A 115,343-nucleotide genomic window follows, 5' to 3' on the forward strand; every position below is an offset into this window, starting at 1 on the left:
ATTTCATTTATAGGAACGCAATACTATACTGAAGCGGCAAAAATGTTTATAGATTTTTCAGCATGATTTTATAAAGTTTTAAGATTTGTATGGTACATTGCTAGTAGTTTCAGCTTATGGGGGTATGTAGATGTCAATAAAAACAAGGTTTTTGCTATCATATGTGGGTGTCATCATCATTGCCATCACGCTATTATTAGCAGCGGTTTTTCTTTTTTCCTTTGCCATTACAGGCGATGTCAAAGCAATTGAGCATTTTTATAAAAAATCTTACGTCCAAAAGCCTTTGACGACAGTAGAGGAAAATGCGTTTCTAGATTTAAAATTACTAGCTAAAAAAAATCCCCTGCAGCTTTTAGATCTCGAACAGCTTGAACAAATCAATGCGCCTTCGATAGAGATTGTGGTACGAAAAGATCATCAAATTGTTTATTCAACACAGAAAGAGCATAAACAATTATTGCTTCAAAGCTTACCTGGCTTTGAAGCAACCAATATTAATTCTCGTGACACCATCATGATAAATCGAGCCTTTTATACGTATGTCAAATTTGATTTTTATTTTCCAGATCAAACAGAGGGCAGTATTTTCGTATTAAGAGAGGTTAGTTCCCATGCAGAGGTAACGAGGGAATTGTTACCAATTCTTTTGGGTATTTTATTTGTCCTGTTTATGATGATTATTGGCTTTTTAAATTATTTAGTCTCAAGAAGTATTATTAAACCGATTTCGGCATTAAAGGAAGGGGCAGAACGAATTAAATCGGGCGACTTGGATTTTGAGATTGCGACCCACTCAAAGGATGAAATTGGTCAGCTGAATCGGTCATTCGAGGAAATGAGAGTCAAATTAAAAGAATCCATTCAGCTTCAGCTTCAATACGAGGAAAATCGAAAGGAGCTCATCTCCAATATCTCGCATGATTTAAAAACGCCGATGACTTCCATTATCGGCTATGTGGAGGGCATTAAAGATGGTGTGGCAAATACAGAGGAAAAAATGGATAAATATTTAACCACTATCTATACAAAGGCAAAGGATATGGATGTATTAATTGATGAGCTGTTCTTATTTTCTAAATTGGATTTAAAAAAGATTCCCTTCCAATTGGAAAGCATCAATCTCCAGCAATATATGCATGATTATGTAGAGGATACAAGCTTTGATTTTATTGCACGAGACATTCATTTACAATATCTATCAGCAGGCTCGCCGCTTTTGGCGATGGTGGACCGAGATAAATTAAGACGTGTCCTGACGAACCTTTTAAGTAATAGCGAAAAATATATGGATAAGCCGTATAAGCAAATCATTATTTCCTTGCATGAGCGAGCAGAGGATGCGATTATTCAGGTAACAGATAATGGTGCAGGCATTGATCCTGTCGCATTGCCCTATATTTTTGATCGATTTTACCGTGCGGAGCCTTCACGTAATTCGCAAACAGGAGGCAGTGGCTTAGGGTTAGCCATTGCAAAACAAATCGTTGTTGAAATGGGCGGCGATATTTGGGCAAAGAGTGAATTAGCAAAGGGGACGAGCATATTCATTTCATTGAAAAAGGCTGAGGAGAAGGTGAATCATCATGAAAAAAATTCTGTTAATTGAAGACGAAGTGAGCATAGCAGAGCTTCAACGAGATTATTTAGAGATTAATGGCTTTACAGTAGATATCCAACACCATGGAGAGGATGGGCTACAGCAGGCACTTAAAGGTAATTATGATTTAATCATTTTGGATATTATGCTACCAGGGATAAGTGGCTTTGACATTTGTAAACAGATTCGAGCGGTACACAATATGCCCATTTTATTTGTTTCAGCTAAAAAGGAGGATATTGATAAAATTCGTGGTCTTGGACTAGGGGCGGATGATTATATTACAAAACCATTTAGTCCGAGTGAATTAGTGGCAAGGGTCAAGGCCCATTTGTCGAGATATGAGCGTCTGGCGACCCATCAACAAACAAATCATATGATGTCCATTCATGGTATTACAATCGATACTTCGGCTAGAAAGGTGTTTGTTAATGGTGAGGAGATTGCCTTTACAACGAAGGAATTTGATTTACTTGTCTTTTTTGTTAGACACCCCAATCAAGTATTAAGTAAGGAACAGCTATATGAGCGAAACTGGGGCTATGAATCAGCTGCAGACGTTTCGACTGTCACTGTTCATATACGAAAGCTACGTGAAAAAATTGAACGAGAGCCAGCGCATCCCAAGTTTTTGGAAACAGTATGGGGTGCAGGCTATCGCTTCAATGTTTAAGTAAAACTACCTCGTCCTTGTGACGGGGTAGTTTTTTTAGACTTTTTTAAGAATTCGTTAATGGGCAATTTAGCATTACCGCTTACACTGAGGAAGGAAAGGCGGTGTATTAAAATTGAAAAAAAGGCAGGCAGTAATCATTGCATTAACATTTTTACTTCAAGGGTGTGCCTCAATTGATACAGAAACAATACAGCATGATAAAGGTGGGAGTGAAGTGGTGGGAACAGAATGGGCGAGTGAGTTGCTCAATGCAGCTGAAAGGGGAGATATCGATGGGCTTCAACATGCTTTGAAACAAAAAGGGGACATCAATGTACAAGATTCAAATAATCGAACAGCTTTGATGATAGCTACCTATAATCAGGATATAGAGGCAGTTAAATTATTAATAGATGCAGGAGCAGATGTTAATATTCAGGATAATCAGCAAAATACGCCATTTCTCTATGCAGGTGCGGAGGGCTATCTGGCTATTTTAAAGATGACCATTCAAGCTGGTGCTGATCCGACTATTTTAAATCGATATGGGGGAACAGCACTCATACCAGCAGCAGAGCATGGCCATGTGGAGGTCATCGAGGAGCTATTGAGCAATACCGATATTGACGTCAATCATGTGAATCATTTAGGCTGGACAGCCCTGATGGAGGCGATTGTCTTAAATAACGGCAATCCAACACAGCAAACCGTAATACAACGACTAATTGAACATGGTGCTGATGTAAATATTCCCGATCAAAATAACGTGACACCTCTGCAACATGCAAAACAACGAGGCTTTAAAGAGATTGAACAAATTCTACTTGCAGCAGGCGCAAAGTAACCCAAACTGTAGAGACGGCTCTCTACCGTTTTCTTAGTGTTGAAAAACAAAACAGTCAATTGAAAGGTAGAAATGGATTTCCGTTGCAGGCTACTTGCTTTCCTGTGAGCGAGCGCCGAATCACTTCCTCCGCTACCGCTCCATTTAGAGTTTCGCCTGTCTTGCTATCCCACGGGAGTCAAGCAGCCTTCCACTCCAACCCACTAACTTATTAGCAAAGGTTTTCAAATAAAGTGAAGGTGTTCACTACTCTTTATGAAGAGGTGTTGTCATGCATCACTTCTCCACATTGAAAATAAGAACTTATCCCCTCTAAGAATACAGTTAATGGACGATTTGTTACTATAAAAAAGTAAAGACACTTTGCAGAATGGTTGATTGGAGTGGAGCCAGCGTCACTCCTAGGGGATTTAGCGTCACAGAGGAGACCCTGGAGCGAACGTAAGTGAGTGAAGCGGCTCATCGGACGCCCCCTGGAAAGGACGCTGGCGTAACGGAAATCACCCCCTTGACTTGCAAAGTTGCTTTTTATGGCGTTGACATCATCTTTTTTCAACAACTTGCAAACTGTAGAGACGGCTCTCTACAGTTTTTTGTTCTTAAATTATTTTTCCTATTTTTTAATTCTTTTTTAATAGTTTATTTATTAGCAGTTTAGATATGGACTTTATGATAAATTTTGTAAACCAAATTACACCATAAAGGAGAGTTCAACAAATGAAATTAAGAAAACGTATTGTCCCAGCAGCATTGGCTTTATCCGTAGTATCAGCAGGTCTAGTAACCATAGGCGAGCCATTAAATGCAGATGCGACAAGCAATAAAGCAGTAGTAGCGGAAAACGAGCAAGTAGCTAAAATTACAAACATCAAGCCATTAAATACAATGACACTACAAATTACATTTAATCAGCCATTAGCAGCAGCTGATGTAGACCTAAATCATTTAGATGCTATAAAAAAACATTTTACGTTTAATGGAGATTTAGAGATTGTCAATGTGCCACGCTTAATGACAGGCTCTAAGAGTACATATATTGTACCAACAACATTCCAAGAAGATGATTTTATCTATACATTGAGCTATAAAGAGCAACGCAATAAAGTTTTTGAGGGCACAGATGAAAAGGTATATGTACGCAATGTGAAGCAAGTCACAAATGATACATTTACATTGGAATCCTTTCAGGAGGATGGCGTAGTAGATTATGCTAATATTATTGAAGCCTATCGCGCAGGCCGTGGAGATTTAGCATTTAGCTTAGATGGTCATAATCGAGATGCTAGCGGCAAACGCTTTGATGTTATTTCTTCCTTACGTGATCGCTATGTGACGGTGAGAACAAGTGAGGGAGAAGAGTTTGTTGCTAATTATGTACCATTTACACAAGCAGCTGATGGCAGACAGGCTCCTCAATTTAGACTCCCTGCTGGCAAGGTTTTAAAACCAGGTGTGACTTACCGTGTGTACGCTCAATGGGCGGAAATAGATGTAAAGCGCTTTGTGGCGAGCGAAATCGCGCCATTCAGCCTGCAATCAGCGAAAGCCATGGATGAAAAATCTTTTGAATTACAAATAAGAAACGATCCGCAATCTGATTTACTTGCTGGCCGAAGTGTAGGGTTAAAAGGCAGTGATGGGAGTACATTGCAAGCACAATATCGTTATTCATCACGTAAAGGTGCTGTGGGCATTTTGATCTAACGAATGGTGGTACGTTGAAAACAAATGTCAGCTATACCGTAACCCCATTAAACAACTGGGCTACAGCAACAGATTTAGTTCTACAAGGAAAATAAACGTTCTTTTGCTTAATAATGAATCTGTCTTTTGAAACCTAATAAATGGAACGTGTTTTATGCCACCATTGTAAAAATCTCGTCACAGCTGTGGCGAGATTTTTTTTATAGCCAGCCTTTTTCGCCTGCTACCTGAGCGGCTTGCTGTCTAGATTCAACTTGTAGCTTTTGAATAGAGGTGGATAAATAATTGCGAATCGTGCCCTTCGTTAAAAATAATTGCTTACTGATTTCGTTTGTGGTCAAGCCTTTTTTGACTAGCTGTAGCACCGCAATTTCTCTTTCATTTAAAGGGTTTTGCTCCTTCATAAATAAGGAGGCGGCTAAATCCTTGCTGACCACCTTTTCTCCTTGCATGATTTTACGAATAGTAGCAATTAAATAATCAATGGGTTCATCTTTCAATAGATAGCCGTGTACCTCGCAATCCATTGCCTTCTGCAAATAGCCAGGGCGTGCAAAGGTTGTCACAATCATTACCTTGCAAGGGAGGTTGGCCTGTTTAATTTTTTCAGCAAGCTCAAGCCCTGATAGATGGGGCATTTCAATATCGACTAGGCAAATATCTGGTGGCTCCTGCTGGATCAATTCCCATGCTTGTTGTCCATCCGCCACCTCAGCTATGACCTCAATATCAGGCTCAAACGCTAGTAGCGAAGTTAGGGCACCACGTAACATTTGTTGGTCTTCTGCTAGTAATACACGTATCATGTTAGAGGCTCCTTTCCATCTTGAATTGGTAGAGTGAGGGTGACGCTGGTGCCTACTGGTGTGTCACTTTCAATCAGGGCAAAGCCTTGCAGCATATGCATTCTTTCTTTTATGGAGTGGATGCCATTCCCACGTCCTTGCGACTGTAAACCGATGCCATCGTCTTTCATCACAAGTGTATAGTGTCCAGCACAACATTGAATGGTGAAATGACATTTTTTTGCCTGACTATGCTTGAGAATATTCGTAGTCGTCTCTCGTACACATAGAGCAAGCATCGTTTCCTCCACACTAGAAAGTACGATTTGAGGACATTGATTGTCAAGGGTTGTCGTAATATTCGCGCTTTGTAAAAGCTGTTGGCAATGGATAAGCTCCGTTTGCAAAGAAATAAAATTCATATCAGACACAAGCTCACGTACTTGTTTTAAGGCGGTACGGGTAGTGGCTAATATGTCATGTAGCTCAGGCTTCACGCTTGAAGGATCTCGGTCAATCAGTTTGGTCGTTAGTTCGGTTTTTACTTTAATCATTGTGAGCGTATGGCCAATTGTATCATGAAGGTCTCTAGCGATCCGTTGTCGTTCTTCTTGCTGAACAAGCTGTGTATTTACGTCTGCCAGCTCAGCCTGCAGATTTTTGGACTTTTCCACAAAATAAATGAGAATCGGGAGCACTAGTTGAAACATCATAATCGGTACTAGTACCTGTGATTCCTTCGGTAAAAGAGAATCGGTTGTCGTGTACATAACCGTCAAAAACATGACAGCGATGGCTACAATTCCACAGGCAATATACCATTTTGATTTTGCCCGTCCTAGTAAATCGGCAAAGGTAAAGCCAAAAATAAGCATAAAAGGATCGACAATTATGCTAAGTAAGGTGATCAGGACAAAGGCTACTAGAGATGCGGCAAGTAGCCTCCAATCTCGATGCCATAAAGCAATGTAGAAGGCTATTAGGTATAAAAGGAGCACTGTTATTTTCATAGCTAAGGGAAGGGAATGAGACCCTAGTACTAGTGCGAATAGGAAAATGACAGAAGCTGCATCAATGATTAAATAATGCTTAATTTGTTCTCTAGGATATATTTTTATTACTAGCACCATCCTTTGTTGCTGATTACTTGGTCATCGCTTGAAGGGCTTTTTTACGAATCCATTCCATAGGGCCCGTTTGAAATTGCTGTAACCAAGCAAACGCTATAACAAGTTGTAAGATTGATAGAGATAGCCAAATACCAATGACAGTGAAGCTATTGACTTGCCCACCTAAGCCAAGCCCCCAGCCATAAAAAATAATCGACGCAAGCACGTTTTGGAGGACATAGCAGCTTAAAGACATTTTACCGACATGAGCAAAGCGCTGCCAAAGCCAGTCTAGCCTCTTATATTCTACCAGTTTACCTAAAATTCCAATATAGCCAATGGATAGAAGAGGGGCACAAAGATAGCGAACAGGTAAATCAAAAAGCCCCCCAGGAATAAAAATAAGCAGATTGATAGGAAAGCCAATGAATACACCGATTTTAAAGAGCTTTTGTCGAGTTTGACGTCCTTTGTCTGTTGGTGAAAATACCCCATTCCGCATGAACCTCACGCCAAGTAAAAATAAAAAGACATTCATTGGGATAATAAATAAAGCTTCTGAGCGATAAAATAAAAAGTTTGTGAGACGATGCTGCACCTGCGCAAACCATGTACCATGTTCATAGAGCTCAGTAACGGACGCCATGCCATTTAAGGAAACACCCGCTCCTTGTAAGGTACTGATAAAAATAAGCAGAATCAATAGGATGTGAAAGCCACCAAAAAAATAAAAGGCTCCTGTCATGACCTTATCACCCAAACGTACAATAAAAGCGACGATGAATGCTGTAACAGCATAACTCATTAAAATATCATACTCCATCACAAGCGTGTAGTGCAGTAGCCCCTCTAACCCTAAAAAAACGATAGTCCACAGGTATACTCCTGGCCACGCTGTACCTCTACGTAAGGCTTGCTGATATTTTAATTGTAGACCTACACCAAACATTATTGTTAACAATCCAAGCAGCTTGCCATTAACAAAAAATAATACGACCATACGTAAAAAATCATTGAAGGACCACCAACCAGAATAATCACTTGTGGTGATATACGATAAATCACCAAGATAAGCAAATATCCAAATATTTGTACCAAGCGTTCCTAAGACGGCAAAGCCTCTTAACATATCGATAAAGGGAAGTCTTTGTTGTGTTTGCATAAGTTCGATCACTCTTTCTTTGTTTTCTTACATTAAGGATAAGAAAATCTCCAAAAAAAACCTATTCACACCAGTCAAAGAATCTTGATGACAGGTGTCATAAAGTATGCTGTGACAGCACAAAAAAACCAGCAACGCTTTTGCTGCCGGCTCATTATTTTGTACAAGTATAGATGCGATAGTCTAAAATGTCTTCGTATTTTTCATTCATGGCAATATGCTGATCCATGATTTCATAGAATTCGGATTCTAGATCTGTGGAAACTTGAAATTCAGGCTTGGATGAGATGGATTTGTTTTTTTGTATATGGATATCATAAAAGCCAGCGTGTTGCAGTAGTCTTACCCAATCCTTTTTCCTGAGGAGAGACTGAAAGCCATAAAATTGTTGGAGGTCGTCTGCAAGTTCGGTACGAAGTGTTTGAGGAATGGTAAATTCGATAGCAATAAAGCGGCCACCTTTTTTCAATAAACGATAAATTTCCTGCAAAGCCTGCTGCAAATTAACAAAAGCCAGAACCGACTCAGCTAGAATCAAGTCAAATGTCTCGTTCGCTAACGAGGTTTGTTCAATAGAGCCTTGCAGAAGTTTAACAGGTAGACGCGCTTTATGCATACGCTGACGAGCCTTTTCTATCATGATGGGCTGAATATCGAGACCTGTGACCTTTGCTTGATAGGAAGATGCTAAATAAGCAGCCGTTTGCCCTGTACCACATCCCACATCTAAAATATGTGCGTTTTGCTCGATATTCTCTGCTTGCAAGACAGCCTTTGATAGATTAATGCCCCCAGGATGTGCGCCTCCGACCCCAAACTTAGCTAAAAAGGTAAGATAATGAGAGCCTTGAATAGTACCACCTTCTTTTTTCTTATAGTATGACAGAGAAACTAGTATGGTTCCCTTATTATTTTTAACCTCTTCTCCAAAAGTCTAATTCGCTATAAAAATTTTTACATATACTAGTGAGAAGCTTTCAGATAGGGGGTGTATAAATGCCATATTTTCAGCCGAATGCTAGAAGAGGTCCATATCCGCCAAACAATAGGCAATATTTTGGCCCACCTTTTCGAGGTAGGATGGTGCAACCATACTATTCTCCCAATCAGCAACAGCAAGGTCCTAGATTAGGAAATTTACCAGATCATTTAAATACAATTATGGGGCATGCTGGGACGATTACAAATGGAGTAAATATGTTGAGACAGATGGGAGCGTTATTAAGTTTATTTAGATAAAAACTAGAAACCCTCTTAAGATCAGGATCTTAAGAGGGGTATATTTAGGTTTAGTGGGCTGGTGCAAATTGCTTTTCGATAATAGAGCGATTTTTCTCTTTAAATAGCTCATTATGTGAGGACACCATGCCATGACGATAGGCAGTTGGTTCTAAATACGTTTTAATAGAATTGACTGCATTGGCTGCATCTTGGAAAGTGCCAAGTAACAAATTAATTTTTCCATCAAATGATAAAATATCACCTGCTGCAAAAATACCTGGCTGTGCTGTTTCACCTGTTGCTTTTCCTTCAACATAATAATCATCCTTTTTCGGAATGGCAATGGCCTCATCAAATGCAAGAGACGCCTCACGATTATAGCCATGACTGACGATTACCTCATCGATTTGACGCGTATAACTTTGCTTCGTGATCATATTCTCACATGTGACTAATTGAATAGCCGTTTTATCAGTATTTGCGGAAAGCTTTGTAATCGTTGTATTACACTCAATGCGCACACCTGCATCCAGTGCTTCCTGTACAGTGGCTTCGTGAGCTGATAGATTCTCTTTGCGGTAAACAACCGTTACGCTTTTGGCAATCGGACTTAATTCAACAGCCCAATCGATGGCTGCATTACCACCGCCTGAGATCATGATATCCTTATCGACAAAACGTTTATACGATTGCACAGTGTAATGTAGATTGGACATTTCATATTTTTCAGCGCCCTCAAGTGTTAGCTTTTGAGGGCTAATAATGCCGCCACCTACAGCTAACAGCACCGTTTTAGAATAATGCTTTTCACCAGCTGCTGTATGTATTATAAAAATATCATCGTGACGTTCAATTAAATCTACTTTTGTACCTGTCAAAATTGTAGGATCAAATGTTTTGGCTTGCTCGATTAATTGTTTAACAAATTGTTCGCCTAAAACGGGAGGATGACCCCCAATATCCCATATCAGCTTTTCAGGATAAAGTAATACTTTACCGCCAAGCTGTGGTTGACTTTCTAATAATTTTGTTTTTAAACCCCGTAAACCACTATAAAAAGCACTATATAAGCCAGCTGGACCGCCGCCAATAATTGTTACATCATACACATGCTGCATTTTTATTGCCACATCCTTAACAAATAGTAAAAAAGTAATTGACAAAATCTTATCAGATAACTAGACTAATTCTAGTGATAATGATTATCATTTTTAACTTTGAATATCATAGCATGGAAAGAAGTAAAAAGAAAGTGAGGGTCCGATTTGCGTTTAGAAGTTGAATCGATTCGTGTTGGTTATGAGAATAAAACGATTGTGCATGACTTATCGCTGCAAATTCCTGATGGCAAAATCACGACAATCATTGGTTCAAATGGTTGTGGAAAATCAACCTTGTTAAAGGCTATCACACGGATTTTAAAGCATGAGAGTGGACAGGTCATATTAGATGGTCAAAATATCTCCAAGATGAAAACAAAAGAATTAGCAAAAGAGCTGGCAATCTTACCACAGAGTCCAGAAAGTGCACATGGTTTAACAGTGGAAGAGCTTGTATCCTACGGTCGATTTCCTTATCAAAAGGGCTTCGGGAATTTATCACAAAAAGATAAAGATGTTATTGGCTGGGCTTTACAGGTAACCAAAACAGAAGAATTCCGTTTACAATCTGTAGATGCCTTGTCTGGTGGACAACGTCAGCGCGTATGGATTGCGATGGCATTGGCCCAAGAAACCGACATTATCTTTTTAGATGAACCGACAACTTATTTAGATATGGCTCATCAGCTAGAAGTTTTAGAGCTACTTTACAAGCTGAATGAAGAACAGGGGCGCACAATTGTCATGGTCCTCCATGATTTAAATCAAGCGGCACGTTTTTCAGATTATATTGTAGCGCTTTCACAAGGTGAGCTTGTAAAATTCGGAACGGCTGAAGAAGTGATGGTTCCAGAAGTATTGAAAAAAGTATTTAATATAGATGCAGTTATTGGCAAAGATCCACGAACAAACAAACCAATGTGCATTACATATGACTTATTACAAACCATTTAAAAGGAGAATAACAATGAAAAAGTGGCTATTACCAATGTTTATGATGCTTGTACTAGTACTTGCAGCATGTGGCAGTAAGGAAGAAAAAACAGAGAAGGCTGATGAGGGCTCAAAAGAGGAAGCTTCATCAGAAACAATCACATATCAATCAGAGTCAGGTCCTGTAGAAGTACCAGCAAATCCGAAACGTGTTGTTGTACTATCTTCTTTTGTAGGAAGCTTATTACAGCTTGATGTAAATGTTGTTGGTGTGGATGCATGGGCAGCAAAAAATCCCAACTTTGAAGATGCAATTAAAGATGCTGTTGTAGTTGAAAATACAGATATTGAAAAAATTCTTGAGCTAGAACCAGATTTAATTATTGGCTTAAATGGTATTGAAAATGCTGATAAATTAGCAGAAATCGCGCCAACTGTATTATTTACGTATGGTAAAGTAGACTATTTACAGCAGTTCATCGAAATCGGTAAAGTGGTGAATAAAGAAAAAGAAGCAACTGCTTGGGTAGAAGATTTTAAAACACGTGCAGCAGAAGCTGGTAAAAAGATTAAAGAAAAAATCGGTGAAGATGCGACTGTAACAGTAGCAGAGAACTTTAATAAACAGTTCTATATTTATGGCGATAACTGGGGTCGTGGAACAGAGATTTTATATCAAGAAATGGGTTTGAAAATGCCTGAGAAAGTAAAAGAAACAGCGTTAGAGCCTGGCTACTATGCCATTTCTCAAGAAGTTTTAGGGGAATACGCAGGTGACTACGTGATTTTTAGTATGTTCCAAGATCAAGATAATTCCTTTACAGATGCAGCATGGTTTAAAGATTTAGAAGCAGTGAAAAATGGTCATTTATTTGAAGTGAATGCAAATGCCTTTTATTTCAATGACCCTATCACATTAGAACATCAACTGAAGTTCTTTGAAGAGAAATTTTTACAATAATTAGTAGAGAGTAGCGAAGGCGAATGACAAAGTTTCGAAAGCTTCCATTTTGGCTTCAGGTATTGCTTGCATTGTTTGTATTAATTGGTACTGCTAGTATCTCGCTGTGCTTAGGGGCAGCGAATACAAGCATTCAAGATGTCTTTCAAGCAATTGTCGGACAAAGTGGAGGTAAACATTACACGATTTTACGTGAAATTCGATTTCCTCGTATCATTGCAGCTATTTTTGTTGGGAGTGCCCTCGCTGTCGCTGGGGCGATTATGCAAGGGGTTACACGAAATCCATTAGCTGATCCAGGGCTGCTTGGTTTAACGGCAGGGGCAAATGCTGCCCTTGCTTTAACAATGGCATTCATCCCTAAATTCTCGTATTATACGTTAATTTTAGCCTGCTTTGTTGGAGCGGGAATCGGTATGATGTTAGTTTATGGGATTGGTGCCTCTACTAAAAAAGGCTTTTCCCCTTTAAAGCTTGTTTTAGCTGGTGCAGCTGTCACAGCATTATTACAGGCAATCGCTGAAGGGACAGGCATTTTATTTCAAATTTCCAAGGATGTATCCATGTGGACAAGTGGCGGTTTTATTGGCACAACCTGGCAGGCATTATTGATCGTACCCGTTATTATTATTGGCTTACTGCTTTCATTTGCTTTTAGTCGTCAATTAACGATTTTAAGCTTAAATGAGGAAGTAGCAGTGGGTGTCGGACAAAATACTACGCTCGTAAAGGGTGTAATGATGTTCGTTGTGGTTATTCTGGCAGGCTCTGCTGTGGCCCTCGTCGGAAATCTAGCTTTCGTTGGCTTAATGGTACCGCATATTGTCCGCACGTTTGTTGGGACAGACTATCGTTTTGTCTTACCGATGAGCGCCATTGTTGGTGGCTGGTTTATGGTGTTGGCTGATTTTGCAGGGCGCATGATTAACGCACCTTATGAAACGCCAGTTGTCGCTATTATTTCGATTTTAGGTCTTCCATTCTTCCTCCTATTAGTGCGGAAGGGAGGACGTCAATTTGTTTAAAGAAGGTCGCAAAAAACAACGTAAATGGTTACTCATATGGCTTGTGGTAACCGTGCTCATTTTTATTTTAGGGATTTCATTAGGTGCTGCCTCGGTTTCCATTGACCGAATTCTTCCAACCTTACTGGGCGATGGTAGTTTTAAAGAGTCCTTTGTGCTCTTTTCAGTCCGTTTACCTAGAATGTTTGTGCTAGCGGCTGCGGGTATGGCGTTAGCACTGGCAGGGGCCGTATTGCAGGGCGTAACCCGCAATGATTTAGCAGACCCAGGAATTATAGGTATCAGTGCTGGCGCTGGTGTTGGGATAACTGTCTTTTATTTGCTAGTAGATGGCGACCTACCTCACTTTGCCTATATTTTACCGATTGTTGGCTTTTGTAGTGCCTTAGTGACAGCACTGGGTATTTACTTTTTCTCTTATCAACGTAATAAGGGTGTCCATCCTGTGCAGTTCATTTTAGTAGGGGTAGGCGTTGCGTCAGCCTTATCCGGGGTCATGATGGTATTAATCTCCTCTGCTGAACGGAGCGATGTACAATTTATTGCACAATGGCTAGCCGGAAATGTGTGGGGCACAGATTGGCCATTTTTCTGGGCGCTAATGCCGTGGCTTGTACTGGGCATCCCTTACATTTTCTATAAAGCCAATGTGTTAAATGTCTTGGCCATGACGGAACAAACAGCAGTCGGTCTTGGTATGAACATTGGGCGAGAACGTTTCCGATTATTAATTGTTGCGGTTGCATTAGCGGCTGCCGCTGTATCCGTAACAGGGGGCGTAGCCTTTATTGGTTTGATGGCTCCCCATATTGCAAAGCAGCTCGTTGGTCCACGCTACCAATTCTTTTTACCACTGACGCTATTCATTGGCGCAAGCTTGCTAATGCTCGCTGATACCATTGGACGTGTTGCTATTGCAAGTGCAACGGTTCCTGCTGGGATTGTTGTTGCATTTATTGGCGCACCTTATTTTCTGTATTTATTGCGGAAGAGTGTCTAGAAAAGTACCAATCAAAATTGAGTGATGCTCGAAAGAAAAGACTTTTGTTTTAGCGAAAATAGGGGAATTTTTATTTTAGGCATTCTATATGACAAGTTTTTAGGAACCTCATTCATTGAGGTTCTTTTTTTATATAATCATGGATGGAGGCGATAAGATGATTTTATTAGAACGTCAAACATTAGAGACGCAAAAGATGCTAGAGGCACTTGTACAAAGACTTCCTATATCCCATAGTAAATACACATTATCTTGTGAGCATTTAAGGTGCCTACAAGCAGGATGCGCTGGTGAACAGTTCGTTGATGCAAAATGGCTTGAACTTGACTTACCATTCCCCCACTATTTTCTTCATGACTTTCAAACAATGAATGACTTCGGTTCTACCCATCAAATGGACACCATCTTTCTCTGTCCTCACTTTTTACTCATCCTAGAAATCAAAAATATTACAGGCAAACTTTCATACGATGCTTCGTTCGCTCAATTAATACGTACGATCGCAGATGATACGGTCGAAGGCATGACGGATCCATTTCTTCAGCTCAAGCGGTCTGAATTGTAGCTTTTAGTGTTGTAGAGGGAAAGGGCGCTTGAAGTAGTGGATAGTAGTGCTGAAAGTGACGGATAAGATGGAGAAAGTAGCGGATAGGGTGCGAGAAGTGCTGGATCGAACAGAGAAAGTGGAGGATACGCTTCGTGTAGGTGGATAGAATGCGCAAAGTGATGGATTCCACTCTAGCAGCACACCCCCCCAAGAGCGGTGTTTCGCTTATTTCCTACTAGACAAATAGAGTTTTTAGGTATATGGTTAGCTAGGCTAACTAATATAAAAGGAAGTGATAGTGTGACAATTGAACAAGAATTTTTTAATCAGTACCGCTTAATGTATCGGCCGTTTATTAATCAGCTGAATGTGCAGCTTGAACCCTATCAGTTATATAGCTCGCAGTGGGCAGTGCTTCGTTTCTTGAATGATAAGGGTCCACATTCATTTGTAGATATCGCGAATTTCATGTCTATAGAGAAGCCAAGTGTCACGAAGCTTGTACATAAGCTTGTGGAGCTAGGCTATGTGGAAACGATGACGGGCAAGGATAAGCGTGAAAAGCTGGTACACCTATCAAAGCATGGGGAAAAGCTTGTGCTGGAAATAAAGTTGCATCTAAATCCATTTTTTGAGCAGGCTTTGGCAGGCGTGCCAAAGCAGGATATTGACATTGCGACTCAGGTTTTAGCAAGAATTTGTATGAATATCAATCAATAGGAGAGAGTAACGTGGAAGCAACCAGAAAGAAACTATGGACAAAAGATTTTTTAATTGTCTCACTTATTAATTTTACCATTACGTTAATCTTTTATTTATTAATGGTTACGATTGCAGCATATGCGGTGGAGCATTTTAATGCCTCTACAAGTACAGCGGGGCTTGTATCGAGTATTTTTATTATCGGGACACTATTAGGTCGTCTTGGGACAGGGCGTATTATTGGAGACTGGGGTAGCAAAAAAACATTATTTTGTGGACTGTTATTATTTATGTTATCAACAATGTCTTATTTTATAGCAGGCAATTTACCGCTGCTGATGATCAATCGTTTAGTACAGGGGATTGCACTAGGGATTGCCAGTACGGCAACAGGTACCATTATCGCACAAATTTTACCAGCTGAGCGTCGTGGGGAAGGGATTGGTTATTATAGCTTAAGCGCCATTTTAGCCACAGCCATTGGCCCATTTGTTGGCATATTATTAACACAGCTATTTGCAGATTATCGTATGATTTTTGCAGTTGATTCTGTGTTAGCGATTATTTGTTTCTTTATGTATTATATTGTGACCGTGCCAGATGCACCGAAAAAAGCGAAGGATACAGCTGTAAGGGCTGGCTTTAAAGTGACGAACTTTATTGAAATGCGCGCAGTACCGATTGCCTTTGTGGCACTTGTGATTGGCTTTGCTTATTCAGGTGTGATGTCGTTTATGACGTTTTATGCAAAGGAGCTAGATTTAGTATCAGCAGGTAGCTACTTCTTTATTATCTATGCCATTGTCATTTTGGCTACACGTCCATTTACGGGGAAATTGCTTGATACAAGAGGGGCGAATATCATTATCTATCCATGCTTAGTGTTGTTTGCAATAGGTATGTATGCCTTTAGCTCAGCAACCACTACGATTGCCTTTTTAATCGCTGCCGCTTGTATCGGGATTGGCTATGGAAACTTCAACTCGGTGGCACAGGGAATTGCCATCAAAGTAACACCAAATGAGCGTTTAGGCCTTGCGACATCTACGTATTTTATTTTTTATGATTTAGGCTTAGGTGTCGGGCCTTATTTCTTAGGCTTATTTGTACCATCTATGGGCTACAGCTCGATTTTCTTCTCGATGGTCTTTGTTATTTTAGTGTCGATTGTGCTTTATTACCTTTTACATGGAAAATATGAAAATTTGAAACAAGCAAAAATTTTGTAGATTAGAATCATTATATTGTAGAAAAAACGTCTTTTTTCTAGTTGTTCGTAAAGAATAACTGAAAAATGACGTTTTTTTCTATTTACAAAAATAGTTGTTGCAATAGATGATGATAATCATTATCATCACAATATAAAACAAATTCGGAAGTAGGTACGAAGTATGAAAAACAAATCATTTTTGTCGGTATTGGTAGCAGGAGGCATTTTAATGGCTGGCTGTGGCAATACAGAAGAAGTAAAAAAAGAAGATAAGCCAGCAACAGAACAGGCGGAGCAAGCTACAAAAGAGGTGGATTTATCTTCTGAATTATCAGCCTATCAACAATTTGCGTTAGAGCAAATGGATCAATTTTTACTAGACACAGAGAAATTTGTGAACCTATTCAAAGCGGGCGATATTGAAGGAGCAAAGGCAGCGTATGCGCCAGCACGTATGTATTTTGAACGTTCTGAGCCAATTGCGGAAAGCTTCGGTGATCTTGACCCTCGCATCGATGGACGTTTAGCAGATATTCAAGAAGAAGGTAAAGGTGAGGAAGAATGGTCAGGCTACCATAAGCTTGAGCATGCACTTTGGGAAGAAAATACAACAAAAGGTTATGAGGCTGTAGCAGATCAGCTTCTTGCAGATGCGAAGGAATTGCATGCACTTGTGCAAACAGTGGAAGTGACACCTGACTTAATGATTACAGGTGCAGTAGATTTATTAAATGAAGTATCAACATCAAAAATTACAGGTGAGGAAGAAATTTACTCTCATACAGACCTTTATGATTTTAAAGCGAATATTGAAGGCGCAGAAAAAATCTTTGAGATTTTACGCTCAAAATTAGAAGCAAAAGATGCCACATTAGTGGCAACACTTGATGAAAAATTCAAAGCAGTGGACGATTTATTAGCACAGCATGCAACGGCTGATGGTGGCTATATATCTTACGAAGAATTAACAGAGGAAAACACAAAAGCACTTGCAGCAGCGGTGAATCAGCTTGGAGAACCATTAAGTCAAATGGGTATCATTTTGGAGTGAACATAAACAATGACAACGTCAAACGAGGAAAAATTTATAAATAAAAAAATTTCTAGACGTGATATGTTAAAGCTAACAGGTATCGGTGTGGCAGGTGTTGCCATCGGTGCCTCTGGCTTGGGTGGTGTCATGAAAGCAATGGGCTATAATGTCTTTGAGCCAGTAGCAGATAGCACGACGGCTAGCAATAAGGTCAATTTCTATGGCAAGCATCAGTCAGGTATTGTGACACCTGTACAGACGAATATTTATTTTGCTTCTTTAGATGTATTAGTGACATCAAAGAAGGAACTACAAGCGCTGTTCCAGCAATGGACACCCCTTGTTGTGCGTTTAATGAACGGTGAAGTCATGGTCGATGTATCGACAAATACAAGAGTGCCAACTGGCGATACTGGAGAGGCAGAGGGCTTAGATGCATCTAATCTATCCATTACCATTGGTGTCGGGCCTTCATTATTCGATAAACTGGGCATCCAGCATTTAAAACCAGCGGAGCTAAAGGATTTACCACATTTCCCTAAAGATCAGCTACAGAAAGAATACACAGGTGGTGATTTGTGTATTCAGGCTTGTGCAGATGATCCGCAGGTGGCCTTCCATGCTGTTCGTAATTTAGTACGAGCTGCTTCAGGTAAAGTAGAAATAAAATGGTCACAGGCGGGCTTTAACTCGTTTCCAGCTAGTGGAGGGACACCACGAAACCTCTTCGCCTTCAAGGATGGTACGGTAAACCCATCTATTACCGATGAAAAAGACTTAAAGGAGGTCGTGTGGGTGGATAAAGGCTGGCTAAAGGGTGGCTCTTATTTAATTGCGCGTAAGGTTCAAATGCATCTTGAAACGTGGGATCGCACATCATTGAAAGATCAAGAGGCAACATTTGGCCGTTACCGTGACAGTGGGGCACCTTTTGGCAAAACAAAGGAATTCGAGGATTTTGATGTAGAGGCAAAGGATGATAAGGGCAATTATATTATGCCTGATACATCACATGTCCATTTGGCGCGGAAATCAGGTGCGCGTATTTTGCGACGCTCTTATTCCTATGCATCAGGCGTGATGTCTAATACAGGGACACATGATGCAGGGCTAATCTTTATCTCTTTTCAAAAGGACCCAGCCCAATTTACAACCATCCAAAATAGCTTAGGGCGTATGGATAAAATGAATGAGTACATTACCCATCGAGGCAGTGCCGTGTTTGCTTGCTTCCCTGGTGTACAAAAGGGGAGTTATTTAGGTGAAGCACTTTTTAACGCGCTGTAGTATCGTGATTGTCCTTATGCTGACTTTAGCTTTACCTGTGCAAGCTGCGCAATCCTATAGTCATCTCTATATTGCGATTAGTGATGCACTGATGAATACAAAGCAGGATAAAGAGGCGGAGGCCAAGCAGGCACTTGAACAATTTTCTGTTGATTGGGCTAAAGTATCTTCAGAGCAGAAAGAGGCAAAAGCAAAGGTGGATGAAATCCTTGCACAGGCTACTGAGGCAACGTCCAAGAATGAGCGTTTAGAGGCGCTATCAGCACTATCAAATGCATTGCGTGCATTAGAAAAGCTTGAAAATCCAGTGGATGAAGCGGCACAGCGAGCAGAATTTGGGCAAAAATTTAAGCCGATAATGGCAGACTTTGAAAAAGCTTTAGCAAGTGGTGATATTCAGGCCATTGATGAAGCCTACAAAGATTTTAATAGTAAATGGAATAAAAATGAGCGACCTGTGCGTGAACAAAGTATCGCAATGTATGGGCAAATCGAAACACAAATGGCATTTCTTCGTATCTCTATTTCTGCTGAGGAGCCTGATGTAGCGCTTATGCAATCTCAATTTGCTGATTTAAAGCAAACGATTGAGGATTTTGTAGCTGGCAAAGAAACAGCCGACGTGGTAGAGGGAGAGTATTCTTTAGCTACATTAATTGCCTATATAGATGAGGCCAATGATTTTTTGGATGCAGGTGATTACCAGGCAGCTTCAGATAAAATACGTGAGTTTATTACCATTTGGCCAAGTGTAGAAATTGAAATCTCCACGCGTAATGGTAGTCTTTATACGAAAATTGAAAGTGATATGCCGATGATCGCGAGTGATTTATTAAAATCCAACGTCGATCAGCAAGCAATTACCAAACAACTAAATACATTCCGCACTGAGATTGAACTGATTCAAGGGGATTCCGATTACACAATTTGGGACGCTGCGTTAATTTTATTACGCGAAGGGCTAGAGGCATTACTGATTATTTTAGCCTTAGTGTCATTCCTCAATAAGTCAGGGCAGATCAAGATGCGCAAATGGATTTATGTCGGCGCGTTTGTCGGTGTTCTATTGTCTGCTATTGCAGCCATTCTTATGTCGACGATTTTAAATTCGGCAACGATTGATACGAATCGCGAGTTAATGGAAGGGTATGTAGGGCTAGTTGCTGCAGCGATGATGATCGGTGTTGGTATCTGGCTACATAGCAAATCAAGCGTGGTCAGCTGGAATCGCTATATTTCCAAACAAATGGGTAATGCCATTTCGAATGGCTCTATTTTTGCGATGGCTATGATTAGCTTTTTATCGGTCTTCCGTGAAGGTGCAGAAACACTTGTCTTTTATGCAGGGATTGCACCAAAAATGGAAACGTCACAGTTTATTCTTGGGATTGTGGTAGCACTACTCATTCTTGCTGTAGTTGCAGTCGTGTTATTTAAAGCAAGTGGTAAAATTCCAATTCACAAATTTTTTGCAGTAGCAACCATTTTAATTTACGTGCTAGCCTTTAAAATTATTGGGGTCAGTTTGCATACTTTGCAGCTGACAGATAATCTGTCCACAACGATTGTTGATGGCTTACCTGTTATTAGCTTGATTGGCTTCTATCCAACAGTGGAAACAATCATAGGGCAGTCTATTTTACTTGTGTTAGTGGCGGCTACTGTGCTATATAAAAAGAAACAAGCCTAAAGAAAAAGGTAGATGAGCGTAGAACGCCATCTACCTTTTTTATTGCCAATGAGCAGGTCGTTTTATATAAGAAGGTAATTTAGTCGAACGATCTCCTTGTGCGGCATTGATTTGCATTTGGGTTAGAAACAGACTTGTTGAAAGATCAGCACCGCGTAAATTGGCATCTCGCAAATCAGCCCCGATGAAATCTACTCCCTGTAAATTCGCATCTTGAAGATTAGCTGCGATTAAATAACTCCCCCTTAGATCAGTCGCTCGTAAATCCTTGCCTTTTAAATTTTTGCCCATCCAATCAGCCCCACGCTGATTCAAGTTTCTAGAAGCCTTTCCCTTCACACTGTGCTGGCGAATTTGTTCGCTAGTTTGGAGCAATAGGGCATTGATCGGCATACGAATAGCTACCATATCCAAGGCTAATAAGGTATCTGCATCCTGAGCTATGGTCTGCTGTAAGTGTTTCAATTGAGCAAGAAGCTGTTCATAAAGCATATGATCCACCTGATAGGACAAAGCCTCCGCCACATACGCAATCATTTCGTAAAGCTGTTCCATAATGGGAAAAACACGAAACATCTTGTCAGCATGCTCACGAGATTGTCGCCAATCCTGTCCATGAAATGTCACCTGCGAAACTTGTTGACCTGCGCCTAGGCAATCAAAAACGGTACAGCCCTTAAAACCAGTCTCTCGTAGCTGACTATGTATGTGACAGCTATAGTTATCCTGCAAATTAGGACATGGCGTGCCTGCTGGTTTATTGATCGCAAAATCACTAGAAGCCAAAATATTTAAAGCGGTACAGCACAAGCCAAAACAGCTTTGACAATCTGCCTGTAGACTATGTCGGATTTTTGTACCAACGGTTGTCTCTTTTTTTGTCTGATTAGACATCCTCATTTTCCTCTCTCATCTTATCCATTTAATTACTATTTTAACACTAACAAGCTACCAGTTAAAATAGAGAGAAACTGTATTTTGAAAGATAGTAGGGGATATGGTATTCTTCTTCAAAAGAGTTGTAAAGAAAAGTGGTGGTGGAACATGGGGTAACGGTCAATGAATTATTACAATTGCCATCTTTTCGAGGGGCAGAGGTGTTAACAGGGCGAGATAATCTGCATCGTACCGTATCATCTCTATCTGTATTAGAGGTATCGAATGTTGATTTTTATTCGAAAATTATTAACCGTGTACAGGAGGAATGGTATGCAGAGGAGCTTGTCATTAGCTCCTTTTACTCCATTCGAGATAGTGTGGAGCAGCAATGTGAAACGATTCAGCATTTACATGATTTAGGAGAGCTGGGGCTTATTTTATATTATGTCGGCATTGTATTGCCTGATATTCCACAGGAAGTGCTTACGTTAGCGGAGGCACAAGGCTTTATTATCATTTGTATGCCGCGAAATGATTATTCACTGCGCTATAACGAGGTTATTTATGAGGTTATGGAAGCGATTGTTAGTAATCAGGGCGTTAATGATCATTTTGTCAAAGAGACATTAGAAAAGGTATCGTTACTACCTGAGCATTTAAGAAGTGTTGAAATTACACTAAAAATGCTTTCAGATCGTTTGAAGGCGAATATTGTGCTCACCAATAGTCATTTTGAGATTGTGAACCAAGTGATGTGGCCACGAAATTCATCATTAGATGTAGCGAATGTCATTGAACAATGCTCCCGATCCAATTTTCAGAGTGAAGCAGGCAAGCTTGAGCTACTAAGAAGTGATGTCGCCTGTGTCGTAGACTATAAAAGAGTACACCAAAAAAATGGTGAGCCGCTATTTTTATTTCTGATTAAAGAAAATACAAAATTACCTGCTAAGACAATTGAAAAAGTAAGTGAGGTTGTGCAAGTAGCTCTAAATTTATGGGGAGACAAGCATGATGAGGTTAGTGAATATGCCTTAGTTAAAGCTATTATCAATGATGAGGGGGAGAAAATGAGAAGATTAGCCAATCTCCTTCATATTGATGTTTCCGCGATTCAAATGATGTGGCTTGTCTACATCCATGAGTTAGCAGAAGAAAGAAGAATTCGCGATGAATTAGAAGAGCAACTGTCCAAATATTATCAAACAAGAGTCATCCAATGTATTGACCATTGTATGATTGTATTGGTAGGCAATTGCTTTTATAAGCATCATGAGTTTGAAATTGCCATTGAATATAGTGAAACGACTCAGTATGATGCCCAAATCGCAGAAATTGTTTATGCACCTAAAATGAGAAATACAAAGTCTGTTCGTCAAATGTATCAATTGGTCAATCAGGTGGGGGACAAAGCCCATACGATTTATCCGATGCGGAAATTGTTTACTGCAGCGGAAGTGCGCTCCATGAAAAGGGCAATTGATGTCAGTAAGCAGGGAGAAGAAATGATTGAAGAATATTTGTCTGTAATTGAACCCATTTTACGTGACCATGATTCCTTGCAGACATTGATAACCTTTTTATTAGATGCAAATGCTAGTGTGGAGCGCTGTGCAGAGCTCCTCTATATCCATAAAAACACGGTGAAATACCGCATCAAAAAAATTAGTGAGCTGATTGGTACAGATGTTACCGTGTATTCGGAATTTTATGATGCCTATATGGCTTGCATGCTATATCGATTGATTAATGATTAGAATAATCTGAAATTTTGTCATTTTGAACAAAATTTCAGATTATTTTTTTCATTTGCGCAAAAGACTCGACTCTTACCTATCTTCTATAATTAAAAACATTAATCCATCACCAAATAGGGAGGGAGTCACATGCAAAATGAAAATAAAGGTCAATCTTGGTATAGCTTAGGCATTATTTGGGCGGGTGCCATGATTTGTATTCCCAGTTTATTAGTAGGTAACGCACTGATTACCAATATGAGTTTATCAAAGGCACTGGCTGTTGCTTTTGTAGGCTATGCTATTGTCGTGATCATCATGATCTTGCAAGGCATGCAAAGCAGTGATTTAGGAAAGCCCACTGTCCATATAGCAGGACAGGTGTTTGGTAAAAAGGGCTCTCGTACAATATTATCCATTATCTTAGCTATTGCTTGCTTAGGGTGGTTTGGCATTCAGGCCAATGTGTGTGGCGTAGCCTTAGCAAACTTATTAGCAATCTATCATTTGATTATACCCATTCCAGTCGCTTCCTTCATTAGTGGTATGGTCATGGTCGTATCCGCACTTTATGGGATGAAGGTGTTGCGTATTTTAAGCTATATCGCCGTACCATTGCTCGTCATCATTTGCCTGTATGGTTTAGGTCAAATATTAACTGGTGAGCAACTACAGCTTGTTCGGGATTATCAGCCACAGGGCAATATGAGCTTTATGGATGGTTTAGCTGTAACGATTGGGTCCTTTGCATTAGGGGCTGTTATAGCGGGCGATTATTCGCAATTTTCCAAAAAACGTTCAGACGTTTTCAAAGCCGCTACATTAGGGATTATTCCCGCAGGAGTGCTAATGATAGCTGTGGGAGCTGTCTTAACGATTGCCTATCAAACAAGTGATATTACAGCAGTCTTTCTGCATATCGCAACACCCTTTATTGGTGGAGTGGGTCTGATTTTAGCAACATGGAAAACCAACTTGGTCAATGCAATTTCAGGTGGAATTGCCTTAATTAATGTATTTGATGTTGCGAAAAACAAAGAACGATTAGCCATAGGTGTGGCGGGTACAATTGGCACAATCCTAGCCGTTGTAGGGATTTTAAATTATTTTACACCCATCATGTCAATTTTATCGGCGATGATTCCGCCTGTTGCAGGGGTGATGATTGCTTCCTACTGGGTCATTCTTAAAGGCAAAGCAGATAGCTGGCATGAAGTGGAAGGGGTTAATCGATTAGGTGTATTTTCTTGGCTAGTAGGAGCTGTCATTGCCTGTATGCCAGTGGTATTCTCCTTATTCCCTGCATTGCCAGCACTACCAAACCAACCGATGATTGGCATCATTATTTCATTCGTGATTTATTATGTTGGGTATCGTGTATCTGTACGAAAAACGGTCATATTGGAGGAACATAGATGAGATATTTAGATCAAGTAGCTATTGAACATATTGCCATTGGGGCAGCATTTCTAGGAACAGGTGGAGGAGGAGATCCCTATATTGGAAAATTAATGGCGCTTTCTGCCATCGAAAAAAATGGCCCTGTAAAGTTGTATTCAGTGGATGAAATTGCAGATGATGAATTTTTCATTCCAGCCGCAATGATGGGGGCGCCATCGGTTTTAGTAGAAAAATTCCCACGTGGCGATGAGTTTGTTAAGGTTTTCCAAAAGCTCACGCAATATTTGGGTAAAGAAAAAATTGCAGGCACCTATCCAATGGAAGCAGGTGGGGTCAATTCGATGATTCCTATTGTAGTAGCTGCACAGCTTGGCTTACCATTGATTGATTGTGATGGCATGGGGCGTGCATTTCCAGAATTACAAATGGTGACATTCCACTTAGATGGGATTTCAGCAACGCCAATGGCCATCACCGATGAAAAAGGGAATATAGGTATTTTTGAAACGATTGATAATAAATGGACCGAGCGTATTGCCCGAACAGCAACAGTAGAAATGGGCGCTAGTTCATTAGTGAGCCTCTACCCAACAACGGGTGCACAAATTAAACAAAGCGGTGTTCATCATATAGTGACACTTTCTGAAAAAATCGGTGAAATTATTGCCTCGAAAGATCAAGAGGTGAATGATAAGCTACAAAGCCTTTTAAAGCTTGTGGAAGGATATGAGCTTTTCCAAGGAAAAATAGTGGATGTTATTCGTGAAACGAAAGGTGGCTTTAACCTAGGTAAAATGAATCTTGAAGGTATTGAATCTTATAAAAATGATCAAATGAAGGTTCATTTCCAAAATGAAAACTTATTAGCTGAGAAAAACGAGCAAGTTATAGCCATGACACCAGACTTAATTTGTTTAGTAGATTATGAAACCTTATTGCCTGTTACAACAGAGAGCTTAAAATATGGTAAACGTGTGCGTGTGATTGGCTTACCAGCACATGAAAAATGGCGTACAGCAAAGGGTATTGAAACAGCTGGGCCCAAATACTTTGGCTATGAATATGAGTATACGCCAATTGAGGAATTGGTGAAAAAGGAGGTAGCAGAGCATGTATAAAATTGGAATTGATGTAGGTGGAACAAACACAGATGCCATCCTTTTAGACCATAATAGTCAGCTTATTTACAGTGTGAAATCACCAACAAGCTTAGATATTAAAACGGGAATTGAAAAGTCTTTACAACAATTACTAGAGGGTGCAAATATCGATAAAGCAAAAATTACCCATGCGATGTTAGGGACAACACAATGTACCAATGCCATTGTGGAACGTAAAAAGCTTGCAAAGGTGGGCGTCATTCGACTAGGTTATCCAGCGACGGCTTCCGTACTCCCTTATACAGCTTGGCCAGCGGATATGGTTGATGAATTATCTGGTCATTATGCCATTGCCCGTGGTGGTTATGAATATGACGGCCAATTATTAAGTGCGCTCGATCAACAGGAAATTACAAAACTACTAGAGGAATGGCGTGGTCAAGTGGAATCCATTGCAATTGTTGGTGTCTTTTCCTCTATTAAAAATGATCAAGAATTGCAGGTTCGTGAATGGATTCAAGAAGTCTATGGCGAGGAATTCCCAATTTCCTGCTCCTCATTAATAGGTTCCGTCGGGTTAATTGAACGTGAAAATGCTACGATTCTGAATGCTGCATTATGTAAGGTGATTGAGACAACAACACAGGGCTTTATACAGGCGTTACAAGCAGAAGGCATTTTTGATGTAGAGGTTTATCTATGCCAGAATGACGGTACATTAATGTCTATCGATTACGCCAAGCAATTTCCAATTTTAACAATTGCCTGTGGACCAACCAATAGTATCCGTGGAGCATCGTATTTATCCCAAATTCAAAACACAATGGTATTGGATGTTGGGGGTACCACTTCAGATATCGGTGTATTACAGGATGGTTTCCCGCGAGAATCCTCGGTCGCAGTTGAAGTGGGAGACATTCGGACAAACTTTAGGATGCCAGATATTATTTCAGTCGGACTTGGCGGGGGGAGTATTGTTCGAGTGAATGGTGACAAAATTACAGTTGGGCCGGATAGTGTAGGCTATAAAATCAGTGAGGAGGCCCTTGTTTTCGGTGGCTCGACCTTAACGACAACAGATATCGCTGTCCGTTTAGGCTTAGCAGAGGTAGGCGATTGCACGTTAGTTGCACATATTGATGAAGCATTTGCCAAATCTGTTCAAGAAGAAATTTCTTCATTACTGGAGCAGGCGATTGATAAGATGAAAACTTCCACAGAGGATGTGTCACTAGTCTTAGTAGGAGGTGGTGGAATCATTGTGCCAGACAAGATTCGAGGCGTTTCCACAATTGTAAAATCTGAGTACGGTGGTGTAGCGAATGCCATCGGTGCCTCGATTGCACAAATTAGTGGTCAATATGAGCAGATTTATATTTATTCCAAAGAATCGCGTGAGGAATCATTAAAAGATGCACAAAACAAGGCTGTGAAACAAGCCGTATTAGCAGGTGCTCTTGAGGATACGATTGAGCTAGTGGAAGTAGAAGAAACACCTCTCGCTTATCATCCAGAAAATGCAACAAGATTAAAGGTAAAAGTAGTAGGGAAAATGGTGTAACAGTCAAAGGAAGAGTCCTAGTTTAACAGGGCTCTTCCTTTTATTAATTGATCAAATGAATGAATCACGGCATCCGGTGTAATGTCAGTAGGATTCATGAGGCGATGAGGATTGAACCATATGCCTTTCATCCTTGCTTGCTGACAACCAGCGATATCTTTTGCTAAGTCATCCCCAACGAATAAAGCTTCATTTGGCTGAACTTGGAGCTGATGTAGAGCTAATTCAAATATGCGTTTGTCAGGCTTAGTTAATCCTACTTCCTCAGAAATAAGGATAACATCAAAATAGCTAGCTAAACCTGTATGTGTGATTTTAGCCCTTTGTCGCTGTGTAGAGCCGTTTGTGATGATGCCAACTTGTACTTGCTTCTTTATCAATTGGAGAACCTTCAACGTATGTTGATCGATAGAAAAGCAATAAGGAAACTGCTGATCCCAAAATTCTTGCATGTTATGGCGAGGCAATTGAAAGGTTGATGGAAACGCATCAAAAAACGATGATAATACATTGGTTTTATCCGCAAACCCATAGTCTCTTTTATCGTACTCCTTAAATTTTTGCAGCATGTCCATTTTCAGCGTATCCTGAATAGCACCATAGTATTTTTCCAAAATAATATAAAACAGGTTATCGACAGCATGATCTCGATTAAGTAAGGTATCATCTAAATCAAATAGTATCGCTTCCAACGAGCTTCATGTCCTTTCTCCTTCATCAAGAGGATTTCGTTTATGTTTTTCATTCATAATTTTCTTATTTAGGATCGTTACCTTACCAACCATAAGCAACCTCATATCTTCCACAATATACTTAGCTAGCTCTTCGTCCGATATGTCATCTCCATCAATATCAAGGCGAAAATCCTGCCCTTGTATGCCACCACCATTGGTAAATTCAATTTCAAAATCAAAGACAACTCTTTTATCCATTCAAGTACCACCTTACGCTTAGTGTTAACGTGCTATCCATATATTCTGTATTTAATAGGTGAATACCTTCTTTGAGAATAAGCATAATTGTTGAGCAAACTAAATTTCCCTTTTCTTGTATTTGCCACTTGCCAACAAAAAAGTCATAGTGTAATATGTGACTAGTACACTATGACACGAGGTGTTGTGATTGAAAAGCTTTACGGGACTTTTAAAAAAAGAGTGGGTACTTTATCGCTCATGGTTTCTAGTAGGGATATTTATGGGACTTATGCTATCTTGGATCGTTCCCTATGTGTTACATCGGTTTGTTGATCTTTTTGCACAGGAAAATCAGCTAGAGTTTGTATTTACGATGCTCGTCCTTTTTCTAGGCGGATTTTATTCTGTTTTGCAATTTTTGGCATCGATGCGATTGGACATTAAAGCAAAGGAGAGCTGGCTCCATTCAACAAGCTCCATCACAAAGCTTATCGGCGCAAAATTGGTTTGCTCACTAGTAGGTTATGTCCTCTTCACGATCCTTTTTACGAGTATAGCCATTTTCAATATTAAGGATGAGTTGATTGCCAGCGCTGGACAAATTTTATTGGTTTTGGTAATAGTTGTTATTATATTGACAATTTTACAATTAATGCTATTTATCGTTCTTTTATTCTTTTTAGCTTTTTATTTGCAATTAAAGCGCATAATAGGACGTTTTTCGATTGTGCTGACAATGATTGCGTTTTATGTAACCACAGCTAGTTGGGTGCGGGTAACGGAGAGTCAGCTGTATCGAACGATCTTCCTCCATGGAGAGATTTCGCTTCAAAGCATCGAACAATATCTACCAACAGGGAAAGAAATGACGATGGAATGGATGCTTGGCTCGATTTATGTCGTTGAGGAAGTAGCCATTACGTTATTACTACTACTGCTATTTTTAGCAGCATCGAAGTGGCTTGAAAGGGTGGTTTTACGATGACGATGGATTTTTCGCGTGACAAACCCATTTATAGCCAGCTTGTCGATCGAATTTGTGGAGACATTTTGAAGGGGAAGTTGCAGCTAGGTGATCGACTTCCCTCCGTTCGAGAATATGCAGTAGAAACAGGTGTCAATGTCAATACGGTGCAACGTGTATACAAGGAGTTAGAGGCAATGAATATAACGGAAACCAAACGAGGACAGGGTACATTTATTACGAGCAATGAGGAGCGCATTGAGTTATTGCGGGAAGAGATGAAAAATCAGCTGGCTGAAAATTTTTTAACATCAATTGAGGCATTAGGCTTTTCAAAGGAAGAGATGCTGGTGGTTTTGAAAAATAAAGCGTGAGGTGAAGGGATGTTACAGCTATTAAATGTATCTTTTCAATATAAGAAAAAGCCAGTTTTACAGGATCTATCCTTTTCCTTTCCAATTGGACAAATCATTGGACTAGTTGGGGAAAATGGTAGTGGTAAATCTACGCTTATGAAAGTTTTAGCTGGTTTACTGCGACCCACTGCTGGTGAAATCACATTAGAGGGTGAGCCACTCACACGTAGAAGTGCTGACAAAATTGCTTATTTACCAGATACAGATTTATTTTTTGAGTACTACACGGGTGAACAGCTTTTCCAGCATTATGCTTCGCAGTTTGAAGATTTTTCCTATGATAAGGCCTGTATCGTCGCACAATTTTTACAAGTAGATACACGCACAAAGCTACGCCAATTATCAAAGGGGAATCGTGGTCGTATGAAAATGGCTGCAACCCTTGGGCGAGAGGTTCCTTATTATATCATGGATGAACCATTTGCTGGGCTAGACCCTATTGTGAGAGAGCAGCTGATTAAAGGCTTAATTCAATTTACGGACATCGAAAATCAAACGATCTTGCTATCCACACATGAATTATATGAGGTAGAGCCTATTTTAGATCAAATTATTTTATTGCAGGCAGGATCAATCATGGCCTATGAGAACGTGGAAACATTACGCGATGTGGCTAATAAGGATGCAGTTGAGTGGATGAAAGGATTTTATCGGCCTTCAGTAAAAAATATTGACAGCTAAAGGTGAAGAATGAATCGTCAATAAAGCAATGTTGTCGTGCCAGACTGCATAATGCTCAGGCGAAATAGATTAGAAAGGGTGAAAAATATGACAGAACCAATTGTACAATTGCAAAATTTATCGAAAACTATTCGAGGAAAGCAATTAATTCAACAGTTAAACATTGATTTATATCCAGGTCAAATTACAGGGTTTTTAGGACCGAATGGAGCGGGGAAAACGACAACGATCCGAATGATGACAGGGCTTATGCATCCAACAGAGGGCAATGTCATCATCGACGGGCTTTCACTGAAGGAGCATTATGAGGAAGCCATTAGTAAAGTGGGTGTGATTGTTGAAAATCCAGAAATGTATAAATTTATGTCAGGCTATAAAAATTTACTACATTTTGCACGTATGCATAAAAATGTAACGAAGGAACGAATTCAGGAGGTCATTCAACAAGTTGGGCTCGAAAATCGTATACATGAAAAGGTCTCTACGTATTCACTTGGTATGAGACAGCGACTAGGATTAGCCCAGGCGTTATTGCACAGACCGAAATTTTTAATTTTAGATGAGCCGACGAATGGCTTAGACCCTGCTGGTATTCGTGAGTTTCGTATGTACCTGCGTAAGATTGCTTCAGAAGAGGGCGTATCCGTCTTTGTCTCAAGTCACTTACTATCAGAAATTGAATTGATGTGTGATCGAGTGGCCGTAATTCAAAATGGGCAGCTGATTGATCTGCGCGATATTCACAATGAAAGCTCATCGTTTTATTATGTGGAGGCAGAGCCAAAAGAGCAGGTGTCTGCTTATCTGGAACAGCGTAACTTTAACTTTGTAGCAGAGAATCAAGGCTATGTGGTGGAAATGAAGAAAGAGGATGTCCCGGCTATGACTACACAACTAGTCCAAGCAGGTATTCAATTATTTGCCGTACAGCCACATCAAAAAACATTAGAGGATCAATTCTTAGAAATGACTGGAGGCGGACAAATTGCTGAAGCTAATTCAAAATGAGTGGATGAAATTATGGCATAAAAAAGGAACATGGGCAATGGTGGCCATGCTGATTCTTGTCATTCTTGTTCCTGCTGGAATCACCAAATATTATGAAGTAAAATCCCCGACGGAAGGCTCCTGGAAAGACATAGAGCAGGAGGCCATTCAATCCTATAAAGAGACGCTAGCAGGTGAAGATTTAACGGAGGAAGATAAAGCTTACTTTCAAGAGCAGATGGCTATTTCTGAATATCGTTTAGCGAATGATGCACCAAGTCAAAAAGATAGTAGTCTTGCAAGCTTTATGTCCTTTACAAGCGGTATGCTAACGCTTGTCACTTTATTTACAGTCATTACCGCAGCTAGTATTGTATCGAGCGAATTTTCAACAGGGACGATTAAAATGCTGTTAACGCGTCCAATGTCCCGTGCCAAAGTGTTAACGTCTAAATTACTGACAACATTCCTTTTTGGTTTGTTATTGTATGTGGTCAATGTTGTGGTAAGTGCCCTTATCGGCTTAGTCTTGTTCGGCATGGGAACAGGTGTGGAATTAGAAATGGTCAATGGACAGGTCGTTGAAAAGGCTGTATGGAGCGATTTAGCTTATCATTACCTATTATCTGGTGGCGATTTTGTGATGTCTACATTATTTGCCTTTTTGATTGGCTCAGTATTCCGTTCAAGCTCATTAGCAATCGGTTTAACGATGTTCCTTTCTTTTACAGGCGGCATGATAGTTATGTTCTTAAGCCGCTACGACATCGTCAAATATATTTGGCTCACACATTCTGATTTAACACAGTATGAGCATGGTGGTGGCTCCATGATTGCCGATGTGACGTTGCCCTTCTCTTTAACAGTACTTGCTATTTATGCAGTAGTTTTCCTTGTCATTAGTTATTCAACCTTTATGAAACGTGATGTCACGGCATAAGCTAGAGAAGAACTGTGCCCTAATTTCGGATTAGGGTGCGGTTTTTTTGTTTAACATCACGAAATATTAAAAAAGTATTTATTTTTTTTTGAATTGCGCCTATAATAATAGCAACTTAGTGAAAACGCTTTTTTTTTACTAAAGTGGTCTAGACAACTATACCAAAGGGGGATAATGAATGTTTGCTTTCTTACAAAAAATCGGTAAGTCGCTCATGTTTCCAATCGCAACTTTACCAGCAGCAGCATTACTATTGCGTTTAGGTTCAGCGGATATGCTTGGGGCCGTACCGAATGAAGCCATCCAGTACATTGCTAGTATTATGGCCGCTTCTGGTAATGCCATACTAGGGAATTTACCAATTATTTTTGCGATCGGTATTGCGATGGGGTTTGCACATGATAGTAGTGGCGGCGCAGCTCTAGCAGGTGCGATTGCGCATCTTGTGTTAGTCGCCGTTTTAGGGACTGTTAACGAAGAATTAAATATGGGTGTGTTTGGTGGTATTATTGCCGGTATTACGGCAGGCTTATTATATAACAAATATTATAATGTGAAATTTCCAGAATGGTTATCATTCTTCGGTGGACGGCGTTTTGTACCAATTATTACGTCCATTACCATGGCAATTTTAGGTAGTATTTTAGCGATCGTTTGGGGACCAATTCAGGGTGGCATTGATGCTGTCGGCAATTGGATGATTGGTGCAGGATCACTTGGCGTAGGGATGTATGGCTTCTTCAACCGTCTATTAATTCCAGTGGGTCTCCACCATGTAATCAATACAATTATTTGGTTTGATTTCGGTGAATTTACAAATGCAGCAGGCGAAATCGTGAAAGGGGATATCAACCGCTTCCTAGCAGGAGACACATCAGCTGGACATTTCCAAGCTGGTTTCTTCCCAATCATGATGTTTGGCTTACCAGCAGCCTGTCTAGCAATGTATTTTGCAGCGAAAAAGGAAAAGCGTCCAATCGTTGGAGGGATGTTCGTTTCCATCGCTTTAACAGCCTTTTTAACGGGTGTTACAGAGCCTATTGAATTTTCCTTTATGTTCTTATCTCCAGTTCTTTATGGTATCCATGCTGTATTAACAGGTATTTCGTTGGCTGTGGCCTATCTTGTTGGATTCCGTGACGGCTTTGGCTTCTCCGCAGGCTTAATTGACTACTTACTCAACCTTGGTCTGGCAGATAAACCATGGCTCTTATTACCTTTAGGTTTAGGCTTTGGGGCGATTTACTTTGTAGTATTCTATTTCTTAATCAAAAAATTAGACTTAAAAACACCTGGACGTGAAGACGATGAGGATGAGGATGGCGAAGTAAATGCTATTGCTGATGATGTCGATTTACGTGCATATTATACAATTGAAGCATTAGGTGGAAAAGACAATATTAAGCAAGTGGATTATTGTACAACTCGCCTACGATTATTAGTACAGGATTCTGCTAGCGTCGATGAAAAAACATTGAAGCAAACAGGTGCAAGAGGTGTTATGCGTATCAGTAAAACCAATGTCCAAGTAATCATTGGGACATCTGTTGAGTTTTTAGCTGAAGCCATAAAAGAACGTTTGAAAAAAGGCAATCCAGCACCAACCAATGCAGGACTTCCAACAGCACAGCCTGTCCTAGAAGAAACAGTGGAGACAGACACGATGACATTCCATGATTTCGAAATGCCAATGACGGGCGATTTATTACCTTTAACAGAAGTGCCTGATGAGGCATTTTCAGCAGGCTTGATGGGCCCAGGTTTCGGGATTCGGCCAACAGATGGAACAGTCTATGCACCATTCGATGGTCAAGTAGTGATGGTGTTCCCAACAAAGCATGCAATCGGCTTAAAATCTGATACGGGCATTGAAGTATTAATTCATGTTGGCTTAGATACGGTCAAACTAAATGGTGATGGTTTTGATCTGTTCGTTACAGATGGTCAACAAGTTAAGCGTGGGGATGCGTTATTAAAAGCAGACCTTGTACAGATTGAAGGGCAAGTACCTTCTGTCATCACACCAGTTGTCTTCACAAGCTTAATGGGGCAAGCGATTACACTTGAAAAGACTGGCTATCAACGAGCAGGCTCAACGAATATTATTACAATGAAGAAGTAACAACTAATGGGGCTGTTAGCGAAGGTATACAGAGGCAATGAGCTATTGCACATGGATGCCTTTTCGACAGCCCTTGTTCAAGAAGGAGATGTTTTTCTTGAGTTTACTCATTCGAAATATCACAGTAGTGAATGGCAATGGACGAGATGAACAGGTAGATGTATGGATGCAGGATGGTAAAATTGCGCAAATTGCTCCTCAGCTTGATATCCACGATGTCGAACAGCTTGATGGTTCAGGGAAATTTTTATTGCCAGGATTTATTGATATGCACATTCATGGATCCGCTCAAATGGATACGATGGATGCTTCTGATAAAGGGCTTCATATGATGGCTCAATCCCTTTTAAAAGAAGGAACGACAAGCTTTTTAGCTACAACGATGACACAAAGCTATGACAACATTGAACGAGCTATTGAAAATGTGGCACAGTTCCAGCCACAGCCAGATGAAGCAGAGGTACTAGGTATTCATATTGAAGGGCCATTTGTCTCGAAGCAGCGAGCAGGGGCACAGCCTCTTGAATATATTGTTGAGCTAGATTTGGAAATATGGACAAAATGGCAGCAACTAAGTGGCCATAAAATTAAGCAAATTACGCTAGCACCAGAAGAACCGAATGGCATGGCAGCTGTGCAAAGTATTTCTGCTAGCGGTGTCATTGTTTCAATTGGTCACTCGGATGCTACCTTTGAGCAAATGCAACAAGCGGCTCAATTAGGTGCCACACAGGGGACACACTTATACAACCAGATGCGTCCATTCCACCATCGAGATCCAGGTGTAGTTGGCGGTGTCCTGCTGCTAGATGCGATTAAGGCAGAACTGATTGTTGATTTTATCCATATGCATGAAGGCGCGGTGGAAATGGCCTATCGCTTAAAGGGAGCAGACGGGCTTATTTTAATTACAGATGCGATGCGTGCAAAGGGAATGCCCTACGGAGCATATGATTTAGGCGGTCAAACAGTTCATGTGACAGAAGCAGGCGCCCATTTGTCAAATGGATCGTTAGCAGGCAGTATTTTAAAAATGGATCAGGCTGTACGGAATATGCATCACATTACGAATTGTACGCTGGAGGAGCTTGTGAAAATGTCCAGCTTTAATGCTGCCGAGCAATTGAAGCTAGGTAATAAGGGTCAGCTTGTACAAGGCTATGATGCGGACGCGGTGATTTTAGATAACCATTTAAGGCTCCATCAAACGATTAAGGCGGGCAAGGTCTTATATGATGTAAATTCAAGCGGACAATAGTCACTAATATGCAGCAGGTATACAAACATCCGGCATGAAACGAAGGAAATGAAAAGGTGATAGAACATGAATACCTATTTTCAACAAGTAAATCGATATTTAACAAGGATGGCTCAGCAGGAAAGCAATCAGCTTATGCATATTGCCAAGCAAATTGTTAACCGTCTTACAAAGGGGGGCATTATTCAGCTCTTTGGCTCTGGTCATTCCATGCTATTAGCACAGGAATGTTACTACAGAGCAGGTGGCTTAGTGCCTGTCAAACCGATACACATAGAATCGTTAATGCTACATCAGGGTGCACGGCAATCCTCACAAAATGAAAAAAAACAGGCTTTTTTAGTCTCCTATAAGGATCAGCTGCAATTTGATGACCGAGATGTTTGTATCATCATTTCGACCTCTGCCAATAATCCAGCGCCCATTGATATGGCTATCTATGCAAAGGAAGCGGGCGCTTTGACCATTTCACTGCAATCACTGGAATATCAGCACCAGCCATCGCGCCATCCGTCAGGAAAGCGTTTAGAGCAAGTAGTAGATGAAGTATTGAATACGCATGTGCCATTAGGTGATGGTGTGTTAAGCGTTGACCAATTGCAATATGCCCCTGTATCAACGGTGTTAGGTGCGACTTTATTAAATGCTTTATTCGCTCAAATCATTGAGCTTATGCATGCACAGGGCGCTCGTGTACCAGTGTTTGGTAGCAGTAATTTAGGGGAAAATAATAACGAAGCGCTCATTGATCAGTATGGTCAGCGTATTCATTTCTAGGGTACAAAGGAGGATATGTGGTGAAAGTAAAAAGATTTTCCTCAATGGATGATTTATATTCATATGCAGTAGCAACTATTTCGGAAGCCAAAAATAATGGCGCCACAACGTTCGGATTAGCTACTGGTGGAACAATGGAACCGCTATATGCTAAAATTTGTAAAACAGATATTGATTTTTCACAATGTATTAGCTTTAATTTGGATGAGTATGTTGGGCTTGAGGCAACTCATAAGCAAAGCTACGCCTATTATATGAACAAACATTTATTTAATCAAAAACCATTTTTAGCATCGTATTTACCAGATGGATTAGCAGTAGATCCTCTAGTGGAAACAGCTCGCTATGAAGGATTATTGCAACAATATCCCTTAGATTTCCAACTGCTTGGTATCGGTCAAAATGGTCATATCGGCTTCAATGAGCCTGGTACGTCATTTGCTTCTTTAACACATCTTGTAACACTCGAAGAATCTACACGTCAAGCTAATGCGCGTTTCTTTTCAACCATTGATGAAGTGCCAACACAGGCATACACGATGGGTATTCAATCGATTATGCGGGCAAAATGCATTTTGTTACTCGCAGTGGGAGAAGCTAAGCGTGAGGTGTTAGAGCGTTTAGTGGCATCTGATTATACAGAAGACGTACCAGCAACTGCTTTATCGAAACATCCAAATGTAATGGTTTTAACAGACTTACAAGAAGAGGAGAATAAATTATGAAAACACAACAATTTACAGTAGTCGATCCTTTAGGTATTCATGCACGACCAGCGAGCCAGCTTGTGGCAAAAGCAACACCGTTTGCTTCATCTATAGAAATACGTACAGAAGAAAAAGCCGCTAATTTGAAATCAATCTTAGGTGTGATGGGATTAGCCTTAAAGCAAGGTTCACAATTTACACTTGTTGTAGAGGGGGAAGACGAAGAGCAAGCATTAGCAGCACTAACGACACTCATCACGGAAATGGGGCTTGCACAATGACACAACTCACTGGTATTGCCGCTTCAGACGGCATTGCCATTGCAAAAGCATATCGTTTCGTCCAACCAGATTTAACATTCGCTAAAACAACTGTTCATGATATCGAGGCAGAGCAGCAACGTTTAGCAGCTGCTCTTGCCAAAGCAGAACAAGAACTAGTTATTATTCGACAGCAAACATTCGAAAAATTTAGTGCAGAAGAAGCTGCAATTTTTGAGGCACATTTATTAGTGGTTCATGATCCCGAATTAATTGGGCCCATCAATCAAAAAATTGCAGACGAAGCGGTGAATGCGGAGTATGCATTGCATGAAGTATCCTCTATGTTTGTGGCATTATTTGAAGGTATGGATGACGAATACATGAGTGCCCGTGCATCAGATATTAAAGATGTGACAAATCGCATATTAGCACACTTACTCGGTGTACATATTCCAAATCCAAGCAATATGAACGAACAGGTAATTATCGTAGCGAATGATTTGACTCCTTCAGAGACAGCCCAATTAGATCGCAACTTTGTTCTCGGTTTTATTACCGATATTGGAGGGCGAACATCCCATTCGGCCATCATGGCTCGTAGCTTAGAAATCCCAGCAGTCGTAGGAGCAGGGATTGCTACGACAACAATTCAGGATGGCGATTATTTAATTGTTGACGGTTTGACGGGTCAAGTCCTAGTGAATCCAAGTGCCGATGTGATTGCAGACTATCAGGAAAAGGCACAAAATTATCGAGTACAGCAGGCGGAATGGTCTACTTTAGTGAATGAGCAAACCGTATCTAAAGATGGCGTGCAAGTTGAGCTAGCGGCTAATATTGGATCGCCAAGTGATTTGGATGGTGTATTGCGTCATGGAGCAGAGGGAATTGGCTTATATCGAACAGAGTTTTTATATATGGGCCGAGAAAATTTGCCATCTGAGGAAGAACAATTTACAGCGTATAAAACAGTCTTGGAAGGTATGAAGGGCAAGCCAGTTGTTATTCGAACACTGGATATCGGTGGCGACAAGCACCTGCCGTATTTACCTTTGCAAGAAGAAATGAATCCATTCCTTGGTCACCGTGCCATTCGTCTATGTCTTGACCAACAGGAGTTATTCCGCACACAATTGCGTGCACTACTGCGAGCATCTGTCTGCGGAAACTTAAAAATTATGTTTCCCATGATAGCGACCATTCAAGAATTCCGTGCGGCTAAAGCCATTTTGCTTGAGGAAAAGGAAAAGCTGATAGCAGGAGGTATTGCAGTAGGCTCTTCCATAGAGGTCGGGATGATGGTTGAAATTCCTTCGACAGCCGTAATGGCAGATATTTTTGCAAAAGAAGTGGATTTCTTCTCCATCGGCACAAATGATTTAATTCAATATACAATGGCGGCAGATCGGATGAATGAAAAAGTTTCCTATTTATATCAACCCTATAATCCAGCCATTTTACGTTTAATTCAAATGGTCATTAAAGCTGCCCACCAAGAACAGAAATGGGTAGGAATGTGTGGAGAAATGGCTGGCGATGAGCATGCTGTTCCACTCTTGCTAGGCTTAGGCTTAGATGAGTTCTCCATGAGCGCTACGTCTATTCTAAAAACGAGGGCTTTGCTAAAGCAATTATCTGTCCCAGAGATGCAGTCTTTAGCAACAGAGGCATTACAGCTAGCAACAGCTGAAGAAGTGCTGGAAAAAGTAAAGCAAGCTGTGAAATAAACTAGAACAAAAACCCATATACCACTCTGTCATATGAAGTACAAGTAATTGTACATTTTGTCTTATTCAATAGTGTTTCTTTTATAATGTTACACATTAAATGAAAAAGCACATTACTAAATGCAAATTTTAGTGATGTGCTTTTTATTTTGACTATCTTTCTCATCTACATTTGTTAAAAGGTTAAACATTTACAATGACTAATTTAAGGGGGGCTAATCATTAGTCTAATATGTATATAATTTATTAAAAATATTAATCATTTTATACCTGTGTTATTCAACTAAAGCCCCTGTTATTGTAGTATAGGAACAATTAAAAAATGCAGGTTTAAAGCGTCAAATTGACAATATAAAGATACATTTTTATTTACCTAGAATTATATTTTTCTAAACAGACAAACAATAAAATCTTCGAGACCAAATTCATTTTGACTTAAATTATCGTGCTGCATTTCACGTATCTCAATTTCTTGGAAATTTGAAAAAAGTATTTGTAATTTTTCTTTGGAATATCCTATACCACCATGTAAACTTCGATCCATATAATATTGTTTATCGGACAGCGATGATCCGCCGTACTTTCCATTTTCTTTGAAAGCACTGATTGAAAAATAACCATTATTCTTTAAATATTTGTTGATAAATTGAATGTAGGATACTCTTCGATGAGGTGATAAGTGGTGAAAACAACCAGAATCGTATATGTAATCAAACTTTTGTGATTGCAGCTTTAAATTAAAGATATTTTCACGAATTAACTGAATGTTTACATTTTGGACATCAGCTTGCTCCTTTGCCCAATCGATAGCTTGTTGTGATAAATCCACAGCGGTTACATTAAAACCTTTTTGAGCTAGATAAATAGCGTTTCGTCCATTCCCACAGCCAATTTCAAGTACGTTACGAGGCTTTATAGTTTCTTTTTCAATATATTTTACTAAATGTTCATCGGGTTTATCACAAAAAAATGGGACATTTCTTTTTTTATCTTTATAAAATGTATCCCAAAATTCTGTTGGCTCTCTTAACAAAGAATCTAGTAATTCATATAAATCTTCATTATTTTTAACTAACATCTAACACCCTCCTTATGTAATTCAATTGTAATATCAAAGGAGTTTTGTATTGTTACACTATGTTTAAAATAAGATTAAATACCAAATCTTCCGAAGTGGAAAGTGCCTCAATAATGGTATTAAACACGTCTAGAATTCATCCTATCTAAATAAAACGATTAGGAGATAGTAACATATGGTGATAGATAAACATGGCTTATAAATCATTTAAAGAAGAGCTACTTAAGGGTAAAAAGATTATATTATTACATTTATTACAAATATTACGTATGAAGAAGTTTTACAAACCCTGTTTGGTAATCTTTCGGAAAATAATGGTATTCAATATTTAATAGAATATCGTTTCCCACTAGTAGGCTACTAATCCACAAGAAAAACAAAGTGTTCACTTTATAAAGAAAGGAAATTCTGATTCTTCTCTTTTATAATCAGGTCTACTTTATTTCAAATTTATACCTTCGTATTCCATTAATAGGGCTATAGTATAGTCATATCTAATATGTAGAATCCTTTAATTTTTTTATCTTATTTTTATTTAAGTCTTGATAACGAAAAATTGTTTAGTATTACTTCATTCGGTATACATGCCCGTTCTAAAAAAGGTACGACAAATGCTATGTGATTCTATAAACTCATTCTATTAAATAGGGTACGAAAATCATTATGATTTCGTACCCTATTGATGTTGAAATTAAATTTTTATGCTTCAAAAGTGAACGTCTGAAGTTTTAGTCCATTAGGCATGTTTTGAAATGATTTGCTGAAGCTTTGCTTGCAGTGTCGGTAGGTCATGCATCGTAACTGTTGTGCGAACATAGCTTTCATCCATATCTAAGGCTTCAGCAAAAAAGCTACCAATGCCTTTTACTTTGCGATCAATTTGCATGAAAATCTCTGCAGAATGGTTGGATTGAGAAAGGAAAACTAATTCAAGCTCATCTAAATGACTTCTATATTGTCCAGTGGGTACAAATTCAAATTCTTGGACAAATGGATAGTAGCCTCGGAAGCGTGAAGGAGCTTGTTCACATTCAGCTTCACGTAAATGGAAGCCTAATCCACGAATTGCATCTAATATATGACCTGCTAGTGCTGTTGGCTCGACACGAATATAATCCTTATCACTCGGATCGACCGCATTTTTAATATCAAGGCCCGTTTGAATCCATACCTGTGTTTTACCTGCACTAATCGGTGTTTCAAATGGCAATGTTAATGAAATTGGGAAGACTTTTTCCTCGCCTGCGCCCAGTGTGAAAGGCTCTGTTACTTTGACCTTCTGCAGTGTGGCAATCTCTGTATGTTTGTGATCATTCGACTCACGGATATAGGTCGTATTGACGGATAGGTAAATCGTGTCGACCTGTTGCTCAACTTGACCGCCTCGCACAATAATTTCCCCCTGCATGACCTCTCCAGCACGATAAGTATCCTTCTCCAATCTTGTATCCACTGTTGCAGAACCTATACCAATACTTGCTAATGCTTTATGAAAAAAAGACATTTTTCATTCCTCCTACTGACATCGTTAGCTATACATACGCTTATGATGAAAAAAGGTTTCAAGACTTATAAATTTTTCGTTATACTAGTTGAAAACGAAAGAGGGATGGCGATGGAAACAGAGTGGCTACGTACATTTATAGTGGCAGCACAAACTGAAAACTTTCGAGAAACGGCTGAAAAACGATTTATTACACAATCGACTGTCACGAAGCATATCCAGCATTTAGAAAGGGCATTGCAAACCCCGTTATTTGATCGACAGAGCAAACAGGTGACGTTAAATCAGCAGGGTGCTTATTTTCGTCTGCAGGCACAAAAAATCCTGTCCGCTTTAGATGAAGGGCTACAACAAATGGATTCCTTCGTAAAAGGCTACACCGCTAAGCTTACGATTGGCGTTGCTCCGCAAATAGCGAATTCAACATTACCAGCTATTATTACAGCATTCCAGCATCGAAAGCCCTCTACTCAGGTAGTGATAGAACTTTTAAAATCCAATGAAATTGGGGAAGCGGTATTTACTGGTGTAATCGATATGGGCTTATCCAAATTAACCTCAACTCGTGAGCTTCACACGGTAATGCTTGCACAAGAACCATTGCATTTAATTGCTCCTATTGCTAAAAAGGAATATGATGCTTTCACCCTTTTACAGCAGGAAACGCTTTTCACACATGAATATGCGCCCTATTGGCAGGAAGTACAACAGGTGCTACAGCAATTTACTAGCCATCAAACAATGCATATTAATCAAACAGAGGTAATCAAGCATTTCGTCAAGCATGGTCTTGGTATTGCCTTGCTGCCTAAGAGTGTAATTGAACCAGATTGTCAGCAAAATCTTCTGCATAGCTATTCAGTAAAAGAATTTTCTCATATTGTATCGGATACTTACTTGCTTACAAAGTATGTCTCGGCTGATTATGATGATTTTTTAGTAGCGTGTAATAGCGTGTATGGGTAAAGCCGTTTTCTGCACGGTTTATTCATAATGTACCTTTATACTATTTTAGTATAAATAATAGATAGAGGGTGTATAGATGTATAGTATATTGTCCACCATTAGTCAGTTTATTAGTGAACCGCTTACGCAATTTGTACAGGGCTATGAGCATTCTGCCCTGATGATGGCCATTCTTCTTGGCTTGATAGGTGCCTTTGCTCCATGTCAGTTAACAGGAAATATGAGTGCCATTACATTTTACGGCAATCGAACACTTCAAAAGAGCAGTAATTGGCAAGAAATTATGTTTTTTATAGTGGGGAAAGTGGTTGTTTTTAGTGTGCTTGGCTTTTGTGCTTGGCTTTTTGGGCAATCATTTGAAACAAAGATGACCGGTTATTTTCCAATCTTTCGTCAGGCTATTGGGCCGATGATGCTGCTAACAGGGCTGGTGCTAATCGGTTTATTCAAATTAACCTTTCTACAACGTTTAACATCGCTGCTGCCGCCTGTAGTAAAAGAGGGGAAATTTGGCTCGTTCTTAATGGGTGCTAGTTTTTCTATTGCCTTTTGTCCCACTATGTTTGTTCTATTTTTTGTATGGTTAATGCCCCTTGTGGCGAGCACTTCCTATGGGTTGCTTCTACCTAGTATTTTTGGCGTAGCGACCGCTGTACCGCTTATCATCATGCTTCTGTTGATCTATGTCTTTGATGCCAAGCGTATTATCCTACGAAAAAGTACGAAAATGGGAAGAGCTATTCAAATGACAGCAGGTATCCTATTAATTTTAATCGGAATAACGGACACCATTACATATTGGAGTATGTAAGACATGTATAATAGAGTGAAAATGAGAAAGAGAGATACAGTATGATCGCTATATTATTATTTATTCTTGCGGGAATTGGTGAAATAGGTGGGGGCTATTTAATTTGGCTTTGGTTACGAGAGGGTAAACCTTTTTATTGGGGCATTATTGGCGGTATTGCACTTGCTCTGTACGGCGTTGTTGCAACATTCCAGTCCTTCCCTACCTTTGGCAGAGTTTATGCAGCCTATGGTGGGGTATTCATCGTGTTGTCTATTTTATGGGGGTGGGGCATTGATGGCAAAAAGCCCGATCATTTAGACTTTATTGGCGCAGGGATATGCTTAATAGGCGTCATTGTAATATTGCTGCCTCGCTCTTAGCATTGAAAAAAGGTTACTACAACAGAATAGTAACCTTTTGTAATCTATTTTTTACGAGCAATAAAGCGCAGACGATAATAATCAATGACCCATTCATTCTGTTGGAAACAAGTTGGCTTTAATAATTCCTCACATGTCGCATAAACCTGCTCTTTCTCATCAGCCTTTAAGTGCTGTAGAAGATTTTCACTAAACATGACCAACCAGTTGCTAAGCCCATCCTGCCCTTGAAGTGGTGTAGGGCGTTTATAGAGTGTGATATTCTCGACCTGAAAGCCTGCCTTTTCTAATTTTGATTGATATTCCTCGACGCTTGGAAAATACCAAGGGAAATAGTGGTCGATATAGGGAAATTGTAAAGATTCCATACTTTTTTGCAGAGCCCAAATGATAGATGCAATATTGCCTTGTCCACCCATTTCAGCAACAAAGCGTCCACCGTTCTTCAGTGCACCATAGACATTTTCGATAACTACATCAGGTTCCTTCATCCAATGAAGTGCGGCATTGGAGAAAACGGCATCAAATTGCTGAGAAAAGTGCATCGCTGTAGCTTCCATCGTTTGAAAGTTAATGGCAGGATATTTTTGCTGAGCAGCTAAAATCATTGTAGCCGACGCATCTACTCCGAGCACAGAAGCTCCAAGTGCTGATATGTCATTAGCCAAATCTCCTGTACCACAACCCACATCTAAAATATGTTCATTTTTTTGCGGCGCTAGTAGATCGACTAAGCTTGTACCCAATTTTGACACGAAATCATGCTTTTCATCATATAAATGAGCATTCCATTTTGTTTTTGTTGTCATCCTATTTCATCTCCTTTAGTAGAGCATAGCAAAGGAGGACAACCATCAGAAATGCGAAAGATCATGAATTTTGATTCCAAATTGGAATGATAGCTTTTTCTACAACAGCTAGCTTTACACGCTATCAAATTTCCAATCGATGAAAAATGAAGTCCATAAAATTTTTGAGTAAAATAAAATGGTAGCTGATGTTTTTTCAGCTACCTTTTGTTATGGTTAAAGCTTTGTTAATGTTTTGCCACTCCAGCCAAACATGATCGTAAGAATTGGCCCAAGTAAACAGAAGAAGGTGAACGGTAGGTAATCCAATGTGGAAATACCGAGGACACTTGCGATAAAAATACCACAAACACTCCAAGGCACAAGTGGGTTGACGACCGTACCTGCATCCTCCATGACGCGTGAAAGGTTTTTTGGTGCAAGACCAACCTTTGCAAATTGAGCCTTAAAGGCCTCACCAGTTAATAGAATGGATAGGTACTGTTCACCGATCAATGTATTGACACCGATGCCAGTGATCGCAGCACCGGTAATAACCGATCCAGCACTTTTAAATAAACTTTGTACCTTCGCTAAAATGCTTTGAATAATGCCTAATGTGAATAAAAGGCCACCCATTGTTAAAGCAAGTAGAACAAGCGCGATTGTAAATAGCATACTATTCATCCCACCACGAGTGAGCAAGGCGTCTACATCTTTATTACCAGTTTGAGAGACATAGCCATCAAACAGAATCTTGAAGATATCTGAAGCGGGAACTGGGTCAAGTAGAGAGCCAAGGCCTACTCCAATAATGGATACAACAGCCAATGTAATGATTGCTGGTGCCTTATAAAAAGTCATGATAACAAGAACAACAATTGGCAATAATGTATACCAATGAATAAGTTCTGTAGACAATAAACCTTCTTTGAATTGTTCCACAGTCTCAAAGGATGTAGCAGCTCCTGTTGGCGAGATAATAGCATAGATTACAAAGGAGATAAGAAAAGCAGGAATGGTTGTCCAGCCCATATTTTTAATATGCTCAAAAAGGTCTACACCAACTGTACCAGAAGCAAGATTGGTTGTATCGGATAAGGGTGACATTTTATCACCAAAGAAGGCCCCAGAAACAATCGCTCCAGCAGTAATGGTTAGTGAGATATCCATGGCACCGGCAATGCCCATAAATGCCACACCAACCGTCGCGACAGTTGTCAGGGAGCTTCCAATAGAAATACCAACGATACTACAAATTAAAAACACGATGGCAAAGAAAAAATTTGGCGAAACAGTTAAAAAGCCATAATAGATAAGGGTTGGGATCGTTCCTCCCATAATCCAGCTTGAAATTAAAATGCCGATAAAAAAGAAAATAAAAACGGCGCCAAGTCCAGCGCTAGCACCCGCAATCATACCACCTTCAAGATCGCGAAAGGGTATTTTTTTCAGTAGTCCATAAGCGAGTAAAATGGCAATCACAAGAAAAATTGGGATATGTGGCGTAGCCTTTAAATAGCCAATACTATAAGCCATTATGGCAATAATTAAAATAGTGATAAAGCTTGCCTCAAGAAATCGAGGGTTACTCTTTGCTTCTATTCGAAACATGTGAATCCTCCTAATACATACTTCTGCGCTTCAATGCGGTGAAGCCCAAAAGTATTATAGCACGCTAATATTTTTTGTCAATTGACTGAAAATTGGTGGTCTCAGAAGAGATAATCCCAGGCATTTTTCAAAATCAATAAACATGTCATGACAATAAAAATGACACGCATCATGCTCGTTCCACGCTTCAGCGCAAATTTGGATCCAAGAATTGCCCCAAAGATCATGACAAAGCCCATTGAAAAACCATAGAGAAAATGAACTTCTCCTAAAACTAAAAACATGATTAATGCCGCTAAATTTGAGGTAAAATTAAAAGCCTTCGCATTACCAGCAGCTTGGAGGAAATCATAGCCCATCATTAATAAAATAAAAATAAAAAATGAACCCGTACCTGGTCCAAAAAAGCCATCGTAAAAGCCAATAGCTGCAAATGCACCTATAAAGGCTAAATTTTTAGCTGTGCTAAGTACACGTTCTTGATATTGCTGTCCCCAATCTTTTTTAAACATTGTATAAGCAGCTACAAGGACGAGCATAACAAGCATAAGTGGTTTTAAAATAGCGGGGGATACAAGATGGACAGTAAAGGCACCGAGTAAAGATCCTACAAAGATAAAGGGGAGGATTTTTCCAATTTTCTTGAAGTCTACTTTACCTGCACGTAAAAAAGTTAGCATACTTGTACCATTACTAATGGTATTGGCCAGTTTATTTGTGGCAATAGCTGTACTTGGAGGTAAACCAACAGCCATTAATGCAGGTAAGGAGATGAGCCCACCACCTCCAACAATCGCATTTAAAAAAGAGGCGATAAAAGCAAGTAGTAATAATATTGTGAGTGAAAGTAAATCAATATCCATAAATATGCTCCCATCTTTCTTCATCGCGTTTTAACATAGCGTACTGCGAAAGTCAAAAAATCACAATGAAATTCCAACATTTTCATGTAAATTTTGTTTACAATTCCTTAACATTTCACAAGGTAAACAAATAAGCAGAAAAAAGTTTATTTCAAGTATTTTTATAAAAATAAAAGAAAAAATAGTCATTTTTAAAGAAAAAATCGTGATTTTTAATATTTGATTTCCAACGTTTGCAACTTGGAAAATAGCATTAAAATAAATGTGGCAAATTTTATATTACAGTTTTGTAAAATCAACAGCTAAGTGTTTAAAATTTTGTTGAATTGTGTAAATGTTTTGTTATGATGGTTCAGAAATCGACAATATTTTTTCAACAGGAGGAACAGGATGTTCAACTCAAACAAGCAAGATCCATTTTTTCAGTCACTATTAAAAATCGCGAAAAACGTGAATGAGGGTATTTACTATGCTCATAATGCACGTATTCAAGATATAGATGCATTAAAAGAAATCGCAGATACAATGAAGCAATATGAAACAAGTGGCGATAAATTAATCCATGAGCTAATTGTTATGCTGAATAAATCTTTTATGACGCCAATTGAGCGTGAAGATATTTTAGCTTTAGCCAATAAATTAGATGATGTAATTGATGGAATGGAAGGCTGTATTGCGCACTTCAATATGTACAATCTAACAGAAGTAACAGAGCCAATGCGCCAATTCCTCACATATATTGCGAAGAGTACAGATGAAATGGTACAAGCCATGGAACTGTTAAATAGTAAAAAGCTTGTGGAAATGCGTAAACATGCTATTCAAATTAAGGACAATGAACGTGAATGTGATGAAATTTTCCGTTCCTCAATGAAGCAATTATTCATCCAAGAAAAAGATCCAATGCGTTTGATTGTTTTCAAGGATATTTATGAGCAATTTGAAGACATTGCGGACAGCTGTCAAACAGTAGCAAACACAATTGAAACAATAATTATGCGTAATGCATAAGATGGAGTGTACGAAATGGATACGATCTTATTAATCACCATATTAGTCGTTATTTTCGCACTTGTGTTCGACTTTATTAACGGCTTCCATGATACAGCCAATGCGATTGCTACTTCTGTATCTACCCGTGCCTTAAAGCCACGTACTGCGGTTTATATGGCAGCGGTAATGAACTTCGTCGGAGCGATTACATTCGTTGGGGTAGCCAAAGCCTTAACAAAAGATATTGTGGACCCATTTTCTTTAAATGCCTATGATGGCGATATTACAGGTTCTGTTGTTATTTTAGCAGCCCTATTATCTGCCATTACATGGAATTTATTAACATGGTATTTTGGGATTCCATCAAGTTCTTCTCATACATTGATTGGTTCTGTTGCAGGGGCAGCTATTGCCGCAGCAGGATTTGATATTTTGAACTATGCTGGGTTTATTAAAATTCTTCAAGCACTTATTTTTTCACCATTACTAGCATTCGCAGCTGGTTTCCTGATGATGACATTATTAAAGGTCATCTTCAAAGATATGAATTTATATCGCACGAATAAAGGCTTCCGTACAATGCAAATTGGGACAGCAGCCTTACAATCCTTTACACACGGGACAAATGATGCGCAGAAGGCGATGGGGATTATTACCCTTGCGCTAATCGCGGGCGGTCTACACCAAGGAGATGATATTCCTTTCTGGGTACGTTTTGCTGCAGCAACTGCGATGGGTCTTGGTACATCTGTCGGAGGTTATAAAATTATCAAAACCGTTGGCGGTAAAATCATGAAAATCCGCCCAGTAAATGGGGTAGCGGCAGACTTAGCTTCTGCATCGATTATCTTTGGAGCCACTTTAATCCATTTACCAGTTTCTACAACACATGTTATTTCTTCATCCATCATGGGTGTCGGAACAGCACACCGTGTTAAAGGAGTTAAATGGGGGATGGCACGTAAAATCGTTACAACATGGGTCATCACGATGCCAATCTCTGCTGTCATGGCAGCATTGATTTACTATATTTTAAGTTTATTTTTCTAGTTCGCTAAGGAATGCACAATCACAGTGCATTCCTTTTTTTGTGCTGGAAAATGGAAGCAGGTGATAGGATAAAAATGAAGGATGTAGCGGATAGAACCGGCAAAGTGAAGGATAGCCCCACAAAAGTGGCGGATAGCCCGGGCAGGAAGAAAAACTGCTTCGGTGAAATCGGTAGCCTCCTCCACTTGTGTAAAGTGCGGATACGCTCTAAGGTAATTATAAAGAAAGTGTAAAGTTCGGAGAAAATCGTTTTTTCCGTAGTAAGGTGAATACAGGAGGAAAATGATGAAGGAAAAGTTACTACTGATTGAGGATGATACAGCAATTGGACGCATTGTGAAGGATACGCTAGAGCAGGAAGGCTATTATGTGACATGGTCTACTACGGGCCTTGAGGGACTGGCAGATTTTCAAACGCAACCTTTCGATTTAGTGCTAGTGGATTGGATGCTGCCAGAAATGGATGGGTTAACGGTTTGTCAAAATATCCGTTGGGAGAGTGATGTGCCGATCCTAATGATGAGTGCCCGCAAGGAAGATGCGGATAAGGTGGAGGGCTTGCAGGGGGCAGACGATTATATAGCTAAACCATTTAGCTTAGAAGAATTAAAGGCACGAGTTGCCTCTCATCTTAGACGATGGCGACGCTACCACAAGCAAGACGTGATAGAAGAGCATACTGCCTATGCGAATGGATTAACAATAGATTGGCAACGACAAATAGTATGTGTTTATCAACAAGAAATTGCATTAACTCAAAAGGAGTTTGCTCTTGTTAGGCTGCTAGCTAAAAATCCGAGTCAAACCTTTACAAAAGAAGAACTGTATCAGCATATTTGGCAGCAAGCAACGTTAGAGGACACTCATACTGTCACAGTGCATATTAAGGCACTGCGAGAAAAGCTCAAGGATTCTGTGAAAAACCCAAATTTCATTCAAACTGTGTGGGGTAAGGGCTACCGTTTTATTGGTGAACCATTATGAAAATAAAAGCGTGGTTACTAATTATGTTTTTTATTGTAATGGTATTACCCATAGTAGGAGCTTATAGCCTTTATGTGTGGATTAATGCTTATTACCAAGATAAAAATGTGGCGGAGTACTTTGACAAGTGGACAGAGCTAAATCAGGTAAAAGATGTCGTTGACAATCCAGTGCTTTATCAAAAAAATGCCGATTTTGAGGAGATAGAGGAACTTAGCAATGAGCAGCTGGCGATAACCCTCTATACGAAATCTGGCTATGTTTTATATTCCTCCAACCCCTTGCTAACGGGCTATGTAGGGAAAGAGCGTATGTTAAATGGTTTATATGATTTACAGCAAGCATATAACGCCTTTACATACAAGGAGCCTGTATATCTAAAAGGTGATTTGCTTGGCATCTATGAAATTCAATTACTACGAACAGATTGGGTAAAGGGTGTAGAAAAGCGTTCGTGGCTTGTCATCGCAAGCACGATTCTGTTGTTTCTTATCATTTATTTAACTGTCATCTTGTTGCTTCATCGGAAATTGAATCGGCCATTACGTGAACTGATGCAGCAAATGCGTAATTTTGCGAAAGGTCAGCATGTTAAATCAAATCTAAGCGTAAGAAAAGATGAGATTGGGGCACTCGCCAAAACATTTGAGGCGATGCAGGATGAAATTGAAAAGACTCGGGCTTCTTTAAAAGCGGAACAACAGCAAAAAGAAATGATGATTGCAAGTATTTCCCATGATTTGAAAACACCCCTTACAGCCATCCAAGCCTATGCGGAATCTTTACAAAATAAAGGCTTGTCAGAACAGCAGGAAGCAGAATATCAGCAGGTCATCGTTACGAAGGCAGATCGGATGAAGCATATGCTAGAGGATTTAATGATGTTTACATTACTTCAATCAACGAACTATACATTAGAGCTCATTGCTGTGGATGGAGAAGAATTTTTTGACATGGCCTTGTCTGACTATGAACCTTTATGTGAGGAAGAAGGATTTACATTAAAAGTCTGCTGTGCCGTGGATGGGCTCTATGCTGTGCATCCTAAACAACTTCAGCGTGTCATTGATAATTTATTAAGCAATGCATGGCGTTATGGGGAAAAGGGGACAACAATCGGCTTAGCGGCAGTCAATGCTGGAAATGATCCCAAATGGGGCTTTGACTTCTTGAAGTCGGCTTTAAACAAGCAAGAGGGTATGTATATCATTGTACAAAATCACGGAAGAGGTATACCACAGCAGGACATTGTAAAATTATTCGAGCCTATGTATCAAGCAGATTATGCGAGATCAAAGGCTGGTGAACGAGGAACAGGACTAGGCTTAAATATTACAAAACAAATTATTGAAAAACATGGTGGCACTGTCGAACTGCTTTCTAAAGAGAACATTGGAACAGCGGTAATTTGCTGGCTACCACCTTATAAAGGAGTAAATGAATGATGAATTGGAAAAAATCTTGCCAAGCAGCAGGCTTAATTGCTGTGATGACATTTAGTTTAGTGGGCTGTAATTCAGAGCCATCTTATACACCTCAGGAAATTATCGACCAAGCCCTTCAAGAATCGAAAGAGCCACTCACTTACTATGGCGAATACACGTTAGATATGGGAGAGCTAGGTGGTAAAGCTCAAGTGAAGGAATGGGTAAAGGATAGCAATAGACGGATAGAAATGACAGGTGATAATGGAGAACATGTTATCACAGTCAAAAATGACGCTAAAGTGATTAGCTATGATGTCACTGAAAAGACAGCCTACACAATGGATTATTCACAACATGAATTAGACAGCTTGCAATCACCTAAAGATCAGGTACAGCTTATTTTTAATATGGTTAAAGATACGCATGATATTAAGATAGCAGGAGAAGAGAAGGTTGCAGGTAGAGATACGTATAAAATCGTCGCAAAAACGAAGAAATCGGAATCGTTATTTGGCGATATCGAAGCATGGATTGACAAAAAAACTTGGCTGACATTAAAAATGAAGACAGATAGTGCAGGTACTCATATGATCACGGAGTATTCTAAGATTAATTTTGGTGAAAAAATAGATGCTCAACAATTTACACTAGATCTTCCAAAGGATGTAACGATTCAGGAAATTAGCGGACAGGACACTTCAGCATCCATTTCTTTGGACGACGTAAAGCAGCAGCTTGAAAAGTTTTTATTAGTGCCAGAAGTAAATGGTCTAGCGTTAGATAACATAACCATGGTTAAAGGGATAGAGGAACGACCAGAATACTCTTTCGATTATGTTTTAGATGGAGAGTTAGCCTTTTTTGTCACGATTTTTAAAGCAGATGCTAGCGTTACAGATATTGGTCCCATTCTAAATGAAAAAGAAATAGATATTCGTGGACAAAAAGGGACAGTTATGGATGGTGAAAATTTCCGTTCCCTTGCTTGGCAAGAAAACGGCTACCAATATAGTATGGTTGGGCAAAATCCAGAAATAACAGTTGAGGATCTTTTAAGCTATGCGCAACAAATGACCGTTGTACAATGAGGTGATACTATGAAAAAAGCGCAAGGACTAAAATGTCTGGCATTATTTTTATTTACCACTATTTTCTTATATGGGGTAGGGGAAACATATGAGGTGTCTTGGCTACAATTTAACTTTACGGGACAATATCAGGATGTAGGCTTTTATTTCAGTTTTACATCCCTCATTCCTATATTGATTGGATTATTAATGGTGGGTCTATATGAATCATTGTTAAAAAGATTCATCTAAATAATTAGGAGCAGGATCAGCGTGGAGGATCCTGCTTTTTTTTATGGTAGAACTAGAGTTAGTATATTACAATATTTATATAAAGAGAATATTAATAGGAGGTTTCAACCGTGGCTACATTTCTACATGGCTTTGCTCAACAACTCATTTTCCCCATGTTTATGATTTTATGCTTTTATTTCACATTAACTTATTTTCATCATCTAAAGACAGGCGATGACCGTGATATTAAGAACACAAAATGGGCTGCAGTGGTGTGTTTAGCTTTCGCTTTGGTTGCACCAGCGCTTTATAATGTGATTACGTTCATGATCATGATAAGGTAAAGTGATAATTTTGGTACAATACGTACATAATGTAAGGTAACAGGTTTAGTCCTTCTAAAATGAGGGAATATACACTTATACTAGGATATTGTAGGTGGTACATATGTTTGACAATTTACTATTTCAGTTACCTTTTATTATTTTTATCGGTTTATTTTCACAGTGGTTAGCATGGCGTTTTCGCATGCCTGCCATTGTCATTATGAGTATCGCTGGGCTGATTATTGGTCCGTTTACTGGGTTAGTGTCTCCAAAAGAGACATTTGGCCCTATTTTTCATACCATTATTTCTCTGGCAGTTGCCGTTATATTATTTGAAGGAAGTTTAAGCCTTGATTTTCGAGAAATACGTGGTTTTAAGAAGTCTATATTGCGTATTTCCACAGTAGGGGCAGGCATCGCTTGGATTGCAGGCTCTACTGCCGCGCATTTTGTTGCTGGGCTATCATGGCCAGTCTCTTTTGTCATTGGTGGATTATTTATTGTGACAGGTCCAACCGTTATTTTGCCTTTATTGAGACAGGCAAAATTGAAGGAGCGACCAGCAGCTATCTTAAAATGGGAAGGCATCGTTGTAGATCCTTTTGGCGCATTGTTAGCACTATTTGCGTATCAGGTCGTTTTGGGCATATATCATTTAGAAGGTGGGACATCTCTTACCGTTTTCTTTGTTTCCGCCTTTTTAGCCGCCCTGTTAGGAGGGGGCGTCGGTTATGTAATGGGGCAATGCTTGGAGCGTGGTTTGATTCCAGAGTTTTTGAAATCACCTTTGTTACTCGCTACTATTTTACTTGTTTTTGCCCTAAGCGATGCCATCATGCACGAAACGGGCTTATTGGCTGTGACAGTGATGGGGCTTGTGATGGCCAATATGCATTTAACAAGTCATCATGAGCTGTTGCATTTTAAAGAAAATATTTCGGTTATTTTAATTTCAAGTGTCTTTATCATGCTGACGTCGTCCTTAACCATCGATACGTTATGGCAAATCGTTGATTGGCGTATGCTTCTATTCGTGCTAGCGATGATGTTTATTGTTCGACCGTTATCGATTTGGATTGCGACCATTAATACGGGCTTAACATTGGAAGAACGGGCCTTAATTGGGTGGATTGCACCGAGAGGGATTGTGGCATTAACCGTTTCAGGTTACTTTACAACGGCACTACAAGACGTAGGTTTTCAAAGTGCACAATTATTAACAGCGCTCACATTAGCACTTGTTTTTGCGACAGTGGTTGCCCATGGCTTTAGCATTGGCTGGCTTGCTAAAAAATTAGATCTACAAGCTTCCAATGGGAGAGGTATTGTGATTGTAGGCGCTTCTCCATTTACAACACAGCTCGCAACGTCCCTGCAAAATAACGGGATTGATGTGTTGATGATGGATCGTGCATGGGAAGATTTATCTGCTGCTCGACAAAATGGTATTAAGACAGAAACAGGTGATATTCTAAGCGAGCATACAGAGTTTTATGTTGATTTAACTCCCTATGATCAACTAATTGTAGCGACAAAGCAGGACGCCTATAATGTCCTTGTTTGTGCAGACTTTGTTCCAGAATTAGGGCGTCTCAATATTTTTCAAACAGCTTTACATACTACAGACCCCAAAAATTACTCACGGAAATACGGGGGACAGCTTCTTGTCGATGCTCAGCATGATATTCATCAGCTCAATGAACTGATAGAGCAAGGGGCACAACTTCGTCAGACGAAAATTACAGAAGTATTTACATGGAAGGATTATGTAGAACAAAATCCTCATGCCGTCTGGGTGTATGCTATAACACAGGATGGTGCTATCGTGTTGGATATGGTCAATAAATATGACGATATAAAACATGAACCGCATACTATTATAAGTTTAATTCGCTAAAACCAGCCACCTGTTTGTGCAGGGCGGCTGGTTTTTTGATGCAAGAGAAAGTAGACTAGTTGACTGAAAATGACCATGCTTGTAATTAGTGTTCTGCCTGTTTTATATAAAACAAGAACAGCTAGCTTAAAGAGAGCAACTCCATATTCCGATGATGAATAATGGTAATCCCACCCCAAGAGAGCATTTAATTAGGAGATTTTTCTAACCCATTTCTACTAAAAATCGCAGTGTTAAATGGCTAGCCATACTTTCCTCCTCATTAAGCAATCTGCTGTAAATGTGTCTTCTTAAAAGCATCCTCATATTTTAAACCATAGCCAAGTGCACGATCTAAGAAAATATGTGCGAGCCAAATCAGGGCAGCCATCAGGAGTATGGGTGTAGTCGTTAGTAAACCAATCACCATCAACATGGCAGGTAGCACAAAGCTATGTCCCATATTATAGAAAAGAGCGCCTATTTTTGTATTGAGGAGATAGCCAACCATTGTGATGTCTGGTAGCAATAAATACACAATAAAATAAAGCCATGGAAAATTTAGATGACCATAGAAAGAAACAGTGATGATGAAAGCAAGGATATATTCTATTGAGATGATTTTACGTAGTGACATTTAACCACGACCTTCCAGTAAATTTTGATACATATCCTCTATGAGTAAGGAAATTTTTTCTTGGTTTTCTTCGTATTGTCCGTCAGCCATTAACGTTTTTGTCAGTTGTAACGAATGAAGCGCATGCTGGTAGAATTGTAGTTGCTGCTCAATCTGGGCAATCTTTGTTGAAAATAGCTGTACCGTTTCCTCATTACATGCTGTTGAAATAGGCTTTTGTTCGAGAGTCAGTAAATGTTTAATTTCTTGGAGCGTAAAGCCTAGCTGACGTAAAACGATAATAAATTTCATTGTATGTTCACACATGGCATTATACACACGGTAGCCATTGTCTTGTTTTTGCGGCTGTAAGAGTCCTTCTTTTTCATAATAGCGAACGGTATCCGTTGTTAATTGAAATTTCTCAGCGAATTGTTTAATTTTCATGTAAGTACCTCCTAAATTCATCCTAACATTGGAGTATGCTCCAAGGTCAAGATACTTGAGGAAAAAGTTGAAAAAATGAAACGGTCATTCAGTGGCAGTCGTTTATAGTGTAAGAAGGGGAGGTGGACGGCATACTTGAGGAAATAATCGAAGAACATGCAGCACATTTATTACGTCTCGCCTATTTTTATGTGAAAAACAGACAAACCGCTGAGGATATTGTGCAAGAGGTCTTTATTAAATTTTCCCAGCGTGGCTATGAAGAACGTGGGCAGTTGCGTGCGTATTTATCCACTCTAACGATTAATCAAAGCAAGGATTATTTAAAAAGCTGGCATTATAAGAAATTACTATTACAAGAAAAAATATTTCCTGTTCAGGGGAATAGACAACGAGATGCGCTCGTGGCAGCAGAGGAACGGTCTCACATTGGGGCAGCTATTTTAAAGCTTTCACTTACCTATCGGGAGCCCATTATCCTTTATTATTTTGAAGAAATGAAGATTCGTGATATTGCCCAGCTACTTGGCATTGCAGAGAATACGGTGAAAACAAGACTGAAGCGGGCAAGAGAAGCATTAAAGCCTCATCTGAAGCAGGAGGAATGGGAGGTGCTAAGACATGAATGAAATACAGAAGGAATTACTCAAAGTCGCTGGTGATATGACAGCAAGCAAAGAACAAGTCAAAAAACATGTACTACAACAGTCTATCAATAGAAGGAAGCCTTTTCGTTTCACCCTATTAACCGTTGTACTGACACTTTGTATGGTTGGGTTTATGATGGTGCAGCTTCTTACAAACGAAACAGAGCAAACATCCTCATTATTTCATGAAAGACAGCTTGAGCATTTCGAACGTATTAATCGGCTAATGTGGCCAGGAAAAGAGCAGGAATTTTATAAAGAGGAAGCCTATCTATCGTATGAGAAGCTCGTTGCCGCCTACTATTTTGCAAAATCATTAGGGATTGATTATTCAAAGGCCGAGCTAGAGGTGGAGAGCAAGAAGCAAGTAGAACAGTTGGAAATGCTTTATCAAGCATCTGAATACGAATCACTATTTCAGGGATTAGCACCGAAACAGTATGTTGAAACATATCTTGAACCCCTTTTACCAATGTATACAACAAGAACAAAGCTATATGCCTTCTATAAAGAAAAATATCCAACTTTTTATGCTTACCAAGAAGTAGCCAATATTGATGCCAAACGATATTTCCAAGCGCATTATACTGAGCAGGCAACAGCCTTTCAAAATGAGCATAACATCGTATTACAGGCTAGTTCACATGGCTCTTCAATGGTCGGAACAGTTGCAAAGGTTGAATCGAATGTTTTCTTATTTATTGAAGGGGTGATTCCTGAGGACCTTGATCATATGGCAGAAGAACAACTTGCTGAAAAATATGAACAGGCCAATTGGTATCCTGTGCTGGATGATTTTCCTGTCAAGCAGGGGGATTATATTACTTTAACTTCTATGGGAACAGGCAGTATGGAGGAAAACGGGGTCGTCAGAAAATATGGTTTATTATCTAAACTGGAAAAACTAGAGCCAATCAATACAAAAATGCTTGAGCTAGAAAATAACAAAGAGGTTGCTCAGTTTTTACAGGATATCCCTTGGCAGCCCGCAAATTATATGAAAAGACCACCCGAATATTCATTTGAAGTAGAAGGCGTGCGTATTGAAATGTGGAAGGGCTATGGCGGTTCAATTTATCTCCAAAAGGCTGGTAGCGGAGAAATTCACCTTAGTGCCAATAGAGCGAAGGAATTAATAGCCATCCTAGGCATAGAAGAATCTTAACAAGTCTCTTGCAAGAGGCTTGTTTTTTATTTAGGGGAAAATTATAGTGAAAGTACCATGTTAAAATAACCTTTAATTGAATGTAGGAAAAAATACACAGTGATTTTCTTTATTAGGCTGAATTACTTAATGCCAAAAAAATAAATGAGTCCAAAGAATTGTAATATTTTAAGGGCGAAGGTAGTATTAAAGAAGTAAGGATGAAGAAAAGGAGGGGCGGTATGAACGCACAAGAATTTGAAGAACTATGGATTACGCTTAATGAGTTATATAATGCGGATCGTTTTTTAGAATATATAGAAATAAGTAGTGCCGCAATTGAAAGTGCCATTAAGCTTGAAATGTATGATAAGGCTATCCTTCTATTACGTTATAGCTGTGCCAGTTATTTTCAAACGGGTGATTTACAGCTTTCTATAAGTGTCCTTGAACAATATCGTGAGTTAACCTTTCAACATGGCAACGATATTGATTTAATTCAATATTACAATTTAGCAGCCATTTATTGGGGAACATTTGGTCATTTAAAGAAATCAGAAGAGTTGATGCTGAAAGGCTTAAAAATTGCTGAAGCAATCCAGCACGTGGAGAGCATGGGGAAAATCTATAACAATCTGAGCGACTTAGAAATATCCATGGGAAGCTATCGGACAGCTAAGGAATTTGCCTTAAAGAGTTTATATTATGCGAATGCGTTTGAAATGAAGCATAAAGAGCCTTATACAGGGATTATCCATCCGAAGACAAACCTAGCTGTTGCACTTATTTGGCTTGAAGAATTTGAGGAAGCCAATACGATATTACAAGAATTAATGGCAACGATTCATCATCCACCCTATTCGAAAGTACAACTTGAGGTACTCAATGCCTATGCCTTCCTGTGTGAAAGACAGGGACGTATAAGTGAGGCCATCGATTTATATCAAAAGACAAAGCATTATGCTTTACAAAACAATGACCTTTCTCTACTTCAACTAATTTATAATTCTTTAGTGAAGCTCATTGAGGAGCAAGGCAATAAAATTGTATTATGTGCGATACAAAAGGAATATATAAATATTTTGTTAGAAATCCAGCGTGAAAACTATTCACATGTATTGTTTGAAATGGAATATAACGATCATAAGAAGCAGTTTGAAAAAAATGCCTATATTGATCCTCTGACCAATATTTACAATCGTCGCTATTTTGATGAACAGGCCAAAAAGATGGTCGAAAAGGCGGCTGAAAATCATCAGCAATTGGCCTTGATGATGGTGGATTTAGACCATTTTAAAGAAATCAATGACATGAATGGCCATTTATTTGGCGATGATGCTTTGACGAATACAGCCAAAACTTTACAGGACTATTTTCAGCCCTTTGAGTCCATTGTTGCCCGTTTTGGTGGGGATGAATTCATTGTGTTGAGTCAAGTAAAGGAAGGTGAATCAGTGCAAACATTGGCTGACAACCTGTATCAAACCTTAACGGCACTGTCACTAACAGTGAATAATCAAACTGTTCAGTTGGAATTTAGTATAGGTGTCAGTACGAATGATCATGGCAAAATTCAGAAAGTAGAAGAGCTTATCCAGCATGCGGATGAAGCGCTCTATAAGTCAAAGCGTAACGGCCGCAATCAAATTACGCACTATAATCATTATTGCGATGTGGGAAATGGTATTTAAAAGAGAGAGAGGCATATCTACGCGGGAAGTGCCTCTTTCGTAAACGTGTTGCTAGTGTGATGGATTAAGCAAGCCATAAAACACAATATCTTCAAAAGTACCGTTTTTATAAATATGATCCTTTAATGTTCCCTCATAGCGCATGCCACATTTCTCCATAATTTTCCCAGAGGCGGGATTGGAATGGAAATACCGTGCATAAATACGATGATACTGTTTCTCCTGAAAGGCAAATTCAATCATCGCTTGAGCAGCTTCTGTTCCGTAGCCATTACCCCAATAGGGCTCTCCAATCCAATAAGCGATTTCTCCTCTTTGATGTTGGGATTGATTTGACAGTCCTATCGCTCCATATAATTGTCCACTTTGTTTGTCTGTTATCGCGAATTCGTAACTTCGATTTTCCTCAAAGTTTTGTTGATGCGTGGAAATCCACGATAATGCACATTCTAATGTATAAGGATATGGTAAACTCAATGTGCTTTTATAGATCGCATAATTGTTACATAAAACACTTACTTCTTGGGCATCTGCTTGCGTAAAAAGTCGAAGTATTAAACGTGTCGTTTCTATCGTCTTTTCGGTTGGCGAATAAATCATCGAATACCCCCTTTTCAATGGTTGGATTGATTATAGCACAATAAAAAGCAAAGTAAACCAAATAATGGATATCTTATTATATCTTGAATTGGAATAAAAATTTATTGAAAAACGATAAATTATGTGGTAAATTAAACAGGAGAATAAATAAAAGAGGTGCGTAAGATGAAACGAGAAACGCTCTTTTTAAAGATAGCTGTTTTTCTAATAGGTATACCCGTTCTTGCCTTATGTGTATGGGTGGTGCCTCGTGTTGCTTTGAATACAGTGGAGCATTCTCCCATTCTAACCATTGTTGCTTTAATTGGCGTCTATGCAACGGCTATTGCTTATTTTGTTGCGCTATTTACGACGATCAAGCTATTAAGCTATATTGACCAAAACATTGCATTTTCAGAGCTGTCAGTGAAAGCTTTAATTAAGATCAAATATTGTGCAATTCTTATTAGTAGTGTTTACGTGGTTGGCATGCCACTGATATACTATGCTGCGGAAGTAGACGATGCCCCAGGTCTTATACTTATTGGAATGGTCATTATTTTTGCTTCCTTTGTCGTGGCAGTCTTTGCTGCTGTGCTGCAAAAGCTTCTAAAAAATGCCATCGATATCAAATCAGAAAATGATCTAACGGTTTGAGGTGAATACTATGGCAATGATCATTAACATTGATGTAATGCTGGCGAAACGAAAAATGAGTGTTACAGAGCTTTCAGAAAAAGTTGGCATCACGATGGCGAACCTTTCGATTTTAAAAAACGGCAAGGCCAAAGCCATCCGCTTTTCAACATTAGAGGCTATTTGTGAGGCATTGGATTGCCAGCCTGGCGATATTTTGGAATATCGGAAGAACGAGGAACTACAAAAATAAGGATCTGCGTAAAGCAGATTCTTTTTTTTTGTAGAAATTATTGCCAACAGAAGTAGTCCTATGCTAGGATAAAGAAAAGATATATCGACAGGCAGTCGGTCAATTGTAAGGAGTTGTCTTATGAGAGAAATAAAAAAAGCGGAAGAACGCAGAAATGAAATATTAGATGCAGCGGATGAATTATTTGCACAGAAGGGATTTGATGGCACTAGTACGAGTAATATTTTGGAAAAAGTAGGCATTGCTCGAGGCACCCTCTATTATCACTTTAAATCTAAGGAAGACATTATGGATGCGCTCATTGAGCGTTATACAAGCACAATGCTCGCAAAGGCAAAAAACGTTGCAGCAGACAAGACTATAGCTGTAAATGAGCGGATATTGCGCGTTGTCATGGCATTGAATATGCAAAATGAACAGGGTGGACAGGAAATGATGGAGCATGTTCATAGACCGCAAAATGCCTTGATGCACCGTAAAATACAGCAAGTGGTCATCAATCAAGTGCCACCAATCCTTACTGCCATTATTCGGGAGGGCATTGAGCAAGGTATTTACCAAACGCCTTATCCCTATGAGTGTATGGAAATGATTATCGCTTATACCAATACGGTATTCGATGATGATCTCGTGTTGATGACAGATGAGGAAAGAGCTGCTCGTATTCCGGCATTAATTTTTAATATTGAACGAATGCTAGGGGTGGAAAGTGGTAGCTTATTGTATATGATGCGAATGTTTGGAAATAAAGGAGAAGGCAGTCCGAACTAAATATTTTAGGTCTTGTTAGATTTGATGGCGATTAACAATATACAAAGAGGTGACTTATGTATTGGAAAATTGTGCGAAATGATATGGCAAATAGCAAGCTAATTACAGGTATGACCATGCTATTTGTGGCGGTAGCAGCTTTACTTGTCACACTATCAGCAGTACTTATGGTCCATTTGACAAGCGCAATTGACACACTGATGAAACAAGCAGAAACGTCTCATTTTCTTCAGATGCATGCAGGGGAAATCGATCAAGTGCGGCTTACTGAATTTGCAGAGCAAAATAAATATGTAGATGAATATCAAATGAATGAATTTCTAAATGTGGAGGGCTCGAAGATCCATATTGCGGGGACCACATTGGCACATAGTGTGCAGGACAATGGTTTCAGCACACAAAGTGAGAAATTTGATTATTTACTTGATCTTGATGGTCATGTGATTGAAGTGGCAAATGGTGATATTTATGTACCTGTAAGCTATTGGAAGGACGGTATTGCCGACTTGGGGGATACTGTCATCGTTCAAGATCAAACCTTTACAATAGCTGGATTTCTAAGGGATTCTCAGATGAACTCAATGCTGGCTTCCTCCAAACGCTTTCTTGTCAGTGAACAAGATTATGCAGCAATCCAGGAAGCGGGAACAGTTGAATATTTAATTGAGTTTCGTTTGAAAAATTTGGCGGATTTAAAGAATTTTGAAGAAGCCTATACAAGTGCAGGGTTAGAAGCAAATGGACCAACCATTACCTATAAGCTTTTTCAAATGCTGAATGCCATATCAGATGGGCTTATGATTGCTGTGATCTTGCTCATCAGTGTCCTTGTAGTCGCTATTGCGTTTATGTGTATTCGATTTACATTGCTCACTAAAATTGAAGAGGATACTCGAGAAATCGGTGTGATGAAAGCAATTGGCCTACGAGTGGCAGATATTCAGAAAATGTATCTAGCCAAATATGGCGTTATAGCTGTGATTGGTTGTATGCTCGGTTTTGCCTGTTCCTTTTTCCTTCGAGATATTCTATTAGAAAATATCCGTCTGTTCATGGGAGAAACGGACAAAGTTTCACTCATTTGGTTGTTCACGGGTCTGGGATTGTTGCTCGTATTTTTCGTGATTATGAGCTATGTACGATCAGTACTCAAACAGTTTCGCAAGCTATCAGCCACGCAGGCTATGCGTTTTGGCACAACACAAGGAAAAGGGCAGCATGCAAAATTATTGAACCTCAGCGCCAATAAAAGGCTACCGATCAATCTTTTTCTTGGCATGAAGGATGTATTATCACGAAAAACACTTTATGCGACAATGCTCGCAGTATTAGTATTGGCAACATTTATTATTATCGTCCCTCAAAACTTACACAACACAATTGCAGCTAAAAGCTTTATTACGTATATGGGTATTGGGAACAGTGACATCCGAATTGATATCCCACAAGGCAAGCAAAATGAACAACAGGTGGCAGCGGTGATGGATAGGCTTGAGCATGACACAGCCATTAAGAATTACACTGTTTTGACAACAAAAAAATTCACAACGATTGCCAAGGACGGAACAGCGCAAAACCTAAAAATAGAGCTGGGTGACCATACGATTTTCCCCTTAGAATATGCACACGGAGAGGCTCCAGTTGCTCCTAATGAAGTGGCACTTTCGGTACTCAATGCAGAGGAGCTTCAAAAAAAGGTTGGCGATAGTTTAGCAGTGGTCATTAATAGAGAGAAGAAAAATTTGAGGGTCAGCGGTATTTATTCAGATATTACCAATGGCGGTAAGACTGCTAAGGCAGCTTTCTCTGACCAGTCTACAGATAGCATGTGGAGTGTCATCTATAGTACGATGGCTAATCCATCACTTGTTGCAGATAAACGGGCGGAATATGCAAAAACCTTCTCGTTTGCCAAGGTGTCAGGTATTGATGATTATATTCATCAAACTTTTGGTACGACGATTCATGCCATCGAAAAGGCAGCTCGTGCAGCACTCGTCATTGCCTTATTGCTGTGTGTGCTCGTGACATTATTATTTATGAATATGCTGATTGCGAAGGATCAAGCGCCCATCGCTATCATGAAGGCATTGGGATTCACGAATGTCGATATAGCTACACAATATGCTGCACGTTCGATTTTTGTATTACTGCTTGCTATCTCGATGGGGACGTTGCTCGCAAACACGTTAGGTGAATATTTAACTAGTACGGTCATTGCCTCATTCGGGGCGGCTTCCTTTGATTTTATGATTAATCCACTAGCAGCGTATGTTTTTTGCCCACTAGCGCTTACAAGCGTTGTTCTGCTAGCTACGCTATTTGGTACGTCAAGGGCAGGGCAGGTAAAAATTATTGAGCATATAAAGGAGTAGAACCTATGAATATCGTAAGTGGTGAGCAAATAGCAAAGACGTTTCAGGTAGGCAAAGAACAACATCCCGTTTTACTGGATGTATCAGTTGCCATCAATCAAGGGGAGTTTATTTCCATTATGGGCCCATCAGGCTGTGGTAAATCGACACTGTTGTATGCCCTTAGCGGGATGGACAGTATTGATCAAGGTCAGGTCATCTTTGATGGAATGGACTTAACGACATTAAGTGACAAAGAACTGGCTGATTTGCGAAGAACGAAAATGGGCTTTGTCTTTCAGCAGCCGACCTTTCTAAAAAGCTTAAATATCCTTGATAATATTCTGTTACCTGCGATGCGTGATGAGCGAAAAAATGTGAGGGCCTTGACAGAAAGGGCACTACAGATTATGAACAAAATGGGGATTGCAGACTTGGCAAAGCGAGATATTACACAGGTTTCTGGTGGGCAGCTTCAACGGGCAGGCATTTGCCGCGCCTTGATTAGCAACCCGCAAGTGATCTTTGGAGATGAACCTACAGGCGCATTGAATTCAACGTCTGCTCAGGAAATCATGGATTTATTAGCCTCCATCAATAGTGAAGGCACAACGGTGATGCTTGTGACCCATGACCCAAAAATTGCCGCAAGAACAGAGCGTATCCTTTTTATGTCTGATGGCGCTATCGTGAATGAACTGAGATTGCCTCGATTCACAGGCACCGATTTAGATGATCGAATGGTCAAAGTTGTCTCTACTATGCAAAAAATAGGTATTTAGCTTGAAGAAATCCGTAATGATTTAAAAATTACGGATTTTTTTTTGATAAAATGAATCGCATTCATTATGGTGACCGTCAGTAGTGTAGAAAGTAGGTGATGGCAATGATGGCTATTGAACAGATAATCGAGGAGCACGGTGATTACTTATTAAAGGTCGCCTATCTATATGTAAAAAATAAGGCAACGGCGGAGGACATCGTGCAGGATGTGTTCATCGCCTTTTATCAAAAGCAGGGACAGTTTCGTCAGGAAGCATCCTTACGTACATATTTAGTGAAAATGACGGTTAATCGAAGTCACGATTATTTACGAAGTTGGAAAAGTAAACGACTGACATTGTTTGAAAAGATCACGGGGCGCACAACAGCTATGACACCTGAAAAGGAGATGCTAGAGAAAACTGTAAAAAAAGAGCTGGTGGAGGCACTGTTTACATTATCAGTTGCCTATCGAGAGGTCTTGATTTTGTATTATTTTGAGGAGATGTCGACAGTGGAAATTGCACAGCTTGTACACTGTCCAGAAGCAACGATTCGCACAAGATTACAGCGAGCTCGTAAACAATTAGCAACAGCAATGGGTGACTTTGATTGGGAGGTGCTACGCCATGAATCAATTTAAAGAGGAACTATTAAAGGAGCTACAAGATGTCAAGCTCTCACAGCAGCGCAAACAAATAATCGCGGAGAAAGCACAACGAAAAGTTCAACGCAAAGCAGGTAGTCAATGGACGTATCGTATCGTATTCGCAACCTTTACTATTTTTGTTATCGGTTTTAGCTATATCTTGACACAGCAGAAGGGGCAACAGAGTTCAGGCCATCAGGCGGCTAGCCTACAGTCCGATAATTGGCATTGGTGGTCACTATTTGCTTCGGATTATGTAAGAGGAATGATTTTACTGAGCATTTTTATAGGCGCTACATTTATTGTCAAACGTTATCTATTGAAAAAGGGGTATGGTTTACCTGTTTGTATTGAATGTGGGGAGAGTTGGTCTGAGAAGGATGCACGTAAATTATATCGCAAAAATAGTGAAATTGTGTGCCCTCATTGTGGACAAAAACAATATCGCACAAAAAAATCCATGCAAATCAGTGGTGTAATGACGATGCCAGTGCCACTGCTGATTATGCTACAGCATGTTTTCCATCATTTTGTTATCGGTCTCATTTTCTTTTTAGTGGGCATGTTCTTCTACCATTATCAAATTGCGCCATATGTGTTTAAGCTACAAGAGAAAGACCCGATGAATGAACCTTTATGGTAATGATTTTGGCAAGAAATTGCTAGGCTAATCTAGCAATTTCCCTTTTTTATTCTAAAATAGATTGACAATGGTTTTCATTTGCTTTATCTTTGTGTTAACTTATTTTTATTATTAGTTAACGCACAAGGGGAGGCTTTTTACATTGAAAAAAGGAAGTACATATCAATATGTGTTAGCAGCATTTGGGGCAGCAATAATCGCAGTTTTAGCACAGGTAACAATCCCACTACCACTTATCCCGATTACAGGTCAAACGTTAGCGGTTGGAATTATCGTGACGATTTTAGGGACAAGATTAGGCACGTTATCTGTTCTATTATATATTTTACTAGGGGCAGCAGGTTTACCTGTATTTAGCGGTATGTCAGGTGGACTAGGAATTTTAGTTGGTCCAACAGGTGGATATATTGTAGGCTTCCTTGCCACAGCTATTATTATGGGCTTATACTTAGATAAATTTGGTATTACATTTACTCAAGCTATTATTGCGAATATCATTGGGATGATTGTTACATTAGCGTTTGGGACAGTGTGGTTAAAAATTGTAGCAGATTATACATGGACAGCTGCCTTTATGGGTGGTGTTGCACCATTTATCGTGGTGGGTATTGTCAAAGCGGTACTTGCAGCATGGATTGGTGTAATTGTTCGTCGTCGCTTAGAAAGAGCGCACTTAATTGAAGCAATAGCATAGGACATGGGAGGAATTGTTTTGGCAACATTATGGACAGGTGGTAAGATTTACACGATGGCTCAGGTTGGTGAAACAGTGGATGCAGTCCTTGTTGAAGATGGAAAAATTGTGGCGACAGGCTCAGTGGAGAGCTTGTCGCCACTAGCTGCTTCTATCCAACATTTAGAGGGCAATATCATGTATCCAGGCTTTGTCGACAGCCATTTACATATTATTGGCTACGGAGAAAAACTCAAGCATCTTGATGTGTCGGCGGTTACGAGTAAAGAGGCGTTACTTGTGAAGCTTCAGGAGCGAATGGCTGAGGCGTCAGCACATGAATGGGTCATTGCGATTGGACTAAATGAAAACCAATTTGAGGAGCCCGTTTTTCCGACCTTAGCAGAGCTAGATGCCCTTGGAGATGCTCATTTAATCATTAAACGGAGCTGTCATCATTTGATTCTAGCCAATTCCAAGGCACTCGCTTTTGCAGGAATTACAAATAGGACTCCTTCGCCAGAGGGGGGTGTCATTGACAAAGTAGATGGTCAGCTCACAGGGATACTAAAGGATGCAGCATTGTATTTAATTGTTAACCAGATGCCACATATTACACCTGCGTATATTGAGGATGCACTGACAAAGGCGGTGACCTCATTGCAATCCTATGGTTTAGTAGGGGGACATTCAGAGGATTTAAGCTATTATGGACCGCCAGGCCAGCCGATTCAGGCTTATCGCAAAATAGTAGAGGTACAGCAATCCTTTAAGGTGCATTTATTACAGCATCATACAGTCTTTGAAGAGGTTGCGAAGATGGATTTAGCTTCCTCACCATTTTTGGAGTTTGGTGCGATGAAAATTTTTATTGATGGAGCCTTTGGAGGTCGTACGGCTGCACTACGTCAGCCTTACTGTGATGATCCGGACAATGCAGGGATGCTTATTCATACAACTGAGCAATTAACAAGCTATGTTCAGCTGGCACGTCAATATGGACAAACCGTTGCCGTGCATGTCATTGGCGATTTAGCAATAGACAAGATTTTAGACGTTTTTGCGGCATATCCTCCTCAGGAAGGTCAGCTTGATCGCGTGATTCACTGTAGCTTAGTCGATGAGGAACTTTTAGCCAAGCTAGCTGCATTACCAGTGGCAGTAGATATGCAGCCGCAGTTTGTACAGGGAGAATACCAAGCAGAGCTATCGAGACTTGGGGAGGAGCGCGCACAGGGCTTACATCCTTTAAAGTCTCTTCTTGACAGAGGGCTGATTGTCGCAGGCGGCAGTGATGCTCCGATTGAAGTGCCAAACCCGTTGTATGGTATTTATGCGGCTGTCACTAGAAGAAATTTTGGGGAGACACATGATGGCTATAACCCTCATGAGAAAATTTCCCGATATGAGGCAGTCCGTTTGTACACAGTAGGGGCGGCTGAAATCATTGGACAGCAATTTATGCGTGGCAAAATTGCAGAAGGCTTTGCAGCAGACTTTACGATTTTACAAGAGGACGTTTTTACAGTAGAGATGGAGCAGCTTCCACACATTCAAGTCGCATGCACGGTTGTGAATGGTCAGATAGTATATGAAAATCGCTGAGAAGGTTATCCTTCACAGCGATTTTTTTTATGGGACTATTGTTTGTCAGCTAGTTGTTTTACTTGTTGTTCTAAGGTCGACACACGTTTTGATAAGTCCTCTACTTGCTGTTGCATGGTTGGTGGAGGAGACACAGGGGCAGTGGATTTCATTTTTTTGATCATATGGATCATCACGAAAAAGATTGCTAGAAACATACATAAAAGAACGGTTGTACTAATGATATCACCAAGGTTGAATTTCATGTTTGCGCTCCTTTCTGTAGTGGGTATCTAGTTATATACAGGGTGACATGTTAAAAAGTTTCAAAAAAATGGTGAATGTCACGATTAATACAAAAATTGACACCTACTTTGGTGTAGAGGAGTGCTATTTTATTGGCTTTGAGGAATGGGCCATAGCAGTCAAAACATACGTTAGTAGTGAGCGATTTTAACAGCATGATAGGGGTGAGTATGTGCACAAGGCAGGACAAGTAATGCGACAGGCTGTCCATAATATTTATGTTTATCGATTCGATTATGTACAGGTTTTCGCATTAATTAGAATCTTTCAGTTTTTATTAATGATCCCTGTAACCTCTATCGTCTTGAAGCTCATGCTACGAGTAACTGGGTTTACACATATTACTGAGCAAAATTGGCAAAGCTTTGTGACGCATCCCTTTGTGATGATAATGATTTGTCTATTAATTTTGCTGTTTTTATTATTTGTATATTATGAGATGGGCTTTCTATTTCTCATGGCCTTTCATCAGCAACGAGGACTTCGCTACCGATTTCTTCCTTTATGGCAACAATTAAATCGCAAGGTTGTTTATTTTTTTAGTGTGCAAGTTTTATTTCTCATCGTCTATCTAGCGCTATTAATGCCACTAGCTTCCTTTATGCTACCCCTTACATTGACTCAATCCATCTCCCTACCACATTTTCTAACTGAAGAAATCATGAGTAGTCGAGCGGGTAGGCTAGCATATGCTGTGGTGGCAAGCAGCATTGTGATGATAGGCATTCGAAGTATCTTAACGTTACCTATCTTTACAATCCAGCCGCACATCTCTATTTTGCGTTCTTTTAAGCAAAGCTGGCGATTTTCCAAGCGTGGATTATTTGAACTAGTCGTGCTATTAGCTATGCTTTTAACAGGTCATCTGTTGATGATGCTTGGTATAACAGTGGTCGCTACGTTTCCACTCTATTTAATTGAACGTTTAATACCAAGTGCAGCCTTGATTACGGCTGGGTTGACACTAGCCTTTTTAGAAATAGTCTTTGTGGTGCTATTTAGTTTATTGCAGGCGATGTTTTCACAAGTTATGGTCGCCATTACGTATAATACGCCAGTGATGGGCAAAATCAGCGCTACTACACATCGGAAGCGGCGCTATAAGCCATTGCTGTTGATCAGTGGCATTGTGTTTCTCGTATTAAGTATGATGAATATCAATTCCTTAGAGAAAAGTGTCTATGCCCCAGATACCAAAATTATTGCCCACCGAGGCTATGTAGCAGGTAATGTAGAAAATACAATTAGTGGATTGGTGAGTGCAGCCAATGCGGGGGCAGATTTAATTGAAATCGATATTCAACAAACTGTGGATGGGGAATTCGTTGTCTTCCATGATCGAACATTACGAAGGTTAGCAGGTAAAAATGGTGTCATTGCGAATATGACCCTGAGCGAACTAAAAACGTTAACCATTCATCAAAATGGCTTTAGCGATAAAATTGCTTCATTAGATGATTGTATTGAAATTGCCAAAGCGTTAGATGTGGCGCTACTAATCGAATTAAAGGTGCATGGTCAGGAAACAGAAGATGTTTTACCTAAATTAGTAGAGAAGCTACGAAAATACAAGGTGCTAGATTCCTACTATGTGCAATCCGCTGATGGACAAAAAATGACACAATTAAAAAAATTGGTGCCGAATTTGCGCGTCGGTATTGTCTATGCACTCAATATTGGACCAATGGAGGAAAATGTTGATTTTATCGCACTGGAGGAATCCTGGGTAACGGAGCAGCTTATCGAAGAATTGAAGCAACATCCGACCGATTTATTTGTTTGGACACTCAATGACGATCGCTCCCTACAAACCTTCATCGAAAAGAATGTCAGCGGCGTCATCACCGACCATCCTGACGTCGCCCGCGAACTAAGAACTCAGCAAGGCGAAAACCAATATTTCTTACAACGCATCCTGAATCGGCTGAGATTTATCTTTTGATGGGGGAAGAATAAAATCGCAAAGAAGCGAATATCCGCGAAGAGAAGGTAGATACCCGCGAAAGCAAAGCTCTAGCCATAAAGATGGAGACAGTTTGTAACCTTTTTCTTTTGTATACGACTACTTTATTGAATTCGGGAAAATGAAGGAGATGCTTTTTGTATGAAAATGACGAAGGTCGTACCATTTGCTATGTCAGCATTATTATTAGGGGGCGCGATTGGAGCTCCAACTGCATCAGCGAACGAAGGGGAGGCTACTGTGATTAACGCAGAAACTTCGGAGCAACAAGTGCAGCCTATTTTTATTAAAGTGACAGGTACTGTTGAAAACGTAGAAGTACGTGAAAATGCCACATACTATACAGTGGTGGATGGTGACAATACAAATATTGTGATTGCCAATAAAGACTCATTAGTTTTTGACAATATGGGAAAAGAAGCCAAGCTTCAAAAAGGAAATAAGGTGTCAGCTTACTCATATGCCAAGAAGCCGATGCTTGCGATTTATCCACCACAATACAACCCAGAAGTAATCATTGTAGAAACAGAAGAAATGGGTAGCGTGGAAGTGGATTTCTTCAATAAAGATTTAGTGGATACTGAAAATAACCTCAAGTTAAATGTTGGGGAAGACACGAAGCTAGCAAGTGCTTCTGGCAAAGCTGTGAAAGTGGACGATTTAAAAGAGCAGCATTTAGTGGTGTTCTACACAATCGCAACGATGAGCATCCCTGCTCAAACACCGCCATCAAAGGTGATCGTATTAGATACGATTGAGAAGGAAGAACCTGTTGAAGTGGATCCAGTTCCAACACCCGAACCAGCTCCAGTTGATTCAGCAGTTCAAGAAATTATCAATAAAGACTTTTACGAAGTAGATGGGACAAAAATGGTGCCGCTACGCTTAATCGCTGAAAAGCTAGGCTTTAAAGTAGAAGTAACGCCAAAAGGTGCCATTGTTTCAAAAGGAGCCCTTTCGTATACAATTACGCGAGGTCAAAAAGAATATGGTTATAATAAAGCGCTTCGCCAATTTAAAGTAGCCCCTGCTTTATTAGAATCTGGCAAAACATATGTACCTGTTGAATTTGTAGAGGAATTAACAAAATAATCTCGTCATCCCCCTTTATGGTTTCTACCATGAAGGGGGATTTTTTATGAGAAAAAATAGTTGTAGAAAAATATTTTGAAAAAGGTTTAGAGAGCATTATGAGACAACTGAAATTGGTTTTTTGTGGCGTTTTCATTTTACGCTTAAAAGAAATAAGTGGCTTTAGAGAGAAAAAATCATACAGAAAATAAGATTCAGAGTATTGACAATTATTAAACTATTATTTAAAATTCAAAACAAATCCACATAAATACAGAAATAAATTGTTGGATTTGTGGATTTTGTTGGATTTAACTTTGTGTTTGGAGTGATGATGTATGTCTCTTTCGTTTGAGGAACGTAAAAAAGTGATTTTAGATATTTTAGATTTAGAAGGAAAAGTGAAGGTAAGTGATGCAGAGCAGCTATTAAATGTATCAGGCGAGACTATACGTAGAGATATGGATCGATTGGAGAAGGAAGGGCTTCTACACAAAGTCTATGGGGGGGCTGTGAAGGCAAAGGAAAAGTATGAGAGGACCTTTGAACAGAAAACGTCACTTAACAATATAGAGAAGAGAAGGATTTGTAAGGCTGCTGCAAGTATTGTGGAAGACGGTGATGTTATCTTTATCGGTCATGGTACAACAGCCTATGAAATCGTTCGTTATTTAGGTGATAAGCCCAACGTCATTGTCGTCACAAATTCACTCCCAGTTTTATCATTAGCCGCAGAATGCTTTCAAGGGAAGGTGCTCTTTGCGGGAGGAGAATATGAACATCGACAAAAATTTATGGGAGGTCCATTAGCTGATTTATTTTTTAATCAACTAAAGGCAAATAAAGCCTTTGTTGCTGCAGGCGGAATTTCGTTAGCAGATGGTATTACCGACTATGATATTACGGGCGCAGCGATTTCAAAGAAATTAATAGAGCGGGCAGAAAATACGATTATTTTAGCAGACCATACGAAATTTGGTGTCTCTACATTTGCGCATATTTGTCATTTAGAGGACGTTTCGATGGTGATTACAGATCAAAAGAGCTCCACACAATGGCAGGAACGATTACAGCAGAAAAAAGTGGAATTATTCATTGCAGGTGAAATGTTGGATGACGTCAATGTATAGGAAGGTGGAAACTATGGACTATTTTGCAAATAAACAGGCAACCTTACAAAAATCAATTGACTGGTGGAATCCAGGAAAAACGAAACAGTGGCAAATCGATGGTGTCGATGTCGTTATCGGGAAACGAGAGGGCTATTATTTCTACGATGTGGATGGCAAAAAATTAATGAATGCGCATCTCAATGGCGGAACATATAACCTTGGCCATCGTAATCCAGAAGTCATTGCTGCATTAGTGGAAGGAACCAATTATTTTGACATTGGTAATCATCATTTTCCATCTACTGCACGTGCACAGTTAGCTGAAAAATTAGCAGCCTGCACACCAGAAGGCTTAACATATTCTATTTTCTCTAGTGGTGGAAGTGAAGCAATTGATGTTGCTCTAAAGTGTGCGCGTTATGCTACAAAACGTAAAAAAACGATTTCCATTAAAAATGGATATCATGGGCACACAGGTCTTGCGGTTTCGCTTGGCAATGAACGCTATTCAAAACCGTTTTTAAGTGAGGGCAGTCCACATGAATTTGTGCACGTGCCATTCAATGATCTGGCGGCAATGGAACGTGAACTTGCTAGAGGGGATGTAGCAAGCGTAATTATCGAGACCATCCCTGCGACATACGGGTTCCCCTTGCCCACTGCTAATTACTTGGCTGATGTCAAATCACTTTGTGAACGATACGGGGCATTATATATTGCAGATGAGGTGCAAACGGGCTTAATGAGAACAGGTAAGCTGTGGGGAATTGAGCATTATGGGGTGAAACCGGATATTCTGGTAACAGCAAAGGGGCTAAGTGGCGGTATTTATCCAATTGCAGCTACAGTAGTCAATGAACGAGCAGGCGGCTGGATGGAAGAAGATGGACTAGCCCATATTTCTACATTTGGTGGAGCAGAACTTGGTTGTGTAGTGGCGATGAAAGTATTAGAAATCTCCCAACGTCCTGAAGTAGTAAAGAATGTAGAATATGTTGCTCGTTATCTACGAAGTGGCTTAGAGCGTATTCAACAACAATATCCAGATTTCTTTGTGGGCATTCGTCAGCTTGGCGTTGTTATGGGCCTAGAGTTTAATCATCCTGAAGGGGCTAAATATGTGATGAGCTCCTTGTACAAACATGGGGTATGGGCTATTTATTCAATGCTGGATACACGTGTGTTGCAATTTAAGCCAGGACTATTATGTGATAAAGCGTACTGTGATGAATTGCTTGAAAAATGTGAGGCGGGCATTAAAGAAGCAGCGCAGCTTGTAAAATTTGCACGCTATTAAAGGAAAGAAAGCTTGTCAATTTAGTAAACAGGGGGTTTTCTAGATGGGTCAAATGGATTTCATAGATTTAGAATTGGTCCTTTCCAACTTTCATCAAGCAGCAAATAATGCATTAAAGGAGTTTAGTTGTTTACTAGAAGCATCATGTAAAATGATTGATTATTCCGAAAATGCAACGTATCTCGTAGAAGATGGGCAGGGCAAAAAATATATTCTGAGGATCAGCCGACCAAATTACCATAAAAAGGAGGAAATCGAAGCGGAGATTGCCTGGTTAAACTCGCTCCATGAGCAATCTCCCATTGATGTATCATTACCGATGCGAGCAGATGACGGTGACTACGTACATGCTCATTCGTATCATGACACGATCTATTATAGCACATTATTTACATTTTTGGAGGGTACTGCTCCTGATGAGAATAATGAAGATGATTTAATTCAGCAATTTGAAACATTAGGCGAAATAACAGCCATGTTTCATAAACATACAATCGAGCAGCATGATTATTACCAAGCCTTTCAGCGCATGACATGGGATTATGATACGATTCTAGGTCAATCTCCGAAATGGGCGAGATGGCAGGATGGACTTGGAATGACCCCTGCACGAATCGCTTTATATGAGGAAGCATCACATATCATTCAAAAGAAGCTTGAGGTATTTGGGAAAGATAAAACAAAATTTGGCCTTATCCATGCGGATCTACGCTTAGCTAATTTACTCATCTATGGGGATGAAATTAAAGTGATTGATTTTGATGATTGTGGTTTTGGTTGGTTTTTATATGATTTAGCCACATCAGTGAGCTTTATTGAGCATATGCCTTATCTTGATGAGTTGATTGCTTCATGGGTTAAGGGCTACTGCAAAATTCGATTATTAACAGACGAAGAAAAAGAGATGATCCCAACTTTTATATTAATGAGAAGACTACAGCTTATTTCGTGGATTGGAAGTCGAGATAATGAGACAACGCGCTTACTTGGTGAAAATTACACGCTTCAGAGTGATGATTTAGTGAAAGCCTATGTAGAAAAGTATCAAGACTGTAACAACTAAATAACGATAAAAGGTGGCGAATAACATGTCTTCGAAAAAGGATGAAATCATCGTATTAAAGAAAGCCCTTACACCCATCCATTTATGGACAATTGGCGTCGGCATTGTGATTTCTGGTAACTACTTTGGCTGGAATTTTGGTTTAAGTCAATCTGGTTTTTTAGGAATGCTCATTGCGACACTATTTATGGCGATTATGTATTTAACGATGACCTTAGGTATTTCTGAATTATCGACGATGTTACCTTATGCAGGAGGCCCTTACTCCTTTGCTCGACGGGCGATGGGTCGTTATATCGGTTTTATTACAGGGGTTGGTGTCGTGCTGCAATATGTCATTGCCGCACCAATTATCGCGATTGGTATTGGAGGTTATATTAGCTTTTTATTTCCAGCCGTACCGACAGTTGTGGCAGCTGCCTTTATGTATGCTCTGTTCATGGGTGTTCACATTATGGGCATTAAAGAATATGCCACAATTGAAATGGTGCTTGTCTTTATCGCGTTAGGGTTATTAGTATTAATGTATTTCGTTGGATTGCCGCAAATTAATGTAGGGCATTTATTCCCTGAGAATGGCGATCTTATACCAGGTGGATTTAAAGGTATCTGGTCAGCATTGCCCTATGCGATGTGGCTATTCCTAGCAATCGAGATGTTGCCTATGTTATCGGAGGAGACGAGAGATGTACAGAAGGACATGCCGAAGGGGTTAATTTCAGGTATGGTGACCTTGCTGATTTTATCCATTTTGACAACAACTGTTGCCATTGGGCTAGCTGGCATCGATGTTATGACGGTTGCTGAAGATCCATTGCCAGCAGCGATTGCCGCTGTGTTTGGAAATACGTATTGGTTGGCGCAGATTTTAGCATCTGTTGGCTTAGTAGGACTAATCGCAAGCTTTTCGGGTGTGATTTTGGCTTACTCTCGTCAAGTCTATGCTTTATCACGTGCAGGCTATTTGCCAAGCATGTTATCGAAGATGCATAAAAAGCGTCAGACACCATATATGGCTATTATTTTGCCAGGCTTTATCGGGTTAGTGTTAGTCATTTTATTTAATCCAGATGATTTAATTTTAATTTCTACATTTGGGGCATTAGTATCGTATATTACGATGAATTTATCGGTGTTGATTTTGCGTAAAAAAGAACCTCATTTAGTGCGTACCTTTAAGACACCACTGTATCCATTTACGCCTATTCTCTCACTTGTGCTAGCCGTCATTGCTATCTTTGCGAGCTTCTTTGCGAATTTGACTTTTTTCATCGTTTGTTTGGCTGTTTTTGCTGTGGCAACGATCTATTATTGGGTGTGGGCAAGACACCATATTAATGAAGATGCACCAGAGGAACGCTTTGCCAAGGACACTACGGTGCAGCTAGAGGTGCAAGTACCGGTATCGCCAATAGAGGCTATACGAGAATAAATAAAGGGATGGGTTTTCCTATGACAAAAGTGGAATGGGTCATTTTTGATAAGGATGGAACAATTATTGAAATGGATTCTTTATGGATTGCCTGGGCAAAAAATTTATATGTTAATTTAACTGAAAATTCAGACTTAAAAATCTGTTTTTCCTTACAAACTTTTTTAAGAAACATAGGGGTTAACGACAATGGAGCAACGATTGACCCAACGAGTCCTCTAGCCATTGGAAGTATACAAGAAGCTGAGACGATCGTGGCATTTTTACTCTATCAGCAGGGAATCCCATGGAGCAAAGGGGTAACACTGGCAAGAGCAGCTTCCAACTTAGCCACATCGCAGCAGGAAAATAGCAAGGTACAGGCATTACCAGGTATTCGTAATCTCTTAATAACCTTAAAAAATAAAGGGATGAAATTAGGGGTGATTACAGCTGATCAAACGGCACGAGCCAAATCACATTTACAACAGCTAGAGTTATTAGCTTTGTTTGATTTCGTTCTAGGAAGTGACCAAGCTACATCCAGTAAGCCCTTCCCAGACTTAGCATATGTGGCAGAGGAACAATTTCAAGTATCGCTTAAGAAAGCCGTGATGATTGGCGATTCGAATGCAGATATGCTCTTTGCTAAAAATGCTGGCATGTGCTTTTCAATTGGCATCATTCCTAGTGCCACATACCCAAAGGATTATTTACCTGATGCAACCGCAATTATTGAAGCGTATGACGAATCTGTTCTCACCATGCTAATCGAAAAGGAGTGAGCATATGGACAATCAGCTAATTGCCAAGATTACTGAATTGGTATTGGAAAAACTAACGCAAGGCTCTCAGCCTGAACAAGCTTCTAAAACGTTATCAAATGATGAATTACAGGAATGGCAATCATTTCGATTAATAAAAGAAAACCAACATCAGACGCTGCAAACAACTGAACCTGCTTATGAAGCATTATCTACGCATGAATTACAGCATTGGCAAAGTCTGCACCAGCAATCATCAGGCACTGTCTCAGTAGCTAATTCGAGCGACTTAATTGCCCTAAAAAAATTTACCTGACGGGAGGTTCGTCATATGGTGAGAGACCAAGATTTGGTTTCGATACAAGAGGCAAGAGACGGAATAGCAGCAGCTTCGATTGCGCAAAAAATGTATGCCAGCTTTACGCAAGAGCAGGTCGATCGAATTGTCGAGGCCATTGCCCAAGCTGCGTATAAACAGGCAGAAAATCTTGCTGTATTAGCTGTTACAGAAACAAAGATGGGCATTATTGAACATAAAAAAATAAAAAATGAGTTGGCTTCTCAAGGTGTCTATGAAGCCATTCGGCATGAAAAGACAATTGGCGTTATACACGAGGATAGGGTAGCAAGGCAGGTGGAAATTGCTTATCCATTCGGTGTTATTGCGGCAGTTACACCTGTCACGAACCCGACTGCTACAGCCATTTTTAAAACGCTAATTGCCTTAAAGGCGCAAAATGCCATTGTCTTTAGTCCTCATCCAACAGCAGTCAACTGCACCATCGAGGCATTGAAAATTTGTCAGCAGGCAGCGGTTCATGCAGGAGCACCAGAGGGACTTATTCAATGGATTAGCCATCCAACAATAAAAGGAACAGAGGAATTAATGCATCATCGTGATGTACAGCTCATTCTAGCAACTGGTGGAGCAGGGCTTGTCAAAGCTGCCTATAGCTCAGGGAAACCAGCCTATGGTGTTGGCCCTGGGAATGTTCCTGTCTATATTGATCGCACAGCACATGTGAACGAGGCAATGAAGCAAATTATCGATAGTAAATCATTTGATAATAGTACGATCTGTGCCACAGAGCAAGCTATTGTCGTGCATCAGGAGGTAAAAGCGCAGGTGATGGCCGCGTTAGCAGAAAATGGGGCCATCCTTCTTAGCGGGCAGGACAAGGAAAAATTAGCAAAGGTGATTTCACCAGTAGCTCGTACATTAAATAGCCAAATTGTTGGGAAGCCAGCAACCGTAATTGCCCAAATGGCCAATATTGATGTCCCTCGACATACACGCGTATTAGTGGCGGAGGAACAGGGGATTGGGAAGGAGTATCCATTTTCCATGGAAAAGCTTTCTCCCATCCTAGGTCTTTATACGGCTCATTCGCAGGAAGAAGCCGTAAAGATTTGCCGTCGCTTGCTTGATGTTGGAGGGAGAGGACATAGCCTGGCTATTCATGCACAGGATGAACATTTTGTTAAGCAGTTTGCCGCTCAAATGCCCGTGTCCAGAATAGTAGTCAATACTTTAGCATCTGTTGGAGCTGCAGGCGGTACGACAAGTTTAACGCCTTCCTTTACATTGGGCTGTGGGGCCTATGGGGGAAATATTACGAGTGATAATATTTCTGCACATCATTTATTAAATAAAAAAAGAGTGGCCTATGGTGTGAAGGCACTAACGATTCCTCCCCCACGGCATCCACAAAATATACAGCCTCTACCGATGCAAGCAATTGAAGGGGTATCTATTGACAGGCTGACCATTGAAAAGGTTGTAGAGGAAGTACTCACAAAGCTAAGTAATTAGAGGAGGAAAAGGAAATGAGCGTAGAGATAAATGGAGCTTTAGGCATGATTGAAACAAGAGGATTAATCGGATCAATTGAGGCGGCAGATGCCATGGTAAAGGCAGCAAACGTCAATATTGTAGGGAAAGTCCATGTTGGTGGCGGTATTGTGACGGTGCTGGTGACAGGTGATGTCGGGGCAGTCAAGGCAGCGACGGATGCAGGCTCTGAGGCCGCACGTCGAGTAGGTGAGCTATTATCGGTACATGTTATTCCACGCCCTCATTCGGAATTATACGCAATTTTACCTAAGTGAAAAGTGAGGGAGTGTGATGACAAACAAGCAAGTACATGCTGCTGTTGTTACGAATCAAAGTATCCCGATTGCGATTTCTGCCCGTCATTGTCATGTTAATGAGGAGGATTTCTATTATTTATTTGGTAGAGACGCAGCGTTACAGAAATGGAAGGAACTTTCCCAGCCAGGTCAATTTGCTTCACAGCATGTTCTAACGATTAAGGGACCCAAAGGCCGAATTGACAAGGTTCGGGTTTTAGGCCCATTTCGCACTGCAACCCAAATCGAAATCAGTCAAACGGATGCCATCAAGCTGGGTGTAACACCACCGATTCGTATGTCAGGCGACTTAGAAAAATCTGAATCAATCACATTGATTGGACCTCATGGAACTCGCCATAAAACACAAGGATTGATTATTGCACAAGCACATATTCACATGGCTGTATCCGATGCTGCTGCCTTCAATGTCCAAGATAAGGAAATCGTGACGGTTGAAATCTGTGGGGATGGACGTCAGCTCCGATTAATGAATGTGGTTGTGCGTGTCTCCTCAGCATTCGTCCTTGAGATGCATGTAGATACAGATGAAGCGAATGCCGCCGCTGTTCAACAGCATTCAATTGGCAAGCTTATCAAAATGGAGTGACAGGTATGGATATAAAAGAATTACAGAGAATCATCGAAGAAGTAGTCATATCGATGATGGATAAAAAGCATAAAAGACTTTTGCTTGTCCATTCTCATACGACCATTTCTAAGAAACAGGTGGACGTATTACAAAGCTATTGCCATGTTGAGGAGTGGCAGGCAAATGAAACCACAAGTCCCACTCAGCTATTCTACGATGCTATTGTTTTTCTCGAAGTGGATCAAGCATTTATCGTCAGCAGTGCCCAAGGCTTGCCTACTACACCGGCAGCCTTGTACCTGTCTGAGTTGCTGGTTAGCAATCAAACAGCAATTTTAATTCCAAATGAAAAATTATCTGCTGTTGTCACAGCAAAGGAACCGAATCCTTACATGAAAATGTTGCTGCATCATATAGAGCGCTTAAAGGAGTTTGGCTGTGACATTCAGTTATTTGCACAGCTTATTCGATTTTTAAAGCAGCAAGAGGAACCGGCTCGTTCGACTATAGTGGCAAACTATTTGACAGCAGAGATGCTTCAATCATACAAGGGACAACAGCTGACACTGCCTGCCCACACAAAACTTACGCCACTAGCACAAGAAATGATTCAGGAAAAAGGGATGACGATACAAAGATATTAGCAGGAGTGTTGTTACATGATGAAATCGATTGGTATTGTGGAGACAAGAGGGCTTGCGATTTCAATACAAATCGCAGATGCTATGCTCAAAGCAGCAGATATTCGAATACTTCGACAAGAAACCATCGATTTGGCTCTAGTAACCATTGCCATTGAAGGGGACACAGCGGCCATTCAGGAAGCGATAGCCATTGGTACGCAACTAGCTAAAGCAGCCAACCAATGGATTGCCTCTTCGACTATTTTAAGGCCAGATATTGCGGTGAATGGATTAGTAACAGAAATTGCGAAAAAGCCAAGTACTTAAAATGAAGAAAAGGAAAGGTGGAGGAACGAGTTGAAGGTCGATTTAACGGGGAAGGTTGTCATAGTTACTGGTGGTAGTAAAGGAATTGGGAAGGGGATTGCTACCGTATTTGCGGAACAGGGCGCTCATGTGGTGATTGCGGCAAGAGGTATGGAAGCTGCCACAGATGTAGCAAATCAATTACAAGCGCAAGGATACTCAGCTTCTGCTGCTACTGTTGATGTTGAAAACTATGAATCTGTTGAAAGCATGGCTACGGAGGTTGCTAGCTCCTTTGGTTCCATCGATATTTTATGTGCCAATGCTGGTATTTTTCCCTCCATGAAACTAGAGGACATGACGACTGCCCATTGGGATCAGGTATTAAATGTCAATGCCAGAGGAACGATGTTTGCTGTCAAAGCTTGCGTGCCCCATTTAAAGAAAGCGAATGCTGGCAGGGTCATTATTACCTCATCGATAACGGGTCCGGTGACTGGCTATGCTGGATGGACACATTATGCCGCAAGTAAGGCAGCTCAATTAGGGTTTATGCGGACTGCGGCTCTTGAATTAGCCCCTTATAATATTACGGTCAATGCCGTGTTACCAGGAAATATTGCAACAGAAGGCTTAGATGGTCTTGGAGAATCCTATCTACAAAAGATGGCGAAGGCGATTCCATTTGGCAGCCTGGGTCGTGTGGAGGATATAGCGTATGCTGCATTGTTCCTTAGTAGTAGGGAGGCAGGCTTTATTACGGGTCAATCGATCATTATTGATGGTGGCCAAACATTACCTGAGGATGCAGAGGCATTTTAAATGAAGGAGGGATACGAAATGAATTTAGGCGCATTAGGAATGATTGAAACAAAGGGCTTAGTGGGCTCTATTGAAGCGGCCGATGCAATGGTCAAGGCTGCCAATGTGAATATTGTTGGTAAAGTCCATGTGGGTGGCGGTATTGTCACGGTACTTGTTCGTGGGGATGTAGGGGCTGTGAAAGCCGCAACAGATGCAGGAGCAGCAGCTGCACAACGTGTTGGAGAGTTATTATCTGTACATGTCATTCCGCGACCACATGCAGAATTGGAAGCGATTTTAAAAGTGTAATAATGAGTGAGGTGGCTATATGAATGAACAAGCAATAATGCAAATTGTTAATGATGTCATAGCCGAATTACTACCTAAAAAAGAAGCAGCTCCTACATCAAATGAAATTCCTATAGGTATCTCTGCAAGGCATATTCATTTACAACAAGAGCATGTCGAGCAGCTATTTGGGAAAGGTGCTACGTTAAATGTGAAAAAAATGTTAGCTCAACCCGGCCAGTTTGCAGCACATGAAACGCTACAGGTGGTGGGACCAAAAGGAAGCATTCAAAATGTACGTGTATTAGGTCCAGCTCGCACCTTCACACAAATTGAAATTAGTCATACAGATGCGATTGCCCTAGGAATTCAACCACCTTTGCGTGAATCGGGCGAAATTGCTGGCTCAGCTAGCTGTATCCTGGTAGGACCCAGGGGACGTTTGATTTTACAAGAAGGGGTCATTATCGCACAAGCACATATTCATATGGCACCTGCTGATGCACAGCAGTTAGGTGTTCAGAACGGTCAATACGTCTCCGTTAAGGTGCAAGGGCGACGTCCCATTACCTTTGAGCAAGTGAAAATTCGTGTGGCTGATCACTATCAATTAGAAATGCATATAGATACCGATGAAGCAAACGCAGGCTTCATCCAACAGGGCGAAACAGGTACAATTATAACAGGTAAGATGGCAGGAGAGCCTTACAATAACTTCGTCAGTCCTCCAATTGAAATTAAACAAAAGATTATAACGGCAAATGATGTAAGCCGTTATCAAGGTGAGACAGTGATAGTCCCCAAAGAGGCAAGGTTGACGGCACTGGCGAAGGAGGCCGTGGAAAAATTAGAAATTGAACTTCAGTTTCACGAAAAAGGATGAGGATGCATGCGGATAGGAACAGTGGTCGGAAATATCTGGGCAACACGTAAAGAGGAAGGGCTACAGGGATTGAAATTACTCATTATCCAGCCAATAAAGTTGGATGGTCAACTGAGTGATGAACAAATTGTTGCTGCAGATCGTATAGGTGCAGGTGTTGGGGATAATGTCATTTTAACAATGGGCAGTGCTGCCGTACGAAGTTTTTCTACGACCAGTATTTGTCCAATTGATGCCATTGTTGTTGGCATTATAGATGGCACAGATGAATCGTGAGGTGAACACAGTGACAGAAGCGATAGGAATGATCGAAACGTATGGCTTGATTGGCTCCATTGAAGCTGCGGACGCCATGCTAAAGGCAGCCAATGTCCAATTAGTGAAACAGGAGCTAGTAGACGGTGGTATCGTAACCATTATTGTGGAGGGAGATGTTGGTGCAGTACAGGCTGCGGTTGATGCTGGTAAAGCGGCTGCAACGCGAACGAGCAAGCTACTAAGCGCACATGTAATTCCACGAGCAGCCAATGAAGTATTCACAGCGATTATTGATGAAACACAGCCGATAAAAGCGACGGAGGCAGCAGCCAAAAAAACAAGCACTCGCCAGAAGCCTCAGCAAACAAAACTTGTCGAGGATGAGCAGGCAGATAAGTAATCGGCGATCTTTAGCAATGAATCTATGTCGTTAGGAGGGAGAGGCAGATGAGCTTTAGGCGACCGAAAATCGCCATCATTGGCGCTGGACATACAGGTGCAACCGTAGCGTTAATGGTCGCACAGAAACAGATCGGGGATATTGTGCTTATCGATTTACCAGATTTCGAAAATGCTGCGAAAGGGAAGGCACTAGATATTCTCCAAACTGGACCCATAGAAAGATTTAACGTACAGGTGACGGCTACTTCAAAGTATGAGGAAATAGCTCATGCTGATATTGTGGTTATCACGGCAGGTATTGCAAGAAAGCCTGGCATGACACGGCAGGATTTAATTCATACAAATGCGGCAATCATCCGCACGGTAAGCGAACAAATCAAACGTTATGCGCCAACTAGCTATATTATCGTCTTAAGTAACCCTGTCGATGCCATGACCTATGTTTGTCTGGAAACAACGGGTTTTCCCAAAAATCGTGTCATGGGACAATCAGGTGTTTTAGATACAGCGCGCTTTAATACCTTTATCGCACAGGCTCTTCAGCTTGCTGTCGAGGATATATCGAGCTTCGTTTTGGGTGGACATGGCGATGAAATGGTGCCACTCGTTCGCTATACGTATGTCGGAGGAATACCATTAGAAAAATTAATGCCACAAGCACAGATTGAGCAATTAGTGGAGCGAACGCGAAAAGGTGGAGGCGAAATTGTCGCCCTACTTGGCAATGGCAGTGCTTACTATGCCCCAGCTGCCGCCATTGTCCAAATGATTGAAGCGATTGTGAAGGATCAACGGAAAGTAATGCCCATCATTACGTATTTACAGGGCGAATATCAAGTAGACAATGCCTGCATTGGTGTCCCTGTTGTTTTAGGGGGAGCTGGTATTGAAAGTGTAATTGAATTGCATTTAAACGAAGAGGAACAGCAAGCATTTAATCATTCGGTTCACCAAGTTTATCAAACATTAGCCTATATCAAATGATGCAAGCGCATGACACCATCTAATAGTGGCATGTATTAGATGGTACTTTACATAGTTGAGGCACCTTACGATGTTGTAAAGGTGCTTTTTGTTGTGCAAAATTTTCTTTTAATGGAAGATCGTTTTCTGTACAATTAAAAAAGTTACTACTGATGTACAAAGGAGGATACGATGAAACAAGCACTCATCATTATCGATATACAGGAGGCTTTCTTTCTAGATGGCCAGCAAAATCTTTGGAACAGTGAAGCTATTATCAAAAATATTAATGCCTCCATTACATGGGCACGGCGCAACGAAGTACCCGTTATTTTTATTCAGCATACAGACGCAGATGATGTGGATTTGCATTAGGTCAACTAGGCTGGGAACTGTATCATGGATTACTTAGACAGGCGGAGGATCAAGTGATTCAAAAAACAACGTGGGACGCTTTCTATCAAACGGAGCTTGCAGCTTATTTACAAGCGCATCACATCGAGCAATTGATTTTCGCGGGTGCTCAAACAGAGTTTTGTCTTGATACAACAATCCGTAGTGCTTTTAGTCATGGCTACCATCATAATATTTTAATAGAAGATGCACATAGCACCTTAGATAGTAATGTACTGGCAGCACCACATATTATTCAACATCACGAATCCATTTGGCATAATCGTTTTGTGCGGATTCAGTCAATTGGAGGATTCCAACATGCTGATTGATCAGAAAGAGCTCCAGATAAAAGAGCTATCCTATACAATTCGCTGTGCCCGACGCGAAGATGCCCAAGCCTTATCAGATTTACGCTTGCAATTAGACGGTGAAACGGAAAACTTCGATCGTGAACAGGGCGAGGCATTGATTGATCGAGCAGGCTTTGAGCAGCTTATTCAACAGGATAGCGAAAGCTCAAAAAATTTATGTTTAGTAGCGGTTGTCGGTGATCGGATCGTTGGGTTCTCAAGATGTGAGGGCTCTCCACTCAAAAGGCTTGCCCATAAAGTAACCTTTGGTGTTGGAGTCAGTAAAGAGTTTTGGGGCTATGGCATAGGAAAAGCCTTGCTGCAAGAATCCATTGATTGGGCAGATGCCAATGGTATTCGCAAAATAGCACTAGAAGTGTTAGAAACCAATGAGAAAGCGATACAGCTCTATAAAAAAATGGGCTTTTTAGTGGAAGGCATTCTGAAAAATGATAAATGTCTTGCAGATGGCAGGTTCTATCATACGATCATTATGGGAAGATGGCAGGAATAGCATCGGAGAAGGAATTTAAAACAGCATGACAAATTATATGTATATCTTTTGTTTGATTGTCTGGGGTCTTAATTTTATTGCAGTCAAAATTCAAGGAACGCCAGTCAGTTTAGAATTATCTTTAACCTATCGTTTAGTCATGACAGCCCTTTTATTTTTCATCGTTGCTTGGTTCTTGAAACCACAGGGTAAACCACAACAGGGTGACGTGCCTTTTATCATCGTTTTTGGCGTTTGTAATTTTGCATTCAGCTATTTAGCGCTGTATTATGCGACGATATGGAGCTCGGCTGCGATTGTCACATTAATTTTTTCATTAAAAGTCATACTAACACCCATCGCCCTACGGATATTTCTCAAGGAGCCATTGCATCGTCGTGTTTTAATTGGCGGTATTTTAGGTGTCATCGGCGTGGGGGTGCTGATTTATCCATCTTTACATAATATGGAGTTAAAAGGCGTGTTAATTGCCTTCGTAGGGACTGTCCTGACAGCCATTGGGGATGCAAGCTCTGCCAGAAATGCCAAGCATCAAATCAACCCGATTTATGCGAATGCCATTGGTTTTGCAGTGGGTAGTGCAGTCATGTGTGCCATTGTTTGGCTACAGGGACAAACAGTCGTAATACCCAAATCCTTTACCTACTTATCAGCGCTCTTGTATTTAACGCTTATTGCATCCTTTTTCGCATGGTTATTTTACTTAAAACTAGTCGAACGAATTGGAGGGGCAAAAAGTGGCTATATGGTTGCATTATTCCCCGTGATTGGTGGTATTGCGTCTGTTGTCATCGGCGAATCAACACTCAGTATTTATTTAATCTTAGGCTGTCTTTTTAGCTGTATTGGAGCTGCGATTGCCTTAGGCTTTAAAATTAAGCCTATTTTACGATGAACGAAAACCCCTTTCCCTTCATAAACTAGAGAAGAACGATTGAAAAGGGTGAGGGACAAAATGTCATTCGTTCCATTGAATGCAATGGGTATTTTGAGAGAAAAAGATGAGGATCACTGGGACATTGATCGCTGGGAAAATGATGGTGGCAGAAGCCTAGAGGCGTAAGGGAGACAGAAATTTGTCTCCCTTTAAATATTTTTGAAACCTTTTGATCAATTGCTCGTATGATAAGTAGATAAGTTTTCATTGTTAGCTATAAAAAAAGGGAGAAATGATTTTTTTGAACCATTGAACAAAACGATTACTATTCATTATTTACGTGATTGTCATTGCGGATGCGTATTACACAACGCTCTATATTGAACCAAAAACACCGCCGCAACACCAAACCATCAAAGCAACAGCCATCACGGTAGACCAACTACGGTAGCAAGCCTCATAAAAGGAAGCGGACAACCCGTCGTTTGAAGCCTTTTTGCTTCAAGCAATTTCTTCAAAGCGTGGTCCAGGAATTGGTGATGCAAGAAAAATTCGTAGAAGCACGAACTCCAAAGCGTGTCTATTTACACGATCAACAGCTACGTTGCTGACACCCTGTACATTTACAGGGTTTTTTTAATAGGAGGAGCAAAATATGAGTATGGCAACCTATATAGGCTTCAATTTTCCAGTTGAAATACAGGATGACTATACAGAAAATGAAGTTGACATAAATTATTTTTTCTCAGTAAAAGAGAATCGCCAAATTGTACAGGCAAAGCATTTTACAACACCCTATGTATATGAAATCGAAACAAAGGGAGAGCCCATTTTGCAAATGCATAACGAAAATAAAGTGTATTCCCCCCATAACTATGAAAAAGCCAAAAGAACTTTTCACCATGTATGTGACTTTCTAAAAAAATTCCTTCCCAAAGGAGATTATTGCGAAATCTACATTTGCTGGATAGGAGAAGAAGGGGAGGACCATGAGAAAAAATTCGAACTTTCGTTAGACCAACTGCCAGTAGATGAGGTAGAAATCGATGAGAAATGTTTGATGATGTTGAGAAACTAAAACCTTCAAACAGAAAAAAGATTGAAGCAATAAGCCTCAATCTTTTTTCTGTTTGCTAGGAAGCTGATAGCCCTCTAAGTCTGGAATAAATTCTTGTGGATCAATCGGCACATTCACTTCAAGCCTTTCTGGATGAACATAGCTTGTCAGCTCACCATTTTGGTCATATGTTTCACTTTTAACGAGAATGCCAGTATCTTTATCCACCCAAAAACGAAACGCTTCTGTCGTGCCTTTTAAATTTTCACTATTTGTCACCGTTTCATCCATTTTCCCAGCTAATACGATTGTATTATGACCTAACAACGCTTCATTTTGTTTTTCAATCTCCCAATGTTCCATATTTCTTAAATAACTAGCTGCTTTCTCATAAGCGAACAACGATATACTTGAACTTCCAAATGAAGGTCTTTCTCTCAATTTATTAGATGAAATAGGCGGATATTTCAAGTCTATACTAAAAGCTTGCTCAGGAGTAACTATGTCTCGTTTTGATTTCTGTTTCGTTTCACTAACTGTAGAAACTTTTTGTCCATTAAGTGCTGTATATTTTAACCAGCTCTTTCTGTTGTTATAATAATACTCCTGTGTATCGTTCTTGATTCCCGTCGTGTTATCATCTAAAGCGATTATTTTTTCATAGCCTCCAATTTCTTTTTTGGTACTTATTTTATAAGTAACACCTAATGTTCTAGTGGAACCGTCTTGAGAAATTTTATGTTCTTCAAATTTTCCAGCTGCAGAGTGAAAATAATCGATCGAATTTAATAATTTACTCACGACTTCCTCTTTCGTCATATCCCCATAAAATTCTTCTTGGATCGGGGGATGATAAAGAGAAGTTTCCATTGTAGGTTCGTGTGAACGGTCTCCCTTAGCAACTGGTTGTTCTGTCAGCTCCGTGACCATAAAATAGCTAGCCCCTATAAGAAAAAAAACAATGACAGCTATAGGTAACAAATGATTGAAAATGGATTGAAATTGGGGCTGTTTCTTGTGACCTTTTCGAAGCCTCTGCCTTACTTTTTCTTTATGTTTCTCATTAAAATGAATGTCCTTGAATGCCGTGTCATCCAATGCCTTGCCTATATTTTTAAACATATCATTCATTTATCTTGCACCCTTCCATTGATTTTTTGAGCAAAAGGCGAGCCCTATGAAGTCGAGACTTAATGGTTTGTAAACGCAAATCTAACAAATCAGCTATTTGGTTATAGGACAGCTCTTCATAATAATATAAAATAATAAGTTCTCTGTACCGTATTGGTAGAGCAAGAATCTTTTCAGAAAGTAATCGTTTATCCTCCTGTCCGACTAATTCCAACTCAGGGGATTGACTAGTACTCTTAATTTTTGAGAAAAATTCTGTCAGAACAATATTTCTATAAGACCAGCTTTTTAATTTATCTTTACATAGATTGACAGTAATTCGATATAACCATGTTTTATAGGAAGATTCATTCCTGAAATTATCTAAATGCTCATAGCACTTTATAAACACTTCTTGCGCAATATCTTCCGAAAGCTGCTTGTGCTTTATATACGTAAAGGCAAGACGTGCTATGTCATCTCCGTATGCCTTCATCAACCATTCAAGCCTCTCCTCCTTACTACATTCACTGCTAACTTCTATTGATGTTCTCACATGTTCAAGCATCCTCCACACCCTTTCAATTATTAGACGGAGTTGGTGCTATTTGGTTGTAATCAATTTACTATAATAACGAGTGATTTGTAATAGCAGTAAAAGAGAGTATGAGAGGTTTTTATGTTATTATTCAATAGTAAAATGCTAATAAATGGTGAAAAAGGGGAGTAGTATGCATACACAATTCGAATTTACGGTTTTTCCTCAATTGGAAACAAAACGTTTTATTTTACGAAAAGGGATAATGGATGATGCCCAAGATATTTTAAGTCTTTATTCTAATGAAAATGTAGTGAAGTACCTGCCATTACCATTGTTTGCTTCAGTTGAAGATGCTATTGATGAAATCAATTGGTATGAGAAAATTTTCAAAGAACAAAAAGGCTTAAGATGGGTAATCGAGGAAATTCAGACCAACAAGGTGATTGGCACATGTGGCTATTTGAATTATGAAAAAGAGCATCATCGTATAGAAATTGGCTATGATTTAAACCCTGACTATTGGGGGAAGGGTGTGATGCAAGAGGCTTTAAGCGCGATCATCCACTTTGCCTTTACATCCATGGGAATCAATAAAATCGAAGCAAAAATAGAGCCAGAAAACACAGCATCTATCAAACTATTGGAAAAATTAAACTTTTCTCAAGAGGGCCTTTTGAGGCAACATGAATTTGAAAAAGGGAAGTATGTGGATCTCGCTATCTTTTCCCTATTGAAAAGTGAATTTTAGGTGGTTAGAAAAGTCGCACTCATTATGAGGGGTGGCTTTTTTTACTGCGAGATACATAGAAAATCAGCCATATTTCACGTATTTATTAAATGGAAAATATTATAAAATTAACTAATGTAAGGTATTATTATAAGTAATGGCTAACCTTCTAAGGAGTGAGAGAGATGAAGCTCATAAAAGTTGTATTGACAGGACTATTGATTAGTGGATTGTTAACAGGTTGTATCGAGGAAGAAGAAACGAAAGGTGTACAGGTAAAAACTGAGGTAACGACAATCAAACAAGTAGCAGCAGTAAACCCTTCGAAAATCTGGAAGGATGTTTCAACCCCTGAAGGCTTCAATAACTATGGGATTGAACCAACGTTGGAAGCATGGATTGCCTATCATGCCCAAGATATTAACAAAACAACAGACGTAGACGAATATTACCCAAGGGCAGATCGTCTCACGAAGGAAATGATTTATTTTAGGGTTCAAGGGGAAGACCTTCAAAAGGATTTTGAAAATTTAAATGTACTGCAGATTTTGATGGGACATCTGGATTATGTGATATCGGTAGAGAAACAGCAAGGTCTAGATACAGCTGAGTTCTATGGAGAATTAACTAAGTGTTTTACGTATTTCACTGAATTACTTCACGATCTCAACGTAATCATCAATAACGATGGCAAGGGTGAAACATATGGGCTCACACACCAATTAGACGGGAGCAAGGTGGACGAACTCGAAAAACTTCTTTATTCAGAGGCTGGTAAGGAATAAAAGTAAAATAGATTTATTTACTATAAAGAAAAATATCAGGGGGAATATTTTTGAATAATAAACACTAATCCCTACAAATGAAATTAATGAAGAGTTTGAGGCTATTTTAGTAGAAAATGATAGTATTGCGCATTGTGAGATTCATTTAAAAAACGGCACGATCAAAAACAAACAACAACTAAACACCCGCTATGACGAGTTTGCTTTGGATACTGTGAATAATGAATTTTGTTTTAGTCTAAAAGATAAAAATAGCATAAATTTTCATAGAATTAATCTTCAAACATTCAGTCAAATAAATGCGGTAACATTAAATTTATACAATTATTTTTCCTCTGAAGAACTCAAGGATGAAAGCTATTATTCCAAGTTAATTTACCTTAATCATCAATATTTGTTGTATTTTATTTCGAAAAGAGAAATGAACTATGGACATCCTTTTTATCAATGTATTTTTTTAGTAAACACTTCAACAGGAGAGATAAAACGATTAAGTCCTTTACTTCCAAACGGAGATAATTTACTTAGATTAGATACCTCCAAAAACATCTATCTAAGCAATCATAATCACTTATTACTGTTAAAAACCGGGAGAATTAGACCCTTTGAAAAGCAATCAATGTATAAAAATGTAGATATTGAAAATCCTTATCATGACCACCTTGAATCTATTTATTTAATGAAGGTTTCATCTTTAATTGATCAACAAAATTTTAATAATGCAACATTGATATCTTTATTAAATTATTCAGGTGCTTCTGAAAAATTGCTATATGAGAACAATATTCTATCATACGTAGTATCTGATTTTACTAACAATACTAAAGAATTAATAAAACATGATTTGTTAAAAGGAGATGTTTCAAAATTTCTAGATGACCAATTAATACGAGATCATTTAAATGATGAATTTGAAATATTACCAAGCTACTATTATTATATTTCAAAATTATCTAAACAAGAAAAAAGTGATACATTTAATCTAATTGACGATGAATTGTCTTTTAATGTAAAGCTGGATGAGATAAGCGGAGAGAATTTTAATTTGTTATAAGCATCTGTAATGGAGGATGGATTACATAGGAGGATGAATAAACCACTCTCCGATGAAGTGACTGAATAGGATAGATACAATTATTTTCATTAGGAAGCTGTTTGGCATGGATTCGATATCCTATAGGGATTCATGTCTTTTAATTTTGCTTTCATCCATGCTATTTGGCTGAAGTGGTGAATGGAAATAGTTATCCAAATGAAAGAGTTAAGAGGTATTATTACATTACAAAGCAGATTAGTGGAAGTAAGATCTGAGAGGGCATGTGTATGAAGCGTTTAATTATTGGGATTGTAATAAGTTGGTTGATTTTATTGACCATGTGGTTTTTTACTACAGGATCGCCAAGTTAGGGTTTAATTAGATTATTAAGCTAGCGAGGTAGGTTAGTGAAAAATTCATCTATTAGAAAGACGAGGGTAATAAAATGAAATATTTTACTAAAGAATGGCATGAACTGTGTCAAAAAAATAATCTCCATCTGCATTTAGAGGAAGAAAAGCAAGCTGAAACATTCTCAGAAGAATATTTTCAACAGCTTTACGACTTTGAATTAAATAGTTGGCTTACTTTACAGGAAGAAGCTAATTTAATATTAAAATCTAATGAAACAGCAAACAAAGGTGAAGATAATCACTATGAACCTTTTAATAAAGAGAAGGGAATAGAACAATTCCATGATATTTTCATACATAATCTTATGTATTTAAAAAAGCAATTACCAAAAACAATAGTACAACAGATTGCAGATATAAGGGTGTTTGCTTTAGATAAGGCAACTCGTAATGTAATAAATGCTGTAACTCAACTTTGCGAGGAAAATAAAAGAATTGTAACTACAGTAATTGAAGATTATAAAAGATATATAAAAGAAAACGCAACATTACTGGATATAGAAATTGATGGGGATTTTAGTTTCCATGATTGCAAAATTATAAAGTCAATCAAGAATGATCAATCCTTAATTTTACTCCTTGATAACAACGGGAGTTATACAAATATAGATGAGGTCATATTTGAAAATTTTAATATGATCAAACAGGATGATTTGTTAGAAGATGCATGGTGGCTGTATGAGGAAATATATAAAGTGAATGACAAATATGAATTTCACGTTTTGCTACTAAATGAAACGATGGATTTAATTGATTTTATTATATCAGCTGAACAAATTTCCTTTATAAGTAATAAAAATAATCTTTTATCGTAAACTGAGGCGTTTTTAAAAAAGCCAATCCATGATGGGGGGTCTTAATTTGTTTATGTATGATTGATTTATTAAAAGTCACATATCCAATCATAAATTTCTTAAAAAGAGTTTGAATTTAAATATGAAGGCATATTCCAAATTATGATATGCTTTTTTGAGGTGTAACGTTCGTTTAGGTTGCTATTCAAACTAAGCTAACATTGACCTAACGTAAAAATCATACATATACGCCAGAAGGTTATATCAAAATTCTAGCGTTTTTACTTTTATAGAAACTAGATAAATTAAATAGCCTTACTCACGCGTTATTTTACGCACGTTGCAGTTTTAATCAGCCCTAATTTACATTTAACACCTCAAATTATCAAGTGAATAAAAAGGGAGGTATCTTATTGTTTAAAGAAGTTTCAAAACCTCAATTAGTACTATCTTTTTTAATGGTTTTTATAGGTTTTTCACAAGCATTTAACAACTGGGGAGAAAAGAGAGGTTTATCTTTATTCTTTTTAATTGCTAGTAGTGTACTTTTACTTTTTTCTATTATTGGTCTGTTTGTTTATAGGAAAAGGCAAATAACACTAAAGACTAAAGAGCTTCAAAGGGGTTCTGGGTTATAAAGAAAAAAAGATTGAAGCGATTAGCCTCAATCTTTTTTACTCACGCATACGCTAGCCGTATTTTATTAGCCCCACTAACATGCCGTAAAATACATTAACATTCGTTGCTCAAAATGGGTGATATTATCAGAGGCGTTGATATATCAATGTTTTAAAGGCATTGTGTAGTCAACATGCATTGCTTCTATTTTACGTTCGGATAAATCATTGTTGCTGGGTCTACATATTCATCGAACTGTTCTTCTGTAAGTAAGCCACTTGCGATGGCTGCTGCCTTTAAGGTCGTGCCTTCTTTGTGGGCCTGTTTTGCGATTTTTGCTGCGTTTTCATAGCCAATATATGGGTTTAACGCTGTTACAAGCATTAATGAATTTTGTAAATTATGATTAAGTACCTCTTTGTTTGGCTCAATGCCTACTGCACAATGGTCGTTAAATGATTTCATTGTATCCGCTAATAGGCGAGTTGATTGTAAGAAGTTGTAAATGATGACTGGTTTAAAGACGTTTAATTCAAAGTTACCTTGAGAAGCGGCGAAGGCAATCGTTGCGTCATTTCCAACTACTTGCGTGACGACCATTGTCATTGCTTCACTTTGGGTAGGGTTTACTTTACCTGGCATAATGGAAGAGCCTGGTTCGTTTTCTGGGATCGTAATTTCCCCAATACCTGAACGAGGGCCACTTGCTAGCCAGCGCACGTCATTGGCAATTTTCATTAAATCAGCCGCTAAAGCCTTTAATGCACCATGTGCTACAACAGCTTCATCATGACTTGTTAAGGCATGGAATTTATTTGCAGCCGATGTGAATTGTTTGCCTGTTAGCACACTAATTTCCTCAGCCACACGATCACCAAATTCAGGGTGAGCATTGATTCCTGTACCGACCGCTGTTCCACCAATTGCAAGCTCCTTCATATAGTCAATATTATGGATAATCATATGCTCTGATTTTGCGAGCATGGCTGCCCAGCCGCTAATTTCTTGACCTAATGTAAGAGGTGTCGCATCCTGTAAATGCGTACGACCAATTTTAATAATGTCCTTAAATTGAGCTGCTTTATCTTCCAAAGTTGCTTTTAGTAAACGTAGTCTTGGTAATAAATAATCTTCCACTTTTAAAACAGCCGCAATATGCAATGCTGTTGGGAATGTATCATTTGAGCTTTGTGATTTATTGACATCATCATTTGGATGAATACGGTCCGCTTCACCAGCATCCTCTAATAGTTGATTCGCACGGTGAGCAATGACTTCGTTCACATTCATATTGGATTGTGTACCACTACCAGTTTGCCAAACCACAAGAGGGAATTGATCGTCCCATTGACCATTTAAAATTTCATCTGCAGCCTGCACGATGGCATTTGCTTTAATATCAGAAAGTTTGCCTAGTTTATTATTCGCAATCGCCGCACTTTTCTTTAGGATCGTCATAGCTTGCACAAGCTCAATTGGCATTTGTTCCGTACCAATTTGGAAATTTTCTTTACTGCGCTGTGTTTGCGCGCCCCAAATTTTATTAGCAGGTACTTTAATTTCACCCATAGTGTCTTTTTCGATACGATAATCCATGTCAAAACAGCTCCTTTAGTATGTAAAGTTCTCCTCATGTACAGATAAAAACGGATACTCTTAGTCTGATGTAAGAATATCCGTTTGATACATGCTTATTCAAAAAAGAGGGGGATTCTGAATAAAGCAATTTGGAGAAAGAAATAATCTATTGATAATGATAATTGTTATCAATTAAAAAGTCAACGGTTTTGCTTGAAGAAATTTAAAGTGAATGATTCGTAATCATTACCTATTTTATTCCCGAAATTTAAGGGAATAAACCATGTTTTAGTCGATTATCTCTTTTTCTTTCCAAGCTCTTTAAGAGGCTGTTTTTTAGGGATTTTTTCAAACAATATCTTCACATGAAAATGGTTGTCATCAACTTGTAGTACCTCCAACACCTTTGCCTTACGCCCTTTAATGCGAATATCTTCTTCCACAGTAGGTAGCTTGACGAGCAATTGACTTAAAACGGACGTCTTGTTTTCGTAATAATGCGTCACAAACATTGCGATTCTCCTTCTGACTTTTGATTGTTACTCAATTTATGAGCGAGGGATAATAGTTAGAACTTTGGAGATGGTGAGCAAAGAATGAATGGAACCGCTCGAAAAGCTGTTAGAGGTGATCATATAGAGAGGAAACCCGCTCATCGAGTTACTGAAGGTAATCATAAAATGAGAGAGCCAAGCACAGAGGAAAACTAGTAATTAGTTTCCTATAGAAGTTTATAACTTAGTGAGGGGAAAGAGGCGTAGAATCCCATACAATACTTAATAGTCATATTGTGGGTGAATGGAATAAATATATTTTACATTGCCGGTTGGTTAATTATGTTAATATCACGTTAGATTAACATGATTAGATAGTAAAGAAAAGGAGGCGAGTAAGAAGAATGACAAATAATATCATTGAACAAGCAAAACGAGGGTTGGAAGGTTTTGCTATTGGAGGTTATCATACTAGTGGAAATTTTAGTAAGTATCGGGAGGATTACTATAAATATTTTGGAGATCCAGATGATGAAACGAGAAAGTACGCTATAGCTGCATTTACTTGTATGCTGGGTACTTGGGAAACGGGTTCTCTTCAGATATTTCAGCCCATACAAGAGTGGGAGGAAAATAAAAAATGGAGCTCCAATCCATTAGACCAGAAGCGATTTTATCGTTTTAAAGATTATCTTTATGCACTGTTAGCACATCATGAGCAGATAGAGAAAGAATTCCCCTATATGTATGAAGATATTGTTTTATTTTTAATAAAAATAGAAATAAATCAAGGGATCAGATATGAGGAATGGTTTCCAGAGCATAACCCGAATTTGTTTCAGCGATTAAGAGAAGAAATTTTAATACCTAAACAACATTTGGCAGATAAAAGAAGTAATTGGGAATTATTGTTAAAAGAAATGGGTATTGAGCCTTTTTTTGAATCGGATCAATTTAGGTAATGAAAGTGATCCAAAATATCCGCTCAGAAAGGAAGTCTAGGTGATCAAAAAGAGAGGTACCCCACTTATTAGAAACAATCATTTAGCAAGCCACAGCGAAATAAAATTGCAATGGAAAACACTACTGCATGTTGCAGAGAAATCATTCACTTAATCAGTTAGAGAGGAGGTCAATGTCCACTTTTTTTATAAAAAAATCAAAAATATGACATGATACTACAGGTAGGAATTGCAACTTTCGACATGTTTTTTATTTATTTCTCGGGAAATATCTCATAGCGAGTTGTGAAAATGGTAGGGACTTCGTCAGCTGTTTTAGGCTATTTATGTTGGGCTGGCTTGGGTGGATACATAAAAAGGTAACATTTCAATCAAACAGGTAGGTGGATTACGTTTCAGCTTGAGGGATGTTCGCTATAATAAGAGTAAGGAGGAAATGAAATGTATTTAAAGTCATGTAAGGTGTTACAGGATACGATTCCCAATAAACAGGAGTATCCTTTTAATATTCCAAGCTTGCAGGATTTGCATGAACTGGAGTTCCCAACGAATGTGACGTTCTTTGTTGGGGAAAATGGTTCGGGGAAATCAACATTACTGGAGGCGATTGCTGATCGTTGCGATTTCAATACGGCTGGTGGTGGTCGTCAAAATTTATATGAAGTACATAAGGCGGAATCTTCATTGGGGGAATATATCCGTTTGTCGTGGCTGCCGAAAATATCGAATGGGTTTTTTCTTCGATCAGAAACATTTTATCAATTTGCCAGCCATATTGATTTGATAGAAGATCCAAGGAGATACAACGCTTTTGGTGGGAAATCTTTACACCATCAATCTCATGGTGAATCCTTTCTTGCGTTATTTATGAACCGCTTTAAGGGTAAAGCCATTTATTTATTGGATGAGCCTGAGGCGGCATTGTCTCCAACGAGGCAGCTGAGCTTGCTGAAAATCATGAAGGACCTCGAGCATGAGGCACAATTTATTATTGCTACACACTCACCCATTTTGCTTGGCTATCCCAATGCAACGATTTATAGTTTTGATCAAGGAGAAATTGAATCCATTCGCTATGAGGATACCATTCATTACATCGTGACCAAACGTTTTTTAGATGCGCCACAGTCCATATTAAGAGAGTTATTTGATGAGGAGAGAGAATCATGAATCAACGAAAAGGCTTAATCATGCGAGAAATCCGATTAGATGAAATGGCACAGTCCATTGATTTACTGAATTATGTCTTTCAAATGTCAATGTCCATTCACAAGGATCGTCGCTTTGTGAATGCTAAGAGTAGGCAATTTAATGAAGGGCATGCTATCGGGTGGTTTGATGGCTCACAGCTTGTATCGCAAATATTAAGTTTGCCTTTTGAGGTGAATGTGCATGGTAAGATTTATGAAATGGGTGGCATCACAGCAGTTGGGACATACCCTGAATATTCAGGACATGGCTTAATGGAGAGCTTGATCATTGAGAGTCTGCAAAGTATGCGAAATGAAGGACAATATATATCCTATTTGTTTCCATATTCTATTCCTTATTACCGCAAAAAGGGATGGGAAATTATGAGTGATATTGTGGAATTTCAAGTGAAGGATACACAGCTTCCTCATTATGCTGGGCTTAATGGGAAAATTCGCCGAGTTGATCCGAAGCATGAGGATGTGGTGGATATCTACGCACGCTATGCACAGAAAACGCATGGCGTAATGGTGCGCAATAGTATTGCCTGGAACGAGAAATTTCAGGAGGATTTCTGGGAGGAGAAATTTATAGATAGTGATGTGAACCTTCAGGCAGCGGTCTACTATGATGAAGAAGATGTGGCGCAGGGCTATATGTTCTATCGTATTATGGAGGAAAATTATTACATTGATGAAATCGTCTATATGCAGGAAGAGGCTCGGAAAGGTTTATGGAATTTCGTCTCGGCTCACAGCTCGATGGTCTACAATGTCTATGGGAAAACAACCGGAAATGAAGCGGTAGCCTTTTTATTAGAGGACAGCGAGATCATTCAAAAGGTATCACCTTATTTCATGGCAAGAATCGTCGATGTCAAAGAATTTTTACTGCGCTATCCATTTAACGGTCAGGATTTCGAGCTTCAGCTAGCTGTCAGTGATCGCACTGTGGCGTGGAATAATGGTACCTACATCATCAAAATGAAAGATGGAAACCTTGCTGTGCAGAAGGTAAGTGAGACGTTGAACGCGAATGCTGTGCATTTAACAGTGCAAACACTGGCTACCATGCTGTTAGGCTACAAACGTCCAACCTATTTAGAAAAAATTGAACGATTACAGGGACGTGCAGAGGAAATTGCATTGCTGGAGGCGGTTTTACCAGTAGGTATCCCAACATTTATTGATTACTTTTAAGTGGTATGGGGTAAGAGCCATAACGTTGATGGTTATGGCTGCCACGCCTCTTTTAACAGCTCAATCCCCAGCTTGATTTCTTCCAACGCTAATTTACTAAAGCCTAATTGCAGCATGGGTTCCTCATTTTTTTGATGGATAAAAAAGGGGCTTGTCGGATAAACCTTCACACCGTAAGTCGCCGCTCGTTGGATTAGCTGCTGCTCGGAAAGCGGAGACTTTATCTTCACTAATACATAGAGTCCTGATTGCTCGCCTAACACGGATATTTGCTGCCCAAAATGTCGTTGTAGCTCCTGTACAAGGTGCTGCATTTTTTGTTTATAGGTCAAACGCATTCGTTTAATATGGCGTGACCATTCTCCCTGCGCCATAAATTGGGCCATTGTGCGTTGATGGAGGGACGAAGCATTTTGTTCAAAATGAGCAAAACGCTCTTTATAGGGCTGAACAAGTGCATTTGGTAGCACCATATAGCTTAAACGCACACCTGGTAAAAATGATTTGGAGAAGGTGCCGAGATAGATTACCCTTGATGAGTCGATGGAAGCAAGGGCAGGAAATGGCTGTTGTGTATAGCGAAACTCTCCATCATAATCATCCTCTAGAATATAACCATCAACTTGTTGAGCCCATTGTATTAAGGTCTGTCGCTGCTGAATAGACATGGACACACCGTATGGGAAATGATGTGACGGGGTGACATACATTAAGCGTGATTGACAGTTTTGGAGTATGTCAAGTTGAGCTCCTGTTTCCATTACAGGTAGTGGCTCTATTTCGAAGTGATGTAACTGGAAGGCTTCCCGTGCACCATCATAGCCAGGGTCTTCCAAAAGAATGCTTGGGAAAGATTCTTTTAGCAAAAAGCCAAGATACAAGAGCATTTGCTGTGTGCTACTACCGATAATGATAGTGTCGCTCGTTGTATAAACCCCTCTTGCTTGCAGTAAATATTGCACAAGCTGCTCCTTTAGCACTGATTCTCCAAACAGTTCTCCATATTCGTAACAGGTTGATTCCTGTAATACTTGATTGGCAATTTGGCGCCATGTTTTCATGGGAAAATGTTGCTGATCGACAGCCCCAGCGCGAAAATCTACAAGATAGGATGCAGCCTTCTTTTTTGGCTGTGTCATAGGGGCCTGTTCCTGCTCCTTTAGAAAAACCTGCTCTAGTGCATTGACGAAATAGCCTTTTCGTCCCTCCCCACGTATGTATCCTTCTGCTACAAGCTGTTCATAAGCGGTTAATGTAGTATTACGACTGACCTGTAAAGTTTCTGCAAGTTTTCGTATAGAGGGCAGGGAATCATCTGTTTGAAGTGAACCTTGCATAATAAGTGCTTTAATTTGCTGGTACACTTGCTTATATTTTGCCTCTTTTTCTGTTAATAGAAAGATAAAATCGTCCATAAGGCACCACCTTGACATGTTAAAATGTTTGGAACTGTTTCTTTTGAAATGTCAGATTATTTACTACCATCATACTAGAAGGACAATCAAAAGGAAATGGAGATTAAAATATGAAAATTTGTATGGTGACACAGCAAACGATGGGAGACGTAGTCCCATTATTTAATGCCTATCGTGAATTTTATGGACAATCATCTGATTTACAGCAAGCTGAGCAGTTTATACAGGAGCGAGTAATGGGAGCAGAGTCTATTATTTTCCTGGCATATTTGGAGGAGGAGCCAGTTGGATTTGCACAATTGTTTCCAGTCTTTTCATCCGTAGCTATGAAACGAGCGTTTCTCTTAAATGATTTATTTGTGGCGAAACAAGCCAGAAAACAAGGTGTAGCACAGGCGTTGATGGAGCAATGCTATAGCTATTGTCAGCAGGAAGATGCTCGTTACATGATGCTAGAAACTGCCAGAGATAATGTCCAAGCACAGAAGCTCTATGAAAAAATGGGCATGACGATTGATGAAACTGTTTATTATTACAGTATTTATTGGTAATTTTTTTCGATGTGATGGATGTTGGTGGAGAGCCCGCTCAATACCACTATAAATCTAAGTTTCAGCCCCCACCATTGATTGTGTAATGGAGGGGGCTTTGTGGTTAGGCGTGGCTCATCCATCCTGCGAAGAGACCTGATGAGAAAAAGCGGGTAATATTTTGAAAGCCCGCTTCACTTAATAGCTGTTGGATTTCTTGATCGGAGAGGAAGGAAATATTCATGATGCCCTTGCCCATGCTATCTACCTTTTCTTTTGTATAGCCGGCATCTAAAAAGTAGCTTTGCCATATTTTGATGCGATTTTGTAGCTCGTCACTTTCTCGTTCTCCGTAGGCACAAGCGAGGACAAAGGGCTTTCCAGGTTTTAATTGCTTGTGAATATTTTGCAGTAGATGGAGTTTCTCCTGTCGATCTTCAATAAAATGAAGAACGAGGATACAGCTTGCCGCATCGAATTTCGGTGTTGATTGGGGTAAGCGCTCAATTGTTCCTTGTAGTAGCTGAACGCGACTTTCAATATCCAGTTGCACGGCTTTATGTTGTGCGATTTGGAGCATTTCCTCAGATGGATCAATCCCAGTGAACATCCATTTAGGGTTTGTTGGTCCCCATGCAGAAAGCTCGTTGCCTCCACCAGCTCCTACAACAAGCAGGGATGCTTCTTGTTCTCCTAAATGCATGCGGAAATAGGCTTGTGTCACGGCAAATAATGTGTCATAGGCAGGCACTGAAATTCTTGTGCTGTGCTCATATGTTCGTGCCTTTTCTAATAAATGTGTAGATAATGTACGCATTGTGATAGCCTCCAGTGTTTTATCATCTCTATTACAGACCCTTAATATCTGTAATAGAGTATAAATGAAAATAACTGAAAAGACAAAGGAGAAGCCCTTTGACATCGTTTTTTATTGTAAAACATTTAATAATTAACAATAAAGATAAATAATTTAACGTTTATCGTTAAATAACTATTGAAAAAAATGGCACTTTCTTCTATGCTTGTAGTAAACAGGAGGGGAAATAAGATGATGAATAGTTTAATCAGTGCCATTTTGCAAGTGATGTTATTTTCAGTGATTCCGTTTATTTGGTGGCTTTGTACAGCGAGAAAAAAACAGCCCTTTTTAACGTGGATAGGATTGCAAAAGCCTATTATTGTGCACAAGGGAAGGTATGCTATGTACATTGTACTTTCTACTTTCACGATGTTAATACCGAGCTTTGCACTAGTCTTTTTCTATATTGATCGCTCCTTGCTAGCGGCGAATCAATTCGCGGGACTTGGAGCTGCTGCCGTCATTCCAGCACTTTTCTACGCTATTATTCAAACAGGTTTATCAGAGGAGCTATTATTTCGCGGCTTTTTATTAAAGAGATTGATGAAGATTTTTGATTTTCAAGTAGCAAATCTCTTGCAAAGTATTGTTTTTGGCTGTGTTCATGGGGCCATGCTATGGTCGGTGCTTCCGCTTCATGTAATCTTATTAGTTGTGCTTACTACAGCGCTTGCTGGCTATGTGATGGGCTGGGTGAACGAACGAATTGCTGGAGGTTCCATTGTCACTAGCTGGAGTATCCATAGTATCGTAAATTTCATAGCGGCGTGCTTGTATATGTTTAAATTTTGACTTATTTGCATTTCTTTGCTGTCACTTGCATAATAGGGCAGAGAGGATTTTTTCGTGAAGGGACGTGCAAGCATGACAGAGTGGCCTAAGGGAGTAGCAAAACCAGCAATTCGCGCATTACATCAAGCGGGTTATACAGAATTGAAGCAGCTAGAAAGAGTTGAGCTTTCTACATTAGCTCATCTTCATGGAATGGGTCCAAAAGCTTTAGCAGCGATTGAGGCGGCACTAAAGGAAAGTAGGGAACTTCGTGAATAAGCTGACATTGTTTTTACTGGCGATGGTTGTCTATTATATCCTCGTTGTAGTCGTTATTAGCAAGCTGTTTATTATTCCTATTATGAAAGTGATGGCTCTTATCTTTTTTTTAGGGGCAGGCTATATCTTTTCTCGTAAAATGCGTAGGAAATTACAGTAGGAGGTAATATGAAAATTGTTAAATTAACATTCTTTTATTTAGCTATTATTTTATTGGCATTGACGCTGTCCTTAGCGGGTGTTCGTCTATCCATCTCTCTTGGGATATTTGCAGTAATTGCGATAGGGATGATTTATCGCCATATACATATTTTATATCGCACAAACAATATGGAACAGGTGGATAAATGGGTTAAAAATCACCGAAAAGAGCCTATATTTGCTGCTCTCTATGCATCAGCTTACGGGACAAAAGAGGAACAGATTCAGGCAATCGATGTCATCATCCATCATTATAAGCAGCCAGCCATTAAGTACAATTACCTCTTTATTAAGGCCATTATGGAGGAGAATCTTGGTGCTGCTAAAGTAGCCGCAAGACAAATTGATAAGGAGCCTTTAACTAGCTATGCACTATGCTATATTGCTGCGCTGGAAGGTCGAGCGGCCGATATGAGAAGTGATAAACTAACACAGCCGTGGATGCAACCTGCAATTGAAGCGGTCTATGCCTGTACAATAAAGGATCAGGCTAATTTCCGCCAATTCGCGGATGCCAGCATCCAACAAGCACGTGGCATACAGAAATACGGTTTAATACATAATTTTAAGCAAATGGAAGATGAATTGGTAAAGGCATAATGGAAGGGCTACTTGATAACAGTATCAGGTAGCCTGATTTTGTGTCAGAAATCATAAATTAATTCAATGAGGTGAAAATGTTTGTCTAAAATGGATCAAATGATGCAGATTTTATGGTTGTTGAATTCAGGTAGGAAAATTACCGCGAAAGAAATCGCTGAAAAATTAGAGATTAATATCAGATCCGTTTACCGCTATATTAACTCACTTTCTGCCAGCGGTGTGCCGATTATAGCTGAAACAGGTCATCATGGAGGATATACCCTGTTAAATAATTTTATTAAAAGTCCTCTTATTTTTGATGTTGATGAGAAAGCGGCATTACTTCATGCTTCTATTTTTGCAAAAGAAGCTGGTTATTTTTTAGATGAGGCATTAAATAGTGCAAAAGCAAAGCTTACAATGTATTCAAATCAGGAGCAAGAAAAAATGATTCAACAGCATTTACAAGGTTTCGAGATAATCGGTCCAACAGAATCCTCATTGGAGCCACTATTAAAAAAATTAGAAGAGAGTATAGTAAAGGAAACCTCTATAGAAATGGAATACCATACTAATAATGAAGAGCAATCTAAGTCTAGGTTGGTTAATCCATATGGTTTGGTTTATTGGAATCAAAACTGGTATGTCGTTGCCTTTTGTCATGTAAGAAATGAAATCCGTACTTTTAAAGTAGGCCGAATTAGCAGTCTGCATCAAACCGTCATTCCCTTCCAACGACCACAATCTTTCTCTGCCAGTGATTTTTTTATGGAAAGCCTTTTTCCCCAAGAGGAACATAAACAGAACCTTGTGCCCTTCATCATTTGTGGAAAGACAAGTGCTGTGGATGCAATCAGTCAGCATTGGTTTTTAAAGTATCACCTCCAAGAACGCACCAGTAAGAACGCAATATTTTTAGTAGATGAGGAAGCACTACATACATATGTACCTTATTTACTTTTTCCCTATGGAAAATCAATCCAAGTAGTAGAACCCATAAGTCTAAAGCAAAAGATAATTGACGTTCTATATGAGCTCATCCATTTTTATGAAAATGAAAACTTTACTGACGGAGAATGTCAGTAAAGTTTTTTTATACTAAGCATAGTTTCAATAAAAGGAGTGTTTATTATGCAGACAAGAAAAGTCTATCTTTATGTATTTGATACGATGGCAGATTGGGAGATAGGGTATTTAATGGCCGAATTAAATACAGGTAGATATTTTAAAAAGGGGCTAGAGCCTTTAGAGGTGATGACAGTAGGGATTGATAGAAGTCCTGTTACGACGATGGGTGGCATCACCATACTTCCAACGATGACCGTTGCTGAATGTCACTTGAATAGCATGGATATCTTGATTCTTCCAGGAGGCAATACATGGCTAGAATCTATTCATGAGCCTGTATTGAATAAAGTCTCCAAAGCGTTGAATGAAGATGTTTTCGTAGCTGCAATTTGTGGTGCAACATTTGGTCTCGCAAAGGTTGGTTTGCTTGATAGAAGACAACATACGAGCAACGATCTCGAATACTTGAAGATGCTTTGTCCACATTATATTGGGGATGAATATTTTAAACAGAAGCCAGCCGTAACTGAAGGGAATTTAGTAACGGCATCTGGCATTGCACCGTTGGATTTTGCCTACCATGTTTTGAGGCTGCTCGATGTTTTTACACCTGAAACATTACATGCTTGGTATAAGCTTTATGAGACGCAGGAGAAAAAATATTTTTATGAATTAATGACATCCATTGAATAATAATTAGTCTAAGAAGAGCATGTTCATTGTTAAAACATGCTCTCTTTTTTTACATTAACTTTTTTTAGCCAACAAAATGCCTCGCACAATCCCTATCATGAAGATGCCAAATAACAGCAGTAAAAATAAGTAAGCATGCCATTGTTGTAAAATACGTTCACTTCCTAGAGCTACCGTCAGGTCATTGAATAGGGAGTAGGTAAAATACAATAGAATACTATTTTTGATGAGACAAAACGTAAGGATGCCATTTTGTCGCTGTTTATGGGAGAGCGGTGCTTTATTTTTACGCATCACAGGATAAGCTGCCTTTATCTCTAAATAGTGTAAGAGTAGAAAGAGCATAAGAGCGACAAAGGGTAAATAAAAAATAGCAATTTTCGGACCAAATTGGGCATGGTCACTCGTGAAGCTTTGCAAGACAGGAATCATGGCAGGGAGCTTGCCGTATTGAATGAGTGTCGCTGTAATGCCGGCTAGAAAAATAGTCGCCACAATAACCGTTAGCTGGTGACAAAAGCGTGGTGTGGGTGTTTTTTGTTGTATATGCATCCTTGCTCCTCATTTCCATCATCATTGATAATAACAATCTGTTATACTGTATCATAGAATGATTGCTTTTTGTGTTAGGGAAAGAAGGATATTATGGAATACTTGTTGTTTTTACTTATTGGCATCATTGGGAATGTCATTGGGACGTTAGTTGGGGGTGGTGGCTTAATTACCTTGCCAACGATGATGCTAATGGGTGTACCCGTCCATTCGGCTATTGGCGCAAATAAAGTGTCCAATATGGTGAGTGCTTTTTCAAGCTTTTATACAATTTATCAACGTAAGGAATTAGCATGGAACGAAATGCGTTCGGTGTTACTTGTCTCTTTAATCGGAGGTACATTGGGGGGACTTTTCGCTTCATTCATGAGTAGTCAATCATTAACGTTTATTGCTATTATTTTACTTGGCTTTGCGCTTGTCATGTCCTTTATGGGTGGAGCTGATTTTGGCGACAAGGAACGTTTTACGATGAATCGAAAAAACGGTCCTATCCTTCTTGGAGTTGGCTTTTATGACGGTATGTTTGGTCCGGGCAGTAGTACATTGGCGCTTTATACATATGCACATGAGAAGATTTCCTATATTAAAGCCGTGGGGCTATCACGGGTAGGGGTATTTGCAATGTGCTCAGGAGCAGCGATTACCTATATTGCTACAGGGAAAATCGAATGGCCGTTAACGCTTATTTTAATGATTGGCTCGACGATTGGTGCACAAATTGGGCTTGTGCTAGCCAGAAAAGTGAAAGCACATCAGGTAAAGCTTTTACTGCGTATTGTAACGATTGTGCTGATTATACAGCTTGTTTATGATTTCATCCATCAGCTTTAGGAGGTGATTGCCCTGTTTGAAATTTCACCCTATCCAACCTTTTCGTGGTCGCTATCGCGTCATAAAACATTGACAAGCTGCGCCCGCAAATACGGCTATGAATATTACTTTTCACATAACGGGTGGCTCAGTTACAATGTGGAGCCATATCATCAACAGGTGTATCGCTTAAAAAAGCTGCAATCGATGCCTATTTTATTTGGGCAAATTGTCCATCGATACATTGAGCAGGCCATTAATGATTATTTACAAACAGGAAAAGCTCCCACTGTAGAGGAGCTAATTCAATTGGGTCGCGGGCAGCTGAATGCAGCCTTTATTGACTCCACTCGTCGTCTTGAATTTTGGAGGCAAAAACCAAATAAGTATTATATGATGCAGGAAATCTATTATCATGGCACCCTTTCTCCTGAGCTAGTGCAAGACTATAAAGAACGTTTACAACTTGTCTTTAATCATTTTTTAATGAGTGAAACATTCCAGCAAATCAACTCACAAAAAGGCTCTCTCCGTATCGGGGAGCCAGAGCAATTCCGCTCCATGAAAATAGAAGATGTCCAGGTATTTGTTGTTATGGACTTTCATTATTATGATGAACTGAGAGATAAATGGATTATTGTTGACTGGAAGACCGGTGGAGAATCTGATGATGACCGTCAGCAATTAGCCCTCTACGCTTACTATGTTCAGCAAAAATACCGTGTGTCTCTAGCGCAAATCGAGGTCTATAATGAATATTTATTAACAGGCAAGCGCAAGAAATATAGTTTTACAGACATCGATATGGAGAACATTTTGTATACGTTTCAGCGCAGTGTTTTAGAAATGAAAAAGTATCAGGCTGATATTTTTTCCAACGAGCCCGTGGACATCGAGGACTTTGAACAAACACAAGAAAAATGGCATTGTCGTGGCTGTAATTTTAGGGAGCTATGTGTGCAGAAATATGATGAAAAATTGAGCAAGTGACCAAAAAGTCATCGAAATGGTCGCTTGCTTCATTTTTATTCTTTTGGGTTAGATGACTATATGTATTGATTGTCATTTTTATATCAGAGTGACCTAGTTGCTCCTGTATGATCTTAAAATTTGCATTCCGACTGACCATAAATGAGGCATATGAATGTCGTAATGCGTGAAAATTCAACTTTGGTAAACTGTACTTTTCAATAATTCTTCTCCAAGCTAGATCTATAGCAGCAGGTTTTGATGGATAACCATCTGATTTTGTAAAGATTAAATTTAATGGAGTTCCATCATCATCTTTTATCGGATTCCAAGCGTCACCCATTTTATTTTTTAATTCCACTTTTTTAACTTTTCATCTTCTTATTTGATACTTCGATTTCGAAATCTGTAATAGCTTCCTTTATTGCACGATCAGACATGGATTTCATACGTATGGTTTTAGTATAAGTCGTTCACCCGTCTCTTCATCATACCCATGTTTAACAGTAACATTTATTCGAAGTTCTCCTTTCTTGGTAGGTGGTAAAACTGTATAACTTGCCATAATTATTCTCCTTTCTTAATTTCTTATAGTTGCTGTTAAATTTAAATAATAACCACCACCTTTAAGGGAGTGTACGTTCTGTTAAGGGTGAAAAATTTTTATGTTCCATAACGATTAAAAGGTGTTTCAAACCAATTAATTAATTCTAATACCCCTAATGTCTCAAAATATATAGTGAAATTATCAATAGATACATATTCACTACTTGCAATTTATGAGCTTGTATTATTTTTGAAAAGGGAACAAGTATCATGTATGCCAATCCACGTGCTCTCAACTCTTGTGGAAACTCTGTTCCTCCACCATTTGCTGAAGCATTTGTATGAGCAAATTTACCTGAGATGTGTGCAACTAGCAGTAGATACGCAGTGAATATTTGATAAATTTTGTACAGAAGGGAGAATGGAAATGCACAACACAGTTATCCACGAATTAAGGAGGAAGTTGCAGCTATTTTTAAACAATCACAAGGAGAGCCCACATTTGAAGATACAGTTTTAGAAGGAAAAGAAAGACATTATACAATAATTAATGAGCTTGATGTTGAAAAGTATTTAAACATTGGAGAGCGACAAGAACTAGCGATTGTGTTAGATAGGATCTCCAAACATTAAGAATGGGATAAACCGTTGGGAAAGAGTTGCAGATTATCCTTAGAGTTAATGAACAGTATGCTATTTCTTTTCATATTTTTTACTATTCCATGCCCAATTTAAAAAAGCATAAACAAGTACTGCCCATAAAGAAAAGAAGAGATTATTAAGAAAATCCCAATTACCTTTTTTGAAATAATCCGAAACAGACAAAAGTAAAAAAAGTATAACGAAGTAAACAATATTTAAGTATTTTCTGATAAATGTCACTAGAATCACCTTAATATGTATTTTTTTATAAATTACAACATAAAAAAGCCTTGGTGATTTGTGACTTAATGCTTCTATTCAATGATGACTACTACCAAAACCTAAAACGTATCATCAAGACTGTGGAAGTTTATACAACGAGTTTGGTGAGGATAAGCATACCATTGTAGATATGCGTTACTGGATACAGATGACTGTTATGAATGGGAAGACATAGCCGAAAAGCTTATATTTCATAATGTATTGTGTAAACGTAACATTTTAATAGATAAAACAGCAGAAAGTATTAGTTGGGTTTAAAATTTATTTCATTTCATTTGTATTTTTTAACACTACTAAAGTCATGTTTGATTATAAATTAAATATTATTATAGAAGAATCTTGATTTGAAAAAGTAGATGACAATATAAGAACCTTCATCATTAAAGAATGGAGGTTCTTTGGCAATGGATTGGTGATTTAACACTTTATAAATTGTAACTATTTGTCATTTAATAAAAGGTAATTAAATACTATTTAAGTTTAATTTGTAAAATTATACAATTGCGGTGTACCCGAAAAAATAAAGGAGTGGAAAAAATGAAGAAATTTAGCGGATTATTAATAGTTTTATTTATGACTATATTAGTAATTCCTGTAACAGCAAAAGCTAATGATGATATATTATCGGAGTTAGTAAAAAAAGAGGCACAAGATTACTGTGGTGTTTACACTCTAAGTCCAATGGACGGTTTTGAACCTATAGAAGTGCCTGAAAGCGAAATTCCAACTGATGAAATAAACTTTGTTGAAGAGAACGAGGCAATGAAAGCAGCGTCACCGATGAAAGATCAGGTGGCAACATCATCCTCTGGTTCAAAGATTGTAATGCCAGCAGCTAAAACTAGAAATTACGGTTATTGTCATATTTATGAGTATCATATGAAGTTTTCTAAGGGGAAAATAAAATATGAAACTCAAGTAAACAATGAATGGAAATCACAATTCAAATATGCTTATTATCCAGCAAAATCTATGGATATCGCAATGGAAGTAATAAATGGAACAGACGAACTGATAAAAGATCCTACAGTTAAAGATCGTTATACAAAAGAATTTATTTCGTTTAAAGAAGGACAAAGAGTTAGGGTTGCAATTCAAAAAGGGAGTTCATGGTCAGGGTCATATTCAAAGTATGATTGGATTATTGTATCAATGTTCCCTGTATTCTAAACGTGTGTTATAATCTATATTATGGAAATTTTAAAAGAAAGTGACTATGGTATGGAAAATAATAAAATTATACAAAATGTGAAACAAACTATTTCTGGGATTGAAATTGGGTATTTTACCACTGCCAAAAATTATATTTATGATGAGTATTTTAAATATTTTAATGATGATGATAAAGAAACTAAAAAATATGCATTATTAATTTTTACATGCATGTTAGGCAACTGGTTTAATAAGTCTACTTTTGTCTTTAAACCTGAAAAGGAACGTTTAAAATACAACAATGAAAAAGGAACAAAATTTTTTAATTTTGAGGATTATATAACTTCATTATTAGATAACTATCAAAATATTAAACAAGAATTTCCTTATATGTTTGAGATTATTGTTGTGTATTTAATTTTGATAGAAAAGGATAAACATATGATTTATGAAGAATGGTTTCCAGAAATTAATCCGGAAATATTTCAAGAACTTAGGGAGAAAATTTTAATTCCCAACAAAAATTTGGTCGATGATTGTCATCCAATAAAATATTTATTTAGAGAAGTTGGAATTAAACCTTTTTTCAAAGGTGATTTTTTTGATGAATAAATACCAAAACCAAATTCAAATGTACAGCACCCCGAAAGTTAGACCAAAAATCTAACTTTTGGGGTGTATTTATTTTGGCAAAATACGATTATGAGTTTAAGAAAAAAGTCGTTGAAGCCTACTTTCAAGGGCATGGAAGTTATAGACAAATAGCTCTTCTATTTGGTATTTCCTCAGGCCATGGAGTGGTGAGAAGGTGGTTGAAGCAAGTAACTGCATTAGGATTTGATTCTCTTAGAAAACAGAAAAGACGTTCGGATTACACTATTCAATTTAAACTTGATGTAATAAACTATTATTTAAATAGTGGGGAATCTATCCGAGATGTCGCTCATAAATTCAATCTGCCAAATGACTCGATGGTTTTAAAGGACGTCCATCCATGTCAGACAAACAGAAGAAAACGAAGGAAGAAAAGTAATTATCGCGTGAACAAGAATTAGAACGGGAATCTTGCAAATATAGTACATACAAAGGCAATGTTGGAACGGTTGAGAAGAATCGTATTCACCGCCGTTTCCATACATCCATCCCCCATCAAAAATTGACAACGGATACCTCTGAATTTCAGTATGTCGTTACTGGAGAAGGTGGAAAAGTAACCATTAAAAAAGCTTATTTAGATGCATTTCTAGATATGTTTAATGGTGAAATAATTTCCTATCGATTATCTGAACGACCGAACGTACAAGCAATTCACGACGCTCAACTAGAGGCAATTGAACGAACATCAGATTGCCTTTTCCGACGAACCTTTCATTCAGATCGGGGATGGGCGTATCATATGAAACAATACGCAATTCTACTGGAAAACAATAAAATATTTCAAACCATGTCTCGAAAAGGAAACTGCTTAGACAATTCGCCAAAAGAAAATTCCTTTGGCCTACTGAAACAAGAAATGTATTATGGGACTATCTATACTAGTCTTGAAGAAATAAAACAAGCGAATGATAAGTATATCTACTATTATAATTACAAGCGAATAAAGAGTAAATTTGGCACCTATCGTGTAAGATTGGCTGCATAGAAAGGACAAAAGTCGTTATGGAACTTCATAAACTACAAAAGTTGAAAATAATAGTAGATCGGCCAATGGGCTATAAGGATGGTTTTGATAATATCTATCCGATAAATTATGGCTACGTACCTGGAATCATTGGTGGCGATGGAGAGGAACAGGATGTCTATATCCTTTCAAATAAGCTAAAGGGGCCAATAGATGAATTTACAGGTAAACTTATCGCAATTGTCCATAGAAATGATGATATTGAAGAAAAATGGGTCGTTACTTCAGAGGATGAAAATTACACAAAAGAGCAAATTAGAGAACAAATAAATTTCATGGAACAATGGTTTGACTCAAAAATTGAACTTTTAAATTAAAATAACGAAGAGGAGTAACTCCTCTCCGAAATAAGTCTAACTTTTGAGGTTCACTACACTCAAACTTTTAATAACAGTCGGTGATTAATAATGAAAACACAATGATTGAAGTTCGTTTAATAAATACAGCTTTTGATTTACACTGAAACTTTATGAAAGTTATAGTCAACTATCAGGCTGATATTTTTTCCAACGAGCCCGTGGACATCGAGGACTTTGAACAAACACAAGAAAAATGGCATTGTCGTGGCTGTAATTTTAGGGAGCTATGTGTGCAGAAATATGATGAAAAATTGAGCAAGTGACCAAAAAGTCATCGAAATGGTCGCTTGCTTCATACCAACGTGTCCATGTTTCAATTTGAGTGTCATTACGAATGTTCAGCTCTTCCAATATAAGCTTTGTAGGAATACCTTGTATCTTCACTTCAACTGCCTTTAATTTTACTTCTTGTGGATAACTCACTCTCGTTCTCATGAAAATAAGCACCTCCAATAGATTTCAGGATACATTACCCTAAATTCAATTGAAGATGCTTTTTTGTTTTGTCTAACCCGAAGGGGTCAGTTCGAATTTTCCTCAATACCTAATAAATTCGATACAATATCTGTACTATTTAAAAAAAGTTCTTGAATAGGTAAAACTGCAAAAGATAAGGATGAAGTTGTAGGAAATAATCGTTGTTTATCGTAAATAATATTGATCTTAAATTGTTTTATATTAAGATCATATAATATTTGCGACTGTGATAACTCATTATATATTACTTGTCCGCCTACACTTTCAAATAATTTTTCTATAGCTATTTTCCCATGGAATCCATTCCACCAAGATAAAAATAATTTAACACTTTCTGAAAATCCAAACTCCCCATTTTCGTTTCTATCAAATAGTTGTCGGTAGAATGTACTTTCATTTTCCAAAACCCCATTACTATCGTAATATTGATTTTGCACAGTATTATTTATAACTTCATTCCATATCTCTTTAAATTTAATATTAAATTTTTCTTGAGGTAAGATACCCCAACCGGAGCTGTTAAAATTAGGGAATGGAGACTGCGGATTATTATTACTACTATTATTTAAAAATAAGTTTTGTATAAATATTAGATAATTTAAAGAGTATGGAGCTGTAACTTCTAAATTGAGTTGATTATTTTTAGCATTATTTAAATCAAACATGAATTTGCACCTCACTCTTTTATAAAACTTTATTGGATTAGATTAGGTATAGTATTTATAATTAAATACCTTTTTTTCAAACGTCATAATAATAATTATTTATAGTTCAAACAGTTATTACTAGTACATGAAAGGTATCCCGTTATCATATGCTTGAGGGCTTACATAATATAAAAATGCTCCTGATGCAGCAGGGATATTTAGAGTCCAAGAGAAGGATCTTGCAGTTGGCATATAATTAAATGTCGCTGTTCCATCCGAACCCCAAAAAGTACCGAACGGTGTAATGACATTGTTGTCTTCTTCCATTTTCTTTGCTTCATACATTTCGAAAGTGTTATCAGTATTTTCTGAAATTTTATCTTCCGCTTGAGCATGGCTCATATTAAAAAAGGATTTTCCTATAATAAAAATAACACTTAATGCAATCAAAATTTTAAAATATTTTTTCATTTCCCTTTAAATTAAATTTTTAATACTAATAAAGAAGATTTAAAGTTTAACTAGGATGTGAAAAGCTAAAAATACTTGCCAATGTCCTCCCTTCAACTAAAAATATATTACTCTAATATAAAATATATTATATTTTGTAAATATAACATATAATTACATAATACCATTAATTATACCTTTGCCTAGCTCAAACGTAAATGATAAAATACAAGTATCAAATTACATATAAGACTAACGGGAAAACCCCGCTTTAGATAATTCAAGGTGTAAAAGGACTCTATTTTGTAGTCTTTACACTATTGTTTCTATTGCGAGATTTTCCTTTTTTTTATTGCACAGCTTTTATAAGGTTTAGAAATATAGTTACCTAATTTTATTTCATATTAAAAGGTCATGGAATAAAACGGTATATTTATAAGTAATAAGAAATGGGTTATTCGTTAGCTAAAAGAAAATATCAGAAAGAGGGATACTTATGAAAAGAAACACTTTAGCAAAACTCGTAAAAATATTATGTTAAATGCGTTAGCTGTGAGCGTAATGACATCCGCTTTGGTAATTCCAGCAACAAAACTGTACAAGCTGCACCAGTTACCAAATCAACGTTTAAAGATGTACCAAAATCACATTGGGCGTATGAGTCAATTAAACAAGTAGCAGAAAAAGGGCTTGTGGCAGGCTACAGTGATGGTACATATAATCCATCAGTACAGGTAACACGTGCAGAATTTGCGACATTCCTATCACGTGTATTCGATGGAAACGATCGTACACCATACCATCTGAATTTTCCGATGTCAGGGCTTCACATTGGGCAAATGAAGCTATTCAAGAGGGATTAGTTGTTGGATTCATTAAAGCTAGTGATTTCTCGAATAACAGATTTGAGCCAAATAAAGCAATGACTCGTGGTGAAATGTCTCGCTGGCTAGCGAATGGTTTAGCACATGCGAATGCTGATTATGGCAAAGCAATTGAGGAAATGGCGAATTCAAGCCTTACAATTATTCCGATTCCTGAGTTTTATAGTGGTGGTGTAAACAAGAAGGATTTACCTTATATCGGGGTGGCACTTGGTACTGG

Annotated in this window: 126 protein-coding genes and 3 pseudogenes (1 of these 129 cut by a window edge); 101 read left to right on the plus strand and 28 right to left on the minus strand. The window is 39.1% G+C overall.

The annotated features are described in order from the left end of the window. The first annotated feature begins 130 nt into the window (after nt 1–130). The 4 genes from LCP48_RS09050 to LCP48_RS09065 all read left to right on the plus strand — a co-directional run bounded on the left by LCP48_RS09050 (nt 131) and on the right by LCP48_RS09065 (nt 4,803). The gene (locus LCP48_RS09050) at nt 131–1,609 is read left to right on the plus strand and encodes a sensor histidine kinase (RefSeq protein WP_216485514.1); all 1,479 of its coding nucleotides are present in this window, start codon (nt 131–133) and stop codon (nt 1,607–1,609) included. Continuing rightward, entirely contained in the window at nt 1,587–2,273 is a 687-nt protein-coding gene (locus LCP48_RS09055; RefSeq protein WP_004229381.1) for a response regulator transcription factor, read from the plus strand. Before LCP48_RS09050 ends, LCP48_RS09055 begins: the two co-directional genes overlap by 23 nt. A 115-nt stretch (nt 2,274–2,388) precedes the next feature. Continuing rightward, nucleotides 2,389–3,099 (plus strand): ankyrin repeat domain-containing protein, encoded by a 711-nt coding sequence (locus tag LCP48_RS09060; protein ID WP_216485513.1) that lies wholly within the window; start codon nt 2,389–2,391, stop codon nt 3,097–3,099. A 717-nt stretch (nt 3,100–3,816) separates the two neighbouring features. After that, nucleotides 3,817–4,803, plus strand: coding sequence for a hypothetical protein (locus LCP48_RS09065; RefSeq protein ID WP_225340878.1), 987 nt, complete (start codon nt 3,817–3,819; stop codon nt 4,801–4,803). Nucleotides 4,804–5,003: 200 nt separating this feature from the next. On the opposite strand, the gene LCP48_RS09070 is transcribed toward LCP48_RS09065, so the two are convergent. From LCP48_RS09070 to LCP48_RS09085, 4 genes are all read right to left on the minus strand, one after another. Next, on the minus strand, nt 5,004–5,609 hold the full coding sequence (locus tag LCP48_RS09070; protein WP_004229368.1) for a response regulator transcription factor: 606 nt from the start codon (nt 5,607–5,609) through the stop codon (nt 5,004–5,006). Further along, nucleotides 5,606–6,718, minus strand: coding sequence for a sensor histidine kinase (locus LCP48_RS09075; RefSeq protein ID WP_225340879.1), 1,113 nt, complete (start codon nt 6,716–6,718; stop codon nt 5,606–5,608). Before LCP48_RS09075 ends, LCP48_RS09070 begins: the two co-directional genes overlap by 4 nt. A gap of 13 nt (nt 6,719–6,731) precedes the next feature. Further along, nucleotides 6,732–7,859: a DUF418 domain-containing protein gene (locus LCP48_RS09080; RefSeq protein ID WP_225340880.1), complete on the minus strand. Its 1,128-nt coding sequence runs from the start codon at nt 7,857–7,859 to the stop codon at nt 6,732–6,734. A 154-nt stretch (nt 7,860–8,013) separates the two neighbouring features. Next, nucleotides 8,014–8,625 carry a class I SAM-dependent methyltransferase gene (locus LCP48_RS09085; protein WP_004229362.1) on the minus strand — a complete coding sequence of 204 codons (612 nt, stop codon included), beginning with the start codon at nt 8,623–8,625 and terminating at the stop codon, nt 8,014–8,016. A gap of 230 nt (nt 8,626–8,855) precedes the next feature. Between LCP48_RS09085 and LCP48_RS09090 the strand changes: the two genes are divergently transcribed. Next, nucleotides 8,856–9,098: a hypothetical protein gene (locus LCP48_RS09090; RefSeq protein WP_004229360.1), complete on the plus strand. Its 243-nt coding sequence runs from the start codon at nt 8,856–8,858 to the stop codon at nt 9,096–9,098. Nucleotides 9,099–9,148: 50 nt separating this feature from the next. On the opposite strand, the gene LCP48_RS09095 is transcribed toward LCP48_RS09090, so the two are convergent. Further along, nucleotides 9,149–10,198, minus strand: coding sequence for an NAD(P)/FAD-dependent oxidoreductase (locus tag LCP48_RS09095; protein WP_004229358.1), 1,050 nt, complete (start codon nt 10,196–10,198; stop codon nt 9,149–9,151). 147 nt (nt 10,199–10,345) lie between these two features. Here LCP48_RS09095 and LCP48_RS09100 point away from each other — a divergent pair, with 147 nt between their 5' ends. The 10 genes from LCP48_RS09100 to LCP48_RS09145 all read left to right on the plus strand — a co-directional run bounded on the left by LCP48_RS09100 (nt 10,346) and on the right by LCP48_RS09145 (nt 20,568). Then, a complete protein-coding gene (locus tag LCP48_RS09100) occupies nt 10,346–11,134 on the plus strand; it encodes an ABC transporter ATP-binding protein (RefSeq protein ID WP_103117844.1) in 789 nt (262 codons plus the stop codon). Nucleotides 11,135–11,147: 13 nt separating this feature from the next. Beyond that, entirely contained in the window at nt 11,148–12,074 is a 927-nt protein-coding gene (locus LCP48_RS09105; RefSeq protein ID WP_004229355.1) for an iron-hydroxamate ABC transporter substrate-binding protein, read from the plus strand. 23 nt (nt 12,075–12,097) lie between these two features. Further along, complete coding sequence (locus LCP48_RS09110) at nt 12,098–13,099, plus strand: FecCD family ABC transporter permease (protein ID WP_004229352.1); 1,002 nt, start codon at nt 12,098–12,100, stop codon at nt 13,097–13,099. Further along, nucleotides 13,092–14,099, plus strand: coding sequence for a FecCD family ABC transporter permease (locus LCP48_RS09115; protein WP_004229349.1), 1,008 nt, complete (start codon nt 13,092–13,094; stop codon nt 14,097–14,099). The genes LCP48_RS09110 and LCP48_RS09115 overlap by 8 nt, the downstream gene beginning before the upstream one ends. A gap of 157 nt (nt 14,100–14,256) precedes the next feature. After that, nucleotides 14,257–14,664, plus strand: coding sequence for a nuclease-related domain-containing protein (locus LCP48_RS09120; protein WP_225340881.1), 408 nt, complete (start codon nt 14,257–14,259; stop codon nt 14,662–14,664). Between the two features lie 282 nt (nt 14,665–14,946). Continuing rightward, nucleotides 14,947–15,366, plus strand: a complete 420-nt coding sequence (locus LCP48_RS09125) for a MarR family winged helix-turn-helix transcriptional regulator (RefSeq protein ID WP_004229343.1) — start codon at nt 14,947–14,949, stop codon at nt 15,364–15,366. An 11-nt stretch (nt 15,367–15,377) separates the two neighbouring features. Then, complete coding sequence (locus LCP48_RS09130; RefSeq protein ID WP_004229340.1) at nt 15,378–16,577, plus strand: MFS transporter; 1,200 nt, start codon at nt 15,378–15,380, stop codon at nt 16,575–16,577. A gap of 162 nt (nt 16,578–16,739) precedes the next feature. Further along, nucleotides 16,740–17,609: an iron uptake system protein EfeO gene (efeO, locus tag LCP48_RS09135; RefSeq protein ID WP_009370916.1), complete on the plus strand. Its 870-nt coding sequence runs from the start codon at nt 16,740–16,742 to the stop codon at nt 17,607–17,609. A gap of 9 nt (nt 17,610–17,618) precedes the next feature. Then, nucleotides 17,619–18,878: an iron uptake transporter deferrochelatase/peroxidase subunit gene (efeB, locus tag LCP48_RS09140; RefSeq protein ID WP_004229336.1), complete on the plus strand. Its 1,260-nt coding sequence runs from the start codon at nt 17,619–17,621 to the stop codon at nt 18,876–18,878. Then, nucleotides 18,853–20,568 (plus strand): FTR1 family iron permease, encoded by a 1,716-nt coding sequence (locus tag LCP48_RS09145; RefSeq protein ID WP_004229334.1) that lies wholly within the window; start codon nt 18,853–18,855, stop codon nt 20,566–20,568. The genes efeB and LCP48_RS09145 overlap by 26 nt, the downstream gene beginning before the upstream one ends. Nucleotides 20,569–20,607: 39 nt before the next feature. Here the strand turns inward: LCP48_RS09145 and LCP48_RS09150 are convergent, their stop codons facing one another. Beyond that, on the minus strand, nt 20,608–21,462 hold the full coding sequence (locus tag LCP48_RS09150) for a pentapeptide repeat-containing protein (protein WP_004229331.1): 855 nt from the start codon (nt 21,460–21,462) through the stop codon (nt 20,608–20,610). Nucleotides 21,463–21,599: 137 nt separating this feature from the next. Here LCP48_RS09150 and LCP48_RS09155 point away from each other — a divergent pair, with 137 nt between their 5' ends. The 4 genes from LCP48_RS09155 to LCP48_RS09170 all read left to right on the plus strand — a co-directional run bounded on the left by LCP48_RS09155 (nt 21,600) and on the right by LCP48_RS09170 (nt 27,245). Then, nucleotides 21,600–23,204 (plus strand): PucR family transcriptional regulator, encoded by a 1,605-nt coding sequence (locus LCP48_RS09155; protein ID WP_004229330.1) that lies wholly within the window; start codon nt 21,600–21,602, stop codon nt 23,202–23,204. A gap of 129 nt (nt 23,205–23,333) precedes the next feature. Continuing rightward, the gene (locus LCP48_RS09160) at nt 23,334–24,602 is read left to right on the plus strand and encodes a cytosine permease (RefSeq protein WP_004229328.1); all 1,269 of its coding nucleotides are present in this window, start codon (nt 23,334–23,336) and stop codon (nt 24,600–24,602) included. Continuing rightward, complete coding sequence (locus LCP48_RS09165; protein ID WP_004229326.1) at nt 24,599–25,702, plus strand: S-methyl thiohydantoin desulfurase family protein; 1,104 nt, start codon at nt 24,599–24,601, stop codon at nt 25,700–25,702. Before LCP48_RS09160 ends, LCP48_RS09165 begins: the two co-directional genes overlap by 4 nt. Continuing rightward, on the plus strand, nt 25,695–27,245 hold the full coding sequence (locus LCP48_RS09170) for a hydantoinase/oxoprolinase family protein (RefSeq protein WP_225340882.1): 1,551 nt from the start codon (nt 25,695–25,697) through the stop codon (nt 27,243–27,245). Before LCP48_RS09165 ends, LCP48_RS09170 begins: the two co-directional genes overlap by 8 nt. Before the next feature lie 17 nt (nt 27,246–27,262). Here the strand turns inward: LCP48_RS09170 and LCP48_RS09175 are convergent, their stop codons facing one another. Both LCP48_RS09175 and LCP48_RS09180 read right to left on the minus strand, forming a co-directional pair. Further along, entirely contained in the window at nt 27,263–27,937 is a 675-nt protein-coding gene (locus LCP48_RS09175; RefSeq protein ID WP_009370926.1) for an HAD family hydrolase, read from the minus strand. A gap of 6 nt (nt 27,938–27,943) precedes the next feature. Next, nucleotides 27,944–28,177, minus strand: coding sequence for a hypothetical protein (locus LCP48_RS09180; RefSeq protein ID WP_004229323.1), 234 nt, complete (start codon nt 28,175–28,177; stop codon nt 27,944–27,946). Between the two features lie 190 nt (nt 28,178–28,367). On the opposite strand from LCP48_RS09180, the gene LCP48_RS09185 reads away from it, so the two are divergent. The 11 genes from LCP48_RS09185 to ptsP all read left to right on the plus strand — a co-directional run bounded on the left by LCP48_RS09185 (nt 28,368) and on the right by ptsP (nt 39,001). Beyond that, nucleotides 28,368–29,144, plus strand: coding sequence for a hypothetical protein (locus LCP48_RS09185; protein ID WP_004229321.1), 777 nt, complete (start codon nt 28,368–28,370; stop codon nt 29,142–29,144). Beyond that, a complete protein-coding gene (locus tag LCP48_RS09190; RefSeq protein WP_004229320.1) occupies nt 29,141–29,497 on the plus strand; it encodes a GntR family transcriptional regulator in 357 nt (118 codons plus the stop codon). Before LCP48_RS09185 ends, LCP48_RS09190 begins: the two co-directional genes overlap by 4 nt. A 9-nt stretch (nt 29,498–29,506) precedes the next feature. Beyond that, entirely contained in the window at nt 29,507–30,220 is a 714-nt protein-coding gene (locus LCP48_RS09195; protein ID WP_004229317.1) for an ATP-binding cassette domain-containing protein, read from the plus strand. Between the two features lie 87 nt (nt 30,221–30,307). Continuing rightward, a complete protein-coding gene (locus tag LCP48_RS09200) occupies nt 30,308–31,228 on the plus strand; it encodes an ABC transporter ATP-binding protein (protein ID WP_225340883.1) in 921 nt (306 codons plus the stop codon). After that, nucleotides 31,206–32,147, plus strand: a complete 942-nt coding sequence (locus tag LCP48_RS09205) for an ABC transporter permease (RefSeq protein ID WP_004229314.1) — start codon at nt 31,206–31,208, stop codon at nt 32,145–32,147. The genes LCP48_RS09200 and LCP48_RS09205 overlap by 23 nt, the downstream gene beginning before the upstream one ends. A gap of 178 nt (nt 32,148–32,325) precedes the next feature. Further along, nucleotides 32,326–34,269 (plus strand): N-acetylglucosamine-specific PTS transporter subunit IIBC, encoded by a 1,944-nt coding sequence (gene nagE, locus LCP48_RS09210; protein ID WP_225340884.1) that lies wholly within the window; start codon nt 32,326–32,328, stop codon nt 34,267–34,269. A 97-nt stretch (nt 34,270–34,366) separates the two neighbouring features. Continuing rightward, on the plus strand, nt 34,367–35,527 hold the full coding sequence (nagA, locus tag LCP48_RS09215) for an N-acetylglucosamine-6-phosphate deacetylase (RefSeq protein WP_009370934.1): 1,161 nt from the start codon (nt 34,367–34,369) through the stop codon (nt 35,525–35,527). A 66-nt stretch (nt 35,528–35,593) separates the two neighbouring features. After that, nucleotides 35,594–36,304 (plus strand): sugar isomerase domain-containing protein, encoded by a 711-nt coding sequence (locus LCP48_RS09220; protein WP_004229309.1) that lies wholly within the window; start codon nt 35,594–35,596, stop codon nt 36,302–36,304. Nucleotides 36,305–36,324: 20 nt separating this feature from the next. Next, nucleotides 36,325–37,029 carry a glucosamine-6-phosphate deaminase gene (locus LCP48_RS09225; protein ID WP_004229307.1) on the plus strand — a complete coding sequence of 235 codons (705 nt, stop codon included), beginning with the start codon at nt 36,325–36,327 and terminating at the stop codon, nt 37,027–37,029. Next, a complete protein-coding gene (locus tag LCP48_RS09230) occupies nt 37,026–37,292 on the plus strand; it encodes an HPr family phosphocarrier protein (RefSeq protein ID WP_004229305.1) in 267 nt (88 codons plus the stop codon). The genes LCP48_RS09225 and LCP48_RS09230 overlap by 4 nt, the downstream gene beginning before the upstream one ends. Next, complete coding sequence (gene ptsP / locus LCP48_RS09235; protein ID WP_004229303.1) at nt 37,289–39,001, plus strand: phosphoenolpyruvate--protein phosphotransferase; 1,713 nt, start codon at nt 37,289–37,291, stop codon at nt 38,999–39,001. Before LCP48_RS09230 ends, ptsP begins: the two co-directional genes overlap by 4 nt. Nucleotides 39,002–39,380: 379 nt before the next feature. Here ptsP and LCP48_RS09240 read toward each other — a convergent pair whose 3' ends face one another. Together LCP48_RS09240 and LCP48_RS09245 are read right to left on the minus strand one after the other, a co-directional pair. After that, nucleotides 39,381–40,079 carry a class I SAM-dependent methyltransferase gene (locus LCP48_RS09240; protein WP_004229301.1) on the minus strand — a complete coding sequence of 233 codons (699 nt, stop codon included), beginning with the start codon at nt 40,077–40,079 and terminating at the stop codon, nt 39,381–39,383. A 736-nt stretch (nt 40,080–40,815) separates the two neighbouring features. Further along, a complete protein-coding gene (locus tag LCP48_RS09245; RefSeq protein WP_004229300.1) occupies nt 40,816–41,583 on the minus strand; it encodes a sporulation protein in 768 nt (255 codons plus the stop codon). 111 nt (nt 41,584–41,694) lie between these two features. On the opposite strand from LCP48_RS09245, the gene LCP48_RS09250 reads away from it, so the two are divergent. From LCP48_RS09250 to LCP48_RS09260, 3 genes are all read left to right on the plus strand, one after another. Next, on the plus strand, nt 41,695–42,549 hold the full coding sequence (locus LCP48_RS09250; RefSeq protein WP_054550901.1) for a LysR family transcriptional regulator: 855 nt from the start codon (nt 41,695–41,697) through the stop codon (nt 42,547–42,549). 76 nt (nt 42,550–42,625) lie between these two features. After that, nucleotides 42,626–43,360: an urease accessory protein UreH domain-containing protein gene (locus tag LCP48_RS09255; protein WP_225340886.1), complete on the plus strand. Its 735-nt coding sequence runs from the start codon at nt 42,626–42,628 to the stop codon at nt 43,358–43,360. A gap of 41 nt (nt 43,361–43,401) precedes the next feature. Then, nucleotides 43,402–43,722 (plus strand): YnfA family protein, encoded by a 321-nt coding sequence (locus tag LCP48_RS09260; protein ID WP_004229297.1) that lies wholly within the window; start codon nt 43,402–43,404, stop codon nt 43,720–43,722. 44 nt (nt 43,723–43,766) lie between these two features. Here the strand turns inward: LCP48_RS09260 and LCP48_RS09265 are convergent, their stop codons facing one another. From LCP48_RS09265 to LCP48_RS09275, 3 genes are all read right to left on the minus strand, one after another. Continuing rightward, on the minus strand, nt 43,767–44,531 hold the full coding sequence (locus LCP48_RS09265) for a class I SAM-dependent methyltransferase (protein WP_225340887.1): 765 nt from the start codon (nt 44,529–44,531) through the stop codon (nt 43,767–43,769). A gap of 216 nt (nt 44,532–44,747) precedes the next feature. Then, entirely contained in the window at nt 44,748–46,124 is a 1,377-nt protein-coding gene (gene nhaC / locus LCP48_RS09270) for a Na+/H+ antiporter NhaC (protein ID WP_004229084.1), read from the minus strand. Nucleotides 46,125–46,225: 101 nt separating this feature from the next. Continuing rightward, the gene (locus tag LCP48_RS09275; RefSeq protein WP_004229080.1) at nt 46,226–46,987 is read right to left on the minus strand and encodes a sulfite exporter TauE/SafE family protein; all 762 of its coding nucleotides are present in this window, start codon (nt 46,985–46,987) and stop codon (nt 46,226–46,228) included. Nucleotides 46,988–47,377: 390 nt separating this feature from the next. On the opposite strand from LCP48_RS09275, the gene LCP48_RS09280 reads away from it, so the two are divergent. The 8 genes from LCP48_RS09280 (at nt 47,378) to LCP48_RS09315 (ending at nt 54,965) form a co-directional block, all read left to right on the plus strand. Beyond that, nucleotides 47,378–47,998, plus strand: coding sequence for a DUF47 domain-containing protein (locus LCP48_RS09280; RefSeq protein WP_004229078.1), 621 nt, complete (start codon nt 47,378–47,380; stop codon nt 47,996–47,998). A 15-nt stretch (nt 47,999–48,013) separates the two neighbouring features. Continuing rightward, nucleotides 48,014–49,030: an inorganic phosphate transporter gene (locus LCP48_RS09285; RefSeq protein ID WP_004229076.1), complete on the plus strand. Its 1,017-nt coding sequence runs from the start codon at nt 48,014–48,016 to the stop codon at nt 49,028–49,030. Between the two features lie 285 nt (nt 49,031–49,315). Then, a complete protein-coding gene (locus LCP48_RS09290) occupies nt 49,316–50,014 on the plus strand; it encodes a response regulator transcription factor (protein WP_004229072.1) in 699 nt (232 codons plus the stop codon). Further along, the gene (locus tag LCP48_RS09295; protein ID WP_004229065.1) at nt 50,011–51,459 is read left to right on the plus strand and encodes a HAMP domain-containing sensor histidine kinase; all 1,449 of its coding nucleotides are present in this window, start codon (nt 50,011–50,013) and stop codon (nt 51,457–51,459) included. Before LCP48_RS09290 ends, LCP48_RS09295 begins: the two co-directional genes overlap by 4 nt. Continuing rightward, a complete protein-coding gene (locus LCP48_RS09300) occupies nt 51,456–52,529 on the plus strand; it encodes a LolA family protein (RefSeq protein WP_009370942.1) in 1,074 nt (357 codons plus the stop codon). Before LCP48_RS09295 ends, LCP48_RS09300 begins: the two co-directional genes overlap by 4 nt. 9 nt (nt 52,530–52,538) lie before the next feature. After that, the gene (locus LCP48_RS09305) at nt 52,539–52,760 is read left to right on the plus strand and encodes a hypothetical protein (protein ID WP_009370944.1); all 222 of its coding nucleotides are present in this window, start codon (nt 52,539–52,541) and stop codon (nt 52,758–52,760) included. A gap of 110 nt (nt 52,761–52,870) precedes the next feature. Next, nucleotides 52,871–53,086, plus strand: coding sequence for a hypothetical protein (locus LCP48_RS09310; RefSeq protein WP_004229061.1), 216 nt, complete (start codon nt 52,871–52,873; stop codon nt 53,084–53,086). Between the two features lie 103 nt (nt 53,087–53,189). Beyond that, entirely contained in the window at nt 53,190–54,965 is a 1,776-nt protein-coding gene (locus tag LCP48_RS09315; protein WP_225340888.1) for a cation:proton antiporter, read from the plus strand. A 262-nt stretch (nt 54,966–55,227) separates the two neighbouring features. Here LCP48_RS09315 and LCP48_RS09320 read toward each other — a convergent pair whose 3' ends face one another. Together LCP48_RS09320 and LCP48_RS09325 are read right to left on the minus strand one after the other, a co-directional pair. Further along, entirely contained in the window at nt 55,228–55,581 is a 354-nt protein-coding gene (locus LCP48_RS09320; protein ID WP_004229054.1) for a DUF4260 domain-containing protein, read from the minus strand. Continuing rightward, the gene (locus tag LCP48_RS09325) at nt 55,582–56,007 is read right to left on the minus strand and encodes a MerR family transcriptional regulator (protein ID WP_004229052.1); all 426 of its coding nucleotides are present in this window, start codon (nt 56,005–56,007) and stop codon (nt 55,582–55,584) included. A gap of 122 nt (nt 56,008–56,129) precedes the next feature. Here LCP48_RS09325 and LCP48_RS09330 point away from each other — a divergent pair, with 122 nt between their 5' ends. From LCP48_RS09330 to LCP48_RS09340, 3 genes are all read left to right on the plus strand, one after another. After that, the gene (locus tag LCP48_RS09330; protein WP_004229050.1) at nt 56,130–56,636 is read left to right on the plus strand and encodes a sigma-70 family RNA polymerase sigma factor; all 507 of its coding nucleotides are present in this window, start codon (nt 56,130–56,132) and stop codon (nt 56,634–56,636) included. Next, nucleotides 56,629–57,819 carry a hypothetical protein gene (locus LCP48_RS09335; RefSeq protein ID WP_009370945.1) on the plus strand — a complete coding sequence of 397 codons (1,191 nt, stop codon included), beginning with the start codon at nt 56,629–56,631 and terminating at the stop codon, nt 57,817–57,819. Before LCP48_RS09330 ends, LCP48_RS09335 begins: the two co-directional genes overlap by 8 nt. 221 nt (nt 57,820–58,040) lie before the next feature. Continuing rightward, complete coding sequence (locus LCP48_RS09340; protein WP_004229047.1) at nt 58,041–59,489, plus strand: tetratricopeptide repeat-containing diguanylate cyclase; 1,449 nt, start codon at nt 58,041–58,043, stop codon at nt 59,487–59,489. Nucleotides 59,490–59,540: 51 nt separating this feature from the next. Here the strand turns inward: LCP48_RS09340 and LCP48_RS09345 are convergent, their stop codons facing one another. Beyond that, on the minus strand, nt 59,541–60,089 hold the full coding sequence (locus tag LCP48_RS09345) for a GNAT family N-acetyltransferase (protein WP_004229045.1): 549 nt from the start codon (nt 60,087–60,089) through the stop codon (nt 59,541–59,543). Between the two features lie 165 nt (nt 60,090–60,254). Here LCP48_RS09345 and LCP48_RS09350 point away from each other — a divergent pair, with 165 nt between their 5' ends. The 9 genes from LCP48_RS09350 (at nt 60,255) to LCP48_RS09390 (ending at nt 68,414) form a co-directional block, all read left to right on the plus strand. After that, complete coding sequence (locus LCP48_RS09350; RefSeq protein ID WP_004229044.1) at nt 60,255–60,725, plus strand: DUF2975 domain-containing protein; 471 nt, start codon at nt 60,255–60,257, stop codon at nt 60,723–60,725. Between the two features lie 10 nt (nt 60,726–60,735). After that, nucleotides 60,736–60,957: a helix-turn-helix domain-containing protein gene (locus LCP48_RS09355; RefSeq protein WP_004229042.1), complete on the plus strand. Its 222-nt coding sequence runs from the start codon at nt 60,736–60,738 to the stop codon at nt 60,955–60,957. 120 nt (nt 60,958–61,077) lie between these two features. Then, nucleotides 61,078–61,728, plus strand: coding sequence for a TetR/AcrR family transcriptional regulator (locus LCP48_RS09360; protein ID WP_225340889.1), 651 nt, complete (start codon nt 61,078–61,080; stop codon nt 61,726–61,728). Between the two features lie 56 nt (nt 61,729–61,784). Further along, nucleotides 61,785–64,103, plus strand: a complete 2,319-nt coding sequence (locus LCP48_RS09365; protein ID WP_225340890.1) for an ABC transporter permease — start codon at nt 61,785–61,787, stop codon at nt 64,101–64,103. Between the two features lie 5 nt (nt 64,104–64,108). Beyond that, a complete protein-coding gene (locus tag LCP48_RS09370) occupies nt 64,109–64,864 on the plus strand; it encodes an ABC transporter ATP-binding protein (RefSeq protein ID WP_054550916.1) in 756 nt (251 codons plus the stop codon). Nucleotides 64,865–64,968: 104 nt separating this feature from the next. Further along, nucleotides 64,969–65,487: a sigma-70 family RNA polymerase sigma factor gene (locus LCP48_RS09375; protein WP_004229035.1), complete on the plus strand. Its 519-nt coding sequence runs from the start codon at nt 64,969–64,971 to the stop codon at nt 65,485–65,487. Next, the gene (locus LCP48_RS09380) at nt 65,474–66,136 is read left to right on the plus strand and encodes a TIGR04104 family putative zinc finger protein (protein WP_004229033.1); all 663 of its coding nucleotides are present in this window, start codon (nt 65,474–65,476) and stop codon (nt 66,134–66,136) included. Before LCP48_RS09375 ends, LCP48_RS09380 begins: the two co-directional genes overlap by 14 nt. 142 nt (nt 66,137–66,278) lie before the next feature. Further along, nucleotides 66,279–66,830: a biotin transporter BioY gene (locus LCP48_RS09385; protein ID WP_004229030.1), complete on the plus strand. Its 552-nt coding sequence runs from the start codon at nt 66,279–66,281 to the stop codon at nt 66,828–66,830. 18 nt (nt 66,831–66,848) lie between these two features. Then, a complete protein-coding gene (locus LCP48_RS09390) occupies nt 66,849–68,414 on the plus strand; it encodes an amidohydrolase (protein ID WP_004229028.1) in 1,566 nt (521 codons plus the stop codon). A 35-nt stretch (nt 68,415–68,449) separates the two neighbouring features. Here the strand turns inward: LCP48_RS09390 and LCP48_RS09395 are convergent, their stop codons facing one another. Beyond that, complete coding sequence (locus tag LCP48_RS09395; RefSeq protein ID WP_004229027.1) at nt 68,450–68,659, minus strand: hypothetical protein; 210 nt, start codon at nt 68,657–68,659, stop codon at nt 68,450–68,452. A gap of 212 nt (nt 68,660–68,871) precedes the next feature. Here LCP48_RS09395 and LCP48_RS09400 point away from each other — a divergent pair, with 212 nt between their 5' ends. From LCP48_RS09400 to LCP48_RS09510, 23 genes and pseudogenes are all read left to right on the plus strand, one after another. Further along, nucleotides 68,872–70,641: a glycerophosphoryl diester phosphodiesterase membrane domain-containing protein gene (locus tag LCP48_RS09400; RefSeq protein ID WP_202341854.1), complete on the plus strand. Its 1,770-nt coding sequence runs from the start codon at nt 68,872–68,874 to the stop codon at nt 70,639–70,641. A gap of 162 nt (nt 70,642–70,803) precedes the next feature. Further along, nucleotides 70,804–71,754 (plus strand): stalk domain-containing protein, encoded by a 951-nt coding sequence (locus LCP48_RS09405; RefSeq protein WP_225340891.1) that lies wholly within the window; start codon nt 70,804–70,806, stop codon nt 71,752–71,754. A 317-nt stretch (nt 71,755–72,071) separates the two neighbouring features. Continuing rightward, nucleotides 72,072–72,863, plus strand: coding sequence for a DeoR/GlpR family DNA-binding transcription regulator (locus tag LCP48_RS09410; RefSeq protein WP_004229022.1), 792 nt, complete (start codon nt 72,072–72,074; stop codon nt 72,861–72,863). Nucleotides 72,864–72,876: 13 nt separating this feature from the next. Next, nucleotides 72,877–74,142 carry a class-III pyridoxal-phosphate-dependent aminotransferase gene (locus LCP48_RS09415; protein WP_004229019.1) on the plus strand — a complete coding sequence of 422 codons (1,266 nt, stop codon included), beginning with the start codon at nt 72,877–72,879 and terminating at the stop codon, nt 74,140–74,142. 43 nt (nt 74,143–74,185) lie between these two features. Continuing rightward, a complete protein-coding gene (locus LCP48_RS09420; protein ID WP_225340892.1) occupies nt 74,186–75,205 on the plus strand; it encodes a phosphotransferase enzyme family protein in 1,020 nt (339 codons plus the stop codon). Nucleotides 75,206–75,230: 25 nt separating this feature from the next. Continuing rightward, nucleotides 75,231–76,637, plus strand: coding sequence for an ethanolamine permease (gene eat, locus LCP48_RS09425; RefSeq protein ID WP_225340893.1), 1,407 nt, complete (start codon nt 75,231–75,233; stop codon nt 76,635–76,637). A 20-nt stretch (nt 76,638–76,657) separates the two neighbouring features. Further along, nucleotides 76,658–77,401 carry an HAD family hydrolase gene (locus tag LCP48_RS09430; RefSeq protein WP_103117885.1) on the plus strand — a complete coding sequence of 248 codons (744 nt, stop codon included), beginning with the start codon at nt 76,658–76,660 and terminating at the stop codon, nt 77,399–77,401. A gap of 4 nt (nt 77,402–77,405) precedes the next feature. After that, nucleotides 77,406–77,696 carry a hypothetical protein gene (locus tag LCP48_RS09435; protein ID WP_202341860.1) on the plus strand — a complete coding sequence of 97 codons (291 nt, stop codon included), beginning with the start codon at nt 77,406–77,408 and terminating at the stop codon, nt 77,694–77,696. A 15-nt stretch (nt 77,697–77,711) separates the two neighbouring features. Further along, the gene (locus tag LCP48_RS09440; protein ID WP_225340894.1) at nt 77,712–79,193 is read left to right on the plus strand and encodes an aldehyde dehydrogenase family protein; all 1,482 of its coding nucleotides are present in this window, start codon (nt 77,712–77,714) and stop codon (nt 79,191–79,193) included. Nucleotides 79,194–79,207: 14 nt separating this feature from the next. Next, nucleotides 79,208–79,489, plus strand: coding sequence for a BMC domain-containing protein (locus LCP48_RS09445; RefSeq protein WP_004229005.1), 282 nt, complete (start codon nt 79,208–79,210; stop codon nt 79,487–79,489). Between the two features lie 16 nt (nt 79,490–79,505). Continuing rightward, complete coding sequence (gene pduL, locus LCP48_RS09450) at nt 79,506–80,120, plus strand: phosphate propanoyltransferase (protein WP_216485498.1); 615 nt, start codon at nt 79,506–79,508, stop codon at nt 80,118–80,120. Nucleotides 80,121–80,125: 5 nt separating this feature from the next. Continuing rightward, nucleotides 80,126–80,746, plus strand: a complete 621-nt coding sequence (locus tag LCP48_RS09455; protein ID WP_216485497.1) for a hypothetical protein — start codon at nt 80,126–80,128, stop codon at nt 80,744–80,746. A 15-nt stretch (nt 80,747–80,761) separates the two neighbouring features. Further along, complete coding sequence (locus LCP48_RS09460) at nt 80,762–81,052, plus strand: BMC domain-containing protein (protein WP_004228999.1); 291 nt, start codon at nt 80,762–80,764, stop codon at nt 81,050–81,052. 30 nt (nt 81,053–81,082) lie between these two features. Beyond that, nucleotides 81,083–81,853 (plus strand): 3-oxoacyl-ACP reductase FabG, encoded by a 771-nt coding sequence (fabG, locus tag LCP48_RS09465; RefSeq protein ID WP_004228997.1) that lies wholly within the window; start codon nt 81,083–81,085, stop codon nt 81,851–81,853. Nucleotides 81,854–81,871: 18 nt separating this feature from the next. Further along, a complete protein-coding gene (locus LCP48_RS09470; protein ID WP_221683166.1) occupies nt 81,872–82,144 on the plus strand; it encodes a BMC domain-containing protein in 273 nt (90 codons plus the stop codon). A 19-nt stretch (nt 82,145–82,163) separates the two neighbouring features. Then, nucleotides 82,164–83,006 (plus strand): phosphate propanoyltransferase, encoded by an 843-nt coding sequence (pduL, locus tag LCP48_RS09475; RefSeq protein ID WP_225340895.1) that lies wholly within the window; start codon nt 82,164–82,166, stop codon nt 83,004–83,006. A gap of 6 nt (nt 83,007–83,012) precedes the next feature. After that, nucleotides 83,013–83,282: a EutN/CcmL family microcompartment protein gene (locus LCP48_RS09480; protein WP_004228986.1), complete on the plus strand. Its 270-nt coding sequence runs from the start codon at nt 83,013–83,015 to the stop codon at nt 83,280–83,282. Further along, nucleotides 83,272–83,664 carry a BMC domain-containing protein gene (locus LCP48_RS09485; protein ID WP_225341024.1) on the plus strand — a complete coding sequence of 131 codons (393 nt, stop codon included), beginning with the start codon at nt 83,272–83,274 and terminating at the stop codon, nt 83,662–83,664. Before LCP48_RS09480 ends, LCP48_RS09485 begins: the two co-directional genes overlap by 11 nt. A 47-nt stretch (nt 83,665–83,711) precedes the next feature. Beyond that, nucleotides 83,712–84,650 carry a malate dehydrogenase gene (gene mdh, locus LCP48_RS09490; RefSeq protein WP_004228982.1) on the plus strand — a complete coding sequence of 313 codons (939 nt, stop codon included), beginning with the start codon at nt 83,712–83,714 and terminating at the stop codon, nt 84,648–84,650. Between the two features lie 171 nt (nt 84,651–84,821). Then, nucleotides 84,822–85,354, plus strand: a pseudogene (locus LCP48_RS09495) (cysteine hydrolase family protein). Continuing rightward, nucleotides 85,344–85,889, plus strand: coding sequence for a GNAT family N-acetyltransferase (locus tag LCP48_RS09500; protein WP_066037479.1), 546 nt, complete (start codon nt 85,344–85,346; stop codon nt 85,887–85,889). Before LCP48_RS09495 ends, LCP48_RS09500 begins: the two are co-directional and overlap by 11 nt. Nucleotides 85,890–85,914: 25 nt before the next feature. Further along, the gene (locus LCP48_RS09505) at nt 85,915–86,784 is read left to right on the plus strand and encodes a DMT family transporter (protein ID WP_225340896.1); all 870 of its coding nucleotides are present in this window, start codon (nt 85,915–85,917) and stop codon (nt 86,782–86,784) included. Between the two features lie 637 nt (nt 86,785–87,421). Next, nucleotides 87,422–87,844, plus strand: a complete 423-nt coding sequence (locus LCP48_RS09510; RefSeq protein WP_225340897.1) for a hypothetical protein — start codon at nt 87,422–87,424, stop codon at nt 87,842–87,844. A gap of 36 nt (nt 87,845–87,880) precedes the next feature. Here the strand turns inward: LCP48_RS09510 and LCP48_RS09515 are convergent, their stop codons facing one another. Both LCP48_RS09515 and LCP48_RS09520 read right to left on the minus strand, forming a co-directional pair. Next, nucleotides 87,881–88,954, minus strand: a complete 1,074-nt coding sequence (locus LCP48_RS09515; RefSeq protein WP_225340898.1) for a hypothetical protein — start codon at nt 88,952–88,954, stop codon at nt 87,881–87,883. Beyond that, a complete protein-coding gene (locus LCP48_RS09520; RefSeq protein ID WP_202341871.1) occupies nt 88,947–89,501 on the minus strand; it encodes a sigma-70 family RNA polymerase sigma factor in 555 nt (184 codons plus the stop codon). Before LCP48_RS09520 ends, LCP48_RS09515 begins: the two co-directional genes overlap by 8 nt. A gap of 163 nt (nt 89,502–89,664) precedes the next feature. On the opposite strand from LCP48_RS09520, the gene LCP48_RS09525 reads away from it, so the two are divergent. The 5 genes from LCP48_RS09525 to LCP48_RS09545 all read left to right on the plus strand — a co-directional run bounded on the left by LCP48_RS09525 (nt 89,665) and on the right by LCP48_RS09545 (nt 93,867). Then, nucleotides 89,665–90,222: a GNAT family N-acetyltransferase gene (locus tag LCP48_RS09525; protein WP_225340899.1), complete on the plus strand. Its 558-nt coding sequence runs from the start codon at nt 89,665–89,667 to the stop codon at nt 90,220–90,222. A gap of 164 nt (nt 90,223–90,386) precedes the next feature. Then, a complete protein-coding gene (locus tag LCP48_RS09530; RefSeq protein WP_004228955.1) occupies nt 90,387–90,986 on the plus strand; it encodes a hypothetical protein in 600 nt (199 codons plus the stop codon). 205 nt (nt 90,987–91,191) lie between these two features. Beyond that, nucleotides 91,192–92,040, plus strand: coding sequence for a hypothetical protein (locus LCP48_RS09535; RefSeq protein WP_404805809.1), 849 nt, complete (start codon nt 91,192–91,194; stop codon nt 92,038–92,040). A 427-nt stretch (nt 92,041–92,467) separates the two neighbouring features. After that, nucleotides 92,468–93,250: a DUF4085 family protein gene (locus LCP48_RS09540; RefSeq protein WP_225340900.1), complete on the plus strand. Its 783-nt coding sequence runs from the start codon at nt 92,468–92,470 to the stop codon at nt 93,248–93,250. Between the two features lie 392 nt (nt 93,251–93,642). Further along, nucleotides 93,643–93,867 carry a hypothetical protein gene (locus LCP48_RS09545; protein WP_004228947.1) on the plus strand — a complete coding sequence of 75 codons (225 nt, stop codon included), beginning with the start codon at nt 93,643–93,645 and terminating at the stop codon, nt 93,865–93,867. A gap of 184 nt (nt 93,868–94,051) precedes the next feature. Here the strand turns inward: LCP48_RS09545 and fumC are convergent, their stop codons facing one another. Further along, the gene (fumC, locus tag LCP48_RS09550; RefSeq protein WP_216485488.1) at nt 94,052–95,443 is read right to left on the minus strand and encodes a class II fumarate hydratase; all 1,392 of its coding nucleotides are present in this window, start codon (nt 95,441–95,443) and stop codon (nt 94,052–94,054) included. A 278-nt stretch (nt 95,444–95,721) separates the two neighbouring features. Continuing rightward, on the minus strand, nt 95,722–95,937 hold the full coding sequence (locus LCP48_RS09555) for a hypothetical protein (protein ID WP_202341875.1): 216 nt from the start codon (nt 95,935–95,937) through the stop codon (nt 95,722–95,724). A 386-nt stretch (nt 95,938–96,323) separates the two neighbouring features. Here LCP48_RS09555 and LCP48_RS09560 point away from each other — a divergent pair, with 386 nt between their 5' ends. The 3 genes from LCP48_RS09560 (at nt 96,324) to LCP48_RS09570 (ending at nt 99,271) form a co-directional block, all read left to right on the plus strand. Continuing rightward, entirely contained in the window at nt 96,324–96,881 is a 558-nt protein-coding gene (locus LCP48_RS09560; RefSeq protein WP_225340901.1) for a hypothetical protein, read from the plus strand. Nucleotides 96,882–97,322: 441 nt separating this feature from the next. Further along, nucleotides 97,323–98,051 (plus strand): AAA family ATPase, encoded by a 729-nt coding sequence (locus LCP48_RS09565; protein ID WP_036081249.1) that lies wholly within the window; start codon nt 97,323–97,325, stop codon nt 98,049–98,051. Beyond that, the gene (locus LCP48_RS09570; RefSeq protein WP_202341878.1) at nt 98,048–99,271 is read left to right on the plus strand and encodes a GNAT family N-acetyltransferase; all 1,224 of its coding nucleotides are present in this window, start codon (nt 98,048–98,050) and stop codon (nt 99,269–99,271) included. Before LCP48_RS09565 ends, LCP48_RS09570 begins: the two co-directional genes overlap by 4 nt. 32 nt (nt 99,272–99,303) lie before the next feature. Here the strand turns inward: LCP48_RS09570 and pdxR are convergent, their stop codons facing one another. Next, nucleotides 99,304–100,686: a MocR-like pyridoxine biosynthesis transcription factor PdxR gene (pdxR, locus tag LCP48_RS09575; RefSeq protein WP_216485485.1), complete on the minus strand. Its 1,383-nt coding sequence runs from the start codon at nt 100,684–100,686 to the stop codon at nt 99,304–99,306. A 110-nt stretch (nt 100,687–100,796) separates the two neighbouring features. Between pdxR and LCP48_RS09580 the strand changes: the two genes are divergently transcribed. Next, nucleotides 100,797–101,237 (plus strand): GNAT family N-acetyltransferase, encoded by a 441-nt coding sequence (locus LCP48_RS09580; protein ID WP_009370971.1) that lies wholly within the window; start codon nt 100,797–100,799, stop codon nt 101,235–101,237. A 103-nt stretch (nt 101,238–101,340) separates the two neighbouring features. Here LCP48_RS09580 and LCP48_RS09585 read toward each other — a convergent pair whose 3' ends face one another. Then, a complete protein-coding gene (locus LCP48_RS09585) occupies nt 101,341–102,033 on the minus strand; it encodes a class I SAM-dependent methyltransferase (protein WP_216485484.1) in 693 nt (230 codons plus the stop codon). A 231-nt stretch (nt 102,034–102,264) separates the two neighbouring features. Here LCP48_RS09585 and LCP48_RS09590 point away from each other — a divergent pair, with 231 nt between their 5' ends. The 6 genes from LCP48_RS09590 to LCP48_RS09615 all read left to right on the plus strand — a co-directional run bounded on the left by LCP48_RS09590 (nt 102,265) and on the right by LCP48_RS09615 (nt 105,669). Beyond that, nucleotides 102,265–102,867 (plus strand): CPBP family intramembrane glutamic endopeptidase, encoded by a 603-nt coding sequence (locus LCP48_RS09590; protein WP_004228915.1) that lies wholly within the window; start codon nt 102,265–102,267, stop codon nt 102,865–102,867. A gap of 72 nt (nt 102,868–102,939) precedes the next feature. After that, on the plus strand, nt 102,940–103,125 hold the full coding sequence (locus LCP48_RS09595) for a helix-hairpin-helix domain-containing protein (RefSeq protein ID WP_036219058.1): 186 nt from the start codon (nt 102,940–102,942) through the stop codon (nt 103,123–103,125). Continuing rightward, on the plus strand, nt 103,118–103,285 hold the full coding sequence (locus tag LCP48_RS09600; protein WP_004228911.1) for a hypothetical protein: 168 nt from the start codon (nt 103,118–103,120) through the stop codon (nt 103,283–103,285). The genes LCP48_RS09595 and LCP48_RS09600 overlap by 8 nt, the downstream gene beginning before the upstream one ends. A gap of 8 nt (nt 103,286–103,293) precedes the next feature. Then, nucleotides 103,294–103,926: a hypothetical protein gene (locus tag LCP48_RS09605; protein WP_216485483.1), complete on the plus strand. Its 633-nt coding sequence runs from the start codon at nt 103,294–103,296 to the stop codon at nt 103,924–103,926. Nucleotides 103,927–104,007: 81 nt separating this feature from the next. Next, nucleotides 104,008–104,994: a helix-turn-helix transcriptional regulator gene (locus LCP48_RS09610; RefSeq protein ID WP_216485482.1), complete on the plus strand. Its 987-nt coding sequence runs from the start codon at nt 104,008–104,010 to the stop codon at nt 104,992–104,994. 45 nt (nt 104,995–105,039) lie between these two features. Further along, nucleotides 105,040–105,669 carry a type 1 glutamine amidotransferase family protein gene (locus LCP48_RS09615; protein WP_216485481.1) on the plus strand — a complete coding sequence of 210 codons (630 nt, stop codon included), beginning with the start codon at nt 105,040–105,042 and terminating at the stop codon, nt 105,667–105,669. 54 nt (nt 105,670–105,723) lie between these two features. Here the strand turns inward: LCP48_RS09615 and LCP48_RS09620 are convergent, their stop codons facing one another. Then, nucleotides 105,724–106,221 carry a hypothetical protein gene (locus LCP48_RS09620; protein ID WP_004228900.1) on the minus strand — a complete coding sequence of 166 codons (498 nt, stop codon included), beginning with the start codon at nt 106,219–106,221 and terminating at the stop codon, nt 105,724–105,726. A 93-nt stretch (nt 106,222–106,314) separates the two neighbouring features. Between LCP48_RS09620 and LCP48_RS09625 the strand changes: the two genes are divergently transcribed. Beyond that, nucleotides 106,315–107,055, plus strand: coding sequence for a sulfite exporter TauE/SafE family protein (locus LCP48_RS09625; RefSeq protein ID WP_004228897.1), 741 nt, complete (start codon nt 106,315–106,317; stop codon nt 107,053–107,055). 12 nt (nt 107,056–107,067) lie between these two features. Further along, nucleotides 107,068–108,024, plus strand: coding sequence for a PD-(D/E)XK nuclease family protein (locus LCP48_RS09630; protein WP_081456921.1), 957 nt, complete (start codon nt 107,068–107,070; stop codon nt 108,022–108,024). Here LCP48_RS09630 and LCP48_RS09635 read toward each other — a convergent pair. Continuing rightward, nucleotides 107,978–108,364: a tyrosine-type recombinase/integrase gene (locus tag LCP48_RS09635; protein ID WP_216485479.1), complete on the minus strand. Its 387-nt coding sequence runs from the start codon at nt 108,362–108,364 to the stop codon at nt 107,978–107,980. The two genes, LCP48_RS09630 and LCP48_RS09635, sit on opposite strands and share 47 nt — an antisense overlap. Nucleotides 108,365–110,010: 1,646 nt before the next feature. Between LCP48_RS09635 and LCP48_RS09640 the strand changes: the two genes are divergently transcribed. From LCP48_RS09640 to LCP48_RS09660, 5 genes and pseudogenes are all read left to right on the plus strand, one after another. Further along, nucleotides 110,011–110,643, plus strand: a complete 633-nt coding sequence (locus LCP48_RS09640; RefSeq protein ID WP_004228889.1) for a hypothetical protein — start codon at nt 110,011–110,013, stop codon at nt 110,641–110,643. Nucleotides 110,644–110,694: 51 nt separating this feature from the next. Further along, nucleotides 110,695–111,237, plus strand: coding sequence for a hypothetical protein (locus tag LCP48_RS09645; RefSeq protein WP_225340902.1), 543 nt, complete (start codon nt 110,695–110,697; stop codon nt 111,235–111,237). A 74-nt stretch (nt 111,238–111,311) separates the two neighbouring features. Then, entirely contained in the window at nt 111,312–111,680 is a 369-nt protein-coding gene (locus LCP48_RS09650; protein WP_004228886.1) for a helix-turn-helix domain-containing protein, read from the plus strand. 2 nt (nt 111,681–111,682) lie between these two features. Further along, nucleotides 111,683–112,267, plus strand: a pseudogene (locus LCP48_RS23465) (DDE-type integrase/transposase/recombinase); the annotation flags it as partial. Nucleotides 112,268–112,284: 17 nt separating this feature from the next. Next, a complete protein-coding gene (locus tag LCP48_RS09660; protein WP_009370982.1) occupies nt 112,285–112,623 on the plus strand; it encodes an inorganic diphosphatase in 339 nt (112 codons plus the stop codon). Between the two features lie 258 nt (nt 112,624–112,881). On the opposite strand, the gene LCP48_RS23470 is transcribed toward LCP48_RS09660, so the two are convergent. From LCP48_RS23470 to LCP48_RS09675, 3 genes are all read right to left on the minus strand, one after another. After that, complete coding sequence (locus tag LCP48_RS23470; protein ID WP_009370983.1) at nt 112,882–113,100, minus strand: hypothetical protein; 219 nt, start codon at nt 113,098–113,100, stop codon at nt 112,882–112,884. A gap of 86 nt (nt 113,101–113,186) precedes the next feature. Further along, a complete protein-coding gene (locus tag LCP48_RS09670) occupies nt 113,187–113,807 on the minus strand; it encodes a hypothetical protein (RefSeq protein ID WP_004228879.1) in 621 nt (206 codons plus the stop codon). 120 nt (nt 113,808–113,927) lie between these two features. Then, nucleotides 113,928–114,260 carry a hypothetical protein gene (locus LCP48_RS09675; protein WP_225340904.1) on the minus strand — a complete coding sequence of 111 codons (333 nt, stop codon included), beginning with the start codon at nt 114,258–114,260 and terminating at the stop codon, nt 113,928–113,930. Between the two features lie 644 nt (nt 114,261–114,904). On the opposite strand from LCP48_RS09675, the gene LCP48_RS09680 reads away from it, so the two are divergent. From LCP48_RS09680 to LCP48_RS09685, 3 genes and pseudogenes are all read left to right on the plus strand, one after another. Continuing rightward, nucleotides 114,905–115,102 carry an S-layer homology domain-containing protein gene (locus LCP48_RS09680; protein ID WP_263643099.1) on the plus strand — a complete coding sequence of 66 codons (198 nt, stop codon included), beginning with the start codon at nt 114,905–114,907 and terminating at the stop codon, nt 115,100–115,102. Between the two features lie 11 nt (nt 115,103–115,113). Next, a pseudogene (locus LCP48_RS23475) lies at nt 115,114–115,158 on the plus strand (hypothetical protein); the annotation flags it as partial. A gap of 3 nt (nt 115,159–115,161) precedes the next feature. After that, on the plus strand, nt 115,162–115,343 hold the beginning of the coding sequence (locus LCP48_RS09685; protein WP_253294153.1) for an S-layer homology domain-containing protein. Its footprint extends 259 nt past the window's final position; the window shows 182 of its 441 coding nt (coding positions 1–182); its start codon is at nt 115,162–115,164; its stop codon lies beyond the right edge, outside the window.

Source organism: Lysinibacillus capsici, assembly GCF_020217405.1.
GTDB classification, from domain to species: domain Bacteria; phylum Bacillota; class Bacilli; order Bacillales_A; family Planococcaceae; genus Lysinibacillus; species Lysinibacillus capsici.

What these genes read in the sequence shown, in the direction of transcription:
- LCP48_RS09050 (WP_216485514.1), top strand. Translation starts at nt 131, where the DNA reads ATGTCAATAAAAACAAGGTTTTTGCTATCATATGTGGGTGTCATCATC.
- LCP48_RS09055 (WP_004229381.1), top strand. Translation starts at nt 1,587, where the DNA reads ATGAAAAAAATTCTGTTAATTGAAGACGAAGTGAGCATAGCAGAGCTT.
- LCP48_RS09065 (WP_225340878.1), top strand. Translation starts at nt 3,817, where the DNA reads ATGAAATTAAGAAAACGTATTGTCCCAGCAGCATTGGCTTTATCCGTA.
- LCP48_RS09070 (WP_004229368.1), bottom strand. Translation starts at nt 5,609, where the DNA reads ATGATACGTGTATTACTAGCAGAAGACCAACAAATGTTACGTGGTGCC.
- LCP48_RS09075 (WP_225340879.1), bottom strand. Translation starts at nt 6,718, where the DNA reads ATGGTGCTAGTAATAAAAATATATCCTAGAGAACAAATTAAGCATTAT.
- LCP48_RS09080 (WP_225340880.1), bottom strand. Translation starts at nt 7,859, where the DNA reads ATGCAAACACAACAAAGACTTCCCTTTATCGATATGTTAAGAGGCTTT.
- LCP48_RS09090 (WP_004229360.1), top strand. Translation starts at nt 8,856, where the DNA reads ATGCCATATTTTCAGCCGAATGCTAGAAGAGGTCCATATCCGCCAAAC.
- LCP48_RS09095 (WP_004229358.1), bottom strand. Translation starts at nt 10,198, where the DNA reads ATGCAGCATGTGTATGATGTAACAATTATTGGCGGCGGTCCAGCTGGC.
- LCP48_RS09105 (WP_004229355.1), top strand. Translation starts at nt 11,148, where the DNA reads ATGAAAAAGTGGCTATTACCAATGTTTATGATGCTTGTACTAGTACTT.
- LCP48_RS09110 (WP_004229352.1), top strand. Translation starts at nt 12,098, where the DNA reads ATGACAAAGTTTCGAAAGCTTCCATTTTGGCTTCAGGTATTGCTTGCA.
- LCP48_RS09120 (WP_225340881.1), top strand. Translation starts at nt 14,257, where the DNA reads ATGATTTTATTAGAACGTCAAACATTAGAGACGCAAAAGATGCTAGAG.
- efeO (WP_009370916.1), top strand. Translation starts at nt 16,740, where the DNA reads ATGAAAAACAAATCATTTTTGTCGGTATTGGTAGCAGGAGGCATTTTA.
- efeB (WP_004229336.1), top strand. Translation starts at nt 17,619, where the DNA reads ATGACAACGTCAAACGAGGAAAAATTTATAAATAAAAAAATTTCTAGA.
- LCP48_RS09150 (WP_004229331.1), bottom strand. Translation starts at nt 21,462, where the DNA reads ATGTCTAATCAGACAAAAAAAGAGACAACCGTTGGTACAAAAATCCGA.
- LCP48_RS09160 (WP_004229328.1), top strand. Translation starts at nt 23,334, where the DNA reads ATGCAAAATGAAAATAAAGGTCAATCTTGGTATAGCTTAGGCATTATT.
- LCP48_RS09165 (WP_004229326.1), top strand. Translation starts at nt 24,599, where the DNA reads ATGAGATATTTAGATCAAGTAGCTATTGAACATATTGCCATTGGGGCA.
- LCP48_RS09170 (WP_225340882.1), top strand. Translation starts at nt 25,695, where the DNA reads ATGTATAAAATTGGAATTGATGTAGGTGGAACAAACACAGATGCCATC.
- LCP48_RS09180 (WP_004229323.1), bottom strand. Translation starts at nt 28,177, where the DNA reads ATGGATAAAAGAGTTGTCTTTGATTTTGAAATTGAATTTACCAATGGT.
- LCP48_RS09190 (WP_004229320.1), top strand. Translation starts at nt 29,141, where the DNA reads ATGACGATGGATTTTTCGCGTGACAAACCCATTTATAGCCAGCTTGTC.
- LCP48_RS09195 (WP_004229317.1), top strand. Translation starts at nt 29,507, where the DNA reads ATGTTACAGCTATTAAATGTATCTTTTCAATATAAGAAAAAGCCAGTT.
- LCP48_RS09200 (WP_225340883.1), top strand. Translation starts at nt 30,308, where the DNA reads ATGACAGAACCAATTGTACAATTGCAAAATTTATCGAAAACTATTCGA.
- nagE (WP_225340884.1), top strand. Translation starts at nt 32,326, where the DNA reads ATGTTTGCTTTCTTACAAAAAATCGGTAAGTCGCTCATGTTTCCAATC.
- LCP48_RS09220 (WP_004229309.1), top strand. Translation starts at nt 35,594, where the DNA reads ATGAATACCTATTTTCAACAAGTAAATCGATATTTAACAAGGATGGCT.
- LCP48_RS09230 (WP_004229305.1), top strand. Translation starts at nt 37,026, where the DNA reads ATGAAAACACAACAATTTACAGTAGTCGATCCTTTAGGTATTCATGCA.
- ptsP (WP_004229303.1), top strand. Translation starts at nt 37,289, where the DNA reads ATGACACAACTCACTGGTATTGCCGCTTCAGACGGCATTGCCATTGCA.
- LCP48_RS09240 (WP_004229301.1), bottom strand. Translation starts at nt 40,079, where the DNA reads ATGTTAGTTAAAAATAATGAAGATTTATATGAATTACTAGATTCTTTG.
- LCP48_RS09245 (WP_004229300.1), bottom strand. Translation starts at nt 41,583, where the DNA reads ATGTCTTTTTTTCATAAAGCATTAGCAAGTATTGGTATAGGTTCTGCA.
- LCP48_RS09250 (WP_054550901.1), top strand. Translation starts at nt 41,695, where the DNA reads ATGGAAACAGAGTGGCTACGTACATTTATAGTGGCAGCACAAACTGAA.
- LCP48_RS09255 (WP_225340886.1), top strand. Translation starts at nt 42,626, where the DNA reads ATGTATAGTATATTGTCCACCATTAGTCAGTTTATTAGTGAACCGCTT.
- LCP48_RS09260 (WP_004229297.1), top strand. Translation starts at nt 43,402, where the DNA reads ATGATCGCTATATTATTATTTATTCTTGCGGGAATTGGTGAAATAGGT.
- LCP48_RS09265 (WP_225340887.1), bottom strand. Translation starts at nt 44,531, where the DNA reads ATGACAACAAAAACAAAATGGAATGCTCATTTATATGATGAAAAGCAT.
- nhaC (WP_004229084.1), bottom strand. Translation starts at nt 46,124, where the DNA reads ATGTTTCGAATAGAAGCAAAGAGTAACCCTCGATTTCTTGAGGCAAGC.
- LCP48_RS09275 (WP_004229080.1), bottom strand. Translation starts at nt 46,987, where the DNA reads ATGGATATTGATTTACTTTCACTCACAATATTATTACTACTTGCTTTT.
- LCP48_RS09280 (WP_004229078.1), top strand. Translation starts at nt 47,378, where the DNA reads ATGTTCAACTCAAACAAGCAAGATCCATTTTTTCAGTCACTATTAAAA.
- LCP48_RS09285 (WP_004229076.1), top strand. Translation starts at nt 48,014, where the DNA reads ATGGATACGATCTTATTAATCACCATATTAGTCGTTATTTTCGCACTT.
- LCP48_RS09290 (WP_004229072.1), top strand. Translation starts at nt 49,316, where the DNA reads ATGAAGGAAAAGTTACTACTGATTGAGGATGATACAGCAATTGGACGC.
- LCP48_RS09295 (WP_004229065.1), top strand. Translation starts at nt 50,011, where the DNA reads ATGAAAATAAAAGCGTGGTTACTAATTATGTTTTTTATTGTAATGGTA.
- LCP48_RS09300 (WP_009370942.1), top strand. Translation starts at nt 51,456, where the DNA reads ATGATGAATTGGAAAAAATCTTGCCAAGCAGCAGGCTTAATTGCTGTG.
- LCP48_RS09305 (WP_009370944.1), top strand. Translation starts at nt 52,539, where the DNA reads ATGAAAAAAGCGCAAGGACTAAAATGTCTGGCATTATTTTTATTTACC.
- LCP48_RS09315 (WP_225340888.1), top strand. Translation starts at nt 53,190, where the DNA reads ATGTTTGACAATTTACTATTTCAGTTACCTTTTATTATTTTTATCGGT.
- LCP48_RS09320 (WP_004229054.1), bottom strand. Translation starts at nt 55,581, where the DNA reads ATGTCACTACGTAAAATCATCTCAATAGAATATATCCTTGCTTTCATC.
- LCP48_RS09325 (WP_004229052.1), bottom strand. Translation starts at nt 56,007, where the DNA reads ATGAAAATTAAACAATTCGCTGAGAAATTTCAATTAACAACGGATACC.
- LCP48_RS09335 (WP_009370945.1), top strand. Translation starts at nt 56,629, where the DNA reads ATGAATGAAATACAGAAGGAATTACTCAAAGTCGCTGGTGATATGACA.
- LCP48_RS09340 (WP_004229047.1), top strand. Translation starts at nt 58,041, where the DNA reads ATGAACGCACAAGAATTTGAAGAACTATGGATTACGCTTAATGAGTTA.
- LCP48_RS09345 (WP_004229045.1), bottom strand. Translation starts at nt 60,089, where the DNA reads ATGATTTATTCGCCAACCGAAAAGACGATAGAAACGACACGTTTAATA.
- LCP48_RS09350 (WP_004229044.1), top strand. Translation starts at nt 60,255, where the DNA reads ATGAAACGAGAAACGCTCTTTTTAAAGATAGCTGTTTTTCTAATAGGT.
- LCP48_RS09355 (WP_004229042.1), top strand. Translation starts at nt 60,736, where the DNA reads ATGGCAATGATCATTAACATTGATGTAATGCTGGCGAAACGAAAAATG.
- LCP48_RS09360 (WP_225340889.1), top strand. Translation starts at nt 61,078, where the DNA reads ATGAGAGAAATAAAAAAAGCGGAAGAACGCAGAAATGAAATATTAGAT.
- LCP48_RS09365 (WP_225340890.1), top strand. Translation starts at nt 61,785, where the DNA reads ATGTATTGGAAAATTGTGCGAAATGATATGGCAAATAGCAAGCTAATT.
- LCP48_RS09370 (WP_054550916.1), top strand. Translation starts at nt 64,109, where the DNA reads ATGAATATCGTAAGTGGTGAGCAAATAGCAAAGACGTTTCAGGTAGGC.
- LCP48_RS09375 (WP_004229035.1), top strand. Translation starts at nt 64,969, where the DNA reads ATGATGGCTATTGAACAGATAATCGAGGAGCACGGTGATTACTTATTA.
- LCP48_RS09380 (WP_004229033.1), top strand. Translation starts at nt 65,474, where the DNA reads ATGAATCAATTTAAAGAGGAACTATTAAAGGAGCTACAAGATGTCAAG.
- LCP48_RS09395 (WP_004229027.1), bottom strand. Translation starts at nt 68,659, where the DNA reads ATGAAATTCAACCTTGGTGATATCATTAGTACAACCGTTCTTTTATGT.
- LCP48_RS09405 (WP_225340891.1), top strand. Translation starts at nt 70,804, where the DNA reads ATGAAAATGACGAAGGTCGTACCATTTGCTATGTCAGCATTATTATTA.
- LCP48_RS09410 (WP_004229022.1), top strand. Translation starts at nt 72,072, where the DNA reads ATGTCTCTTTCGTTTGAGGAACGTAAAAAAGTGATTTTAGATATTTTA.
- LCP48_RS09415 (WP_004229019.1), top strand. Translation starts at nt 72,877, where the DNA reads ATGGACTATTTTGCAAATAAACAGGCAACCTTACAAAAATCAATTGAC.
- LCP48_RS09420 (WP_225340892.1), top strand. Translation starts at nt 74,186, where the DNA reads ATGGGTCAAATGGATTTCATAGATTTAGAATTGGTCCTTTCCAACTTT.
- eat (WP_225340893.1), top strand. Translation starts at nt 75,231, where the DNA reads ATGTCTTCGAAAAAGGATGAAATCATCGTATTAAAGAAAGCCCTTACA.
- LCP48_RS09430 (WP_103117885.1), top strand. Translation starts at nt 76,658, where the DNA reads ATGACAAAAGTGGAATGGGTCATTTTTGATAAGGATGGAACAATTATT.
- LCP48_RS09435 (WP_202341860.1), top strand. Translation starts at nt 77,406, where the DNA reads ATGGACAATCAGCTAATTGCCAAGATTACTGAATTGGTATTGGAAAAA.
- LCP48_RS09440 (WP_225340894.1), top strand. Translation starts at nt 77,712, where the DNA reads ATGGTGAGAGACCAAGATTTGGTTTCGATACAAGAGGCAAGAGACGGA.
- LCP48_RS09445 (WP_004229005.1), top strand. Translation starts at nt 79,208, where the DNA reads ATGAGCGTAGAGATAAATGGAGCTTTAGGCATGATTGAAACAAGAGGA.
- pduL (WP_216485498.1), top strand. Translation starts at nt 79,506, where the DNA reads ATGACAAACAAGCAAGTACATGCTGCTGTTGTTACGAATCAAAGTATC.
- LCP48_RS09455 (WP_216485497.1), top strand. Translation starts at nt 80,126, where the DNA reads ATGGATATAAAAGAATTACAGAGAATCATCGAAGAAGTAGTCATATCG.
- LCP48_RS09460 (WP_004228999.1), top strand. Translation starts at nt 80,762, where the DNA reads ATGATGAAATCGATTGGTATTGTGGAGACAAGAGGGCTTGCGATTTCA.
- LCP48_RS09470 (WP_221683166.1), top strand. Translation starts at nt 81,872, where the DNA reads ATGAATTTAGGCGCATTAGGAATGATTGAAACAAAGGGCTTAGTGGGC.
- pduL (WP_225340895.1), top strand. Translation starts at nt 82,164, where the DNA reads ATGAATGAACAAGCAATAATGCAAATTGTTAATGATGTCATAGCCGAA.
- LCP48_RS09480 (WP_004228986.1), top strand. Translation starts at nt 83,013, where the DNA reads ATGCGGATAGGAACAGTGGTCGGAAATATCTGGGCAACACGTAAAGAG.
- LCP48_RS09485 (WP_225341024.1), top strand. Translation starts at nt 83,272, where the DNA reads ATGAATCGTGAGGTGAACACAGTGACAGAAGCGATAGGAATGATCGAA.
- mdh (WP_004228982.1), top strand. Translation starts at nt 83,712, where the DNA reads ATGAGCTTTAGGCGACCGAAAATCGCCATCATTGGCGCTGGACATACA.
- LCP48_RS09500 (WP_066037479.1), top strand. Translation starts at nt 85,344, where the DNA reads ATGCTGATTGATCAGAAAGAGCTCCAGATAAAAGAGCTATCCTATACA.
- LCP48_RS09505 (WP_225340896.1), top strand. Translation starts at nt 85,915, where the DNA reads ATGACAAATTATATGTATATCTTTTGTTTGATTGTCTGGGGTCTTAAT.
- LCP48_RS09510 (WP_225340897.1), top strand. Translation starts at nt 87,422, where the DNA reads ATGAGTATGGCAACCTATATAGGCTTCAATTTTCCAGTTGAAATACAG.
- LCP48_RS09515 (WP_225340898.1), bottom strand. Translation starts at nt 88,954, where the DNA reads ATGAATGATATGTTTAAAAATATAGGCAAGGCATTGGATGACACGGCA.
- LCP48_RS09520 (WP_202341871.1), bottom strand. Translation starts at nt 89,501, where the DNA reads ATGCTTGAACATGTGAGAACATCAATAGAAGTTAGCAGTGAATGTAGT.
- LCP48_RS09525 (WP_225340899.1), top strand. Translation starts at nt 89,665, where the DNA reads ATGCATACACAATTCGAATTTACGGTTTTTCCTCAATTGGAAACAAAA.
- LCP48_RS09530 (WP_004228955.1), top strand. Translation starts at nt 90,387, where the DNA reads ATGAAGCTCATAAAAGTTGTATTGACAGGACTATTGATTAGTGGATTG.
- LCP48_RS09540 (WP_225340900.1), top strand. Translation starts at nt 92,468, where the DNA reads ATGAAATATTTTACTAAAGAATGGCATGAACTGTGTCAAAAAAATAAT.
- fumC (WP_216485488.1), bottom strand. Translation starts at nt 95,443, where the DNA reads ATGGATTATCGTATCGAAAAAGACACTATGGGTGAAATTAAAGTACCT.
- LCP48_RS09555 (WP_202341875.1), bottom strand. Translation starts at nt 95,937, where the DNA reads ATGTTTGTGACGCATTATTACGAAAACAAGACGTCCGTTTTAAGTCAA.
- LCP48_RS09560 (WP_225340901.1), top strand. Translation starts at nt 96,324, where the DNA reads ATGACAAATAATATCATTGAACAAGCAAAACGAGGGTTGGAAGGTTTT.
- LCP48_RS09565 (WP_036081249.1), top strand. Translation starts at nt 97,323, where the DNA reads ATGTATTTAAAGTCATGTAAGGTGTTACAGGATACGATTCCCAATAAA.
- LCP48_RS09570 (WP_202341878.1), top strand. Translation starts at nt 98,048, where the DNA reads ATGAATCAACGAAAAGGCTTAATCATGCGAGAAATCCGATTAGATGAA.
- pdxR (WP_216485485.1), bottom strand. Translation starts at nt 100,686, where the DNA reads ATGGACGATTTTATCTTTCTATTAACAGAAAAAGAGGCAAAATATAAG.
- LCP48_RS09580 (WP_009370971.1), top strand. Translation starts at nt 100,797, where the DNA reads ATGAAAATTTGTATGGTGACACAGCAAACGATGGGAGACGTAGTCCCA.
- LCP48_RS09585 (WP_216485484.1), bottom strand. Translation starts at nt 102,033, where the DNA reads ATGCGTACATTATCTACACATTTATTAGAAAAGGCACGAACATATGAG.
- LCP48_RS09590 (WP_004228915.1), top strand. Translation starts at nt 102,265, where the DNA reads ATGATGAATAGTTTAATCAGTGCCATTTTGCAAGTGATGTTATTTTCA.
- LCP48_RS09595 (WP_036219058.1), top strand. Translation starts at nt 102,940, where the DNA reads ATGACAGAGTGGCCTAAGGGAGTAGCAAAACCAGCAATTCGCGCATTA.
- LCP48_RS09605 (WP_216485483.1), top strand. Translation starts at nt 103,294, where the DNA reads ATGAAAATTGTTAAATTAACATTCTTTTATTTAGCTATTATTTTATTG.
- LCP48_RS09615 (WP_216485481.1), top strand. Translation starts at nt 105,040, where the DNA reads ATGCAGACAAGAAAAGTCTATCTTTATGTATTTGATACGATGGCAGAT.
- LCP48_RS09620 (WP_004228900.1), bottom strand. Translation starts at nt 106,221, where the DNA reads ATGCATATACAACAAAAAACACCCACACCACGCTTTTGTCACCAGCTA.
- LCP48_RS09625 (WP_004228897.1), top strand. Translation starts at nt 106,315, where the DNA reads ATGGAATACTTGTTGTTTTTACTTATTGGCATCATTGGGAATGTCATT.
- LCP48_RS09640 (WP_004228889.1), top strand. Translation starts at nt 110,011, where the DNA reads ATGAAGAAATTTAGCGGATTATTAATAGTTTTATTTATGACTATATTA.
- LCP48_RS09645 (WP_225340902.1), top strand. Translation starts at nt 110,695, where the DNA reads ATGGAAAATAATAAAATTATACAAAATGTGAAACAAACTATTTCTGGG.
- LCP48_RS09660 (WP_009370982.1), top strand. Translation starts at nt 112,285, where the DNA reads ATGGAACTTCATAAACTACAAAAGTTGAAAATAATAGTAGATCGGCCA.
- LCP48_RS23470 (WP_009370983.1), bottom strand. Translation starts at nt 113,100, where the DNA reads ATGAGAACGAGAGTGAGTTATCCACAAGAAGTAAAATTAAAGGCAGTT.
- LCP48_RS09670 (WP_004228879.1), bottom strand. Translation starts at nt 113,807, where the DNA reads ATGTTTGATTTAAATAATGCTAAAAATAATCAACTCAATTTAGAAGTT.
- LCP48_RS09675 (WP_225340904.1), bottom strand. Translation starts at nt 114,260, where the DNA reads ATGAAAAAATATTTTAAAATTTTGATTGCATTAAGTGTTATTTTTATT.